Raw genomic sequence first — 114078 nt, forward strand, 5'->3', positions numbered from 1 at the left:
CATGCGCAATCGCACAAGGCTCGATCTTGACCGCGCGGTTCATCACGATAGACCCGGTACGGGCATTCACGATCACCACCGGTGAAACTTCTGCCGGCTCAACGGCAATATTTTCCAGCTTGGCCAAAAACTGTATGCGGGCATTACTGTCTTGCGGCGCACGTACTTCTATCAGGCCGCCATCTACTGCCCTGGCCACACCCGGGCCGAATTCTTTGTTTACCGCCTGCACAACGCGGTTGGCCGTGGTGAAGTCAGACTCTTGCAAATTCAAGGCGATCACCTCGCCACTGGCAAAGGCATTCGGAACCTCACGCTCCACCGTCGCACCCGCAGGAATGCGGCCAACACTCAGGTGATTTACCTGCGCTTTACTACCGCCAGCTGAAGCACCAGCACCACCCACCACCACATTACCTTGCGCCAGGGCATAAATCTGGCCGTCCGCCCCCTTGAGCGGGGACATCAGCAGCGTGCCGCCGCGCAAACTCTTGGCATCACCCACCGACGACACGGTGACATCCATCGCCTGCCCACGCCTGGCAAAAGGCGGAATGGTAGCCGTCAGCGTGACTGCCGCCACATTTTTCGGGTCCAGCTTGGTACCTACCGGCACTTGCACACCCAGCTGGTTCAACATACTGGCCAGTGACTGACTGGTAAACGGCGACGATCCGGCCTTATCACCACTACCATCCAGACCCACCACCAAGCCATAGCCCAGCAGGGGGTTAGAACGCACGCCAGCCACATTTACCAGCTCTTTCAGGCGCTGTGCCGCCATGACCTGCGAAGCCAGCAAGGACAAACACACTACCAGCCAGATACGTTTCATTACTCGGCCCAGTTCTAGAACGGCAGCACAGACAAGAATATTTTTTGCAACCAGGCGGTATCGTTATACGCGCGGCCGCGGCCTTCATTCAGCTGCTCGATACGCGCATCCGCAATACGCGTGGACTCCACTGTATTACCCTGCTTGATATCCCGCGGGTTTACTACACCAGACAGCCGGATAAACTCGTGCTCGCTGTTGATTTTCATCTGTTTTTCGCCACTTACCAGCAGATTACCGTTCGGGTAAACATCGATCACCGTCACAGTGATCGAAGAATTGAACGAGCTGCTGTTATTACTGCTGGTCTTGCCTTGCTCACTAGCCGTGCCAGAACCACTCAGGCTGGTACCACCCAGCTTTTTCTCCAGCGCACCGGGGAAAAACGGCAATGACAGGTTGGCCGCAATGCTGCCATCGATTTTCGAGTTTCGTTGCCCGGCAGAATCTTCTTTATTGGACGAGGTCGTGCTTTCACGAATCTGCACCGTCAACAAGTCGCCCACCCTTACCGGCGTCTGATCCTCAAAAAACGGCTTGTAATTACTTACCTGAAAGATGGAGCCATCCGCCGGCATAGCCATCGGCGCAGGCTGCGGCCGCACAGACATCGGCTGATGGGTAATCGGGGCAGACTGCGTACTGCAGCCGGCCAGGCCCAACAGTGCGAACACCATGCCTGCCATGCCTAGCAATTTAGTCATACCCACCCCCACATTAAAGCTGCGTCAGTCTTTGCAACATTTCATCAGAAGTCTTGATGGCACGGGAGTTCATTTCGTAGGCGCGCTGCGCCTGAATCATGCTCACCAACTCTTCCGCCACGTTTACGTTCGACTCTTCCAGAAAGCCGGATTTCACTTTACCAAAGCCCAGCAAACCACCCGTGCCGGTTACCGCCGCACCGGAGGCCGCTGTTTCCAGATACAAGTTACCGCCAATCGCATCCAGCCCCGCCGGGTTGATAAAGTCGGACAACTCCAGCTGGCCTGCCTGGGTACGCTCGGTAGCGCCTGGTGCCAGATAAGACACTGCACCGTCTTCAGAAACCTGGTAGGCGGTACCATCGGGCACCGTAATTTCCGGCTGCACCGGGTAGCCTTCTGCTGTCTCCAAGCGCCCTGTAGCACCACGCTGAAACTGGCCATTACGCGTGTAGGCCGTCTGGCCGTCCGGCGTTTGTACCTTGAAGAAACCACGACCATTTACAGCCAGGTCAAATACATTACCAGTGGTACTCAGGCCACCCTCGGTATGCACACGAGCAGTCGCCATGGGTGCAGCACCCAGACCCACGGTCAAGCCAGTTGGCAATGTCTCACCGGTTTGAAGACGCGAGCCTGGCGTGCGCAGAGTCTGATACATCAAATCTTCAAAAACGGCAGCGCTACGCTTGAAACCTTTGGTTCCTACGTTAGCCAGGTTATTGGAAATCACATCCAGGCGAAACTGGCTGGATTCCATCCCTGACTTGGCCGTATAAAGCGAACGCATCATAATTAATTACCTACCCGGTGTCGTTTTTTATTTAGCCAACAGTCAATATCTGCGTTGCCTGCTTGCCATTTTGCTCTGCATTTTGCATCAATTTTACACTAAGATCGTAATGTTTTGCATGGCTAATCATCTGAACCAGGCTATCTACCGCATTAACATTACTACCTTCCAGATAGCCGGCCTTTACCTTTACCACCGGGTCGGCATCTGCATCTTGACCGCTATTCAGACGAAACAAACCATCTTCGCCTTTATATACTTCGTTTGCCGCCGGATTAACCAGCTTCAGCTTACCGATTTCTTGCGGCTGCCCGCCATTTGCAGGAATGGCAAATAAAGTGCCATCTTGCCGCAAATCCGGCAACGAGCCTTCTGGCATCACCAGCTGGCCACCATCACTAGCAATAGCCATGCCAGTTCTAGTACGCAAAACACCGCCCGAATCCAGCAGAAAACCGCCATCCCGGGTATACGCTTCACCACCATTTGGCGCCTCAACGGCAAAAAAACCCGGACCGGCAATGGCAAAATCGAAATTATTGCCGGTCAGCTGCATCGCCCCCTGGGACAAATCATGCCCAACGGTATTGTCTACCTGGTATATACGGGTAGGCGCACCGTCGCCAACAACTGGCAAAGCACGAAATGCGTTCAATTCTGCCTTGAAGCCGGTAGTGTGAATATTGGCCAGATTATTTGCCGTCGTAGCCTGCTGCAGCTCTACGTGCTTGGCACTGGTCATGGCCAGGTAAATCATCTTGTCCATATCACACTACCTATTCAGATTAATTAGCGCAGGTTCAGCAAGGTCTGCAGGATGGCGTCCTGCGTTTTAATGGTTTGTGCGTTGGCCTGGTAAAAACGCTGCGCCACAATCATGTTAATTAGCTCGGCAGTGGTATCTGCGTTGGACTCTTCAATGGCGGACGATTGCAACTTACCGAAGCTACCCTCACCCGGGAAACCCGGCTTGGCATCACCCGATGCTGCGGTCACTGCCCAGTTATTCTCACCGTTAGGCTGCAGACCCTGGGCATTATCGAAAGTATACAAACGGACGCGCCCCACACTTTGCGCCTGCCCGTTGGAGTACTTGGCAATGATGTTGCCATCATCCGCCGTCTCCACCCCTACCAGCTCACCCTTGGCGTTACCATCTACTTTGGCCTTGGCGACAGTAAAGCTACCGGAATACTGGGTAGTACCAGCAAGGTTCACCACAATACCGGCATCACCCAGCTGGTTTGGCTGGCCAGGTACAGGCAGGTTGGCCGCAGCAGCGCCACCGGGCACCGTAAAGGAGAATGGCGCGGTCAGCTTGCCGTCTGCAGTAAACGATACCGAGCCCACGTTTTGCACGGCATTGTTATTGAGCTTGTAGGAAACGTTCCAGGTATTGTTAACGGCTGGCGGCGTACCTGCCACAGCCTGGCGCTGGAAATACAGGGATACGGTGTGTGCACTACCCACCTTGTCATAAACACGCATACTGGTGGTGAAGTTGTAGGTAGTCGCGTCGGTAGGCGTAATCGCCGGCGCAGGCGCTTTCAGCGCAGCAGGGGATGCGGTGTAGTCGATCAGCGGCGACTTCTGGTCGGCATCCAGGTTGAACTGCCAATCCAGCGCAGTAGACGGCGTACCCGGCAGACCCGCGCGATCGATTTTGATCGGCGCATCATCACCACCGCCAACAGGCTCACCCACCAGGAAGTTACCGTTGTTGACGAAGTAACCATCCTTATCCAGCTTGAACTGGCCGTTGCGGGTAAAGAAGGTGGATGTGGCAGTCGGGTCGCTCCACAGCTTGAAGAAGCCAGCACCCGAGATCGCCATATCCAGCGGGTTTTTGGTAGCCGTAATGTTGCCTTGCTGGAATTGCTGCGCCACCTTGATGGTTTGCGAACCGATACCGGACTCGGTATCGCTCACGCCATACAGGCTTGTCGCGTACAGGTCGGAAAATTCGGCACGGGACGATTTGAAACCCACAGTACTGGCGTTGGAAACGTTGTTACCGATCACATCCAGTTGTTTGGCTGCGGCATTGAGACCACTCAAACCTTGCTGAAAACTCATGATTCTCTCCTAAACTCTCACACCGCAAATCAAAGGATCTGACTGATCTTGCTTACCGGCAAACGCTCACCGGTAGACACCACAAACATCGGTACGCCTTTTTCCCACGCTACGCTGGTCACTTTGGTTGGCGCCATCATGGTGGCATCTACCGCCGTACCATCTGCCGTCGCTTCCACTTTGAAGCTGTATTCGCCGTTAGCCTGGGTCGTACCATCCGAACCCTTGCCATCCCAGCTAAAGACAAACTGACCCTGCTTCTGCGGCCCCATCTCGAAGCTATCGACTACGGCACCACTGCTATTGGTAACAGTCACCACTACCTGGCTGGCCGGCTTGGAAAACTCGATCGTACCAACAGCCTTGCCATCAGTAAGCGTCAGCTTGCTATTAGGGCTGAGTACCTGACGACCAATCAGCATGGTAGCCAGCAGCGACTGGCTGGCCGCCTGGCTCTCGGTCATGCTTTTTACCGCTGCGTTCACACTTTCCAGGCCGCTTACCGTGCTGATCTGCGCCATCTGGCTGGTCATCTGGCTGTTATCCATCGGGTTCATCGGGTCTTGCGCCCGCAGTTGCGTGGTCAGCAGCGTCAGAAAGCGGTTCTGGATTTCAGCCGAAGAGTTACCGGTGGACGTATTACCGGTGGCTGCGGTCGGGTTCAGCGAGCTGTAATCGAAATTGGTCGATGCAATACTGGTAGCCATGATCTAGTTCCTCGCCTTACTGACCCAACTGCAGGGTTTTCTGCAGCATGGTTTTGGCAGCATTCACAATTTCCACGTTGGTCTGATAAGAGCGCGATGCCGAAATCATGTCGGCCATCTCCTCTACCGGGTTCACGTTCGGCATGCGCACATAGCCTTTGTCATCCGCCAGCGGGTGGCCTGGCTGGTACTTCATGCGAAACGGCGAGGTGTCTTCTGCCACGGCTGTAACACGCACACCAGCTACCTGGGGGGCATTGGCGCTTACCGGCACCGCCGTAAACACGGCATGGCGCGCACGGTAAGGCTCACCAGTAGACGATGCCGTGCTTTCGGCGTTGGCAATATTGCTGGCTACCAGGTTCAGGCGCATGGACTGCGCGGTCAGTGCCGAGCCGGCAATATTGAACACATTAGATAGCGACATGATTACTGGCCTCCTTTGATGGCTTCCATCAGACCGCTGATGCGCTTGTTCAGGAAAGTCAGCGTGGACTGATATTTCATGGCGTTATCGGTAAAAGCCGAGCGCTCCACATCCATATCCACGGTGTTGCCATCCAGGCTGCGCTGTACCGCACTGCGGTGCTGCAAGCCACCTTCTACCGCACGGCTACCCATGGCAGCCATATGGCGATTATCGGTTTGCGCCAAGGCCACACCGCGAGCCTGCTGCGCGGCGGTCTGGCTTTTCAGTGCCTTGCCGAAGTCAAAGTCCACCGCCTTGTAGCCAGGGGTATCGGCGTTAGCGATATTGCTGGCAATGACTTCTGCCCGCGCCGCGCGCAGATCCAGCGAACGCTGGAGGAAGTCTAGGTGGGAAGAGATTTTGTTCAGCATGGCTATGTTTCCTTGAGTCAGCCCTTTTCAGCACAAAGCGTGCCAGCTTTTTTTAGTCAAAAGCCTCAAGAAAACCGGCTTGCTGCCGATTGGCAGCCCTTCCCCGCCAGCCAAGCGGCAAAACCTGCGGCAATTATTGCCGCACCATGCAAAACGCCGCCCGCAGGCGGCGCTTGTACCGGCACAACAAGCCACTCAATCGTCTTCGCGAATCTCGAAGTCGTGGCTGATATCTGCTGTTTTGCCCAGCATGATGGAAGCCGAGCAGTACTTTTCGGCAGACAGGCTGATGGCGCGCGCCACTACGTCCGCCTTCAGGCTGCGGCCAACTACCACAAAGTGGAAGTGAATCTTGGTAAACACTTTCGGGTCGGTATCGGCACGCTCGGCATCCATCTCTACCCAGCAGTCACGCACGTCCTGGCGCGATTTTTTCAGGATGGACAATACGTCGTAGCTGGTGCAGCCAGCCGTGCCCAGCAACAGCAGCTCCATCGGGCGTGGGCCCAGGTTGCGGCCACCACCTTCAGGCGCGCCGTCCATCACCACGGCGTGGCCACTGCCAGTTTCACCCATGAAACACACGCCATCCACCCACTTCAGTCTTGCCTTCATGCTTGCTCTCCGATTGAAACAGGGCATCAGCCTAACATCGCCGATTTGGGCGGACAAAGAATCACCGGTAAAATGAAAAGATTATTTAGTTTTGAAGCGCACACACATGCTTGTTCTTGGTATCGAATCGTCCTGTGACGAAACCGGCGTCGCCCTGTACGACACCGAACGCGGCCTGATTGCCGACCAGCTGCACTCCCAGATGGCCATGCACGCCGAATACGGTGGCGTGGTGCCCGAGCTGGCCAGCCGCGACCATATCCGCCGCGTACGCCCGCTTACCGACGCCTGCCTGGCCGAAGCCGGGGTGAGCTTGCAGGACATCGACGCCATTGCCTACACCCAGGGCCCCGGCCTGGGGGGTGCGCTACTGGTGGGTGCCAGCTATGCCAACGCACTGGCCTACGGCCTGGGCAAGCCAGTGATTGCCGTGCACCATCTGGAAGGCCACCTGCTATCGCCACTACTGGCCGAACCGCGCCCGGACTTCCCCTTCCTGGCACTGCTGGTCTCCGGCGGCCACACGCAGATCATGGCGGTACGCGGCGTGGGCCAGTACGAGATTCTGGGCGAAACGCTGGACGACGCCGCCGGCGAAGCGTTCGATAAAACCGCCAAACTGCTGGGCCTGCCCTACCCCGGCGGCCCGCTACTGTCGCGCCTGGCCGAAGAAGGTGATCCGGCACGCTTCGAGCTGCCGCGCCCCATGCTGCACTCGGCCAACCTGGACATGAGCTTCTCCGGCCTGAAAACCGCCGTGCTGATGCTGAGCAAACAGGTGGAAGCCGAGCACGGCAGCATTGATGAGCAAGCACGCAAAGACATCTGCCGCGCTTTCCAGGAAGCCATCGTCGAGGTGCTGGTGAGCAAGTGCATCAAGGCGCTGAAGCAAACCGGCATGCAGCGCATCGTGGTTGCAGGTGGCGTAGGCGCCAACAAGCAGCTGCGCGCCGCGCTGGACGACGCCACCCGCCGCCGCAAATACCAGGTGTTCTACCCACCACTGAAGCTGTGCACCGACAACGGTGCCATGATCGCCTTTGCCGGCGCCATGCGCCTGAAATACGCCACGCCAGCCGGCGGCTTTACGGTGAAACCACGCTGGGAGCTTTCCAGCCTGCCCGCCGTATAACCCCTCACGCTACCACACGCACTGCTGGCACCGTGCCGGCAGCGCGTGCGGCCAACCTTAAGCCAACATGATCCAGCTAAAAAACCTTACCCTGCGCCGTGGCCTGAAAGAACTGCTGCTGACGGCCAACCTCACCATCAACCCCGGCAACAAGGCCGGCATTGTCGGCGCCAACGGCGCCGGCAAATCCAGCCTGTTCGCGCTACTGAAGGGCGAGCTGCACGCCGATAGCGGCGACGCCATCGTACCGCCACACTGGACCCTGGCCCACGTGGCGCAGGAAACCCCGGCGCTGGCGCAATCGGCGCTGGATTACGTGCTGGACGGCGATGCCGAGCTGCGCAGCCTGCAGCACAAGTTGGCCGCAGCTGAGGCCAGCGGCGACGGCCACGCCATCGGCAGCCTGCACGGCGAGCTGGACCGCATCGGCGGCTACGCCGCGCCATCACGCGCCGCCAAGCTACTGAACGGCCTGGGCTTTGCCCCCGACAGCCACCAACGCCCGGTGTCTACCTTCTCGGGCGGCTGGCGCATGCGCCTGAACCTGGCGCAGGCACTGATGTGCCGCTCCGACCTGCTGCTGCTGGACGAACCGACCAACCACCTGGACCTGGAAACGGTGCTGTGGCTGGAAGACTGGCTGAAAGCCTACGAGGGCACGCTACTGGTGATCTCCCACGACCGCGACTTCCTCGACAGCATCACCAGCCACATCGTGGACGTATCCAGCCAGAGCCTCACCCTCTACACCGGCAACTACAGCCAGTTCGAGGTGATGCGCGCCGAGAAGCTATCGCGCCAGCAAGGCGACTACGAGAAGCAACAGCGCCAAATCGCGCATCTGGAATCGTTCATCACCCGCTTCAAGGCCAAGGCCAGCAAGGCGCGCCAGGCGCAAAGCCGCGTCAAGGCGCTGGAAAAACTGGAACGCATCGCGCCGGCACACGTGGCCTCGCCGTTCGACTTCCATTTCGATACGCCGGACAACCTGCCCAACCCGCTGCTGCGGCTGGATGCGGCCAACGTGGGCTATGGCAGCACCACCATCCTGCACCGCCTGGCGGTGTCGGTAGAGGCCGGTAGCCGTATCGGCCTGCTGGGGGTAAACGGCGCCGGCAAATCCACGCTGGTGAAACTGCTAGCTGGCGAGCTGCCGCCACAAAGCGGCGAGCTGATCTGCGCGCAAACGCTGAAGATCGGCTACTTTGCCCAGCACCAGCTGGATACGCTGCGCCCGGACGAATCCCCGCTGCGCCACATGCAGCGCCTCGCCCCCGAGGTGCGCGAGCAGGAGCTGCGCACCTTCCTCGGCGGCTTCAACTTCCGTGGCGATATGGTTAGCGACCCGGTGGGCCCGATGTCCGGCGGCGAGAAATCACGGCTGGCACTGGCGATGATCGTGTGGCAAAAGCCCAACCTGCTGCTGCTGGATGAACCGACCAACCACCTGGACCTGGAAATGCGCCACGCACTGACGCTGGCGCTGCAGGATTTTGGCGGTGCGCTGGTAGTGGTGTCGCATGATCGCTCCTTGCTGGAGTCCACCACCGACGTGTTCTGGCTGGTGGCCGACGGCACGGTGCAGCCGTTTGACGGCGACCTGGAAGACTACCGCCAGTGGCGCCTGGCGCAGCTGGCCGAGGCCAACCGCCCGTCCAGCGGCGATGCACAAGCCGTGAACCGCAAAGACCAGAAGCGCCAGGAGGCCGAGGCACGGCAGAAGTTGGCCGCAGCCAAGAAGCCGCTGCTGGCCAAGCTGGGCAAGCTAGAAAAATCGCTGGAAACGCTAGGCAAGGAAAAAGCCGGACTGGACGCCTTCTTGTCCAGTGAAGACGCCTACAGCGACGCCAACAAGGCCAAGCTCACCGACAGCATCCGCCGCCAGGGCGAGGTGGCCAGCCAACTGGAAAGCGTGGAAGAAGACTGGATGCTGCTGCAAGAAGAGCTCGAAGCCGTAGAGCGCGAGCACGCTGCGAGCTAAGGCGTCGCCACAGCGCCAGATGACAAAAGCCCTTGCCGTGATGGCAAGGGCTTTTTGTTGTCAGCCACGCCACAGCGCGGCGTGCGGCCAACCTTGGGCAACCTGCATCAAAACCAGCGCGCCAATGCCTGTGCCACCGCGGCATCGCGGTGATCGCCGATTACCGGCGCCTGCGGCACCCGCTGCCGCAGCGCCGCACTGGCGTTAGCCATAATGTGCGGGTGGCCCACCAGCGCCAGCATCTCGGCATCGTTCAGTGCGTCGCCAAAGGCGGCACAATCGGCCGGGTCGATATCCAGTTGCTGCAATACATTCAGCAAAGCACTGCCTTTGCTCACACCGGGTGCCATGGCCTCCAGATAGCAGTCTTGCGAGTAGGTCAGCGCCAGCTGGCCTTCAAAGCGGTACAGGATATCGGCTTCGATGCGCGCCAGCAGCGCCGGCTCGCCGCAGTAAACAATCTTGGCCACATCGCGGCCGTGGTAGTCGGCCAGGCTGTCCAGCTGCTCGGCCGCCTGCGCGTACCAGTCCAGACCGCCGCCGTGATAACGGCAAGCCAGACGGCGATCATCCAGATACAAGGCCATCTCCGCACCCATGGCCAGCTCGGGCTGTACCAGTTTTTGTACCAGCGCCGGCGCCAGGTTGGCCGCAGCAAACACGCTGCCATCTGGCGCGTGCACGCGCGCGCCATTGGCACTGAGCACCCAGGCGGGTACGCCCAGCTGCTGCAACAAAGCTTGCACAAAGGGGTAATGGCGACCAGTGGCCACCATGATCTGGCAGCCCGCAGCAGCGGCACGGCGCAGAGCGTCCATATTGGCAGGCAGTGGCTGCGAGTCCGCCCCCAGGAAAGTGCCATCCAGGTCGGTAATCACGGCGCGTAGCATAACAAGCTCCCATCGAATAATCTGGCACCATTGTGCACAACCATGCAGAAACAGGCAAGCAAAGCCGCGTCAAATCCCGCAACATTCGGCAAAATATTGACCATAGCCTGCCGAATGTTGCACGATGTCGCTTTGCATCACCCCCACAAGCCCAACATGACACAGCCCGCCCCGCCTGGCCTGCCCAGCGACCGCCAGACTTATATCCGCCAGCGCCTGCAGCAAGATGGCCGCGTCGTCGCCGCCGAACTGGCGCAAACACTGGGGGTGTCGGAAGACTCCATCCGCCGTGACCTGCGCGAGCTGGCCAGCAGTGGCGTCTGCCAGCGCGTGTACGGCGGCGCCATCGCCATGACGCCGAATACCGGCAACTTCAGCCAGCGCAGCCACGAGAACATCGCGCGCAAGGCCAGGTTGGCCGCAACGGCGGTACAGCTGCTACGGCCCGGGCAGTTCGTGTTCCTGGATTCGGGCACCACCAACCTGGAGATTGCCCGCGCCATCCCCGATGGCCTGCCGCTGACCATTGCCACCAACGCCATCCCGATTGCCGCCGCCCTGCTGGGGCGCAGCGCGCTGGAGGTACTGGTGGTGGGCGGCCGCATGGACCACCGCATCGGCGGCACCATGGGCAGCAGCGCGATGCTAGAAATCCAGACGCTGCGGCCGGACATCTGCTTTCTGGGCACCTGCTCGCTGGATATCGAGCTGGGTGTGGGCACCACGTTATCGGAAGAAGCCGCGCTAAAACGCGAGCTGGTACGCCACAGCAGCCAGGTAGTGCTGTGCGTCACCAACGAGAAGCTGGATACCGCCAGCCCGTTTTCGGTAGCCGCCATGGCCGACATCAGTCAGCTGGTTCTGGAAGCGGACGCCGAACCGCACAAGCTGCAACGGCTACGCGATTGCGGCGTACCGGTGCTGCTGGCCAAGGCCTGAGTCTCGGCACAGCAGGCATGAAAAAACGGCGCCGGGTTACCAGGCGCCGTTTTTGCTGGGTTGCCAGTGCGCTTACACGCGCTCGCCCCAGAGGTCGTGCTCGCTAGCGTCCACGATTTCGACCTGCACGAAGTCGCCCACGTTCAGATCGTCGGCGTCCTCGATAAACACCAGACCGTCGATTTCCGGCGCGTCGGCGTAGCTGCGGCAGATAGCCGTACCTTCTTCGTCAATCTCGTCTACCAGTACGGTCAGCGTGCGGCCAACCCGTGCCGCCAGGCGGGCGGCAGAAATTTCTGCCTGTACCGCCATGAAACGCTCTTTACGGGCTTCCTTCACGTCTTCCGGCACCGGATCGGCTAGTTCGTTGGCCGCAGCGCCCTCTACCGGCGAATAGGTGAAACAGCCTACGCGGTCCAGCTGTGCTTCTTCGATAAAAGCCAGCAGCTCTTCGAAGTCTTCTTCGGTCTCGCCTGGGAAGCCCACGATGAAGGTGGAGCGGATCACCAGGTCCGGGCAGATTTCGCGCCACTTCTTGATGCGGCCCAGCACGTTTTCGCTGTTGGCCGGGCGCTTCATCAGCTTCAGGATCTTCTGGCTGGCATGCTGGAACGGGATATCCAGATACGGCAGGATCTTGCCTTCGGCCATCAGCGGGATGATGTCGTCCACGCTCGGGTACGGATACACGTAATGCAGACGCACCCAGATGCCGTGCTTGCCCAGCTCCTCGCACAGCTCCAGCAGGCGGGTCTTGATCGGGCGGCCGTTGTAGAAGCCCAGCTTGTACTTCTGGTCCACACCGTAGGCAGACGTGTCTTGCGAGATGATCAGCAGCTCTTTCACGCCGGCCTTGGCCAGGTTGGCCGCTTCGGACAACACACTGTCGATGGCTCGGCTATCCAGGTCGCCGCGCATGGACGGGATGATGCAGAAAGTGCAGCGGTGGTTACAGCCTTCGGAAATCTTCACGTAGGCGTAGTGCTTGGGCGTGAGGCGCACGCCGATATCCGGCACCAGGTCCACAAACGGGTCGTGCGGCTTGGGCAGGTGGGTGTGTACGTGGGTCATCACCTCGTCGGTGGCGTGCGGGCCGGTAATGGCCAGCACCGACGGATGCGCTTCTTTCACCACGTCGCCCTTGGCACCCAGACAGCCGGTCACGATCACCTTGCCGTTTTCGTTGAGCGCCTCACCGATGGCATCCAGCGACTCTTGCACCGCTGCATCAATAAAACCACAGGTATTGACGACCACCAGGTCAGCACCATTGTACGTACCGGAAATTTCATAACCCTCGGCGCGCAGGCGCGTCAGGATCTGCTCGGAATCGGAAGCGGCTTTTGGACAGCCAAGACTCACGAAGCCTACTTTTGGAGCAATGTGCGACATGTAAACGTCAACCCTGTAGATCAATAAAGACAGAAAGCCGGGCGCTGCAGTGAGCGCCCGGCTAGATGGGGTGGATTATAAAAAATTCTGCGCAATAAAACTACTTGCCCGGCTCATCCTTGCCGTCTTCGCGCGCTGGCGGGTAGGCGGGGAAGCCAAAGCCGGTAAACATGGTACGCGCTTGCTCCTGCATGCGGTTTTGCATGTCCAGGAACATATTGGTGCTCTGGTCCAGGTAGCTGGACATCATGTTCTGCATGGCAGGGCCCTGGAAATTCAGGAAATCGCCCCACAGCTTGGCGCCCAGCAGCGGGTTATCCCCGTACATGGCCTTGGTTTGCTCTTGCATTTTTTGTTGCAGCTGCACAAAAACCTGCAGGTTTTTTTCCAGAAAGGGGCCCATCATGCCTTGCATGGCCTGGCCATAGAAGCGGATGAACTGTGTCAGCACTTCGTAGCTGAACATCGGCGAGCCACCGCTCTCCTCTTCCAGAATGATCTGCAGCAGTACGCCACGGGTAATGTCATCGTGGGTTTTGGCATCGACAACCTGAATGTCCACATTATCCAGCACCAGCTGCTTTACATCGCCCAGCGTGATGTAGGAACTGGTTGCAGTATCGTACAGACGACGGTTCGGGTACTTCTTGATCACCCGTTTTTCTACGCTCATGAAACACTCTCCCAGCTTATCTGTTTTGTTGTGTGCCGCCACATTACCATAAATGCAACAGCCTAGAGCAAAACTCCTAGTCAGCCAGCCGCAGCCACGCTAACATTCGATCATCATTGTGCATCGCACAAAAACACCGCTTCAAGACGGTGCGACCACAGAATATTGCTGTGCCAAACCATGCAATCAACATCTATTGTGTTACGAGGATCCCAGTATGACTACTTCTAACGAACAATTCGCCAAACTGTCCGCAAATGGCTTCGAAGCCGCTTTCCGCGTTGCACAAATCACACTGGATAGCGCCGAGCGCTTTGCCAAACTGAGCCTGGAGCTGTCCAAACAGACTCTGGAAGAAAACGTGAAGCTGGCTCGCGAGCTGGGCAGCGTGAAAGACCCGCAAGAAGCCCTGTCCCGCGTAAACAAGCTGGCCGCACAAAACCTGGAACAAGCGGTAGCCAACAGCCGCAACGTTTACGACATCGTGTCGCAAACCCAGACCGAGCTGAGCAAAGTAGCAGAAAGCAACATCGCCGACCTGAACAAAACCCTGATCGGCAACGTTGAAGCACTGACCAAAAATGCACCGGCCGGTTCCGAAGCAGCCGTCAATGCACTGAAATCCGGCCTGGCCGCCAGCGCTGCTGCCTTCAGCACCCTGAGCAAAGCCGGCCAGCAAGTAGCCGAATTTGCCGACAGCAGCGTAAAAGCTGCCACCAGCGCCACCGCCGATGCCGTAAAAGCCGCGGCCAAACGCACTGGCCCTGCTGCCTGATCGCAGGTAGACACCCTATAGAATCCCCGCCCGATGGCGGGGATTTTTCTTTGCAGCGCACACGTAGTAGCTTGCCCGCGTAAGGGTTACAATGCGCAGCATCAAGCCAACGACTGGAAGCATTGCAGCATGAAAATCAGTAGCAATTTCGACGCAGGCAGCATCGAAGTAGTAGCCATCAACGGATTTGAAGACATTCAATTGCGCATCCGTAAAGACAATGCCTCGGACTTTGCGCAATGGTTTTACTTCCGGCTGCAAGGCGCGGCATACGAAACCTGCCGCATCCGCTTTCTGGATATCCAGAACACCGCCTACCCCAAAGGCTGGGAAGGCTATCAGGCCGTCGCCTCTTACGATCGTGTCAACTGGTTCCGCGTACCTACCTATCTGGATGGCAATGAGCTGGTGATCGAGCACGCACCACTGGCAGGCAGCATCTACTACGCATATTTCGAGCCCTACTCCCACGAACAGCACCTGAACCTGATCGGCATGGCGCAAAGTTCTGGCCTATGCCAGGTCAGCGACCTGGGCTCAACCGTACAGCAGCGTGACATCAACCTGCTGACGATCGGCCACGAGGTCGAGTCTGACCTGAAAATCTGGGTTACCGCCCGCCAGCACCCGGGCGAAACCATGGCCGAATGGTTTGTGGAAGGTTTCCTGACCCGCCTGCTGGATTCGCAAGATCCCACCTCACGCGCCCTGCTGGACCGCGCCACCTTCTACGTGGTGCCCAATATGAATCCGGATGGCTCGGTACTGGGTAACCTGCGCACCAATGCTGCAGGTGCCAACCTGAACCGCGAGTGGCTGAACCCTAGCCCGGAGACCAGCCCCGAGGTTTACCATGTACGCAACAAGATGCTGGAAACCGGTGTAGACCTCTACCTGGACATCCATGGCGACGAAGCCATTCCTTATGTCTTCGTGGCTGGCACCGAAGGCGTGCCCAGCTACAGCCCACGCATTGCCGAGCTGGAGGAAAACTTCAAACAGCAACTGAAAGTAGCTTCGCCAGACTTTCAGGACGAGCACGGCTATGCGCGCGACGAACCGGGCGCGGCCAACCTGTCCATGGCCACGGCTTGGGTGGGCAACCAGTTCCAGTGCCTGGCTTACACACTGGAAATGCCGTTCAAGGACAACGACAACCTGCCGGACGACGATACCGGCTGGAACGGCCAGCGCAGCTTGCGCTTGGGCGAGGCAACGCTCAGTGCGATTTATGGCGTACTCAAAACCATACGCTAAACATAACTGCCATGAAAAAAGCCGCATAATGCGGCTTTTTTTGTACCCGAGTTACTACGATAAAGTTTTGATCAGCTCAATTTCTGCCTGGCACCAGTCAGTGCCCTTCTCGACCACCCGCCCTAGGCTGATCAGGAATACTTTGCCGCGCGCCACCATCTGGTACTGCTTGCCCATGGCATAGGTGCCAATCGAAATCAGCACCGTATTAAGCTTCTTGCCCTCGCGCAACAGCGGCACAAACAAGGCTATCTCGCCCTGATTCCACACCATATCACTAGGCGTTGCCGGGTCTACCGAGCGGCCTTCTTCGTGGCGCAGTGCCGCTGCAACAGGACGATTAGTGAGAATGTGCACACCCAGGTAAAGCTTGTCCTGACCAGGGCGCTGCAAGCGTCTTACCACCCCGAGCGACCAGTCATTATCACCACGCTGGCGAAAACCCAGCAAAGTACCCAGCGCTACCCATTCATTACCAAGGGCTGGCAAACTCAAGCCCAGCCCCGTCTCACTGCGATTATCCACATCCCAAAACGGAAACTGCTCCGCCTGTTGCTGCTGCAGCGGCAAGACTTGCCGCTCGCGCCGACGGCTGGTCACAAACCCGTAGATACGTACTTCGTCAGCGGTATCGAAATTATCGTCATTGCCACCGGCACGGCGCGTATCTTCACGAGCCTTTTCTTCCTGCTCGCGCACCAGCTTGTGCAGCTGTGCAAAACGCTGCGCCACCTCGATCTGCTGGCTATCAACCCGAACACGCTGCGCACGCTCATACAGATAGGGCCTAACCGACCATTCTCGGCATAGATAGCGCAACAAGCCCGCATCCACCCCGGCTGTCATGATGGCTTTCAGCTCGGAAGGCACCGCACCGGACTCGAAAACCGATACCCAGTTTGTCAGCTGATCGACCAGTTCTGCCGTACTCCAGACACGGATATTGCCCTTGGGCATGGCATCACGAACACGACCAGGCGGCAGACCTACCGAGAGGTTAATCATGAAGCTGGCATCGCCCTGATAGTCCTGCCCCAAGGCCATGGTATTGGAGGTAAGCAAAGATAACTGGTAGGCAAAGCGGATTTGCCGAGTAGTCAGATTCCCGCTGGTCAGCGTAGACACCATCATCAGCGACAGATACAGGTCATGAATGGTAGTGACCTCCCCCTCGCCAAACAGCTGTACCGGCACCGCATCAATATGATGCTGCTCGGCATAGGCAAATAGCTGGTTGACGTTACGCCAGAACATCTCGTCTGGCAGGAAGTGCCGATAGTATTGCCAGAGCGCAAACTCGGTGAGGTAATGCATCATGCGTGCAATGACTACCGGCAACAGGATGCGTATTGATGCCGCTGCACTGTCATCCGGATCGAAACCCATGAAACGCTGGTAAGCCGCCAGTATCTGCCGGCCGTAACCCAGTATCTGCGCACGCAGCTGTGCCTCCAGCGCCTTGGGCATACGGGTATTCAGCAAATACTGCTCGCACAGCTGCTGATGATGCACTGAAATCAGCCTGTCCAGCTCGAGTACAGCCTCAAGCGCCTCGGGGCTATAGTTTTCGCTTTGGGCGTTAAACTGCATTAGCAGCTCACTCACCTTCGCATGCGCTACCGGCCCGGTTTCACGCGCAAGCGGCGCATACCACTCGCCAATCAGCTTGACGGAGTCAAGCGGATGCGAATTTTTTTTGCTGCCAAAAGAGAAAAAATCAAGCTTGACCATAGGTTTGCGCACCAGCGTCTATATCGGCTGCACAGAATTCAATATGCTGAGTATACGCGATGATTCCGTCACAAAAAACAAAACGCCATGCATCTGCATGGCGTTTGTCTGGCAATACAACAAGCCTTATTTGATTTGCAGCGCTTCCAGTGCATGGCCAGCGTCGAGCCATGCCACAACCCACAACGGCTTGCGACCACGGCCGGTCCACGACAGGCTGGCATCGTCCGGGTGACGGTACTTGGCTTCTACCGGTTTACGGGTACCAGCAGCCGGAGCAGAACCGAGCTTGGCGGATTTACTGGCGATATCTTCGATATCCAGGCCGTGGGTGCGGATCAGCTCCAATACCTGCTTGGCAGCCTTGGCTTTTTCTTCGCTTTCGCGACGACGAATTTCAGCATCAACATCAGCACGCAGTTGCAGCAGTTCTGCAAAATCAACAGTAGACAGTTCCATTTACAACTCCCCTTGAACGAACAATATTAAACTTTAACTAAGTTAGTCACCCAGGTAACTTTAGTCAAGCTTATATTGCACAAACAAGCCATTACAATCAATCGGCATCCGGCAGATTATATGGCAAAGGCTGTTTTTCAATTACAGCATCGGGATTATCCTGCAACACCGGCTGCCCTTCCCAGGCAGTGTGCTGCAGCACCAGCAGACACGCTACACTGCCATCCGCCATTTCTGCCGCCAACACTACCCGGCCAATAACCTGATCGCCAGTAGCCGCAGTAATAATCGGCGCGCCTTCTTTTACGCTGGCACCACGCACATTAGCACGGTACAAACGGCGTTTCACTTTGCCCAGATATTGCGTGCGGGCCACGATTTCCTGCCCAGGATAGCAACCCTTCTTGAAGCTGATACCGCCCAGCAATTCCAAATTGAGCATTTGCGGCACGAATTCTTCAAACGTAGCCTGCGAAACCCACCCCAGACCGGCACGAATAAACAGATAATCAGTCGCCATGCTCCCTACCGCCTGCAGCCCCTGCTGCCAGAGCATGGCCTGAGGCTGACTTACCAGGCGCAACATCAGGCCATGACCTATCGACAACTGCAGGCCATGTTCACTCACATCGATCAAGGCAGGCTGTGCAGCCTGGGCATCTTGCTGCAGCCACAGCGCATACTGCTCTGTCACTGCGTCAATTTTCACCTTGGCGCGCAAAACAAACATACTCAAGCGACGGCGGAAACCCTCGGCAATATCCTTGCGCAGCAGCAGATAATACTGCCCATCCACACCGGCCAGAATAAAGGTGGCCTGCATGCGACCCTTCGCATTGGAATAGCTGCCCAATGTCACTCCGCCCGCCGCAATCGCCGCCACATCACAAGAAAACTGCCCCTGCAAAAATGTAGTCGCGTCGTCACCATGGATATGCAGTAAGGCGTACTTGCTCAGCAAAGAATAAGCCTGCCCGGCCTCCACTGCGGCCAACTGCTGTGCATAAGCCGGCAATCTCAGCTCATCACCCTCGATGATTTCACCCTGATTTTCTACTAGCCATTGTTCTATTAGCTGCTGCATCGCACACCTCAATAAATATTGATCTAAGCAGGCACAGCATTCAGAATGCCTGAACCCTGTCGCCCGAAACAAATAAAAAACCATCACAAAACCATGCCGAACACACACACATCCGCGACACACCCGCTCGTATATGCCCTGATGGCTATTCTATTGTGGTCGTCGCTGGCGAGCTTGGGCACCTTTACCCAACGATTACCCCCTTTTCTGGTAACCGCTATCGCGCTGGCTATTGGCTCGCTCTTGAGCATCCGCCAAATTGCACACTGGCGCGTTCCGGCAAAAACCTTCATTACTGGCGTAGCCGGCATATTCGGCTATCACTGCCTGCTTTTTACTGCATTTCGCACCGCGCCAGCGCTAGAGGCCAATCTGCTGAATTACTTGTGGCCACTACTAATTGTGCTACTCAGCCCCGTTTTCAAGCTGGGCACGCTACGTTGGCCGCATATTGTGGCTTCGCTATGCGGTTTCAGCGGCGCAGCACTTATTGTGACCAAGGGGCAGTTGCAGCTACCGTCAGTGTTGCCGGTAGGATTTATTTTTGCCCTGGCAGCGGCTTTTACCTGGGCGTGCTATAGCTTGCAGACCCGCAGGCTACCTGCCTTCCCCAATGCGGCGGTAGGCGGCTTTTGCCTGGCATCGGCCTTGCTGGCCGGCCTGTGTCACCTGGCTTTTGAGCCGGCCATCCTGCCAGACAAGCAAGAATGGCTGGCGCTGCTGGCCATGGGCATAGGGCCGTTGGGGCTATCGTTCTTTTTCTGGAATATCGCCATGAAGTCGGCCGACCCACGCCAGATTGGCGCCTTGTCTTACCTTACTCCGCTCCTTTCCACCATGACACTGGCGGCCAGCGGCTTGGGCACCATGAACCGCACCAGCTGGATAGCCGCCGCGCTGATTCTGGGCGGCGCCATCATGGGGAGTGTGGCAGGGCGAAAAACAGAAGCATAAGAAGGAACACCCAGCTCGCGGCCAATGACAAAGCGCAAGCTGAGTGTCAGGTATTCTAACGGGGCTTGTACAACAGAAACACCAGCAAAGTGCAGGGTTATTTCATACTGCGCCGGTAAACGCGCTGCGCACCGCGTACTGCATTGAGCGGAGCAGTGCTGAGCTGGGTAGAGGCAAAATGGTGTATCTGGCGCGAGGCACGGCTCGCAATCATACAGCCGGACAAGCCGGCATCCAGAGGCATGAAGCACGGCGCCAGTGCACGCGGCGTCTTGTCCAGGTACTGCAGCCATTGCTTCTGCTGCGAACCCACCCAACGCTCGCCCAATACCAGCAACTCGTGGTTGATGTCTGCCGACACCTGCATCATGGCGGCACCCGACTGCAAGGTATCTTCCAGCCGTTGGTTGATCTGCTGGTGGTTGAACGGCACATCGTCCAGTGCGCGCGGGTAGAAATGACGCAGATAGTCTGCCTGAGCGGCCATCCAGCGCTGCTGCGCACGCTGGCATACATCCAGATACTGCTCGAATACCTTGACCATACCGACTCCTACCCGAGGGTTACCCTACTCAAGCCAACTGCCACACGGCCGACAATTCGGCTACCAGTACAGACAGTACCGGATCAGCAGCCTTGTCTGCCGAAAACACAAATTGCAACTCGGCACTCTTGACGATATCCGGCACGACCTCAAGCTGGCCGCGAGCCTCAGCCTGCAAGGCGTCCTGCTCGCGAATCAGCGACAGGCCTACACCAGCCTTCACCAACTCTATCGCGGTGAAGAGGTTATCGCACTCTGACACTTTCTTCGGAGAAATATTCAGCTCGCGCCACAACTCGCTGACAATCTTGGACAAGCTGGAAAACTGGGAAATGCCCACCCAGGGCAAACGGCCAAGCTCTTTGGGGTTGGCCGCATTGATACGCGCCAGCCAGCCCGGCGGCGCGACAATACGTAATGGCAGATGGTCAAGCAATACGGTGTGTACGTTGGCATAGGGGTTTTTGCCCAGATAAAAGCCGCCATCCAGCTCTTTTTTGCGCACGGCATTGAGCACGTCGCCCGTCACGCCCTGATGCAAACACACCTCCAGTAAGGGATAGCGCTCGGCAATTCGTACCACCAGTTCCCCCACACGCAAGATATCCGGGGTCAAGGTAATACCCAGCTGTGCTTTGCCGCTAAGCTGGCCTTTCAGCCCCCGGGCATGATTCAACAACTGACGCGCAGCCGCCAGAATATCCTGAGCTTGTGGTAACAACTCTTGCCCTGCCAGGGTCAGCACTACCCCACCGGCTGTACGCTCGAACAGGGGCATACCCACTTCTTCTTCAATTGCCTTGATCTGCGCCGTCACCGCCGGCTGGGACAAATGCAAGACTTCAGCAGCCTGTGTCAGGTGGCCTTGCTGCGCCACCGTCACAAAGGTCCTCAGCTGATAGATTTCCATCCCTGTACTGCCCTCTATATTAGGTTGCGCGCCACGCGCACACGGGTTCAGCCCGTTTCGATAAGCTGCCCATCATTCTCTACAAGCCCCTGCTACGCCACAAGGGCTGTGTCTCAAAAAGATGCATAGAAATCGCTTATGTCATGCATCAATAAAGCAAATGCTCGATTGCAAACACCTGTTAATAATGATGTTTTTCCATTGCACACGCCAAACTTTATTTGCCACATCAGAAAAAACGATTAGCAGCCGCCTGCACCAAAGTCGTAATTTCCCCTTAGCGATTACTGTTTTTCCGCAGTTCGCGACAAACAAAGGAGGAAACAATGAACGAGGACATCCTGAAACGGGTGCAAGCCAATCCGAAGTTCGCAGAACTGGTCCAAAAGAGATCCAGCCTCGGATGGCTACTCAGCATCGTCATGCTGGCAATCTACTACGGCTTCATCCTGGTACTTGCCTTCTCGCCGGCCACATTGGGCGCATCGCTGTCTGGCGGCGTCACCACAGTTGGCATTCCGGTGGGTATTTTCATCATTGTGTCGGCGTTTGTATTGACCGGCATCTATGTTCGCAAAGCCAACACCGAGTTTGATCAGCTCAATCAGCAGATTGTCGAGGAGGCGAAACAATGAAAAGCTGGATGAAATCCACCGCACTTGCCTCGCTGAGCTTGCTGCCGGCAGTTGCCATGGCAGCAGGCGCGATCGACGGTGACGTGCAGAAACAGGCCACCAACTGGACGGCCATCATCATGTTCCTGCTGTTTGTTTCCGGGACACTCTACATCACCTACTGGGCAGCACGCCGCACCCAGTCCGCCTCCGACTTCTACACCGGCGGCGGTGGCATTACCGGCTTCCAGAACGGCCTGGCTATTGCGGGTGACTATATGTCCGCCGCGTCCTTCCTCGGCATTTCCGCCATGGTGTTCGAAAAGGGCTACGACGGCCTGATCTACTCCATGGGCTTCCTGGTAGGCTGGCCTATCATTCTGTTCCTGGTAGCAGAACGCCTGCGCAACCTGGGTAAATTCACGTTTGCCGACGTCGCTTCTTACCGCCTGCAACAGACACCGGTACGCACTTTTGCCGCCACCGGCACCTTGGTAGTGGTAGCGCTGTACCTGATCGCGCAAATGGTTGGTGCGGGTAAGCTGATCCAGCTGCTGTTTGGCCTGAGCTACAGCACAGCTGTGATCCTGGTAGGTGTACTGATGGTAATGTACGTGATGTTCGGCGGCATGCTCGCCACCACCTGGGTACAAATCATCAAGGCCTGCATCCTGCTGTCTGGCGCTACCTTCATGGCCTTCATGGTCATGGCTTCCGTCGGCTTCAGCCCGGAAACCCTGTTCCAGAAAGCCACTGAAGTCCACGCCAAAGGCCTGGCCATCATGTCCCCAGGCAAGGCAGACCCGATCGATTCCATCTCGCTTGGTCTGGCCCTGATGTTTGGTACCGCTGGTCTGCCACACATCCTGATGCGCTTCTTTACCGTAAGCAACGCCAAAGAAGCCCGCAAATCGGTGTTCTACGCTACCGGCTTTATCGGCTACTTCTACATCCTGACCTTCATCATCGGTTTCGGTGCCATCGTATTGGTACTGAACCAGCCGGCTTTCATGGAAACCATCGTGAAAGACGGCAAGCCACTGACCCAGCTGATGGGTGGCAACAACATGGCGGCGATTCACCTGTCGCACGCTGTGGGTGGTGACCTGTTCTACGGCTTCATCTCCGCTGTGGCATTTGCCACCATCCTGGCGGTGGTAGCCGGCCTGACCCTGTCTGGCGCATCGGCCGTATCGCACGACCTGTACGCTTCCGTTATCAAGAAGGGTAAAGCCAACGAAGCTGACGAAATGCGCGTATCCAAGATCACCACACTGGCACTGGGCGTGATCGCCATCGTGCTGGGTCTGGTGTTCGAGAAACAGAACATCGCCTTCATGGTGGGTCTGGCCTTCTCGATCGCAGCATCGGCCAACTTCCCGGTACTGTTCCTGTCCATGTTCTGGAAAGGCCTGACCACCCGCGGTGCCGTTATCGGCGGTGCCATCGGTCTGGTGTCGGCCGTAGTCATGATTATCCTGGGGCCAGCAGTATGGGTAGACGTAATGGGCCACGCCAAAGGTTCGGCACCGTTCCCGTACAAAAACCCTGCCCTGTTCTCCATGACCCTGGCCTTCTTCTTTACCTGGTTGTTCTCCGTACTGGATACCTCCAAGTCGGCTGAAGAAGAAAAAGCCAAGTTTGACGCACAGTTTGTCCGCTCCATGACCGGTATCGGTGCATCGGGCGCCTCGAAACACTAAGCCTTACCCGTAGCAAAGGCCGCACCGTTCGCGGTGCGGCCAACCAAAGAGATAATTAAGGAGCCACTATGTCTACCCTCGAATCGATCCTGAAGGAAACCCGCAGCTTCCCACCCAGCGAAGACTTCCGCCGCAAGGCCGCTGTCTCGGGGATGGATGCCTACAACGCCCTGTGCGAACAAGCTGACGATCACTATCTGTCCTTCTGGGGTGACCTGGCCCGCGAACTGATTACCTGGAAAAAACCGTTTTCCCGCGTGCTGGATGACAGCAATGCGCCGTTCTTCAAATGGTTTGACGATGGCGTGCTGAACGTTTCCTACAACTGCCTGGACCGTCACCTGGCGGTTAACGCCAACAAGATTGCGCTGATTTTTGAAGCTGACGACGGTGAAGTTACCCGCGTCACCTACTCCGAATTGCACCGCCGCGTGTGCCAGTTTGCCAACGGCCTGAAGAGCCAGGGTATCGGCAAAGGCGACCGCGTCGTGATTTACATGCCGATGGTGATCGAAGCCATCGTGGCCATGCAGGCCTGCGCCCGTATCGGCGCCATCCACTCTGTGGTGTTTGGCGGTTTCTCCGCCGGCGCCGTGCGCGACCGCATCCAGGATGCTGGCGCCAAAGCCGTGATCACCGCCAACGAAGGCCTGCGCGGCGGCAAAACTGTTCCCCTGAAAGCCACCGTAGACGAAGCCCTGGCCATGGAAGGCTGCGAATCCATCAGCACCGTGGTGGTTTACCAGCGCACCAACGGCGGCGCCAACTGGGCAGAAGGCCGCGACGTATGGTGGCACAAGCTGATCGAAGGCCAGGCCGAATACTGCGAACCGGAATGGATGAACGCCGAAGACCCGCTGTTCATTCTGTACACCTCCGGCTCTACCGGTAAGCCCAAAGGCATCCAGCACAGTAGCGCCGGCTACCTGCTGGGCGCACTGAACAGCTTCCGGTGGGCTTTCGACTACAAGCCGAACGACGTGTACTGGTGCACCGCCGACGTGGGCTGGATCACTGGCCACTCCTACATCTGCTACGGCCCCTTGGCCAATGGCGCTACCCAGGTAGTGTTTGAAGGCGTACCGACCTACCCGGATGCCAGCCGCTTCTGGAGCATGATCGAGAAACACAAGGTTTCCATTTTCTACACCGCGCCTACCGCTATCCGCTCGCTGATCAAGCTGGGTGCCGACCTGCCAAAACAGTTCGACCTGTCCAGCCTGCGCATCCTGGGCACCGTAGGCGAGCCGATCAACCCTGAAGCGTGGATGTGGTACTACGAAGTCGTTGGCGGCGGCCGCTGCCCTATCGTAGACACCTGGTGGCAAACCGAAACCGGCTCCGCCATGATCGCCCCGCTGCCGGGCGCAGTACCGACCAAGCCGGGCTCTTGCACCCTGCCGCTGCCAGGCATCATCGCCGACATCGTCGACGAATCCGGCGCCCAGGTCGAGCCGGGCCGTGGTGGTTTCCTGGTGATCAAGAAACCGTTCCCGTCGCTGGTACGCACCATCTGGAACGACCCGGACCGCTTCAAGAAAACCTACTTCCCGGACGAATTCAACGGCCAGTACTACCTGGCGGGCGATTCGGCCAACCGCGACGAAAACGGCTACTTCTGGATCATGGGCCGTATCGACGATGTGCTGAACGTATCCGGCCACCGTCTGGGCACCATGGAAATCGAATCGGCACTGGTAGCCAACCCACTGGTAGCCGAAGCTGCCGTAGTGGGCAAACCGCACGACATCAAAGGTGAAGCCGTGGTGGCCTTTGTGGTGCTGAAGGGTGCACGCCCGCAAGGCGAAGAAGCCAAAAAAGTGGCTGCCGAGCTGAAGAGCTGGGTAGCGCACGAGATTGGCAAGATCGCCCAGCCGGACGACATCCGCTTTGGCGAGAACCTGCCCAAGACGCGCTCCGGCAAGATCATGCGCCGCCTGCTGCGTTCCATTGCCAAAGGCGAGGAAATCAGCCAGGACACCTCCACCCTTGAAAACCCGCAGATCCTGGCCCAGCTGCAAGAAGCGGCTACCTGATCTGCAGCCGTAAACGGCCTGCGCTGCGGCGCAGGCTGCACCGGGTAGCCACCCGGTTTCAGGTTCCCTGTAGATGTACTGTTTTACCCTCCTTGGCCGCGCGAGTGCTGCAATCACCGCGCGGCATTTTTACGCCTGCAGGCCAGCCTGCCCGGCATGACTGACCCGCTGCGGCCAACCCTGCAGGAATGAAGGTTGAAGCGCGGCAGCCTTATCAAGGATAATTCGCCCATTAACGCCACCCCGCCCCCCTAATGGACCTCGGACATTATTTGCTCATCCTGGTCAGCACCGTACTCGTCAATAACGTGGTGCTGGTTCGGGTACTGGGCCTTTGCCCTTTCATGGGGGTTTCCAAAAAACTGGAAGCCGCCATCGGCATGGGCGCCGCCACCACCTTTGTACTGACGCTGGCCGCCGGCAGCAGCCACCTGGTGAACCAGCTGCTGATCGCGGCCAACTTGGAGTTTCTGCGCACGCTGTCGTTCATCGTCATCATCGCCGGCATCGTGCAGTTCACCGAGATGGTGATACACAAAACCAGCCCGGTGCTGTACCAGGTGCTAGGCATCTACCTGCCGCTGATCACCACCAACTGCGCCGTACTGGGCATTCCGCTGCTCAACGCCCAGCTGCAGCACAGTTTTGCCGAGTCGCTGGTATTCGGCTTTGGCAGCGCGCTGGGCTTTAGCCTGATCCTGATCCTGTTTGGCGCCATGCGTGAGCGCCTGGAAGGCGCCGACATCCCCGCGCCGTTCCAAGGCAACGCCATTGCGCTCGTTACTGCCGCGCTGATGAGCCTGGCCTTTATGGGCTTCGGAGGCCTGACACGATGACAACCCTGCTTTACGCGCTGCTGGTCATGGTGGCGCTGGCGCTGCTACTGGGCGCCATCCTCGGCTATGCGTCGGTACGCTTCAAGGTGGACGCCGACCCGCTGGTCGACAAAATCGACGATATCCTGCCGCAAACCCAGTGCGGCCAGTGCGGCCACCCCGGCTGCCGCCCCTACGCCGAGGCCATCGCCAGCGGCGAGGAAGACATCAACAAATGCCCGCCGGGCGGCGAAGACGGCATCCGCAAGCTGGCCGAGCTGCTGGGCGTGGACTTCAAACCGTTCGACGCCGGCGCCGCGCAGCCCAAACCCAAAGCCGTGGCGCTAATCGACGAAGCCACCTGTATCGGCTGTACGCTGTGCATCCAGGCCTGTCCGGTGGATGCCATCCTCGGCTCGGCCAAGCAGATGCACACCATCATCGCCAGCGAATGCACTGGCTGCGAGCTGTGCCTGCCCCCCTGCCCGGTGGACTGCATCCGCATGATTCCGCACGGCACCGATCTCACCAACTGGAAATGGCGCTACCCCACCATTCCCATCAAGGCGGTAAAGCCATGAGTCGGCTTTATGACTTTCACGGCGGCATCCACCCGCCGCAGCACAAAGACGCCGCCACCGGCAGCCCTATCCAGGCGCTGCCCTTGCCGCCGCTGCTGCATATCGCGCTGGCGCAAAGCGTGGGCAATGCGGCGCGGCCAACCGTGGCCGTGGGCCAGCGCGTGCGCAAGGGCGAAACCCTGGCCGAGCCGGATGGCCGCCTGTCTGCCGCCGTGCACGCGCCGACGTCGGGCACCATTACCGCCATCGGCCCGCACCCGTTTGCCCACCCGTCCGGCCTGCCGGTAGACACCGTCACCTTGCAGCCGGATGGCCTGGACGAATGGCAGCCGCGCCAGCCGCTGGACTGGCAGCAAGCCGACGGCAACACCCTGCGCCAGCAACTGCAGGCCATGGGCGTAGTCGGGCTGGGCGGCGCGGTATTCCCCACCCACCTGAAGCTGGCCGCCGGCCAGCTCGCCACGCTGGTGGTGAACGGTGCCGAGTGCGAACCATTCATCAGCTGCGACGACTTGCTGATGCGCGAGCGCGCCGCCGGCATTGTCGATGGCATCCGCATCGCTGCGCATGCGCTGCAAGCCGGCGAGGTGCTGATCGGCATCGAAGACAACAAGCCGCAGGCCATTGCCGCCATGCAGGCCGCCTGCGCCGGCACGGCCTACCGCGTGGTGAGCATCCCCACCAAATACCCCAGCGGCGGCGCCAAGCAACTGATCCGCATCCTGACCGGCATCGAAGTACCACACGGCACCCGCGCCACCGACCTGGGCGTGCAGTGCCTGAACGTGGGCACCTTGTACGCCATCGCCCGTGCTGTATTGCACGGAGAACCGCTGCTCAGCCGCATCGTCACCGTCACCGGCGCCGTCGCCCGTGCGGCCAACTACGAGGTGGCCATCGGCACCCCGCTGGGCTGGCTACTGCAACAGGCCGGCGTTTCCGACACGCGTACCGACGTCATCATGGGTGGCCCGATGATGGGCATTACCCTGCCCGATCTGGCTGCCGGCCTGCCCAAAGCCGGTAACTGCCTGATCGCCAAGAGCACCGCGCTGTTCCCGCCACGCCCGCCAGAGCAGGCCTGCATCCGCTGCGGCGACTGCGCCAGCGCGTGCCCGGCCGAGCTACAGCCCATGGACCTGTTCTGGTTTGCCAAGTCGCGCCAGCTCGGCAAGGCTCAAGAACGCCACCTGTTCGATTGCATCGAATGCGGTGCCTGCAGCTATGTGTGCCCCAGCCAGATCCCGCTGGTGGACTACTACCGCTTTGCCAAGAGCGAGATATGGGCCGCAGAGCGCGACAAGAAAAGCGCTACCCTGGCACGGCAGCGCCACGAATTCCGCCAGTTCCGCATAGAGCGCGACAAATCGGAAAAAGCCGCCCGCATTGCGGCACGCGCCGCCGAGCAGGCCGCCAAGCTAGCTACCCAAGCGGCCAGCCCTGTGCCAACTAGCGCCGCCCCCGCCGCTACAGGCATGGATGACGCCAAAAAAGCGGCCATCGCGGCGGCACTGGCGCGCGCGGCGGCACAAAAAGAAGCCAAGCCGCTGTCCGAACAACACACCAGCGGCCTGGACGATGCCAAGCAGGCCGCAATACAAGCAGCCATGGCACGCGCTGCCGCCCGCAAAGCCGCCGCAGAGGCCGCAAAAGCTGGCGATGCGGCCAACCCTGACAGCACCCCCACCACCACTCCGACACAAACCGGCATGGACGACGCCAAACGCGCGGCCATCGAAGCCGCCATGGCACGCGCCGCTGCGCGCAAAGCCGCCGCCGACGCCGCAAAAGCTGGCGATGCGGCCAACCCTGACAGTGCTACCACGGCCACCCCGGCACAAACCGGCATGGACGACGCCAAACGCGCCGCCATCGAAGCCGCCATGGCACGCGCCGCTGCGCGCAAAGCCGCCGCCCAGACCGCGCAAGCCGATAACACAGCTGCGGCCAACCCCGACAGCGCCGCCACCGCCACGGCGTCGCAAACCGGCATCGACGACACCAAGAAGGCGGCCATCGAAGCAGCGATGGCCCGCGCTGCCGCCCGCAAGGCGGCTGCCGCCGAGGCCAAGAAAGACGCCGCACCATGAGCATTCACGCTACCCATATCGCCCGCCCAGTCACCGTCTCGCGGGTGATGCTAAAAGTACTGGCCGCCCTACTGCCCGGCATCGCCGTGTCGGTGTACTGCTTTGGCCCCGGCGTACTGCTGCAGCTGCTGCTGGCCACTGTCACCGCGCTGGGTGCCGAGGCCGCTGTACTGCGGCTGCGCCAGCGCCCGGTTACCCCGGCGCTGGCCGACCTGTCCGCCGTGGTCACCGCCTGGCTGCTGGCGCTGTCGATGCCGCCGCTGGGTGCCTGGTGGATGATCGTACTGGCCACGCTGTTTGCCATCGTACTGGGTAAACAGCTGTACGGCGGCCTGGGCAATAACCCGTTCAACCCAGCCATGGTCGGCTTTGCGGTAATGATCGTATCTTTCCCGGCGCAGATGGCGGCGTGGGGCACACCGTTAGCCACGCTGGACGCTGCCGCGCAGCTGCAGTGGATCTTCACCCACACGCTGCCGGCCGGCAGCAACCTGGACGCGATTTCCAGCGCCACACCACTCGACGTATTGAAAACCGGCCTGCTGCAGGGCGGGCAAACTGTCGGCAAGCTACTGCAACAGCCGCGCTTCGGCCACTGGGGCAATGCTGGCGGCGAATGGGTGGCGCTGGCGTGGGCGCTGGGCGGGCTGTGGCTGTGGCAGCAGAAGCTGATCCCGTGGCGCACGCCGCTGGCGATGCTGGCCGGCGTGCTGGCCGTCAGCCTGCCGCTGTGGCTGTGGCAGCCGGCACACTACGCCAGCCCGCTATTCCATCTGCTCAACGGCGCCACCTTGCTGGCGGCCGGCTTTATCGTGACCGACCCGGTCAGCGGCAGCACCACGCCGCTGGGCCGGCTGATCTTCGGCTTTCTGGTGGGCGTGCTGGTAGTGGTGATCCGCGTATTTGGCGGCTTTCCCGATGCGGTGGCGTTTGCCGTACTGATCATGAATATGGCGGTGCCTTTTATCGACCAAACTACCCAGCCGCGCGTATTCGGCCGCAAAGGGGGCCGCCATGCGTAAAGCCGCCACCCAGGCACGCCGCAGTGCGCTGACGCTGGCCGCCTTTGCCGCCAGCGCCACCCTGCTATTGGCCGGCACCTGGCTGGCCACGCATCAGCAAGTCGCCGCCAACGAGGCGGCCACCCGCGCCGCCCTGCTGGCGCAAGCCTTGCCAGCAGGCAGCTTCGACAACAACCTGGCTGCCAGCGCTGTAGTGCTACCGGCGGCCATCGCGCAGCAACTGGCACAGCGCGATGCGGCCAACGTCTACCTGGCGCGCCGCAACGGCCAGCTCAGCGGCGTGGTACTGGAGGCCGCCGCCCCCAACGGTTACGGCGGCCGCATCGAGCTGCTGGTCGGCATCGCCCGCGACGGCACGGTGCAAGGCGTTCGCGTCGTGAGCCACCGCGAAACGCCGGGGCTGGGCGATTACATCGACCTGGCCGTCAGCCCGTGGGCGCGCCAGTTTGCCGGCAAGCCGGCAGATAGCCGCTGGGCGGTGAAAAAAGACGGCGGCGATACCGATTATGTCAGCGGTGCCACCATTTCCGCCCGCGCCGTCAGCGCGGCGGTAGCCCGCTGCAGCGATTACTACCGCACGGCGCAAGCGCGCCTGCTGCAAGGACAACCATGAGCAACACCCCTTCCGTGTGGCAAGACATCAGCCGCAAGGGCCTGTGGCAACAAAACCCCGGCCTGGTACAGCTGCTGGGCCTGTGCCCGGTGCTGGCCATCAGCAATAACGTGGTCAACGCGCTGGCGCTGGGCCTGGCCACCACGCTGGTAACGGCGCTATCCAGCGCTGCCGTGTCCAGCGTACGCCACTGGGTACCCGGCGATATCCGCAACCCGGTGTTCATCATGATCATCGCCAGCCTGGTAACCTGCGTTGACTTGGCCATGAACGCCTGGCTACACGAACTCTACCTGGTGCTGGGCATTTTCATCCCGCTGATTACCACCAACTGCATCGTGATGGCGCGCGCCGAGGCCTTTGCCTCGCGACAGCCGGTGCGCGAGGCAGCGTGGGACGGCGCCATGATGGGCCTGGGCCTGACCGGTGTGCTGGTGGCGCTGGGCGCGCTGCGCGAGCTGCTGGGCAAAGGCACACTGCTGGCGGGCGCCGACAAGCTGCTTGGCCCCGCCGGCCAGCAGCTGACCCTGCATCTGGCCGGGCCGGATTACCAGTTCCTGCTGATGCTGCTACCCCCGGGCGCTTTCCTGGGGCTGGCGCTGCTGATTGCCGGAAAGAACGTACTGGATGCCCGTGCACGGCAGCGTGCCGCCGCTGCGGCCAACCCTGCACCTCACACCGAAGCGAGCCCCGCGCCATGAACAAGACCATACGCCAGCAAATCTTTGCCCGCCTGCAAGCCCACAACCCGCACCCCACCACTGAGCTGGAATACGCCACGCCGTTCCAGCTACTGATCGCCGTGTTGCTGTCGGCGCAAGCTACCGACGTGGGCGTGAACAAAGCCACACGCGTATTGTTCCAGGTAGCGCCCACGCCGGACAAGATGTACTCGCTGGGCGTGGCCGGACTGGAGGAGTACATCAAGACCATCGGCCTGTACCGCACCAAGGCCAAAAACACTATCGAAACCTGCCGCATCCTGCTGCAACAGCACGGCGGCGAGGTGCCGGAAAACCGCGAAGCACTGGAGGCCCTGCCAGGGGTTGGCCGCAAAACCGCCAATGTGGTGTTGAATACGGCCTTTGGCCACCCCACCATTGCGGTAGACACGCATATCTTCCGCGTCAGTAACCGCACCCGGCTGGCGCCCGGCAAAGACGTGCGCGAAGTAGAAGACAAACTGTTACGTTTTGTGCCCACCGAATACAAACAGGACGCGCATCATTGGCTTATCCTGCACGGACGCTACGTTTGCAAAGCCAGAAAGCCCGACTGCGAACGCTGCGTCATTGCAGACCTCTGCGAATATCCGGCAAAACCGCTATGATGATCGCCTGTTGATTGATTTTTACTGTCATCGCTGCCCGCCAGCGATAAACGAATCTAAAAGGATTGCCCAGGTGAACGCCTGCACACGCTTGGCCCTCATCACCGCCGTCGCCCTGTCTGTAGGGGGTTGCGGCAAAATCGAAGCACTGTTCAAAGACGACAAGGGTGCGCCTGTCGCCGTGCCGGCCAAGGCCGACGGCAGCGTGGCCATGTTGCTGCCCGACTTTACCCAGCTGGTAGAGCGCGAAGGCCCAGCGGTAGTCAATATCCAGGCCATGCGTGCCGAAGCGCGCACCAGCCAGAGCGACAATCCCTACCCGGTACCGGAAGACGACCCGTTCTACGAATTCTTCCGTCGCTACATGCCCAACCCGAACCAGCAGCAGGAAACCCCGCAGCCTTCGGAAAGCGTGTCTTTCGGTAGCGGCTTCATCATCACCGATGACGGCTACATCCTCACCAACGCCCACGTCGTCACCGGCAGCAGCCAGATCAAGGTCATGCTCACCGACAAGCGTGAAATGCGCGCCAAGCTGGTAGGTCTGGACAAACGTACCGATGTGGCCGTACTGAAGATCGACGCGGCCAACCTGCCCACGGTCAAGACCGGCACGCCGGACGAGCTGAAGGTAGGCGAATGGGTAGCCGCCATCGGCGCGCCGTTCGGCTTTGAAAACACCGTCACCGCCGGCATCGTCTCGGCCAAAGGCCGCAGCCTGCCGGACGAAAGCTATGTGCCGTTCATCCAGACCGACGTGGCCATCAACCCGGGTAACTCCGGCGGCCCGCTGTTCAACCTGAAAGGCGAGGTAATCGGCATCAACTCGCAGATCTACAGCCGCAGCGGCGGTTTCATGGGGATCTCGTTTGCTATTCCTATCGACCTGGCGATGAAAGTAGCCGACCAGCTCAAAGCCAAAGGCAAAGTAAGCCGTGGCCAGCTGGGCGTGCATATCCAGGAAGTCTCGCAGGAGCTGGCGCAGTCCTTCGGGCTGGACCGTGCCCGTGGTGCGCTGGTGGTACGCGTGGAGCCATCCGGCCCTGCCAGCCGCGCCGGCGTGCAGATTGGTGACATCATCCTGCGCCTGAATGGCCAGAACGTGGAAAGCTCGCGCGACCTGCCGCGCATGGTGGGCGACCAGCCGCCAGGTGCGCAGATCAAGCTGGGCGTATGGCGCAAAGGCAAAGAGCAGAATATCGACGCCACCTTGGCCGAACTGGCCCCCGAGCAAGCCCAGGCCTCGCCGGAGCAAAGCCAGCCGGACGTGCCGCAAAGCTACCAGTTTGGCAAGCTGGGCCTGACACTGTCGGAGCTGAGCACCAGCGACAAGCAGGAGCTGGGCATTCGTGGCGGCCTGTTTGTACAAAAGGTACAGGGCCTGTCCGCCCGCGCCGGCCTGCAGCACGGTGACATCATCATTGGCCTGAACCAGGTAGAAGTCACCACGGTAAAAGGTTTCGAGAAAGCCCTGAACGACGCCCGCGGCAATATTGCCCTGCTGGTGAGACGTGGCGACAGCACGCTGTTTGTGCCGCTACGCATGAACTGATTTCCAGCCGCCGCCAGGCGGCTTTTTTACGCCGGTACGGTATGGCCGAATATACGGCCAGCCACACGGCGGCGCTTGAAACAAAGGAGAAACCATGAGCTTTCTGACAACCGACCTGTACGACGCCCACGAAGGCCGCGTAGCCGTACTCGAGCCCATGCTGAAAAGCTACGGTGGCAAGCCACGCTTTAGCGGCCAGATCGTTACCCTGAAGCTGTACGAAGACAACACCCTGGTACGCGAGATGCTGGCCGAGCCCGGCGCGGGCAAGGTGCTGGTGGTAGACGGTGGCGGCTCGAAACGTTGCGCCCTGCTGGGCGACCAGATTGCCGAGCTCGCGGTGAAGAACCAGTGGGAAGGCGTGGTGATCTACGGCTGCATTCGCGACTCGGTCGCCATCGGTGCGCTACCGCTAGGGGTACGTGCGCTGGATACCAACCCGAAAAAATCGGTAAAACGCAACGAAGGCACGCGCGGCCTGGTGCTGAATTTTGCCGGCGTAGACTTCACCCCTGGCCACTGGCTCTACGCCGACGAAGACGGCGTACTGCTCTCCCCTGTCGCCTTGCTCTGATAAGGCTGCGTCTGGCGGTGACGCGGGTGCGCGGGCAGCAGCGGGGATAGGCTGTCGCGCACCCACAGCAGCATCTGGTCGGCCCAGGTATGGTCTTCCGGTGCCAGCAGTTCGGGCTGATCCAGCGTGGCCGCCGTGATGTCGATCTCGTCCGGGGAGCCTTCGTGGCGGTAGCTCAGCGTGGTACCGCACTGCGGGCAAAAGCCACGCTTTACCCCCAGCGACGAATGGTACAAGCGCAACTCGCCCTGCCATTGCAGATCGATACTGCGTACGGTAAACCAGGTAACAAAGGGCGCGCCGCTAGCCTTGCGGCACGACGCGCAGTGGCAATGGGTGACATGGTAAGGTTGGCCGCGAAAGCGGTAACTTACCGCACCGCACAAGCATCGTCCCTGCATAGCCGCCACCTTTCCAGAAAAATCATCTACTTGGCACTATAGCCAAGCTGGCAGTACGGGAAAAGTGATGCAATGCAATAAAGTTGCACCCATAAAAAAAGACAGCCGCTGGCTGTCTTTTTTGCTTCGCTGCGGCCAACCTTAGGCAGGCTGAACCGGCGTTGCACCTTTTACTTCGGTGATGACGTTTTTCTCGTCGACAAACACCAGCTTGGGGCTGTGGCCGGCCAGCTCGCTGTCTTCATACGCCGCAAAGCTGGCGATGATCAGCAAGTCGCCGGGGGCAGCGCGGCGTGCGGCCGAGCCATTTACCGAAATGGTACCCGAGCCACGCTCGGCGCGGATGGCGTAGGTGGCAAAACGCTCGCCATTGGTCACGTTCCAGATCTGGATTTCTTCGTACTCGCGAATATCTGCCGCTTCCAGCAGGTTTTCGTCGATAGCGCACGAGCCGATGTAATGCAGCTCGGCATGGGTAGTGGTAACACGGTGAAGCTTGGATTTCAGCATGGAACGCTGCATGGTTTTTTCCTGTTACTGGCGCTGCTAGATCAGCGCGTTACTTCGATATTGTCGATCAGGCGGGTGCGGCCCAGACGGGCTGCGGCCAGTACAACCAGGCGCGGCTCGCCGGCGTGGGCTACTTCCAGCGTATCGGCCTGGCGCACCTCGATATAGTCCACACGCCAGCCGTGCGCGGCCAGGTCGTCGGCGGCGGCTTTTTCCAGCACGGCGTAACGGTTGTCACCGGCCAGTAGCGCATCGCGGATGGCAGACAGATGGCGGTACAGGCGCGGCGCCTCGGCGCGCTCTTCTGCGCTCAGGTAGCCATTGCGCGACGACAGCGCCAGGCCATCTTCGGCGCGGCCGGTGTCTACCGGCACGATCTCGATCGGCATGTTCAGGTCGTCCACCATCGCACGGATCACGTGCAGCTGCTGGAAGTCCTTCTTGCCGAAACAGGCTACGTCCGCCTGCACGATATTGAACAGCTTGCTTACCACGGTGGCCACGCCACGGAAGTGGCCGGGGCGGAAGGCGCCGCACAGCTCGTTCTGGATATGCGGCGGCTCTACGTTGAAGTCTTGCTTGATGCGCGGGTACAGCTCGCGCTCGTCGGGGAAGAACAGCACGTCCACACCGGCGGCTTCCAGCTTGGCGCAGTCGGCCTCGAAGGTGCGCGGGTAGGCGTCGAAGTCTTCGCCCTGGCCAAACTGCAGGCGGTTAACAAAAATGCTGACCACCACCTTGTCTGCATGCTGGCGGGCCGCTTCTACCAGGGCCAGATGGCCGGCGTGCAGGTTGCCCATAGTAGGGACAAAAGCCAGGCGGCCAGCGGTTTTGCGCCAGGCGCGCAGCTGGGCGATGCTACGAATGATTTGCATGGTACTCACTCAGTGAGGGCTCACGGCCCGGCGTTGCGGCACGGGCCCTGGCGTGTAACTCAGAAACAGTGCTCGGGAGCCGGGAAGCTGCCGTCCTTGACCGCGCTGACATAGGCACCGACGGCGCCCTGGATGCTTTGCGCCTCATCCATGAAGTTCTTCACGAAGCGGGCTTTCTTGCCCGGGAACACGCCCAGCACGTCGTGCAGCACCAATACCTGGCCGGATACATCCGGGCCGGCACCAATGCCGATAGTCGGCACGCTGATGCTCTCGGTAACGCGCTTGGCCAGCGCGGCAGGCACGCACTCCATCAGCACCATGCTGGCACCGGCTTCGGCCAGAATGCGCGCTTCCTCAACAATACGCTCGGCGTCGCTCTCGCTCTTGCCCTGTACCTTGTAGCCGCCAAAAGCGTTGACGAACTGCGGGGTAAGGCCGATATGGGCGCACACCGGCACGCCACGCTGCACCAGGAAGCGCACGGTTTCAGCCATGAAGGCACCGCCTTCGAGCTTCACCATGTGGGCACCCGCCTGCATCAGGCGTGCCGAGCTGGCAAAGGCTTGCGCCGGGCTTTCCTGATAGGCACCAAACGGCAGGTCGGCCAGAATCAGGGCGCGCTGGCTGCCGCGAGCCACACAGCGGGTGTGGTAGGCCATCTCGTCCATCGAGACCGGCAGGGTGGAACCTTCCCCGCGGATCACCATGCCCAGCGAATCGCCGATCAGCATGATATCTACCCCGGCGCTATCGAGCAGGCTGGCAAAGCTGGCGTCGTAGCAGGTCATCATGGCGATTTTTTGCCCCTCGGCCGCCATGCTGTGCAGGGTGTTAACGGTGACTTTCATGTCTTTTATCCTTGTTGCTTCTTCCGGTTGCGCGTTGTCCAGCTTGTGGCCGGGCGCGCCCAGGGCTTTATATGCCCTTGTTGAAGTAACTGCGCTGGCCACGCATCTCGCTGATGCAGCGCAACAATAGCCCGAAATCTTCTTCACCTTCAACCAGATCAAGATGGTCGGTGTTGACGATCAGGAGCGGAGCCGCCTCGTAGGCGTGAAAAAAGGTACTGTAGGCTTCGTGCATGCGCTGCACGTAGCCTTCCGGCATCGCAATCACTTCGCCAGCCGCGGCACGTGCGGCCAACCTTTTGCTGACGGTTTCGGGCGATGCCTGCAGGTAAATGACCAGGTCGGGTACCGGGTGTTCGGGCAGGAAGCGCTGCACGATGCGCTGGTACAGCGCCAGCTCGTCTTTATCCAGCGTCTGCGCCGCAAACATGGCGTCCTTGTCGAACAGGAAGTCGGACACCAAGGGCGCGGCCAGCATATCGCCGTGCAGCATGGCTTGCGCCGCGTCGGCGCGCTGCATCAGAAAGCTCAGCTGGGTAGAAAATGCGTGGTACGGCGGGTGGCGGTAAAAACGCTCCAGAAACGGGTTCTGCTCTGCGTCCTCCGCCAGTAGGCGGATTTGCCAATAGTCTGCCAGGCGCCGTGCCAGCAGGGATTTACCGCACGCTATCGGGCCTTCTACCACCACATATCGCAAATTCGACATAGCTAGCTCCTGTCTAAGCCAAACGTTTTACGCCCGCCGGGTCCAGGCCGGCAGCAATATCCGCCGCGGCACCGTGTACGCCCACCTGCATATCGGCGGCCATTTCCGCCAGCGGCAGCATCACGAATGCGCGCTGATGCATACGCGGGTGCGGCAGGGTCAGGAAGGCGGTGTCCAGCACTACGCCCTCCACCAGCAGCAGGTCCAGGTCCAGCACGCGCGGGGCGTTGCGGAAGGTGCGAACGCGGCCAAAAGCCTGCTCGACTTCCAGCAGTGCGGCCAACAGCGCCTGCGGCGCCAGCGTGGTTTCCACTTCGCACACGGCATTGATGAAATCCGGCTGGTCGGCATAACCTACCGGCGCCGTCTGATAGCAGGAAGAGCGACGCAGCAAAGCCACACCGGGCAGCGCTGCGATGGCAGCCAGCGCAGCCTCCACTTGCTGTACCGGGTTCTCCAGGTTACTGCCTAGCGCAATAACGGCACGGCTCACTCGGCACTACCTTCGGTGGGGCGGGCATTGGGTTTGCGACGACGGCGGCGCTTTTTGCGCTCGGCACTGTCGCCATTGGCAGCTGGCGGCGCATGGCGTGCTTCTTCTACCAGCAGCTGGCGGTCGGCGTGGTCGGCGTGCTGGAACTCGGCCCACCACTGCACCATCTCGCGTGGCACGTCGCCGACTTCGGCGCGCAGACAGTAGAAATCGAAAGCAGCACGGAAACGCGGCTGCTCCAGGAAACGGAACGGACGGGCGCCGTTGCGGTTGTCAAAGCGCGGCTGCAGCGCCCAGATTTCACGCATGGTGGCGGAGAAGCGGCGCGGGATGGCAAAGTCTTCATCCTGCAGCGATTCGACCTCGGCCATGGCTTCCATCAGCGCGGCAATGGATTTCTCGCCATCGGCCGTGCGTGCTTTCCAGCGGTTGTTTACCTGCGCCCACAGCAATGCGGCCAACATGAAGCCTACCGACACCGGCTTGTCGGCACGAATGCGCTCGTCGGTGCTGGCCAACGCCAGTTTGAGGAAAGCTTCGCCACCCTCTTCGTCCATCACCGCGTCCAGCAGCGGGAAAATACCGCGCGACAGGCCTTCGTCACGCAGCTTTTTGAGGCAAGCGTAGGCGTGGCCGGAGTGCAGCAGCTTGAGCAGCTCGTCAAAGAGCCGCGCAGGCGGCTCGTTTTTCAGCAGATGGGCGTGCGAGGCAATCGGCTTGCGCGTGTGTTCGTCGATCTCGAAACCCAGCTTGGCGGCCAGGCGCACGGCACGCAGCATGCGCACCGGGTCTTCCTGGTAGCGGCGGGCCGGCTGGCCGATCATCACCAGCTTTTTCGCCTGCAGGTCTTTTACCCCATGGTGATAGTCGATGATGGTTTCATCGGTGGGGTTATAGAACAGTGCATTTACAGTAAAGTCGCGGCGCAAGGCGTCTTCGGACTGGTTGCCGTAAGTGTTGTCCGCCATGATGCGGCCGGTTTCGTTGGTCTTGCCTACTTCACCACCGCGGAAGGTCGTCACCTCGATGGTTTCCGGCCCCATCATCACGTGCACTATACGGAAGCGCCGGCCGATAATGCGCGAGCGGCGGAATATATGGTGCACTTCTTCCGGCGTAGCGCTGGTGGCCACGTCAAAATCCTTGGGCGATACGCCCAGCAGCAAGTCGCGCACTGCCCCGCCTACCACAAAGGCACTGTGGCCGGATTCTTGCAGCCGCGATACCACACGCAAGGCAGCATGGCTGAGGGCATCGCGGCGCACGCCGTGCTGTGCCAGCGATAGCACACGCGGCTTGGGTTTGTTGCGGCCGATGCCGGTTGGCAGGTCGAAAACGCGGCTGATCAGTTTGCGAATCATCAGGAACAGTATCTGGAAGAAGGTGGGAGGCAGCGGTCGCTAGCCGGATTCAAGCGGGGGATTATAGCCCGATATTCTGCGCATTCTCCAGCATTGTGCCAAGACGGCACTTGACAGTCTCGATAGACTGCTCTAATTTTGAGCCTGCGCCGATTTGTTACTGCTTGCGGGGCGCCCGATAAATACCAGCTAAAGCGTGCAGATCACCCGCTGACCGCTTTATTGCTGCAGCGGGTTTTTCTTTGGCAGGCAGCCAGGCCACACTACCGTTTTACGCGCCGAGTTAATCGACAACTTGCAGGGCGCTTTCGAAATTCTGCTAAAGCGTCGCTCGGCCAGCCGGGCGCGCAACACGCTACGGAGACTGCCATGTACGACTGCCAAGAAGACCGCTACACCGATTTTGCCATCACACCGCGCTGCAACGCCCCCGCCCTGAGCGGCTCGCTCACGGCCAACGCCACCCCCGACACACGCCACAAACTTACCGAGCTGGCCGCCTACGCCACCGAGCGCGGGCTGGATATCACCCTGCAGCAAGGCACACTGGCCATCCACGCCCTCAGCCTGACCGAAGCGCTCAATATCAACGCGCGCTTCGGCCACGACTTGCTGATCAGCTGCCATCTGCGCCGCGACCCGCCAGCGCGCTTTGGCTGACACAGCGTTCGCAAGGTTGGCCGCACGGCCCGGGGCGGCACCCGTATAATGCCGCCTTTACTCTTACCCGTTAGCACCTTGCATGCTGTTTGATCTGAACCGAACCCCCGCCGCAACGCTGCGGCAGGAAGCCCACACCCTGGGCAAGCTGGCGCTGCCAATGATGGTGGCACAGATTGCCCAGGTAGCCACCGGCTTTGTCGATACCGTGATGGCGGGCCACGTCAGTACCGATGACCTGGCGGCGGTATCGCTGGGCTCCAGCGTATTCATTACCGTGTACGTCACGCTGATGGGCATCGCCTCGGCCATGAACCCCATCCTGTCGCAGCAAGTTGGCCGCGGCGATACGCACCAGATCGGCGCCACCGCGCGCCAGGGCTTGTGGTTTGGCCTGATACTGGGCGTGCTGGGCATGCTGCTGATGCTGGCTATCCAGCCGCTGCTGCGTCTGTGGCTGGACTTGCCCGCCAGCGTAGAAGACAAGGCCATGCTGTTCATTACCGGTAGCGCCATGGGCATGCCGGCGGCCATTCTGCACCGTGCGCTGTACGCCTTCAGCTCCAGCCTGAACCATACCCGCCCCATCATGCTGGTCAGCATCTGCGGCCTGCTGCTCAATATCCCGCTGAACTACGCGCTGATCCACGGCCTGGCCGGCCTGCCCGCACTAGGCGGGGCCGGCTGCGGCTGGGCAACCGGCATGGTGATGTGGTTTAACGCCGCCGCGCTGTTTGCCGTCATCAAATACCAGCAGGCATACCAGCCTTACGGCCTGACCGGCGGCTTCAGTTGGCCGCAGTGGCAGCGCTTTCCTGCCTTTATCAAGCTGGGGCTGCCTATCGGCTTGTCCTTTTTTGTGGAAGTCAGCCTGTTTTCCTTTATTGCGCTACTGGTGGCCAAGCTGGGCACCACGGTAGTAGCTACCCATCAGGCGGTGCTGAATTTTTCCAGCGTGATTTACATGATTCCGCAAAGCATCGGCGTAGCACTCACCATCCGCGTGGGGCAGCGCGTGGGTGCGGGCGATTACCGCGGTGCACGCACCGTATGCGGCGTGGGCCTGGCCATGGGCGTGGCGCTGGCCTGCCTCACCATGGTATGGGTACTACTGGGGCGCGAAGGCATCATGCGTACCTATAGTAGCGACCCGGCGGTGATTACCCTGGGCATGTCGCTGATGCTGTTTGCCGCCTTCTACCAGCTGACCGACGCCATGCAGACCATCGCCTCGGCCGCGCTGCGCGGCTACAAGATCACCACCATGCCCATGGTGATTCATATCGTATCGTTCTGGCTGGTCGGCCTGGGGCTGGGGGCGCTGCTGGGTCTAAGCCACCTGCCACTACCCGGCCTGAGCCTGCCCATGGGCGTGCATGGCTTCTGGCTGGCACTGGTGATCAGCCTGAGCCTGGCCGGCCTGCTGCTGGTAAGCTATCTATCGCGCGAGAGCCGCCGCCGGCTGCACCGTCAAACTGCCTGAAAGAACACCGTGACACCTGTTATTTATCGCGAACAACCCATCCGCGCATTCAACACCTTCGGCATGAACGTTAAAGCCGCCTTTTTCAGCCAGCTCACCGACCTGGCCCAGCTGCCCATCCTGCTGGCACAGCCGGTGGTACAACAAGGCCCGCTGCTGTGGCTGGGCGGCGGCAGCAATATGCTGTTCACCCAGGACTTCGAGGGCGTCATCATCCAGAACTGCCTGAAAGGCGTGCAGCTTATCTCTGAAGATGCGCAGCACGTACTGGTGCAGGCTGCCGGCGGCGAGGTATGGCACGACTTTGTGCAATACACCTTGCAGCAAGGCTGGAGCGGCCTGGAAAACCTCAGCCTGATCCCCGGCACTGTGGGCGCCAGCCCTATCCAGAACATCGGCGCGTATGGTGTAGAAGTCAAAGACCTGATTCACGAAGTGGTATGCGCCGACCTGGCTACCGGTGGCAGCGAGGTGGTACTGAGCAATGCAGACTGCCACTTTGCCTACCGTGACAGTATCTTCAAACAGGCGCTGGCCGGGCGCTACCTGGTGACGGCGGTACGTTTCCGTCTGAACAAAACCTTCCAGCCACGCATCGGTTACGGCGACATCAGCAAGGCCCTGGCCGCTATGGGCTGCGCCGACGAACCGACGGCACAGCAAGTCAGCCAGGCCGTCATCAGCATCCGCCAGAGCAAGCTCCCCGACCCTGCGGTACTGGGCAACGCCGGCAGCTTCTTCAAGAACCCCATCGTGCCGCGCGAGCTGGCCGACACCCTGCTGGCGCAGCACCCCACCCTGCCGCACTACCCGCAAGCCGATGGCAATGTGAAGTTGGCCGCAGGCTGGCTGATAGAACAAGCCGGCCTGAAGGGCTACCGTGACGGTGATGCTGCCGTGCACGACAAGCAGGCATTGGTGCTGGTGAACCACGGCCAGGCCAGCGGCGCGCAGATGTGGGCACTAGCTAGCAAGGTGCGCCAGACAGTTTACCAGCAATACGGCGTGGTACTGGACCCAGAGCCCATCGTGCTGTAAGCCTACACAAGAAAAAGCGGCCAACCTTACCCACAAGGTTGGCCGCTTTGCTATCCAGACCCACCTTACAACAAGTGCGCCGAGGCCAGGAACAGGTAAATCACCGCCGCGTAGCCCACCAGCCAGGATAAGGAACGCAGGCCGGGCTTATCGGCCAGATAGCACGCGCCATAGGCCACGCGTGCCAGCAAGAATACGGCGGCTGCCGCATCCATCTTACCCTGCGGCACCAGGTTCAGAAACGCCACCACCACCGCTGCGGCAAACACCGGGAAAGCCTCCCAGCTGTTTTGCTGCGCCCAGTGCGCGCGCAAACGCCAGCCGGTCAGCGCCGCCTGCGCGGCACGCGGGGCGTGGTTGTTCATACCGCCAGACTTGGACAAGGCAGCAAACAGCAAGGGCAATACGGCGGCAATCAACACCGCCCAGAAAGCAAACTGCATGGCAGGCTCCTAGTTCACCAGATAACGCCGGTCATCAAACGTGGCCACCCATTGCGGCCGGTACACAATCAGTATCGCGATTACCAGGCCGCTGGTAAACGCCTCGGACCACGCCAGTAAAAAGTAAAAGGGCAACACTTCGCCCAGCAAATGATCTACCGGATACACCCCCGCCAACCCCAGCGCCAGCAAACCGGCGGCTGCGGCCAACAGCAAGCTTGCCGCCCCCGCCAGAAAAGCATTTACGAATACGTAAACAAACAGGTTCGGCGCCAGCCGCTGCCGCGCCCAGTGCAGCACGGCGGTCGTCAGCAACACCGCCGGCACATAGCTCAGCAACACATTCAGGCCAATGGCCAATGGGTCCATCAGCTCGGCCGCCACCAGCACCGCCTGCACCAGCGATAGCGCCAACAACGCCAGCCACGGCCCGGCTAGCAGGGTAAACACCGTCGCCCCCAGCAAATGAAACGATAAGCCAGGCTGCAAACCCGCCTTGGCCAGCGTAAACCCCATCAGCACGACACAAGCCCCGCACCAGGCAGACACCGCCTGCGCAGGCAAAGCGCGCCACGCCACGCGCCTGGCACATAGCAGCAGCATGGCCAGCCACAGGCTATTAGCCCCCCACACCCAGGGCAGCGCAAACTGCCCGGCCAGAAAATTCATGCTTACTCCATTTTGCTCAGCGATATACCGGTCATCATAACAAAGCCCGCCACCGCCACAAAAACCCCAGCCTGGCACAATCAGGTAAAATGCGGCCAACCTTATAACGGATGACTGTCATGTTTAGCTTGCCTGCCCCCCACCATATTGCCAACCTGATCAGCCAGGCGCTGGCAGAAGACATTGGCCAACAGGACTGGACTGCGCTGCTGATCGACGCAGACAGCCAGGGCAAGGCATCGGTGATAGCACGCGAGGCCGCCACCGTGTGCGGGCAAGCCTGGTTCGACGAAGCGTTTCGCCAGGTAGATGCACGCTGCCAGGTAAGCTGGCAAGTCGCCGAAGGCCAGCAAGTTGCCGCCAATACCGTGCTATGCCACGTCAGCGGCCCTGCCCGTGCACTGCTTACCGCCGAGCGCACCGCGCTGAACCTGCTGCAAACCCTGTCTGCCGTGGCCACCGAGACCCAACGCTACAGCGAGTTGGTCGCTGGTACCCGCGCCCGCATTCTGGATACCCGCAAAACGCTGCCCGGCATGCGCTTGGCGCAGAAATATGCGGTGACCGTTGGCGGCGGCGTCAACCAGCGCATCGGCCTGTACGACGGCATCCTGATCAAGGAAAACCACATCATGGCCGCCGGCAGCATCACGCAGGCGCTGCAACGCGCACGTGAGCTGGCCCCGCCGCAAGTTAGCATTCAGGTGGAAGTAGAAACCCTCGCCGAGCTGAACGAAGCCTTGGCCGCAGGCTGCACGCTGATACTGCTGGACAATATGTCGCTGGACGACATGCGCGAGGCGGTGCGCCTCAGCGCAGGCCGCGCCCTGCTGGAAGCTTCCGGCGGCGTAGATTTCAGCACCGTGCGCGCTATTGCCGAAACCGGCGTAGACCGCATCTCCATCGGCAAGCTCACCAAGGACGTGCGCGCCATCGACCTGTCGATGCGCTTTAGCCAGGCCTGAGCCACGGCACCACCAAGCTCCGGCACAAAACAAAACCGGCCATATGGCCGGTTTTCTTATGCAAGCTCACGGTCGTGGGCTAGTGCCAAACGCCGCAGCATGGCTGCCGTTGCCCCCCAGACATAGTACTTGCCGTGCGTCAGCGAATAATAGTGACCGCGATAGCCATCGCGCTCGTAATGATGGCGCTCGTATTGCCGCGTATCCAGCGCCAGCGATAAGGGCAAGGTAAACACCTCGTCCACCTCGTCGGGCGATGGCCGGAACACCACCGGCTGCGTGAGCACCCCCAGCACAGGCGTGACGGCATAGCCGGTAATGGTTTGATACTGCCCCATCTGCGCCACCACACGCACGGCACTGGCAGGCAGGCCTATCTCCTCCTCCGCCTCGCGCAGCGCCGCCATGGCTGCATTGGCGTCCCCTTCTTCCAGCCGCCCGCCAGGAAAGCTGATCTGCCCGGCATGGCTACGCAAGTGCGCGGTACGGCGCGTCAGGACGACATGCCAGCCATCGGGCTGCCATAACACCAGAATCAGCACCGCCGCCGGCTTGCTACCCACATCTCGGGGCAACAGCCCTTCTGCATCATCCGCTAGCGGCACACGCGATAGCCTGGCCAGCAATGCGGCCAACTCCTCCTCACCCCGGGCATGCAACATGGCTTAGCCTCTTTTTTTACTTGAACCAATCTTGGGCAGCGACAACTCGCCCCAGTGCGCCACCAGACGCAATGCCACACCGGAGACAAAAACCAGCTGCACCGCCAGAATATGATCCCACCCCAAGGTGGCCAGCACGTATAGCGCCACAGCCACCACAATGGACACCGTGCCGTAAAAATCTTTATGCAGGATGAACGGTACATCATTCACCATCATGTCCCGCACGATACCGCCACCTACGGCAGTCACAAAACCGAGCAGGATCACACCAAACGCATTGATGTGGTACTCCACTCCCAATTTAGCCCCTGCCAGGCTGAACGCAACCAGCCCTATCGAATCCGCCACGATAAACAGCGTGGCCAGCAGCTCGTGCTCGCGCTTATGCAAGCGCGATGCCATAGCTACCAGCAAGGTGATCGCAATAATGATCAGGTTGGTGTTATCCAGAAACACCTGCGGCATGCGGCCAACCAGCACATCCCGTATCACCCCGCCACCAATGGCCGTAAGCAGAGTCACGATGATAATACCCAGCAAATCCAGGTGCTTACGCACGCCCAGCAAATAGCCCGACACCGCAAAGGCTACCGTGCCGATTACCGAGTAACCGTCAAAATCCAGTAAATAATCCAGCATACAAATCGCCATGAAAAACGCCAGACCGCATGGCCTGGCGTTGTGTACTTTGCCTGATGGTACGCTTAGCGACGCATCGAATCAAAGAAGGCCAAGTTCGACTTGGTCGCGCGCAGCTTGTCCAGCATGAACTCCATCGCCTCCAGGTCGTCCATCGGGTACAGCAGCTTGCGCAGCACCCAGATACGCTGCAGCTGCTCTTGCGGAATCAGCAGCTCTTCGCGGCGGGTACCCGAGCGGTTGATGTTGATCGCCGGGAAGATACGTTTTTCGGCCATACGGCGATCCAGATGGATCTCCATATTACCGGTACCCTTGAACTCTTCGTAGATCACGTCATCCATACGCGAGCCGGTATCCACCAGGGCTGTCGCGATGATGGTCAGCGAGCCGCCTTCTTCGATATTACGTGCGGCACCGAAGAAGCGCTTGGGGCGCTGTAGCGCGTTGGAATCCACACCACCGGTCAACACCTTGCCGGAAGCCGGAATCACGGTGTTGTAGGCGCGGGCCAGACGGGTGATGGAATCCAGCAGGATCACCACGTCCTTTTTGTGCTCGACCAGGCGCTTGGCCTTCTCGATCACCATTTCGGCTACTTGCACATGGCGGGTAGCCGGCTCGTCAAATGTAGACGACACCACCTCGCCGCGTACCGAACGCTGCATCTCGGTCACTTCTTCCGGACGCTCGTCGATCAGCAGCACAATCATTTCCACTTCCGGATGGTTGGTAGTGATGGCATGGGCAATATGCTTCAGCATCACCGTCTTACCGGACTTGGGCGGTGCCACCAGCAAGCCACGCTGACCTTTGCCGATAGGGGCAATCAGGTCGATCAGGCGACTGGTAACATTTTCCTCAGCCTTGATATCACGTTCAAGGTGCAGACGCTCGGTCGGGAACAGCGGCGTCAGGTTCTCGAACAGGATCTTGTGCTTGGCCTGCTCCGGCGGGCCACCATTCACCTTGTCTACCTTCACCAGGGCAAAGTAGCGCTCGCCTTCTTTAGGCGTACGGATCTCGCCTTCGATGGTGTCGCCGGTATGCAGGTTAAAACGGCGAATCTGGGACGGGCTGACGTAAATATCATCCGGGCCTGCCAGGTATGACGAATCGGGGCTACGCAGGAAGCCAAAGCCATCCGGCAACACCTCCAGGGTACCTTCGCCAAAAATACTTTCACCCTTTTTCGCCTGGTTTTTCAGCAGCGCGAAAATCAGGTCCTGCTTGCGCAGGCGGTTGGCGCCATCAATCTCGTTGGAAATAGCCATTTCCACGAGTTCGCTAACATGTTGGCGCTTTAGATCAGATAGATGCATATGTGTACGGTCAGCCTAAGAATGTAACAAGGCGGCAAAGAGCACCGAGACTGAGGAAATAAAGAAGGGAAATATGAAACGAGCGGCCAAGGCCGCTCGCGTACTGGACTATTGGGAAGATAGTCCAAGAGGCACTAGCTGTCAATCAATTACAGGTGAGCGTTCAGGAACTCGATCAGCTGTGTCTTGGACAACGCACCAACCTTGGTAGCTGCCACTTCACCGCCTTTGAACAGCATCAGGGTAGGAATACCACGGATACCGAATTTAGGTGGTGTTGCCTCGTTCTGATCGATGTTCAGTTTGGCAACCACCAGACGGCCTTCATATTCTTTTGCCACATCGTCCAGGATAGGGGCAATCATTTTGCAAGGACCGCACCATTCAGCCCAGTAATCTACCAGCACAGGGGCATCAGCATTCAGGACTTGTTGTTCAAACGAATCATCAGTCACGTGCAGAATCAGGTCGCTCATTGTTTTCCTCTCGATTGGGTGTCGATTATCAGCTTACAGGCGATGTTAACAACTCCCCCTCCCTGCATCAACCCTAAATGACAGCACAAAGCCAGCCATGCCTTTCCTTTACAAGACGGTCGGTCGATTGACCGTTATAATGCCGGGCTGCTTTAGATTGAAAAGGATTTAACATGGGTTTCCTGCAAGGCAAAAAGATTCTGATCACTGGCATGATCTCGAACCGTTCCATTGCCTACGGCATTGCACAAGCCTGCCATCGCGAAGGTGCCGAGCTCGCCTTCACCTACGTGGTAGACAAGCTGGAAGACCGTGTACGCGAAATGGCTGCCGACTTTGGCAGCACACTGGTTTATCGCTGTGACGTGCAGAACGACTCAGAAATCACCCAGCTTTTCACGAGCCTGGGCAAAGACTGGGATGGGCTGGATGGCCTGGTGCACGCCATTGCCTATGCACCGCGCGAAGCTCTGGAAGGCGATTTTCTGGATGCTCTCAGCCGTGAAGCATTCCACACCGCCCACGACGTTTCTGCCTACAGCTTTGCCGCACTGGCCAAAGCTGCACGCCCGATGATGCAAGGCCGCCGTGCCGCCCTGCTGACCCTGTCCTACCTGGGGGCCGTACGTGCCATACCGAACTACAATGTAATGGGCTTGGCCAAAGCCAGCCTGGAAGCTTCTGTGCGCTTTATGGCAGCCAGCCTGGGCAAGGAAGGCATCCGCGTCAATGGCATCTCCGCAGGCCCCATCAAGACACTTGCTGCGGCTGGCATTTCCGGCTTCAGCAAGCTGCTGAACATGGCAGCCGGCCAATCCTGTCTGCGTCGTAACGTTACCACCGAGGAAGTAGGCAACACGGCTGCCTTCTTGCTATCCGACCTCTCCTCCGGCATTACCGGCGAAATCACCTACGTGGACGCCGGCTTCAGCATCAACTCGCTTAACGTCCCCGAGGCTTAAGCTGCTGTCAAAGCTGTTACCCAATAAAAAGCCCGATCCTTGATCGGGCTTTTTTACAGCCAGCGTGGTGCCGACAAGAGGAGTCGAACCCCCGACCTTCGCATTACGAATGCGCTGCTCTACCAACTGAGCTATGCCGGCTAGCCACCTGCACTACTATAGCGCCACGCAAGCTATTTGCCACCTGGGACGGGCCGACACATAGCGCGTCTGCGTGCGGCCAGCGCATATAACGCAAGCTGGCAAACCACCCGCCAGGCCAGGTAACTTTGATGGCGCAGACTCACGAACTGAAACATAAAGCCCGCTTTTGCGGGCTTTATGTTGGGTCGGGCAGGCTGCGGCCAAGGTTGGCCGCAGAGTGCGTGCGGTGTTTTCGCGGCACCAAAGCACAAAGCCCAGCTCGTGTGAGCTGGGCTTCGGTATGGGGCGTCTGGCGGTGTCCTACTTTCACACAGGAATCTGCACTATCATCGGCGCTGAGGCGTTTCACGGTCCTGTTCGGAATGGGAAGGCGTGGGACCACCTCGCTATGGCCACCAGACATAAACTGTCACAAACTTGAAGAAGCCAGGCTGGAAATCTCCAGCCGGTAGAATTTTCTTGTATCAACCAGCGCTTCATCATCAACAAAGCAACTCAAATGATAGGATCAAGCCTCACGAGCAATTAGTATCGGTTAGCTTAACGCCTCACAGCGCTTCCACACCCGACCTATCAACGTCCTGGTCTCGAACGACTCTTCAGGGAGGTCAAGCCTCCAGGGAAGTCTCATCTTCAGGCAAGTTTCCCGCTTAGATGCTTTCAGCGGTTATCTCTTCCGAACTTAGCTACCCGGCGATGCGACTGGCGTCACAACCGGTACACCAGAGGTTCGTCCACTCCGGTCCTCTCGTACTAGGAGCAGCCCCCGTCAAACTTCCAACGCCCACTGCAGATAGGGACCAAACTGTCTCACGACGTTTTGAACCCAGCTCACGTACCACTTTAAATGGCGAACAGCCATACCCTTGGGACCGGCTACAGCCCCAGGATGTGATGAGCCGACATCGAGGTGCCAAACTCCGCCGTCGATGTGAACTCTTGGGCGGAATCAGCCTGTTATCCCCGGAGTACCTTTTATCCGTTGAGCGATGGCCCTTCCATTCAGAACCACCGGATCACTATGTCCTGCTTTCGCACCTGCTCGACTTGTCGGTCTCGCAGTTAAGCTACCTTTTGCCATTGCACTATCAGCACGATTTCCGACCGTACCTAGGTAACCTTCGAACTCCTCCGTTACACTTTGGGAGGAGACCGCCCCAGTCAAACTGCCTACCATGCACTGTCCCCGATCCGGATCACGGACCAAGGTTAGAACCTCAAACACACCAGGGTGGTATTTCAAGGACGGCTCCACTGAAACTAGCGTTCCAGCTTCATAGCCTCCCACCTATCCTACACAAGTCTGTTCAAAGTCCAATGCAAAGCTACAGTAAAGGTTCACGGGGTCTTTCCGTCTAGCAGCGGGTAGATTGCATCTTCACAAACATTTCAACTTCGCTGAGTCTCAGGAGGAGACAGTGTGGCCATCGTTACGCCATTCGTGCGGGTCGGAACTTACCCGACAAGGAATTTCGCTACCTTAGGACCGTTATAGTTACGGCCGCCGTTTACTGGGACTTCAATCAAGAGCTTGCACCCCATCATTTAATCTTCCAGCACCGGGCAGGCGTCACTCCGTATACGTCCACTTTCGTGTTGGCACAGAGCTGTGTTTTTGTTAAACAGTCGCAGCCACCTATTCTCTGCGACCTCTACTAGCTTCGGACGCGAAGTCCTACACCAACAGAGGCACACCTTCTCCCGAAGTTACGGTGTCAATTTGCCGAGTTCCTTCTCCTGAGTTCTCTCAAGCGCCTTAGAATTCTCATCCTGCCCACCTGTGTCGGTTTGCGGTACGGTTCTTATGCAGCTGAAGCTTAGTGGCTTTTCCTGGAAGCGTGGTATCAGTTACTTCAGATCCGTAGATCCTCGTCATCACCTCTCGGCCTTAAGGTGCAGCGGATTTGCCTACCGCACCAGCCTACCGGCTTAAACGACCTATTCCAACAGGCCGCTAACCTAACCTTCTCCGTCCCCACATCGCACTGCATAAAAGTACGGGAATATTAACCCGTTTCCCATCGACTACGCTTTTCAGCCTCGCCTTAGGGGCCGACTCACCCTACGCCGATGAACGTTGCGTAGGAAACCTTGGGCTTTCGGCGAGCGGGCTTTTCACCCGCTTTATCGCTACTCATGTCAGCATTCGCACTTCTGATATCTCCAGCAGGGTTTACACCACCACCTTCACAGACCTACAGAACGCTCCCCTACCACGGACACATTAATGTGCCCATCCGCAGCTTCGGTTATCAGTTTGAGCCCCGTTACATCTTCCGCGCAGGACGACTCGACCAGTGAGCTATTACGCTTTCTTTAAATGATGGCTGCTTCTAAGCCAACATCCTGGCTGTCTAGGCCTTCCCACCTCGTTTACCACTTAACTGATCATTTGGGACCTTAGCTGGCGGTCTGGGTTGTTTCCCTCTTGACGATGGACGTTAGCACCCACCGTCTGTCTCCCATGCTTGCACTTTCCGGTATTCAGAGTTTGCCATGGTTTGGTAAATCGCAATGACCCCCTAGCCATAACAGTGCTTTACCCCCGGAAGTGATACATGAGGCACTACCTAAATAGTTTTCGGGGAGAACCAGCTATCTCCGAGTTTGTTTAGCCTTTCACCCCTATCCACAGCTCATCCCCTAGTTTTGCAACACTAGTGGGTTCGGACCTCCAGTGCGTGTTACCGCACCTTCATCCTGGCCATGGATAGATCACTCGGTTTCGGGTCTACACCCAGCGACTGAATCGCCCTATTCGGACTCGGTTTCCCTACGCCTCCCCTATGCGGTTAAGCTTGCCACTGAATGTAAGTCGCTGACCCATTATACAAAAGGTACGCAGTCACCCGTTTCCAGGCTCCCACTGTTTGTATGCATCCGGTTTCAGGTTCTATTTCACTCCCCTCCCGGGGTTCTTTTCGCCTTTCCCTCACGGTACTGGTTCACTATCGGTCGATCACGAGTATTTAGCCTTGGAGGATGGTCCCCCCATATTCAGACAGGATTTCGCGTGTCCCGCCCTACTTGTCGTATGCTTAGTTCTTGGAATGGGTTTTCGTGTACGGGGCTATCACCCACTATGGCCGCACTTTCCAGAGCGTTCCACTAACTCAATCCATAACACATACAGGCTCTTCCGCGTTCGCTCGCCACTACTTACGGAATCTCGGTTGATTTCTTTTCCTCGGGGTACTTAGATGTTTCAGTTCTCCCGGTTCGCCTCCATGCGCCTATATATTCAGCGCAGGATCTCCTTGCGGAGGGGTTTCCCCATTCGGACATCAGTGGATCAAAGCTCCATTGCCAGCTCCCCACTGCTTTTCGCAGGCTTGCACGTCCTTCATCGCCTGTGATCGCCAAGGCATCCACCAGATGCACTTAGTCGCTTGACCCTATCATTTCAGTTACCTTAATCTGATGAGCTTCGCGCTGGTGACTTGTCGCACACTAAGGCGTATACGACAGTCGATACAATCTTTCTACCCAAGTCGACGATTCATCACCATAAGAATTAACTTATCGTTTTGTCTCGCCGCTTGTAAATTGGCTTCTTCAGTTTGTTAAAGATCGGGCGTTTTACAACGCAAACAGAAATTCACTCAGCGTGCTGAATGCCTTTTTGTTTGCATTGGTGGTGGAGGATGACGGGATCGAACCGACGACCCCCTGCTTGCAAAGCAGGTGCTCTCCCAACTGAGCTAATCCCCCTCTAAACCCGAAATACATCGTTGCTCGATCGCTCATGTACATTTGTACATGTCGCTCTCTCGCGCCTTGTCTTTCGGCTTTATCCTTGGTGGGTCTGGTAGGACTCGAACCTACGACCCCTGCGTTATCAACACAGTGCTCTAACCGGCTGAGCTACAAACCCCCGTTTGTGCTGTCAGCCTTGCGGCCAACTTGCCCTTTCAACTCTCAAATAACCGATAGGCTGTAAGTGCCTGACCTTGCCTTCTCTAGAAAGGAGGTGATCCAGCCGCAGGTTCCCCTACGGCTACCTTGTTACGACTTCACCCCAGTCATGAAACCTACCGTGGTAAGCGGGCTCCTTACGGTTACCCTACCCACTTCTGGCGGATTCCACTCCCATGGTGTGACGGGCGGTGTGTACAAGGCCCGGGAACGTATTCACCGCAGTATGCTGACCTGCGATTACTAGCGATTCCGACTTCATGGAGTCGAGTTGCAGACTCCAATCCGGACTACGATCGGCTTTAAGAGATTAGCTCCACCTCGCGGTTTGGCAACCCTCTGTACCGACCATTGTATGACGTGTGAAGCCCTGCTCATAAGGGCCATGAGGACTTGACGTCATCCCCACCTTCCTCCGGTTTGTCACCGGCAGTCTCATTAGAGTGCCCAACTTAATGATGGCAACTAATGACAAGGGTTGCGCTCGTTGCGGGACTTAACCCAACATCTCACGACACGAGCTGACGACAGCCATGCAGCACCTGTGTTACGGCTCCCTTTCGGGCACCAAGCCATCTCTGGCAAGTTCCGTACATGTCAAGAGCAGGTAAGGTTCTTCGCGTTGCATCGAATTAATCCACATCATCCACCGCTTGTGCGGGCCCCCGTCAATTCCTTTGAGTTTTAACCTTGCGGCCGTACTCCCCAGGCGGTCAATTTCACGCGTTAGCTACGCTACCAGGGATTCTAACCCCCAACAGCTAATTGACATCGTTTAGGGCGTGGACTACCAGGGTATCTAATCCTGTTTGCTCCCCACGCTTTCGTGCATGAGCGTCAGTGTCATCCCAGGGGGCTGCCTTCGCCATCGGTGTTCCTCCGCATCTCTACGCATTTCACTGCTACACGCGGAATTCCACCCCCCTCTGACGCACTCTAGTCTGACAGTTCCAAACGCAGTTCCCAAGTTGAGCTCGGGGATTTCACATCTGGCTTATCAAACCGCCTGCGCACGCTTTACGCCCAGTAATTCCGATTAACGCTTGCACCCTACGTATTACCGCGGCTGCTGGCACGTAGTTAGCCGGTGCTTATTCTTCAGGTACTGTCATCCCCCAGCGGTATTAGCGCTGGGGATTTCCTCCCCGACAAAAGTCCTTTACAACCCGAAGGCCTTCTTCAGACACGCGGCATGGCTGGATCAGGCTTTCGCCCATTGTCCAAAATTCCCCACTGCTGCCTCCCGTAGGAGTCTGGGCCGTGTCTCAGTCCCAGTGTGGCGGATCATCCTCTCAGACCCGCTACTGATCGTCGCCTAGGTGAGCCTTTACCTCACCTACTAGCTAATCAGACGTCGGCCGCTCGAATAGCGTGAGGCCCGAAGGTCCCCCACTTTCTACCTCAGTACGTATGCGGTATTAGCACAACTTTCGCTGCGTTATCCCCCACTACTCGGCACGTTCCGACGCATTACTCACCCGTTCGCCACTCGTCAGCGGAGCAAGCTCCCTGTTACCGTTCGACTTGCATGTGTAAAGCATGCCGCCAGCGTTCAATCTGAGCCAGGATCAAACTCTTCAGTTCAATCTCAAGCAATTTTTTTGGCACGCAAGTTCAAAGAAACATCGTTTCTCTAAATCTTTGCAGTGCAAGTATTTGGCTTAGCCAGACACTTACACCTATCGGTTATTTGGTCTGTTAAAGAGCGGTGCTGACTGCTTGTTTCGTTTGCGTCGTCAGCTGAGGAGGCGAACTATACCCAGACAGCCAAAGGGCGTCAACACTTACCCCGCAATAAACTGCAAGTATTTGCTTAAAGTGTTGATTTACAACGGCCACAAAAAGCAAAAAAGTTGGCCGCGGGCGGCCAACTTTCAGTAAAAGACAGTAAGGCCGGGCTCTGCTACCCTTTAGGCCTTGTTTATCGACTGTATGCGACGATCGCAACCCAAGGTAATGACCACTCTCAAGTTTGATGTGCTGATTATTGGCAGCGGCCTGGCCGGCATGACGCTGGCGCTGCATTTGGCTGAAACCCGCAAGGTAGGCCTGATTACCAAACGCGACTTACTGGAAGGTAGCTCCAGCTATGCGCAAGGTGGCATTGCTGCCGTACTGGATACAGGAGACTCGGTAGAACAGCATATAAGCGACACCCTGATTGCCGGCGCGGGGCTGTGCAATGAGGAGACAACGCGCTTTATCGTAGAGAACTCGAAAGAGGCGATCGACTGGCTGGTCGACCTGGGCGTACCGTTTACGCGCGATGACAGCCACCAGACCGGCTTTCACCTGACACGCGAAGGCGGCCATAGCCACCGCCGCATCATTCACGCTGCAGACGCCACCGGCGCAGCCGTCACCAGCACGCTGGGACAGAAGATCAAAGCCCACCCGCAAATTACGGTACTGGAAGATTTCATTGCCGTTGATTTGATCACCAGCAGCAAGCTGGGGCTGGAAGGCAAGCGCTGCCACGGCGTCTATGCGCTGGACAAGCTGGCAGACCAGGTAGTGACCATTGCGGCCAACCATACCATTCTGGCTTCCGGCGGTGCGGGCAAGGTTTACCTGTATACCACCAACCCGGACACCGCCACTGGCGACGGCATTGCCATGGGCTGGCGCGCTGGCTGCCGCGTGGGCAATATGGAATTCATCCAGTTCCACCCCACCTGCCTGTACCACCCGCACAGCAAGTCATTCCTGATTTCCGAAGCCGTGCGTGGCGAAGGCGGCATCCTGCGCCTGCCCGATGGCACCCGCTTCATGCCACACCATGACGAACGCGCCGAGCTGGCGCCGCGCGACGTGGTAGCCCGGGCGATTGACTTCGAGATGAAAAAGCACGGGCTGGACTGCGTGTACCTGGACATCTCCTACAAGCCAGCCAGTTTCATCCAGGAGCACTTCCCCAATATTTACGCCCACTGCCTGGAGCTGGGCATCGACATTACCCAGCAGCCCATCCCGGTGGTGCCGGCGGCGCACTATACCTGCGGCGGCCTGATTACCGACCTGAAGGGGCGCACTGATGTAGAAGGCTTGTACGCTGTAGGCGAAGTAGCCTGCACCGGCCTGCACGGCGCCAACCGTCTGGCCAGCAACTCGCTGCTGGAATGCATGGTAATCGGCAAAGCCGCCGCCGCCGATATCAATGCGGCGGCACCGGTGAAACAGCCCGCCATTCCGGACTGGGACGATAGCCGCGTCACCGATACCGACGAGGAAGTAGTGATCTCGCACAACTGGGACGAGCTGCGCCGTGCGATGTGGGATTACGTGGGCATTGTGCGCACCAACAAGCGCCTGGAACGCGCACTGAACCGCATCAAGCTGCTGAATGAGGAAATTGACGAGTATTACAGCAACTTCCACATTACCAACGACCTGGTTGAGCTGCGCAACCTGGTGCAAACCGCCGAGCTGATCGTGCGCTCTGCGCTGGCACGCAAGGAAAGCCGTGGCTTGCACTTTAGCCGCGACTACCCAGAAACGCTGCCGCAAAGCAGCGACACCATCCTGACGCCGCAAAAGTAAGCCAAGCACAGGTTGGCCGCAGCCTGCGGCCAACCTTTTCATTCAGCCCTGCGGCACAAATACCGGCAGCGTGAACCAGAACACACAGCCACCCGCCAACGGTGTACTCACACCAAACTCGCCACGATGGAATTCTACAATCGAGCGGCAGATATTCAGACCGATACCCATACCGTCGGTTTTGGTGGAGTAAAACGGCGTAAAGAGGTTTTCTTTCACCCCGTCCTGCAAGCCCGGCCCGTTATCACTCACCTCCACTCGCCAGAATTGCTTGCCGGTCGCACTGCGCAAATGAATGGTTGGCCGCACGCTGCCCGCTTCGCGCATGGCCTCGATGGCATTCTTGATCAGGTTCAATAGCACCTGCTCGATCAGCACCGGGTCCATTTCCACGCGCAAGCTGCCGCGCGCCGGCTCCAGCACCAGCCGCACGCCATGCTTGTCGGCCATGGGCTGCGCCAGCGCCAGCACCCGCCTTACTGCCAGATCCGGGTCGCTGAGTTCTAGCTGGGGCGCATGCTTTTTCACAAATGCCCGAATGCTGTTCACGATTTGACCGGCACGGCGCGCCTGGTCGGCAATGGCTTGCACCGCCTCCCCCACCCCGCGCGCCTGCGCCTGCTCGGCAGGCAGCTTGCGTGCCAGGCCCGCGGCGTAGGTGGAAATGGCGGTAAGCGGCTGGTTTAGCTCGTGCGCCAGCGACGAGGCCATCTCGCCCATGGCAATCAGGCGCGAGGTGGTCTGGAAGCGCTCCTCCTGCGCCAGCTCGCGCTCGGCCCGGGCACGGGCATCGGTGACATCCAGCAACATGCACAGCCACGCAGGCTCACCCCCCACCCAGTCTATGCGCCGGTATTGCAGCTGGAACCAGCTGCGGCCACTGTCGGGCGAGCATTCCAGGTTGGCCGCAGTCGCGTGCGCATCGCCCAGCAGGCCAGGCATCAGCGGGCAGTAGCTGCCATCCACGGCAAAGCTGGCCCAGCCGGCAGCAAAAGCCGGGTTGGCGTATAACAGCTGGCGCGTATCGCCATCAATCACACACAGGCCACTTTCCAGGCCATTGAGCACCGCCAGAAAGCGCCGATGCGACTCATCCAGCGCCACACGCTTTTTCTTGAGCTCGGTAATGTCGTACATGGACGCCACCCAGCCATCGTGCCGCCCGCCTTCCAGCAACAGCGGCGTGGCGTACAAGCGCACCTCTACCTTTTCGCCATCGCGGTGGCGGAATGGCAATTCAAAGCCGTGTTCGGGCAGCTGCCCGGCCAGCATGGCCTGCATGGCCTGCATCAAGAGCGGGTAATCTTCTTCGGCCCAGAAGCTGTAGGGCAGCTGCTGGCCAACCAGCTCATCGGCAGACAGGCCGGTCAGCTCGCTCATGGCACGGTTTACCCGCAGTATCTGGCCATTGCCGGCAAAGGCGATGAGGCCGCTTTTCATACTGTCTTCTACCGAGCGACGCAAAGACATTTCGTGCTGCAGTGCACGCTCGGCCCGCGCCCGCACCCGCACCTGGCCGCGTATGCGCCACAGGGCGAATAACAAAGCCACCACCAGCAGGCCAATCAGCAGGCTAAGCACCGGCAAGGAGAAGCCCACGCCGGCACGATAAGTAATGGCGCGCAGGCTGACACCGTAGCCAGGCGGATCAAAGCTCAGCTCGTGCGATAGCGTCCCCACCGGAGAGGCCTGGTCAAACTTGCTGGCCAGCGCCTTGCCGCCCAGATCCACCAGGCTGATGTGGTACTTGGTGGCCAGCCACCAAGGCACCTGGTACTGCAGTAGCAGATCCATGCGGTACACCAAGCGCAAACCACCCAGGTAGCGCCCGGATTCAAACACCGGCACCGCCAGGTCAAAGCGGTACTTGCCGTCCGGCCCCAGATACGGCGGGCTATACGCCGAGCGGCCCAGGCGCTCGGCGCGCCACAAGGCGTCATAAGCGTCCCCACCCAGCTGCAAACCGGTACGCTTTTGCGCATCCAGCAACACCGCCCCGCGCGGGCCAACCCACTGCACCGCCTCGATTTCCTTGCTCTCGCGCTGCAACAATGCGGCAGCGGCAAAAAAACGGCGCGACTGGGTACGCGTCAGAGGCATATCCAGCTGCATGGCCTCCACGCTCTGCTGGTGATTCTCCAGATGCAAACGCAGGCTTTGGTCCAGCCACAGCAGCTCCTGAATCAGGCCATCGCGCTGCTCGTCCCGCCAGTCCTTGTAAACCACCCAGAACAAGCCACCCAGCGCCATGAGCAAGCCGATAAGAATAAGCGACGCCGCCACCCACAAACGTCGGGGTGTAGCGTTGGGAGGGTGTTCGCTCAGGATCATAAAGTTGTCATCAAGGTTGGCCGCGGGGCGCCAAGGTGCCGGTAGCGTCACGCCATCGGTATTAGGGAAATCCCCAATGCTGAATTCCCCAATGGCTAAAGTAGTGCTTTGATTCTAGTGTTCAGTTTGCGATGAGCCCCACCCAACAAACGGGGCCTAAGCAACACAAACAAAACACTGGAGAGTATACAAATGAAACTGAAATACGCAGCCCTGATCGCCAGCCTGGCATTCGGCGTAGCCGGTGCCGCCAACGCCGCCGACTTCGTGATCAAGTTCAGCCACGTAGTTGCCCAAGACACACCAAAAGGCAAAGCGGCGGAATACTTCAAGAAACTGGCTGAAGAGCGCACCAAAGGCCGCGTTCAGGTACAAGTTTTCCCGAACAGCCAGCTGTACAAGGACAAGGAAGAACTGGAAGCCCTGCAACTGGGCGCCGTACAAATGCTGGCGCCTAGCTTGGCCAAATTCGGCCCGCTGGGTGCCAAAGAGTTCGAAGTCTTCGATCTGCCGTACATCTTTGACAACTACGACGAACTGCACCGAGTAACGCAAGGCCCGATCGGTATGCAGCTGCTGAGCAAACTGGAAAGCAAAGGCATCAAGGGCCTGGCTTACTGGGACAACGGTTTCAAGATTTTCTCCGCCAACAAGCCGCTGAAATCCCCGGCTGACTTCAAAGGCCTGAAGATGCGCATCCAGTCTTCCAAGGTGCTGGAAGAAGAAATACGCTCCCTGGGCGCCCTGCCGCAAGTGATGGCCTTCTCGGAAACCTACCAAGCGCTGCAAACCGGCGTGGTAGATGGCACCGAAAACCCGCCATCCAACATGCTGACCCAGAAAATGCACGAAGTTCAAAAGTACGCCACCGTCACCAACCACGGCTATCTGGGCTACGCCGTCATCGTGAACAAGAAATTCTGGGATGGCCTGCCGGCTGACGTACGCACCATTCTGGATGGCGCGATGAAAGACGCTACCAACTACGCCAACAAGATCGCCAAGCAGGAAAACGACGATGATCTGGCCAAGATCAAGGCCAGTGGCAAAACCCAGATCTACATCCCTACCGCTGCAGAGCGCGATGCATTCAAAAAGGCACTGGTACCGGTTCACACCAAGATGGACGACCGTATCGGCGAAGGCCTGGTACAGCTGATCTACAAACAGACCGGCTACACCCCGAACTAAGCCTTTTCTGAGCGCACCAGGTTGGCCGCAGCCCTGCGGCCAACCTCCCACCGGAGTCAAGACATGAAATTCCTCGACCATCTCGAGGAGTGGCTGATCGCAACCCTGATGGCGGTAGCAACACTGATCACGTTTTTTGCAGTGGTGCACCGCTACGGTAGCGGCATCGAGTCACTTCAACCCTATCTGGCACACATCCACACCAGCTGGGCACAAGAACTCACTATCTACCTGTTTGTATGGATGGCCAAATTCGGTGCCGCCTATGGCGTGCGTACCGGCATCCACGTGGGCGTAGACGTACTGATCAACAAGCTGTCGGACAAGAACCGCAGCAAGTTCATCGTCATCGGCCTGCTGGCTGGCGCCCTGTTTACCGGCATTGTCGGCACCCTGGGTGCAACCTTTGTCTGGGAAATCGCCCACACCGACCAGACCTCGGCCGACCTGGAAATGCCGATGTGGATCGTCTATCTGGCGGTACCGCTGGGCTCTTACCTGATGAGCTTCCGCTTCTTGCAGGTGATGGTGAACTTCCTGAAAACCGGCGAGCTGCCCAAGCATGACCACAGCCACGTGGAAGGCATGGAAGACGTGGCAGACGACAGCAACTGGTTTGCCATGGACGACAACCTGCACCCGCATGATCTGAAAAACGGAGGCGACAAAAAATGAGCGCACTCATCATTTTTGGCCTGCTGATCGTACTGATGCTGACCGGCATGCCGATCTCCATTTCGCTGGGCCTGACGGTACTGACTTTCCTGTTCACCATGACAGAAGTGCCTATCGAAGCCGTGGCACTGAAGCTGTTCACCGGCATCGAGAAGTTCGAAATCATGGCGATTCCGTTCTTCATCCTGGCCGGTAACTTCCTGACCCACGGCGGGGTGGCAAAGCGGATGATCAACTTTGCCTCGTCCATGGTGGGCCACTGGCACGGCGGCCTAGGTCTGGCTGGCGTTCTGGCCTGCGCGCTGTTTGCTGCGGTATCGGGCTCCAGCCCGGCCACCGTGGTGGCCATCGGCTCCATCCTGCTGCCCGCCATGGTGAAGCAAGGCTTCCCCAATAGCTTCGGCGCAGGCGTGATCACCACCTCGGGCGCACTGGGCATCCTAATTCCGCCGTCCATCGTGATGGTAATGTACTCGGTAGCGACCAACACCTCGGTGGGCCAGCTGTTCATGGCCGGCGTGATTCCAGGCCTGATGCTGGCCGGTTTCCTGGGTTTGACCACCTGGTACCGTGCCCGTAAATTCGGCTACCCACGCCTGGCCAAAGCCAGCATGCAGCAGCGCCTGAAAGCACTGCGCGAGTCGATCTGGGGCCTATTGCTGATCGTAGTGGTAATCGGTGGTATCTACACCGGCATCTTCACCCCGACCGAAGCTGCCGCCATGTCTGCCGTGTACGCCTTCATCGTGGCCGTGTTCATCTATAAAGACCTGACGCTGAAGCAAGTACCCAAGGTGCTGCTGGACTCGGCCAGTATGTCTGCCATGCTGCTGTACATCATCACCAACGCCGTGCTGTTCTCGTTCCTGATGACCAGCGAAGGTATTCCGCAGGCCATGGCCAGCTCGCTGATTGACGCCGGCCTGGGCCCGATTGCCTTCCTGTTGGCCGTGAACGTGATTCTGCTGCTGGCAGGTAACGTGATGGAGCCGTCGTCCATCGTACTGATCTTTGCCCCTATCCTGTTCCCGGTAGCCGTAGCCTTGGGCATCGATCCGGTGCACTTCGGCATTCTGATCGTGGTGAACATGGAAGTGGGCATGTGCCACCCGCCAGTCGGCCTGAACCTCTACGTGGCATCCGGCATCACCAAGATGGGCATTACCGAACTCACCATCGCGGTATGGCCGTGGCTGCTCACCATGCTGGTTTTCCTGGGTCTGGTGACCTACGTACCGGCTATCTCGCTGTGGCTGCCTAAAACACTAGGCATGATGTAAGCCGCGCCAGCTGGCGACAAGACGCGACGGAACCCTTCCGTCGCGTTTTTTGTCAGACACGCGTACCCATAAGCAAGGGTTGGCCCTATAATGGCCGACCTCTCCACACCCTCTGAATAACAATCAGGAGCCAACAGAATGGACGAGCAACTGCGCTTAGCCGCACTCGATTTCCACCAGTTCCCGCAGCCGGGCAAGATCCAGGTCGCCCCAACCAAACCGCTGGCCACCCAGCGCGACCTGGCACTTGCCTACTCCCCGGGCGTAGCCGCACCTTGCGACGCTATCGTGGAAGATCCGCTGAATGCCTACAAATACACCGCCCGTGGCAACCTGGTTGCCGTGGTCACCAACGGTACCGCCGTACTGGGCCTGGGCAATATCGGCCCACTGGCCGGCAAGCCGGTGATGGAAGGCAAGGGCGTACTGTTCAAGAAGTTTGCCGGTGTTGACGTATTCGACATCGAGCTGGACGAGAACGACCCGGACAAGCTGGTAGACATCATCTGCGCGATGGAGCCGACCTTCGGCGGCATCAACCTGGAAGACATCAAGGCCCCCGAGTGCTTCTACATCGAGAAGAAGTGCCGTGAGCGCATGAACATTCCGGTGTTCCACGACGACCAGCACGGCACCGCCATCGTGGCCGCCGCTGCGGTACTGAACTCGCTGCGCCTGGTAAACAAGGAAATCGGCAATGTACGCGTGGTGGCCTCCGGCGCCGGCGCGGCTGCCATCGCCTGCCTGGAGCTGCTGGTAGCACTGGGCGTGAAGCGCGAAAACGTTACCGTTTGCGACTCCAAAGGTGTGATTTACCAGGACCGCGACGACAAGATGGACGAATCGAAAAAACGCTTCGCCATCCCGGATAACGGCCAACGCAAGCTGGCCGACGCCATGGTAGGCGCCGACATCTTCATGGGTCTGTCCGGCCCGAAACTGGTGAGCCAGGACATGGTGAAATCCATGGCCGCCTACCCGGTGATTCTGGCCATGGCCAACCCGGAACCGGAAATCCTGCCCCCGCTGGTAAAAGAAGTTCGCCCGGACGCCATCATCGGCACCGGCCGTTCGGATTTCCCGAACCAGGTCAACAACGTGCTGTGCTTCCCGTTTATCTTCCGTGGTGCGCTGGACGTGGGCGCTACCACCATCAACGAAGAAATGAAGCTGGCTTGCGTGCGCGCCATCGCCGACCTGGCTATGGCCGAGCAGAACGACGTAGTAGCGTCGGCCTACGGCGACCAGGAACTGTCCTTCGGCCCGGAATACGTGATTCCGAAGCCGTTCGACCCGCGCCTGATCGTGAAAATCGCCCCGGCCGTGGCCAAAGCCGCCATGGATTCCGGCGTGGCTACCCGCCCGATCAAGGACTTCGACGCCTACGTGGACCAGCTGGCCCAGTTCGTGTACAAGACCAACCTGTTCATGAAACCGGTATTCGCCCAGGCCAAGAAAGAAGCCAAGCGCGTGGTACTGGCCGAAGGTGAAGACGAGCGCGTACTGCACGCCACCCAGGAAATCGTATCGCAAGGCCTGGCCAAGCCTATCCTGATCGGCCGCCCTGCCGTGATTGCCAAGCGTATCGAAAAACTGGGCCTGAAGCTGGAAGCCGGCAAAGACTTCGACCTGGTGAACAACGAGTCCGACCCGCGCTTTGGCGACTACTGGAAGGAATACTACAACCTGATGAAGCGCAAAGGCGTTTCGCAGGAGCAGGCTCGTCGCCGCGTGATCGGCAACACCACCCTGATCGGCGCGCTGATGGTACGCCGCGGTGAAGCCGACGCGCTGATCTGCGGTACCTACGGTACTTACCGCCAGCATCTGGACATCGTGCGCGACGTGATCGGCTACGCCCGTGAAGATAAAGTGGCCGGCGCCATGAACGCGCTGATCCTGCCTACCGGCAACATCTTCATCACCGATACCTACGTGAACGAGAGCCCGGACGCACCGCAACTGGCCGCCATTACCGAAATGGCTGCCCGTGCGGTAAGCCGCTTCGGTATCGCACCGAAAGTAGCCCTGCTCTCCAACTCCAGCTTCGGCACCTGGAACACCGAAGGCGCCAGCAAGATGCGCGACGCGCTGGAGCTGATCCAGGCCGCTCACCCGACACTGGAAATCGACGGCGAGATGCAAGGCGACGCCGCGCTGGTAGAAGCCATCCGCCAGCAAGCCATGCCGGACAGCACGCTGAAAGGCGCGGCCAACCTGCTGGTCATGCCAAACGTGGAAGCAGCCAACATCAGCTACAACCTGCTGCGTGTTTCTGCCTCTGACGGCGTGACCATCGGCCCTATCCTGATGGGTATGGCCAAGCCGGTACACATCCTGACCCAGATCTCGTCGGTACGCCGTATCGTGAACATGGTGGCCCTGGCCGCCGTGGACGCACAAAACAGCAACTGACCTGCTCTGCCAACGGCAGCATGACAACGGGCACCTGCGGGTGCCCGTTTTTTATTGCCGGCGGCATGTACGCCCACCCGTTCTGCACTAAGATACAGCCACAACAACCCGAACCAGGAGCCAGCATGAGTGCCGAATTCAACCCCGCCGACCCGTTTGCCCTGTTCCGCCAGATGATGCAGTCCGCCACGCCGCCGGGTGCCCAGCCCTTTCTGCCGCCGATGAGCGTGGAAGAAGTCGAGCGCAAGATCGCCGAGCTCAAAGTGGTGGAAACCTGGCTCACCATGAACCTCGGCATGTTGTCCATGCAAATCAAGACCCTGGAAATGCAGAAAGCCGCCATCGCCGCGCTGCGCCCGAAAGAGTAAGCCGACCCGCCCGGCCATGATTGGCCGCCCCACCCTGCCATGGTTGGCCGCAGCCGCTGCGGCCAACCATGTTTCATTTGGACAGCGCGCGCCGCACCGGTAAAATGCCCGCCATGAACGCACCCCGCTTTGTCCATCTTCGCCTCCATTCGGAGTTTTCCATTACCGACGGCATTGTCCGCCTGGACGACGCCATCAAGCGCGCCGTCAAGGATGGCATGCCGGCGCTGGGCATGTCCGACCTGATGAACATCTTCGGCATGGTCAAGTTTTACAAGGCCTGCCGTGGCAAGGGCATCAAGCCCATTGTGTCCTGCGACATCTGGCTGGAAAACGGCGAGGACCGCGACAAGCCATTCCGGCTGATGCTCACCGCAAAAAACCGCGAGGGCTACCGCCGCCTGTGCGAGCTGCTGACCCGCGCCTTTACCCATAACCAGTACCGTGGGCGTGCCGAAATCAAGCGCGTCTGGCTGGAAGAAGGCGACAACAGCAACCTGCTGTGCTTGTCCGGCGCACACCTGGGCGACGTGGGTGTGGCGTTTGCCAACGGCAACCCCGACGAGGCGCGCAGCCGTGCCGAATACTGGGCCCAGCTATTCCCCGGCGCGTTTTATCTGGAACTGCAGCGCACTGATAACGCCCAGGTAGAAAACATCCTGCAGTCCACGCTGTGGCTGGCGGGCGAAACCGGCCTGCCGGTGGTGGCGACGCACCCTATCCAGTTCATGGACCCGGACGACTTCAAGGCGCACGAAGCACGGGTGTGCATTGCCGAAGGCTACACGCTGGGCGATAAACGCCGCCCGCGCAGCTTCAGCGAATGCCAGTACTTCCTTAGTACCGAGCAGATGCTGGAACGCTTCGCCGACATCCCCGAAGCGCTGGAAAACACGGTGCAGATTGCCCGCCGCTGCAATATCAACGTGGTGCTGGGCAAAAACTACCTGCCGGACTTCCCCACGCCGGACGGCATGACGCTGAACGACTTTCTGGTATACGAAGCCAAACGCGGGCTGGACATGCGCCTGGGGCAGCTGTACCCGGACCCGGCCATACGCGAAGCACGCCGGCCGGAATACGACGCGCGGCTGAAGTTCGAGTGCGACACCATCATCCAGATGGGCTTCCCCGGCTACTTCCTGATCGTGGCCGACTTTATCCAGTGGGGTAAAGCCAACGGCTGCCCGGTGGGCCCGGGCCGGGGTTCCGGTGCCGGCTCGCTGGTGGCGTACAGCCTCAGCATTACCGACCTGGACCCGCTGAAGTACGCCCTGCTGTTCGAGCGCTTCCTGAACCCGGAACGGGTATCGATGCCCGACTTCGACGTGGACTTCTGCCAGGAAAACCGCTGGCGCGTCATCGAATACACCCGCCGCAAATACGGCGAAGAAGCCGTGAGCCAGATCGCCACCTTCGGCACCATGTCGTCCAAATCGGTGATCCGTGACGTTGGCCGCGTGCTCGACCTGCCTTTCGGCCTGTGCGACAAGCTGTCCAAGCTGATTCCGCTGGAGGCCAACAAGCCGCTGAGCCTGGAAAAAGCCATGGCCGCCGAGGCGCAGATTGGTGAAACCATCGAAAGCGAAGGCGCCGGCGAGCTGATCGAGCTGGCCATGAAGCTGGAAGACCTCACGCGCGGCATCGGCATGCACGCCGGCGGCGTGCTGATTGCCCCCGGCAAGCTCACCGACTTCTGCCCGCTGTACATCGCCAGTGGCGACGGTGCCGCACCGGTGTCGATGTACGACAAGGACGACGTAGAACAGATCGGCCTGGTGAAGTTCGACTTTCTGGGCCTGCGCAACCTCACCATCATCGAGCTGGCGCAAAAGTACATCAAGGACCTGAGCGGCGAAGACGTGGACGTGGCCAAGCTGCCGCTGGACGATGCGCTGGCGTACAAGGTGTTTGCCAACGCCAACACCACCGGCGTGTTCCAGTTTGAATCCACCGGCATGAAGAAGATGCTGGTAGAAGCCAAGCCCAGCAAGTTCGAAGAGATTATCGCCTTCGTGGCGCTATACCGCCCCGGCCCGATGGACCTGATCCCCGACTTTATCCAGCGTATGCACGGTGCCAAATTCGAGTACCTGCACCCGCTGCTGGAGCCGGTACTGGCGCCCACCTACGGCATTATGGTGTACCAGGAGCAGGTGATGCAGGCGGCGCAGGTGTGCGGCGGCTACAGCCTGGGCGGCGCCGACTTGCTGCGTCGCGCCATGGGTAAGAAAAAAGTCGAGGAGATGGTGGCGCAGCGCGCCATGTTCGTAGAAGGCGCGGCCAAACAGGGCATCGAAAAAGCCAAGGCTGACGAAATCTTCGACTACATGGAAAAATTCGCCGGCTACGGTTTCAACAAATCGCACGCCGCCGCCTACGCCCTGGTGGCCTACCATACCGCCTGGCTCAAAGCGCACCACGCGGCCGCCTACATGGCCGCCACCATGTCCACCGAACTGGACAACACCGATCAGCTGAAGGTGTTCTACGACGACGCCACCGACAACAAGAACGGCCTGCGCTTTTTGCCACCAGACGTGAACCACAGCTTCTACCGCTTTGTGCCGGTAGACCGTAAACACATCCGCTACGCGCTGGGTGCCATCAAGGGCACCGGCGAGTCGGCAGTGGAGCACATCGTGCAAGTGCGCGAGTCGGGTGGCCCGTTTACCAGCCTGTTCGACTTCTGCCACCGCACCGACAAGAAAATCGTCAACAAACGCGTGATCGAGGCGCTGATCCGCGCCGGCGCCTTCGACAGCATCGAGCCCAGCCGCGCCCTGCTGTTCAGCAATGTGGCCCTGGCGATGACCGCCGCCGAGCAGCAAGCGGCCAACGCCAACCAGGGCGGCCTGTTTGACATGTTCGACGACGACAGTGCCCCCAGTGTGGACATGGTGGCGTGCAAGCCTTGGCCGGCTGCCATCCAGCTGGCCGAAGAAAAAATCGCCATCGGTTTCTACCTGTCCGGCCACCCGTTCTCGGCCTACGAGAAAGAAGTGCGCGGCTTTATCCGCACCCCGCTGGCCAAGCTGGCACCACGGCGCGAGCCGCAGCTGCTGGCCGGCTTTGTCACCGGCATCCGCACCAAGGTGGGCAACCGCGGCAAGATGGCCTTCATCCAGCTGGACGATGGCACGGCCAAGGTAGAAGTAAGCCTGTTTGCCGAGGCGGTAGACGCCAACCGCACCAAGCTGAAGGACGATGTGGTACTAGTGGTGGAAGGCAAGGTCAGCGAAGACCGTTTCAGCGGCGGCATGCGCATCATCGCCGAAAACCTGTACGAGCTGGGCGAGGCGCGCAGCCGCTACGCGCGCAGCCTGTCGGTACAGATGCACCCGCGCCACGACGTGGCCACGCTGCGCAACATCATCACCCCCTACCGCAGCGAAGACAGCGGCTGCCCACTACGCATTACCTACCATACCGGCAAAGCCAAGGGTGACCTGATGCTCCCACCGCAGTGGGGCGTACGCCTGGACGACGCGCTGCTGATGACGCTGGAAGACTGGCTGGGCGACAACAGCGTGAAGATACTGTGGTAACCCACAGCGGCCCTGCGGGGCCGCTCAGGCTGCTGACAAAGTACCGACCAAGGTTTGACCGGGCCCGGCAAAGCCGGGCCGCTCCACATAAGCCTTTGCATCCGCAGCTTTCCTGTTTACAAGACAAAGCCTGTTTGCGTTGCAAACAGGCTTTGTCATCAATCCCAGCGCCCCTGCGGGGCCGTTTCTCCTTGACCCGACACGACGCTCATCATGAACCTGCTCTCACCTTACCTGGCCACCCCTGTGCTGCTGGTACTGTCCAATGTCTTCATGACTTTTGCCTGGTACGCCCACCTGAAAGACGCCAGCCACAAGGCATGGTATGTGGCGGCTTTGGCCAGCTGGGGCATTGCCCTGTTCGAATACTTGCTGCAGGTGCCTGCCAACCGCATTGGCTACGGCACGTTTACCTTGTCGCAGCTGAAAATCATCCAGGAAGTCATCAGCCTGTCGGTATTCATCCCCTTCGCCATCTTCTACATGAACCAGCCGTTCAAGTGGGACTACGTTTGGGCAGGGGCATGCCTGGTGGGGGCGGTGTATTTCATGTTTCGCGGCTAGCGTCTGTTGCGACCAAGCCGGCATCTATGCCCTATGCCGCTGTACCAAGCCCCGCTTATACAAAATCGGCCAGTTGCCAAAAGCGACTCTGCTAACATAAAGCACTTCTATACAAACCCCGCCACCCATGAAAACGACATTGTGCCTGCTACTGGCTACGTTGCTGGCCGCCCCGCTGGCTGAAGCCCAAACGCCGCCAGATGCCGACGCCCTGATCCGTCAGCTCAAACCCGCCACCACACGCGGATTGCGTAACCTCAACATCCAGGCAGCACCAGCGGCACCCGCTGCTGCGCCTGCCGTATTGGCATCACCTGCCGCCCCAAGCGTGGCACCCGGCGTAACCGCTGCCACCCCGCAAGCCGCCGCCCCTGCCACGCCTGCCCAGCCAGATAGTGCTGCGCTGCCGGCACCCGCCCCTGTGGCAGCCACCCCTGCGGCCAACCCGGCTGTCGAGGCAGCTCCCGCAGCCCCCAGCGTGTCGCTGGCGATTCAGTTCGAGTACAACTCTGCCAGCGTCAGCCAGGTCAGCTACCAGACATTGCAGCAGCTTTCCCGCGCATTGCAGTCGCCAGAGCTGCTGGATTACCGCTTCCGCATTGAAGGGCATACCGACGCCAAGGGCCAGGCCGCCTACAACCGCAAGTTGTCGCAGTCGCGCGCCGATGAAGTACGCCGTGTCCTGATGACACTGGGGGTGGCGGGCGAGCGCCTGAGCAGTATCGGCCTGGGTGCCAGCCAGCTGGCGCTGCCATCGCAACCGTATGCGGCCGAAAATCGTCGCGTCCGCATCGTCAACCTGGCACCGTAAAACAGGAGCCTGCCATGAAACTCCGCCTTTCCACGCTTACAGCGGTATGTGCACTCGCCATCCCGGCGCTGCCTACCCTCGCCCAAACGCTGCCTGCCAGCCAGGGTAGCCGCCATGCACTCATCATCGGCATCGGGCAATACAGCAACCCGGCGGTCAGCTCGCTGGGCGGTGTGCAGTACGATATGGAAAGCGCCCGTCGCATGGCACAAAGCATGGGCATTCCCCCGGAAAACATGCACTTCGTGCGGGACGGTGCCGCCACCGTGGCGGAAATCACCAGCCAAATCAAGGCGCTGGATCAACGCCTGGTGGCTGGGGATCGCGTGTTTGTTTACTACTCCGGCCACGGTACACGCTGGCACGAGCCGGACGCCGCGGAAGGCGTATGCACCGAAGGCCTGGTGGCCAGCGACGGCCAGGTCTTGAGTAACAAGATGATCAGCCAGCTGCTGTCGCCGATTGCCGCCAAAGCCGACAAAATGATGGTGTTTTACGATGCCTGTTTTTCCGGCGGCGTGGCGGGCAAACCGTTTCTGACGCGCTCGCTGAAACTGGGTGCGGCCAACCTGACGCCCAAGGTTGTCACCAAGGGCAATACCGACGCCTGTTTCCAGCCCAGCAACTTCCGCACCCGTTCGCTCAGCACCGCGTTGCAGCAGCAGGGCAATAGCGCACAAAACGTAGTACACATCGCGGCCAGCCGGCCCGACGAAGTATCGTTCGACAATAGCAAGGAAGGCGGCCTGGCCACCACGGCATGGCGTGACTGCCTGCTGGGCGCGGCACAAGACCTGGATGGCAGCGGCGCCATTACCGTTGATGAAATCACCCGCTGCGCGCAAACCCGGCTAGACCAGAATCTGGCCAATGCCTCGGGCATACTTGGCCAGCACATGACGCTGGGCGGCAACAGCCAGTTTGTGCCCGCGTGGATCAAGGCCGCCTTTACCACGCCGCTTGCCCCCACACCGGTGGCAAGTAAACCGCTGCCGCCTGCCGCCCTGCTGGCCGAAATCCACGCCCAGCGCGATGGCCGCCGCCAGTTGGTGGTGATGCCGGACAAACCGGCGCTAACCATAGGCAAGGACGCGCTGCAGTTGCACCTTACCCCCGACCGTGACGGTTACCTGTATCTGGCACTGGCGGGTTCCGATGGTGAAAGCCTGTACCTGCTGTACCCCAACCAGCTGGATGGCGACAACCGGGTACAGGCCGGCCAGCGCATCGACCTGCCGCGCGCCAGCTGGCGCATCACGGCTGGCGGGCCGGCCGGCGAAAATACTTTGCTGGTGATACTGAGCGACACGCCGCGTGATCTGGCGCAGCTGAAAGGCGAAGCCGCCGGGCCGTTCGTCCACACCCTGCTGGATGGCGAAGGCCGCTCCGTGCTGCAGCAGGCGCTAGGTAGCGCCAGCGCGCAATGCCAGGCCACAGCTAGCCCGCTACGCAATCTGCAGCTTGGCCGCCAGTGCAATGACAGCTTTGCCTCTGCCCTGCTGACCATCCGCGAGCAACCTTGAAAGACAGCACCATGAAAGCACGACTGATTGCGTTAAGCCTGCTACTGTGCAGCAGCCTGGCACAGGCCCAGCTGGCCACAGAACCGGTAGCAGAAGCCCGCCAGATGACATTTTTTGACTCCCGGCTGTTTGATGGCCAGCTGTACGACGAACTGTCGCGCAAGCCAGCGCAGCTGGAAATCATGGTGCCCGGCACCATGACGCTCACCCAGTTTTCGCCGCGGCTGGACCGCTGGATGAGCATCATCGGCGAAAGTGGCTCGCTGGCCTTGCAAGAAACCGCCGAACCGCCGCGCCTGGCCCAGCGCAGCCTGTTTGCCCTGCTACCCATGGTGTACAACATGGTGGCCGAAGCCAGGGAAGCAATGATGAATGCCCAGGCCCGCCAGTACAACGCCACGATTTTCTACCACAAGGACAACGATGGCCGTGCGGTGATCGACCGCGTTCTGCTGAAGCGCAAACCCTGATGCAGGCTGCTTTCTACCGTAGTTGGCCGCATCGCCTGCTTGGCTTAGCATTGCTGGCAGCATGCAGCACCCCGCTGTGGGCGCAGAGCCGGGCGCCAGGCCAGGGCGGTGCCATGATGGCACTGGGTGAGGCTTTTAACCGCGCGCTGTTGGCCGAGGACTATGACCAGGCCGAGACCATCGCGCGTGAACGCTTGCGCCTGAGCCAGGAAACCGGCCGCCCCCGCGCTATCGGCAATGCCTATCGCAACCTGGGCTCGGTGCTGACGCGCCAGGGCAAGCTGGTGGAGGCCGAGCTGGCAACACGCCAGGCGCTGCCGCTGGTAGAAAAGGCGCATGGCCGTATCTCGCGCCCGGTAGTACACGCCCAGCAAAACCTTATCAGCCTGCTGGTACGGCAAAACCGTTACGGCGAAGCCATGCGGCTGATAGACGATGCGCTTAACCGCATGCAGCAGCTGGCACCGGACCGCGTCGGCATGCTGGACCTGTGGAATGTACAAGCCAAGGTACTGCGCCAGCTGGGCAAGCCGGAGCAGGCGCTAGCCATTCTGGACCGTGCCGCCGCGTACCCGGTTATTGCCGCCCCCATCGACGCCGGAGACAACCGCTCAGGCGAAGCCTGGGTCAGCCGCGCTAGGCGCGAGACCCAATTCCAGCGCGGCCTCTGCCTGCGCGGCCTTGGGCGGCTGGAAGAAGCGCGCCAAGTGCTGTCGCAGACACTGGCGGCCAATCAGGCAGCCCTGCCCATGCGCCCAGGCGATGTCATCGCCAGCCAGGGCGCGCTGGCCGACATCCTGCTGCGCCAGGACAAGCCGCAAGCGGCGTTACCCTTGCTGCAGGACGCCTACCAGCTGGCGGTACAGCACTTCGGCACCACCAACCCCATTGCTGCCAGCGCCGCCAGCGACCTGGCCAGCGCACTGCAAAGTGCCGGGCAGATCGAACGGGCAGAAGCCCTGTTACGGCAAGCCATGCAGCAACACGAACGCCTGGGTAGCCTGGGGCCTTTTATCGCAGACAGCCGCCAGCTGGTATTGCTGCTGATGAATAGCGGCCGCCAGACACAGGCACTGGAAGCGGCCAACAAGGGGCTGAACGCCATCGACAAGCTGTTCGTGCAGACCCGTGGCATGGACGATGGGCTGCGCGAAGGCTTCATCCAGCGGTATGCACCGTTTTACACCCTGACACTGAACTTGCTGGGCAAGCTGCATGCGGCCCAGCCAGACAAAGGCTACGACCGGCAGATGCTGGAAGTCGTCTCCCGCACCCAGAGCCGCCTGTTCAGCGAGCTGATGCGCCAGGCCGATGCCAGCCGGCTGTCGACAGAACCCGGCTACCAGGCGCTGCTGCAGCAACAAGCCAAAGCCCAGGCCCGCGTGCAGGCGCTGCGGCTGCAACTGGCCAATAGCGGCGGCCTGGACGAGGCCGACGACGACGAGGAAACCGGCGCTGCGCCGTCTGCGGCCAACCTGGCCCCAACACGCCGCGAAAGCTGGCAAGCCATGCCGGCCGCGCTAGCCGAGCTGGACAACATCCAGCAGCAGCTCTGGGCACGCTACCCGCGCATCATGGACCTGTCGCAGCCACGCAGCGTGACGGTCGGCCAGCTGCAACAACAAGTACTGCGCGATGGTGAAGCCCTGCTGAGCTACGCGGTACTGCCAGACCGTACCCTGGCCTTTGTTGTCAGCAAAAAACAATTCCGGCTATTCAGCCTGCCACTGGGCCGCGAGGCACTGGGCCAGATGGTCACAGCCATCCGCCAGCCCGAAGAAGCCGGTGGCGACAGCATGGCGGCCTTACGCACGCTGGACCCTGCCCTGCTGCACCAAGCCTACCGCCAGCTGATCCAGCCACTGGAGGGCGCCTTGCCACAGGGTGGCCGTGTACTGGTGGTAGGCGATGGCCCCTTGCACACCTTGCCGCTGGAAATGCTGGTCAGCCGCTGGGACGAGCCCGACCGCCAGGCGTTTGCCGCTGCCCGCGCGCAAGGGCCCTTGCTGGGGGAGTACGGCACCCTGTCTTACCTGCAGGCACGCTACCACTTTGCCTACCTGCCCAGCCTGTCCACCCTGGTATCCAAGCGCCTGTACCAGCCGGCCGCCCCCGCTTACAACACCAGCCTGGTGACCTTTGCCGACCCGCAGTTCGACCTGGGCCAGGCACCGGCCAATGGCTGGCTGGACACCCTGCTATCGCGCAGTTACCGCAAGGTACACCAGCGCATCGAGATTCCGCGCCTGCCCGAGACGGCACAGGAGGCACGCAGCATTGCGGCGCTGCTGGGTGGCAATAACCGCATCTACCTCGAACAGGCTGCGCAGGAACATACCCTCAAGCAGCTGGATCTGAGTGGCACGCGCTACCTGCACTTTGCCACCCACGGCTTGCTGGGGGGCGAGTTTGCCGCCATCAAGACGGCGCTAGATGGTAGCGAGGCCGCCGCTTCGCAGCGCCCACAGCCGGCCTTGCTACTGGCCTTAAGTGGCGACCTGCAAGGAGAAGACGGTCTGCTCACCGTCGCCGAAGTCGCCGAGCAGCTAAAGCTATCGGCGCAGCTGGTAGTGCTGTCGGCATGCAACACGGCAGGCGAGCAACAAGCAGCCAGCAGCGGCGAGGGCTTCGCCGGCCTGGCCCGTGCCTTCATGTATGCGGGCGCGCGCGGCATGCTGGTTAGCCACTGGGCGGTGGAAAGCCAGGCCACGCAAGAGCTGATGGTGGCCACCTTCGACCGGCTACGCCAGGGCGATGACAGCGCACGCGCCATCGAGGCGGCACGGGACACCCTGCGCCGCAGCCAATGGCAGCAGCAAGGTATTGCCCTGAGCCGCGCACACCCGTTTTTCTGGGCACCCTTCGTCTACGTGGGCGACTAATACTCATATTCAGGCATAGCGCTGGCTGGGTACCGCCAAGCAGTCGCGGCACCCGGTAGCTGTTGCGGCCAACCTTGCGCTGGCGCACAGCATGTTGCTGTAACACGGTTAACCCTTGAAACAGGCAGGGTTTATTGCTTAGTCTGATGGCAATACAACTCGAACAAGACTGCCTGCCATGCTCACTGCCTTGCCGGGGCTGCGCCCCACGCTGCTGGATACCCTGCGCCACTACAACCGCCAGCTGTTCCGCCAGGACCTGATGGCCGGGCTCACGGTGGGCATTGTCGCCCTGCCGCTGGCCATGGCGTTTGCCATCGCCAGTGGTGTGCCGCCGCAGGCGGGGATTTTTACCGCGGTGATTGCCGGCTTTCTGGCCTCGGCGCTGGGCGGCACGCGGCTATGCGTTACCGGGCCTACCGGGGCGTTTATCGTCATCATCTACGGCATCGTGCTGAAGTACGGCGTGGCCAACCTGATTATCTGTACCTTCATGGCGGGGGTGATGCTGGTGATCATGGGCTTGCTGCGGCTGGGGCAGGTCATCAAGTTTTTCCCCATGCCGCTGATTACCGGCTTTACCAACGGTATTGCCGTGCTGATTTTCCTCACCCAGCTGAAAGACTTTTTCGGCCTGCCCATCGACAAGATGCCGGCCGGCTTTTTTGCGGTAATGGATTTGCTGCGCGTGACCCTGCCGCAGTTCGACCCGCTGACGCTGGCCATCTCCATGGCGTCGCTGTTGCTGATCCTGTTCTGGCCCAAGCGGCTGGGCAAAACCCTGCCGGGGCCGTTTGTGGCGCTGATCCTGGCCACGCTGACCGTGACACTGTTCGAGCTGCCGCTGGCCACCATAGGCAGCAAATTCGGCGGCATACCGCAGGGGCTGCCGGCGTTTCACGGTCTGAGCTTTGACCCGGAACACCTGTCCGACCTGCTGGCGCCAGCCTTTACCATTGCCCTGCTGGGCGCGATCGAATCGCTGCTGTGCGCGGTGGTGGCCGACAGCCTCACCGGCGACAAGCACGACGCCAACCAGGAGCTGATCGCCCAGGGCGTGGCCAATATGGTAGTGCCGTTCTTTGGCGGCATTCCCGCCACCGGCGCGATAGCGCGCACGGCCACCAATATCAGCAACGGTGGGCAAACGCCGGTATCGGGCATTGTGCACGCGGTCTTGCTGCTGCTGGTGATTCTGGTGGCGGCACCGCTGGCCGCGTACATTCCGCTGGCGGCGCTGGCAGCCATCCTGATCTCGGTGGCCATCAAGATGGGCGACTGGGATATCCGCAAGGCCGCGCAGTTCCCGCGCCAGGACACGGCCGTGCTGGCCATTACCTTTGCCCTGACGGTGATCTTCGACCTGACCATTGCGGTAGAAATCGGCCTGCTGATTGCCGCCGTGTTCTTTATCAAGCGCATGGCCGCCAGTACCAGCGTGCAGCAGCTCAAGCCGGAGCACGCCGTGCTGTACGAACGCCACTCGATTGCCGGCAAACACGTGCCTGCGGGCTGCGTGGCCTACCGGGTAGAAGGGGCGCTGTTTTTTGGTGCGGCCGATACCGTAGAACAGATTGCCCAGGAAGCCCCCGAGGCGCGGGTGATCATCCTGCAGCTGCACCGCCTGGTACTGCTGGACACCAGTGGCCTGCTGGCGCTGTCGGCACTGAACCAGCGCCTGGCGCAGCAAAACCGCACGCTGGTGATCTGCGGCGCGGGTACCGAAGTTACCGCCATGATACGCAGCGCCCACCTGGCCGAAGAAATGGGGCCGCGCAATATCCAGCCCGACCTCACCACCGCCCTGCAGCGGGCGGAAGAAGTGCTGACCAGCGGCGTGGTGTGGGGCTAGCCCGCCACCGGCGATAGCCCGCAAAAAAAGGTTGGCCGCAATCGCACTGCGGCCAACCTTTTTGCTGCCTGGCAGCGTATCAGAAGCTGCTGATATCTTTTTCAGAAGGCTCGAACACCTCGGCGGCGGCGCCGACAATGCGCTCGTCCGGCTTCAGGATGGCCGTGTTCTTGTTGGGGTACGGCAGCGTCCACAAAAAGTGGCGCAGGCAGTTCAGCCGCGCGCGCTTTTTGTCGTCGGACTTGATCACCGTCCACGGTGCATCCGCCGTATCGGTATGGAAGAACATCGCCTTCTTGGCTTCGGTGTAGTCGTCCCACTTGTCCAGCGACTGGATATCGATAGGCGACAGCTTCCAGTGCTTGAGCGGGTCGTCGCGGCGCGAGATAAAGCGGCGCAGCTGCTCTTCGCGGCTTACCGAGAACCAGAACTTGAACAGGCGGATGCCGCTGTTCACCAGCATGCGCTCCAGCTGCGGGGTCTGGCGCATGAATTCCAGGTATTCCTGCGGGGTACAAAAGCCCATCACGCGCTCTACACCGGCGCGGTTGTACCAGCTGCGGTCAAACAGCACCATTTCACCGGCGGTAGGCAGCAGCGGGATATAACGCTGGAAGTACCACTGGCCACGCTCTTGCTCGGTGGGTTTTTCCAGCGCCACCACACGGGCGCCGCGCGGGTTCAGGTGCTCCATGAAACGTTTGATGGTACCGCCCTTGCCTGCTGCGTCGCGGCCTTCAAAAATCACCACAATTTTCTGGCCGGTTTCTTTCACCCAGTTCTGCACCTTCAGCAGCTCTACTTGCAGCTCGGCTTTCTGGCGTTCGTAATCGGCGCGCTTGATGCGGTTTTTGTACGGGTACGCGGCCGGCAGCGGCGCGCTGTTGCTGTCTTCTGCCGTGCCATGCGGTGCGTGCGCTACCTGCATGGCCACCGGTGCGTGGCTGACCGCCTCGATCTCGCGGGCGGCCGCCTCGCGCTGCGCCTGGGCTGACGGTTTGCGCCGGCGGCGGGCCGAGGCTTGCGGTGCTGCTGTGGTGGCGTCTGGCATGTCAGGGGTGGCCGCCATGGCCTTTTCGTTCTCATTCATGGGCTGCTCCTGGGGGGTGGGTAAGCGAATCATGCTACGCCGATGTCCTGTAGTATTTGCCGATTTCGATAAATGCACTTGATATGGCGCAAATCACCTGCCCCAATTACCCACTATCCGCGGGACGGGGGTTATCGGTTACAATCGTGCGATTATCTATTGCTACAAGAAAAGTCGATGTCTGCAGAAAACAATGCCCCGGTGATCAGCAACTTCATCCGCTCGATCATCGATGAAGACTTGGCCACCGGCAAACGTGCCGCCGTGGTGACCCGCTTTCCACCCGAGCCGAACGGCTACGCCCACGTAGGCCACGCCAAGGCGATCTGCATCAACTTCGGCCTGGCCGAAGACTACAACGGCCAGTGCAACCTGCGCATGGACGACACCAACCCGGAAAAAGAATCCGACGAGTTCGTGCAGGCCTTCCGCGAGGACATCAGCTGGCTGGGCTTCCAGTGGAACGGCGAGATCCGTTTTGCTTCCGACTACTTCGACCAGCTGTACGACTTTGCCGTAGAGCTGATCCGCGCCGGCAAGGCTTTTGTCTGCGACCTGACGCCGGACGAAATGCGCGAATACCGCGGTGGCCTGACCGCGCCGGGCAAGAACAGCCCCTACCGTGAACGCAGCGTAGAGGAAAACCTCGACCTGTTCACGCGCATGAAAAACGGCGAGTTTGCCGACGGCAGCAAGACGCTGCGCCTGAAGATCGATATGGCCTCGCCCAATATCAACTTGCGCGACCCGGCCATCTACCGTATCCGTCGCGTGCATCACCACCGTACCGGCGACAAGTGGTGCATCTACCCGATGTACGACTACACGCACTGCATTTCCGACGCCATCGAAGGCATTACCCACAGCCTGTGCTCGCTGGAGTTCGAAGACCACCGCCCGCTGTACGACTGGGTGCTGGACAACATCAGCATCGGCCACCACCCGCAGCAGATCGAATTCTCGCGCCTGGAGCTGCTGTACGCGCTGACCTCCAAACGCAAGCTGCAGCACCTGGTAAACCAGGGCGTGGTAACCGGCTGGGACGACCCGCGCATGCCTACCATCGCCGGCATGCGCCGCCGCGGCTACAGCCCGGCTGGCGTGCGCCTGTTTGCGCAGCGTATTGGCGTGTCCAAGAGTGAAAACATCATCGACATGTCGGTGCTGGAAGGCGCCGTGCGTGAATCGCTGGAAAACGAATCGCCGCGCGTGATTGCGGTGCTGGACCCGATCAAGGTCACCCTCACCAACTACCAGGAAGGTGTTACCGGCAGCCGCAGCGCGCCGTTCCACCCGCACCACCCGGAAATGGGCGAGCGCGAGATCCCGCTGGCACGCGAGATCTACATCGAACGCGAAGACTTTGCCGAAGTGCCACCGCCGAAATGGCAGCGCCTGACGCCGGGCGGCGAAGTACGCCTGCGCTACAGCTACGTGATCAAGTGCGATGAAGTCATCAAAGACGACAGCGGTAACGTTATCGAGCTGAAGTGCTCCATCGACCACGACACGCTGGGCCAGAACCCGGTTGGCCGCAAGGTGAAGGGCGTGATCCACTGGATTGCCGCCAACCACGCCATCGAAGCCGAAGTACGCCTGTACGACCGCCTGTTCACCGAAGCACGCCCGGACGCGGTACGCGGTGAAGACGGCGAGTACGTGGACTTCATGAACTTCGTGAACCCGGCCTCGCTGACCACCATTACCGGCTATGTCGAGCCGGTAGTACTGCAGGCAGCGCCTGAAACCCGCTACCAGTTCGAGCGTATCGGTTATTTCGTGACCGACCGCCGCGAACACCAGGCGGGCGCCAAACCGGTGTTCAACCGCACCGTTGGCCTGAAAGACAACTGGAGCAAATAAATCCAGCCATAACGGCAAGCCCTGCACGCAGGGGCTTGCCGTTTTTTTTTGCCCTGCGCGATACTGCAGGGTCTGCGTCTATAAAACGAAATACGGGGCCCATCCATGAAACTACGCTATCCGGCACTCTGCCTGTCCGTACTTGCCGCCATGTCGGCGACTTCTGGTACTGCACTGGCCAAGCCAGCCAAAGACCAGGTTTACAAGATCACCATCCTGCACACCAACGACCACCACGGCCGCTTCTGGCGCAATAGCGATGGCGAATACGGCATGGCCGCACGCAAGAACGTCATCGAGCAGATCCGCGCCGACGTGCGCAAAAACGGCGGTTACAGCCTGCTGCTGGACGGTGGTGACGTGAATACCGGCGTACCCGAGTCCGATATGCAGGACGCCGAGCCGGACTTCAAAGGCATGAACCTGCTGGGCTACGATGCCATGGCCGTGGGCAACCACGAGTTCGACAAATCGCCGGAAGTACTGGCCAAACAGCGCCAGTGGATCAACTTCCCCATGCTGTCGGCCAACATCTACAAAGACGGCAAGCGCATGTTCGAGCCGTACCGCATCTTCAAGCTGGGCGACGTGCGCGTGGCGGTGATGGGCCTGACCACCGACGACACCAAAAAACTGACCAACCCGGAAAACACCAAGGGTATCGAGTTCCGCACCCCGGCCACCGAAGCGGCCAAGCTGGTACCGCAGCTGCGCAAACAGGCTGACGTGGTGATTGCCACCACCCATATGGGCCACTACGAAAACGGCGACCATGGCGTAAACGCGCCAGGCGACGTGGAAATGGCACGCAAGGTAAAAGGCCTGAACCTGATCGTGGGCGGCCATAGCCAGAACCCGGTGTGCATGAAAGCCGAAAACGTGCGTGACAACGCCTACGTACCAGGCACCGACTGCGCACCGGACCGCCAGAACGGCGCCTGGATCGTACAGGCGCACGAATGGGGCAAATACGTTGGCCGCGCCGATTTCGAGCTGAAGAACGGCGAGTTCAAACTGGTGAAATACCAGCTGATTCCGGTAAACCTGAAAAAAACCGTAAAAGACAGCGCCGGTAAAGAACAGAAGGTGTACTACACCCAGCAGATCGCCGAACACAGCGAAGTGCTGGAATTCCTGCGCCCGTTCCAGAACAAGGGCCAGGAAGCCTTGTCGGTAGAAATCGGCGCCACCGAAGCCAAGCTCAACGGCGACCGCAACCAGGTACGCAGCCAACCCACCAGCATGGGCATCCTGATTGCCAGCGCCATGAAAGAAAAAGCGCAGGCCGACTTTGCCATCATGAACTCGGGTGGCGTGCGTGATTCCATCGCCGCCGGCAAGATCACCTACAAGGACGTGCTGAAGGTACAACCGTTTGGCAACACACTGGTCTACGTGGACCTGTCCGGCAAGGAAGCGCTGGACCTGCTGCGCACTGCGGCCAAGATGAGCCCGGGCTCCGGCGCTTTCCCGCAGTTTGCCGGCGTGAAGCTGGTGATCGAAGGCGGTGACCTGAAACAGGCACAGATCGGTGGCAAGGATATCGACCCGGCCAAAACCTACCGCGTCGCGCTGAACAACTTCACCGCCGCAGGTGGTGACGGCTATCCGAAACTGTCCGCCCACAAGGGCTACGTCAACACCGGCTATGCCGACGCCGACGTGCTGAAAGCCTTCATCAACGCACGCAATGGCGTGATCAAGGCCGGTACGTTTGACCCGGCCGGCGAGATCGTGCGCAAGTAAGCGCCATCACGCCAGGGTTGGCCGCATGCGGCCAACCTTGCAGCTTGCCACACCCCAAGCCCCCGCCTGCCTGCCAGGCCGGGGGCTTGGTCTTGTTAGTGGCCAGGCCGCTGCCATGCAGCGGCCTTGTTGCTTGACGATGCAGAGGCTGTCTACGCCAGCTGCTGGCGCAAGAATGTCACGCTACGCCCCCATGCCAGCTCGGCAGCGGCCTTGTCGTAGCGGGCGGCGTTGGTATCGTTGTTGAACGCGTGATTCACACCTGGGTACAGCTGCAGGGTGTAGCGGTTACCGGCGGCCTTCAGCGCCGCCTCGAACGCCGGAATGCCGGCATTGATGCGCTCGTCCAGCGCGGCGTAGTGCAGCAGCAGCGGTGCCTTGATGCGCGGCACGTCGGCGGCCGCCGGCTGCGCGCCGTAGTACACCACCCCGGCACCCAGCGCCGGCGCGTGTACCGCCAGCTGGCCCACCTGGCCGCCACCCCAGCAGAAGCCCACCGCGCCCACTTTGCCGTTGCCCTGCCCTTGCAGGTAGGCCAGCGCCGCCAGCGATACATCGCGCGACACGGCGGCATCCAGCTTGGCAAACATATCGCGCGCCTTGTCTTCGTCCGCCGGCGTACCGCCCAGGCTAGACAGATAATCCGGCGCCAGCACCACAAAGCCTTCCAGCGCCAGCCGGCGCGCCACGTCGCGGATATGCGGGTTCAAGCCACGGTTTTCATGGATGACGATCACCGCCGGCAGCTGGCGCACATCGGCACCAGCGGGCTGTACACGGTAACCGCTGAGGCTGGCCTCGCCCAGGCGGCCAAACACGGTATCGGCCGCCTGCAAACGGCTATCGCCCGCCGCCACCATCTGGGCCTGGGCATAGTTGTTTTCCAGCAGCGGCAGAATGGCGTAGGCCGCAGCCGTGCCACCGGCCAGCCGCGTCAGGCGCTGGAAAAAATCACGCCGCGACAGCGGGGCGTGGGTGTATTCGTCGTACAGCTGGATGATGTCCTGATTTACAGCGGGCAAAGTCGGCTTCTGGCTCATGCTGGGCTCCATGGCGGGTAGGTACGGGCAAGCGACAAGCCAGCATAGACCATGCCTGCCCGGAAAAAATCCCGGCTTGCCGCAGCAGGCTACTGCCAGGGCCAGCCACGGGGCGACACTAGGCCAGGCGGTACTTGCCCAGGATGTGCAGCAGGCCTTGTCCGTGCTGGTCCAGCAGGCGGCTGCCGCCAGCCAGCTCGCCGGCCGTCTGGTGGCTGGCCTCGGCCAGATTGGCGACGCGCTCGATCTCCACGCTGATCAGTGCCAGGGCTTGCGACTGCTCGGACATGGACTGTGTAATCTCCCCCACCTGCAGCTTGACTTGCGCTGCACTGCCTACAATCTGGCGCACGGCCAAGTTGGCCGCACCAGCACGCGCTACGCCCTGCTCGACCTGCTGCACGGCTGCCTGCATAGCCCGGGTACTACGGTCGGTTTCCTGGCGAATACGGTTGATGGTGTCGGTGATTTGTGCGGTGGTTTGCGCGGTGCGCTCGGCCAGCTTGCGAACTTCGTCGGCCACCACGGCAAAGCCGCGGCCGGTTTCTCCGGCACGGGCCGCCTCGATGGCGGCGTTCAGCGCCAGCAAATTGGTTTGGTCGGCAATATCCTTGATCATGCCGACCGCGTTATTGATTTCCTCGGTACTGCCTTGCAAGCGATGCAGGTCGTTGGCGGTTTGCTGTACTTGCGCAGCCATATCGTTGATGCAGGTAATGGTTTCTTCGATAACCACACTCCCGCGCAGCGCCTCATCCCCTGCCTGCTGCGCTACGCCATCAACACCTTGGGCATGCTCGGCTACCAGACGGATACTGGAAGCCACCTCCTCTACCGTGGCCGCCATGCTTGCACTGGCCTGGCTTGTCACACTGGCTTTCTCGTACAGGCTTTGCGAGGAGGCGCGCAGCTGGCCGGCGGTACCGCCTATGCTCACCCCTACTTGTTGCATGTCACGCAAGTTATCAACCAGCACGTCCAGCAAGCCGTTGAATGAGGTCAGCACCTCCCCGACCTCATCCTGCTGCGCCTGGCTGCTACGCTGGCTCAAATCCAGATTGTCACCGGTGTGCTTTACCGCCTGCTTCATGCGCAACAACGGCTGGGTAATGCTACGGCCCAGCACGAGTGCGCAACTTAGCAAGACAAGCAAACACGCTAGGGCAATGAATGCACTCCATCTGACGGCCTGCTCGATCGCAGCAAACAAGCTGCCATTGTGCTGGTTGATCAATGCCAGCTTGGCAGCCTTCAGGTTGTTGGTAAAACGGGTGAGCTGGTTACCCAGCGGACGCGCAGCTTGCACGATGCGCTGCACTTCGGCGGCATTGCCCAGCTTTTGCTGGGCAAACGCTTGCAACACAGCCGCCTCGTAGCGGGCCATATCGTCTTTGGCTGCAATAACTTGCAGCTGTTCGCTACGCTGGTGGCTCATATCCTGAAAGCGGTCCAGGCCTGCCTGTGCTGCGGCCACTTCCTGGCGAAATCCCTGCTCCAGCATGGCCCAGCGCGAACTGTCGGGCTCACTTAAAAACATCAGCGCGGCACGGCGGGCATCGCCGTAATCTTCTGCCACATCGGTAATCACGTACATTTGCGGTGCATAGACCTCGGCAATCTGCCGGGCATCCTGTCGTATATGCTGCAGCTGCCCTACAGTTACCGCCCCCACGGCCATCACACCCAAGAGTCCAACCAGACCGAACAGAACAAGTTTGTTGCGAATTTTCATTGCCAGAATCCCTAGTTACAGCTGCATCAGGGTGCAGAATGCAAGCAGCTTCGGGAAAGCATCATAGCGGCAATTACCGCTCAAATGAGAATGGCTCTCAAAATCGCAATAGTCCTGCAATAAAATTGACAAAATTTACTGCTAATTTTAATTATTCAAATAATATTAAAATTATAAAAATAAATATCGCCCGCTTTTGATATTTTATTTATGCATATGCTTTAGAATTAGCATATAGTCTCACAGTTATATGCAATACCAATGCAATACCAAAATTCCTCACTTCAGCGACATCCCTGCAACTGTACCCGAGTACCAACCGACACCCCCAAACCGGCAAAGCCGCCTTGCGGCAGCTCCAGCGCCGCGACACCGGCACGCGTGCTGGCATGCACGTCCAGGGTGTCCGGCTGCATGTCAGCTATCTGGAAAATCACGCCTGCCTCGTCAATAAAGCCTATCGACAGCGGCTGCCAGGTATCACGCATCCAGAAGCGCAGGGGCTGGGGCTGCGCAAAGGCAAACCACATGCCGCTACGCACATCGTGCCGCCGCGACAGGCCGCGCATTTGCTGCGCACTGGTTTCTGCCAACGGCACCGCGCTCAGGCTGCGGCCATTGTCAAACACCACCTGGCACTGGCGCATGGCGGGCGCGTCTTCTTGTGCTGCGGCCAAAATGGGCCAGCAGCCCAACAGGAAAAGCAGTGTCTTCATGGGATGTTCTCCGGGGTTCACGGCGCAGGGCGCGCACCGCTGGTTTCCAGCAGCAAAGGCAACAGGATGCGCAAGCTATCGCTGGCCCGCTGCTCCAGCCGGCCGGGCAACAGCTGCGGCAAACGCTGCAAGTTGTCGATGTCGGGGCGGTGCCAGCTACTGCCACCGGGGATATCGGGCAGGGCGGTCTGGGTATAGCCATCCCCCTTGCCCAGCGACCAGTTGGTGGCTTCTACCGCCAGCACGGGAATACCGGCCTTGTCGAAGCTTTCCTGATCGGAACAGCAGCCGGTTCCCGCTGGGTAATCGGGGTGCAGGCCGGGGTTGCTGCGGGCGTCTATGCCCAGCGCTGCGGCCAACGCCAGCGCACGGTCACGCGCGGCACCGGCAGCCGGGTTGGCCGCAAGGGTGCGCTTGCCGGCATTGAAATACAGCACATCACCAGTGAGCAGGCTATCCAGGTTCACCATCAGCATAATCTGGCTGCGCTCGGTAGCGGACAACTGCTCCAGATACGCCTGCGAGCCTTTCAGGCCCAGCTCTTTGGCACCAAAGGCCACAAATTTCAACGTGTGCTGTACCGGTGCATCGGCCAGCTCGCGCGCTAGCGCCAGCATCACGCCGACGCCGGAGGCGTTATCGTCCAGCCCTTGCAGCTGCTCGCCGCCAAACACGCCCTCGTGTACTTCGTGCAGGGTGGTTGCGGTATCAAAGTGGGCGCCTATCACGATAACCTTGCCGCTAACGCCCGGCTTGGTGGCCACCACATTGCGCGATTGCAGCAGGCGGCGCTGCCGCACATTATTGGCAAACACATAGCTGTATTCGGTATCAAACGCCTGGGTTTGCGTTTGATAGCCCATGCTGGACAGCTGGATATGCAGGTACTCGGCGGCGGCAAACTCGCGCTCGGCCCCGGCCAGCCGGCCGGGGAACTGGCTGGCGATGTAGCGCATTTCACGCGCGGCGCGCTCTGCGGCCTGGCTGGTGTCCGCTGCCATACACGGCGACCAGCACGACAGCACGCCCAGTACGGCCAGAATCTTGTGCAGCGTCATATTTATCCAGATTAAACATCATGCCGCGATGATAGCCGGTGTTCACAGGCAGACCAACACGTTGCCTCACCGTCGCGGGCAAGGTACCAAAAAGCCGCCAGCCCGGGCCAGCGGCTACTTGCGGCGGGTAGCCGATACCTAGCCCGCCTGCAGCAGGCGCTCGATGCGGCGATCCGGCACCAGCCACATCAAGGCCACGGCGGCATAAATACCCCAGGCCAGCGCCGGCAGCTGCATGGCCACCACAATGCCCAGCACGTACAACAGCAGCGACAGCTTGCCTTTGAGGTCGCGCCCCAGCGCCTGCGCCAGCAAAGCGTTTTCCGGCGAGCGTTGCAGCGCGCACTGCAATAGCCAGTAGGCCAAGGCCGACATCAGCAATACCAGGCCGTACAGCGCGGTGGGCAATGGGGCAAAGTGGTTCTCGCCCATCCAGCCACTGGTAAACGGCACCAGCGACAACCAGAACAGCAGGTGCAGATTGGCCCATAGCACTACGCCGCTGACGTGGCGCGACGCGTGCAGCAGGTGGTGGTGGTTATTCCAGTAAATACCGACATACACAAAGCTCAGGATATAGCTGACAAAAACCGGCCACAGCTTTTGCAACACTGCCCAGTCGGCCCCGTGCGGCACTTTCAGCTCCAGCACCATGATGGTGATGATGATAGCCAACACCCCGTCGCTAAACGCTTCCAGCCTGCCTTTTCCCATCATGATGCTGCCCTTTTTACCGTAGGTGAGCACCCAGTATAAAAGTTTGCCAAAGCCGGTTTAACGAAAGCAAACGACAACCATCAATATAAAAATAATGCAATATTCATATTAAAATCGGTAAGCTGGCCAACAATACAAGCACCCTCACCCGCAGCACGACGACAGGAAGCCAGACATGCGTCAAACCACCACACACATCGTTCAGCTGGATCAGTACAAGGTTACCGCCGGGGAAAGCTCGCTCTCCGGGCTATCATCCGGCGCCTTCATGACGGTGCAGCTGCACCTGGCGCATTCGGCCAGCTTCGCCGGTGCCGGCGTGGTGGCTGGCGGCCCCTACCGTGGCGTAGAAACCTTTCGTGGCGCCGCCTGGCTGGCCGAGGACGCCTACGAGCTGAACGCGCTGCAACTATGCATGGCACCGCTAACGCCCGAGCTGGCACCGCCTGCGCAGCGCTCGGTGCAGCTGGCACGCGAGGCCGAGCGCGACGCGCTGATCGACCCGCTGGCCAACCTCTCGCGCCAGCGGGTGTATATCTTTACCGGCAGCGCCGACAGCGTGGTGAACAGCGCGGTGGTGGCGCAAACCCGCGACATGTACCGCCTGCTGGGCGTGCCAGACAGCCAGATTGCCTACCACGACCAGCTACCGGCCGGCCACTCGCTGATTACCGACAACCCGGAAGACTCGCCACTGGCCAGCAACCAGCCGCCTTACCTCAACAATGGCGGCTTCATGCAGTCGCACCACATCCTGCAGCATATCTACCCCGGCCTGGCGGCGCCTGTGGCGCAGGCCAGCGGCCAACTGCTGCGTTTTGACCAGCGCGAATTCTTTGGCAACGATCCGCACGCCAGCATGGCGGACTTTGGCTACGTGTACGTACCGCAAGCGGTACTGGACGGCGCGCCGGCGCGGGTACACATCGCCCTGCACGGCTGCAAGCAAGGCTACAGCTACGTCAGCTACACCCTGGGCCAGGCCGACACCGCCACCCAGCCGCCATACGGCAACCGCTACATCACCACCACCGGCTACAACACGCTGGCCGACAGCAACAACCTGATCGTGCTGTACCCGCAAGCCGCCGGCAGCGACAACACCCTGGCGCAAAACCCGGATGGCTGCTGGGACTGGTGGGGCTACACCAGCCGCAGTGCCGACTACCCCGACTACTACTCGCGCCAGGCACTACAGATTCGCGCCATCCACGCCATGCTGCAGCGCCTGGGCGGCTGAGCCGCCTACACCACCGCCCGATACCACAAAGGATCCGACATGACCCACGCCGACCCCGCCCTGCCACAAGCTGCGCAATTGCCAACACCGCACCAGCGCCCACGCCACGGCCAACTACTGGGCAATCTGGCCAGCCGCCAGCAGCACAATCTTGGCGCCAGCCTGGCCATGCTGCCGGCACTGGCGCATACCAACACCTGGCTAAGCCTGGCGCAGCTGCAGGCTGCCAGCCTGCAAAAGCTGATTGCCCAGCAAGATAGCTGGCTGGCACAGTGGCAAGGCTGGCTGCACACCGCCTGCCAGCTGGGCCAGGCCAATACCGTATCCAAGCTGCTGGAGCAGGAAATGAACCTGGCGCTGCGTGCGGTACAGATCATCGGCCAGCAGGCCGTAGACCTGGCCAGCCTGCAGGAAAACCTGGAGATCAACTACGGTTACTGGGCCAGCCTGCAAACTGCCGGCAGCAGCGCACCTGATTAAGTCAGCAAAGCCTGGCGCTTTAGCCGCACCTGCGGCCAAGGTGCCAGGCATGTCAGCATGCATTGCCACCGCTATGCCCAGCCGCTAAGCTGCCAGCTCTTGCCCCATCCAGGCTCGGCCAAGCATGCAAGGCGTTCCCCAGCAGTTTGAATTCCCCCTAGACCAGGCTCAGTTCTTTCACCCGCCAACGCGGGCCGGCATCGAGCTGTACCGCGCGCATATCGTGCAGCACGCTTTCGAGCCGCACACGCACGCGGCGTATGGCTTTGGCACGGTTGCCAGCGGGGTGGAGCGCTTTCGCTACCGCGGCAGCGAACACCTGGCCAGCCCCGGCAGCATCGTGACCATGAACCCTGACATACTGCACACCGGGCGTGCCGAAACCGACACCGGCTGGCAATACCACATGATCTACATCGCGCCAGAGGTGCTGGACGAGATCGCCGGCAGGCCAGGCTGGTGGTTCGACCAAGCCGTGCACCGTGACCCTGCACGCGCGCAACAGCTATCGCAGCAGTTGGCCGCGCTGTGGCAAACGCACGATGCGCTGGCGTTCGACTGCCAGCTGGCGCAGCTGCTGCAAACCCTGGCACCGCTCGCCACAACACAAAATACACCGCAACGCGGCCAACGCTTTGACCGTGTTATCGACTACATGCACGCGCATCTGGCGACACGCCTGAACCTGGAAACGCTGGCCGCGGTTGCCGGGCTTAGCCCGTTCCACTTTTTGCGCCAGTTCCAGGCGCACTACCACGCCACACCGCAGCAAATGCTGATGGCACTGCGCCTGTACCGTGCCAAGCAGCTGCTCACGCAAGGCATCGCTCCTGCCATGGTGGCCGCAGATTGCGGCCTGTCCGACCAGGCACACCTGAACCGCAGCTTTCTGAAACGCTACGGCACCACGCCTGCGCGCTACCAGAAAGCCATACGCGGCTAGCGCCGGGAACTACCCGGCGCATCGCCATCCACCTGGTATTGGAAAATCTCTCGGGCCGGCGCCACGGCAAGAAATAGTGTCAGCAGGCCGCAAGCCCACCGCAAGCTGGTACAAGACAACAAGGCAACGCGGCAGCGACACTGGGGCAAGCACCCTGGAGAAGCCCATGTTTACCGGTATTGCCTTTGCCCTGGCCGCCGGCACGCTATGGGGGTTGGTTTTCATTGCCCCCCTGCTGCTGCCGGACTACCCCGCCGCCCTGCTAAGCGTTGGCCGCTACCTGGCCTTTGGCCTGATTGCCCTGCCACTGGCCTGGCTGGATCGCCGCGAGCTGGCCCACCTCACCCGTGCCGACTGGCGCGAGGCACTGCAGCTGTCGCTGATCGGCAATGTGCTGTACTACCTGTTTCTGGCCAGTGCCATACAGCGCACCGGCGGCCCGCTACCCACCATGCTGATCGGCACACTGCCCGTGGTGATTGCCATCAGCGCCAACCTGTTCAACCACCAGCGCGACGGGCACCTGCCCTGGGGCAAGCTACTGCCCCCGCTGGCCGTCATCCTGGCCGGCATTGCCTGCGTCAACCAGGCAGAGTTGGCCGCACTAGCCTTGCAGCCTGGCATAGACATGGCGCGCTACGGCAGTGGTGCCATCATGGCGCTGCTGGCTGTAGCCTGCTGGACCTGGTACCCGATACGCAATGGCAACTGGCTACGCGCCCACCCACAGCGCAAACCACGCGGCTGGGCTACCGCGCAAGGCCTGGCCACCCTGCCGCTGGCACTGCTGGGCTACGCAGGCTTCTGGCTATACAGCACGCTGGCCACACCAGGCTTTGCCATGCCGCTGGGGCCGACACCAGGCAAATTCATGCTGATGATGCTGGGCGTAGCCCTGCTGGCATCGTGGCTGGGCACCCTGTGCTGGAACGAAGCCAGCCAGCGCCTGCCCACCAGCCTGGCCGGGCAGCTGATCGTGTTTGAAACACTGGCAGCCCTGACCTTTGCCTATTTGCTCAGGGGGCAATGGCCTGGCGGGCTATCACTGGCCGGCATCGGCTTGCTACTGGCGGGGGTGCTGTGGGCCATGCGCGTGCGCCCGGAAAAGCAGGCACCCGCAACGGCATGACAACAAGCGCCGCCCAGCCCCGACAGGCACCTATAAAAATCATGCACTTGCAGATTAATTGCATTTTTTTTGAAAAAAGCCACCGTAAAACGCTTGACGGAAAAAAGGGCGCAAGTTAAAGTGCGCACCTCTTCGCAACGCAGCGATGCGAAACGAAGAGCTGGTGTCAGGGGGTATAGCTCAGTTGGGAGAGCGCTTGCATGGCATGCAAGAGGTCAGCGGTTCGATCCCGCTTACCTCCACCAGGAAACACACTAGGTCCCCATCGTCTAGAGGCCTAGGACATCGCCCTTTCACGGCGGTAACCGGGGTTCGAATCCCCGTGGGGACGCCACATTGCGTGGGGGTATAGCTCAGTTGGGAGAGCGCTTGCATGGCATGCAAGAGGTCAGCGGTTCGATCCCGCTTACCTCCACCACCGATAAGAAAAAACCGGCCTTTGGGCCGGTTTTTTCATTTCTGGCGCCAGCTATCCATCAATTGTGCCAGCCCAGCCAAGCCTCCAAGCCCTAGCCAATATGCACGACCGCTACTCGGACACAGCATAGGGCGCAAACGCCTCATCAAGATCCGGCATGAACGCATGGTTGCTGTAGTTGCTGATTGTCTTCACCGCAATGGCCAAAATGATATTGAGGATATGCTGATCAGCAAAACCCGCCTGCAGAAAAGCAGCAAGATGCGCTGGCGAAGGGCGGCCACGGCTTAGCAGCATCTCCCGGGTAAAGGCATACAAAGCTGCCAGCCTGGCGTCAGGCAGCACCTCGCCGTTCCGTATTGCCTGCAAGACAGCCGCAGGAACCCCAGACAGCTTATCGGCAACCATACTGTGCGCAGCGGTGCAATACCGGCAGTCATTGCCCTGGCTGATTGCCAGAAAAATCACTTCCTGCTCCGCAGCGCTAAACCCGGATGCAGTACGAAGCAGCTTGTAACCATGCATATAGGCGTCCAGAACGGCTGGCACATTGGCCATGGTGGCGTACATCTGCGGAACGAAACCAAGCTTTTTTTGTGCCTCTTCCAGTATGGCGCGACTACCAGGCTCGGCTTGCTGCGGCTGTAATGCGCGCAGCTGACGGATATAAGAACGCGGCATGCTATGACTCCCGTAAAGGTTGATACCCGCCGCTACTGGCTGAACCACTCAGCCATGTCGTGCGTGTATGTAAGCATGCTAGGGCTTGTCATGCCGCCCGGGCGCACCAACCGTCCCGCATTCATGCCCATTCATCTCTGCTACCGCAGCAGATTGCTTCAACCAGTTACCTGGCGACAGACCGGTTTTGCGCACAAAGGCCCGGTGAAAGGCACTGGCACTGGCAAAACCAACCTCACCAAAGACATGTTTTAAACTGCGACCACGCTGCAGCAAACGTTGCGCAGTCGCAATGCGCCAAGTTGCCAGATAGTCGGCGGGCGTATCGCCCGTAACCTCACGAAACAGCAAGGCAAAACGCGAGCGGGACATACCGGCCAGCACCGCCATACTGCTTAGCGGCCATGCCTGCTCCGGGTTGGCATGCAGTGCCTGCAACACGGGCGCCAACCGGGGGTGTGCCAAACCAGCCAGCGCCCCGCCCGCCGCCAAACCGCGTTCGACACAATAGTCAAGCAGACGCACCATGACGATTTCGCAGTAGCGATCCAGCACCGCCTGACGCCCCAGTCGCTGCTGAAATGCTTCATCAAACATGGCATCCACAAGCGCCGACAAACCCGGCATGGCATTTAACGGTAACGTTAGCAAGTCCGGCAAACATGCGGTCAGCGGATTCCAGCCGCTCTTACCGAACTCCACCGTACCACAAACCATTTCGGCTCGAATTTCCGGTGGCACGATTAGCCGATGCGGCCCGGGGCGCGGCAAAAACAGCAAAGTCGGCTCGCTCAAGACGATATGGCTGGCAGTAAAACCATCGACCAGCACACACCCACCGCGCAACAAGTGCAAATGCCCTCGCTGGGCGTCCTCGGGAAAAGCATGCGCACCGCACAACCCTCCGGCATAAAAGACACCTGCACTTACCGCGTACTGATTGAGCAATATCGTTAGCCCATCCATGCCAGCCCCTTAAACACACTCAGTGCTCGCTAGCTGACACGCAAGCAGCGGTCAGCAGCCTGATAACCCTGGCGAACATGAAGCAAGCGCCCACACCCACTACAGCCAAACGGGCGACATTCGCCCGGTCACGCCGCCGCGCAGCCTGCGCACGGGCGCTGCCGCACCGCACACCACACTCAATGGAAGAAACCGCTCTGATGACCTACAAGGGCTGCAGCAGCGCCGCCTCGTGCTCGGCCCATAGCCGGCTTTGCGCCTGCCAGTCCACCGGCTCGGCGCTGTGCGCCAGTACGCGCAGCAGGAAGTGTACGGTGCCGAACAGCAGCCGCAGGCGGTCGCCGGCCTGGCGGCACACCTCGGGCATTTCCTGACTCAGCCGTTGCCACAGGTGGCGCAGCCGTGCCACCACGTCGCTGATTTGCACCAGCTCGTTGAACAGGCCGTAAGAAGGTTGGCCGCCAGCCATCAGCGCGCGCTCGCGCATGTCGGCCAGCCGCTCTTCCAGCAAGGCCAGCAGTTGCCACAGCGCTTGCGCCAGCTGCTGCGGCGTGGCCTTGTCTCCTGCTTCGCCGTCCGGGTCCAGCTGCAGTGCGTGCTGGCTGAGCAGGCTGGCGCTAAAGGTCGTTACCGCAGCATGACCATGCGCATGCCGGTGGTCATGATCGTGCAGATGCTGCGGCGTATGCTGGCTGAGCGCCTCGGCACTGCCCACGGGTGCAATCTTGATCATGCCTCTCTCCTGTTTCAGCTTTTATCGCCACCCGGGCGGCAAACTTAACCGCCGAACAAATGGCCCAGCTTGGCGCGCTTGGTATCCAGATAGTGGTCGTTATACGGGTTGCGGCCAACCTGCAACGGCACACGCTCGGCCACACGAATACCCGCCTGCTCCAGCGTGGCAATCTTGCGCGGATTATTGGTCATGATGCGTACGGCATCCACCCCCAGCAGCGCCAGCATTTCGCGGGCAATGCGAAAATCGCGCATATCGGCAGGGAAGCCCAGTTGCTCGTTGGCCTCTACGGTATCGGCACCACCGTCTTGCAGCTTGTAGGCGCGAATCTTGTTGATCAGCCCGATACCGCGGCCTTCCTGCCGCAGGTAGAGCAACACGCCACGGCCTTCGGCGGCAATGGCTTCCAGCGCCGCTTCCAGCTGGAAGCCGCAATCGCAACGCAGGGAGAACAGCGCGTCGCCGGTAAGGCACTCGGAATGCACACGCGCCAGCGGGGCATCGCCACTGCTGATGTCGCCCAGAGCAAGCGCCACGTGCTCGCGCCCACCATGCTCTTCAAAACCATGCATCTGGAACACACCCCAAGGCGTAGGCAGCGTGCAACTAGCCACCAGATCAACGCGGGGCTGGGTGTCGGCTTGGCTCAAAATAGACTCCGATTCAAGGAAAACTGGCGGGGCATGGTAGTCATGCGCCCACCGAATGGGAAAGATCAATCAACCGAACACGTCAGTCAGCTTTTTTCAACAGTAGCGCCGAGCTGGCTAAACGGTGCCGACAAAGCCAGCGCCAGCGCCACCAGCGCTGCCTGCTCGGCCTCGCCAAAAAAGCCGGGCCGCGCATCTTCGGCATCCAGAATACCCACCACACGGCCATCGACTGCCAGCACCGGCAGGCATACTTCGCTCTGCACTTTCGGGTCGCACTCGTAGTAGGCACCGCCGGCGGCCTGCCAGGCGGCCACATCGGCCACGATGGCAGCACGGCCACTCAGGCCCACGCGGCTATTGTTGCTGAACAGGGCAAAGTCTTCGGTGAGCGGAAACTCGCCACGGCTGGGCAGGCCGCGGTAGGCCAGCTTGACCAGGCGCGCCTGGCCATCACGCTCGAAGCGGCAATACACCCCCAGCCAGTCGGCAGCGGCAGCCTGCAAGGTTGCCTCTACCAGCGCATGCAGCTGCAATAGGGCCGCAGCGGCGGCCTCACTCTCGCCGCCCAGCCAGGGCGCGACGTTGTACGGCGTGTCATCCAGCTCGTCCACCAGCGAACAGCTGCCACCCTCGCCCAGCTTGGGCACCAGATAGCGGTATAAATCGGCCGGCGCCGCTTGCGGCAAACCGGGCAAGGTAGCAGTTAGCCGATCTACAGCATGGGCAACAGCAGCAGCCGGCAGGGGCAAACCCACGGCATCCAGATACGCCTGAGGCATACGCATGACTCCGGTAAAGTAATTTAGTCGGGTATTATTACCTTTTTGTACTGGACACTCCAGACATGACTGCAATTGCGCTGCGCAACCCTCGCGCGCTCACCCTGCGCGCCGGCCCTGCCGCACGGCGGCACTTACAGCAAAACGGCTTGCACGCGCGCGATATCCGCACCCTGCCCGGCGCTGCTGGCGGGCCAAAGGCACTGGGGCTGTCCGGGCTGGACCAGGCGGTATTCGGCTGGCTGGCCACCACGCCCGCGGTACGCGAGCTGGTCGGTGCATCGATAGGCGGCTGGCGCTTTGCCTGCGCCATGCAGGCCGACCCCGCCGCTGCACTCGCTCGCTTTGCGGCCAACTATGTGGCGCAGGATTACAGCCGCCAGACTACACGCGCACTGATTTACCAGAACTGGCAGGCCCTGCTGCACGACACGCTAGGCCCCGATGGCCTGCAGGCCATACTGCAGCACCCGCACTACCGGCTCAGCCTGATTCTGGTACGTGCGCGCGGCCTGCTGCGTCATGAACAGCGCGCGCCGCTGCTCGCCGGGCTGGCGCTGGCCGCCGCCTGCAACACCCTGGGACGCGCGCAACTGCGGCATGTATTCGAGCGGCTGATATGCCACGACGCACGCAGCACACTGGCGTTTAGCCCGCAAGATGGCCTGCCCACGCAGCATGTCGCGCTGTCTGCGGCCAACCTGTTATCCGCACTGCTGGGCACCACCGGCGTACCGGGGCTATTTGACGGCGTAGCCATCCCGGGTGCTAGCACGGGGGTATACCGCGACGGCGGGCTGCTGGACTACCACCTGGACTACCCGTGGCAACAGCAGGCTGGCATCACGCTGTACCTGCACTACCAGCCGCGCATTGTGCCGGGCTGGTTTGACAAGCTGCTGCCGTGGCGCCAGCCCGTGGCCAGCCACCACAGCAACACGCTACTGGTGACGCCCAGCCCGGCCTACCTGGCCACACTGGCACTGGGCCGCCTGCCCGATCGCGGCGACCCGAAGCGCTTTGCACACGACGACGCACAGCGGCGCCAGCTTTGGGCGCAGGCGGTAGCCGAAAGCCACCGCCTGGGGGATGAATGGCGCGAGCGGCTGCTGCGCCAGGACTGGGGCGATGTCACGCCCCTATGAGGTAGCCTCCCCGGCTTCCAGCGCCTGCAGCAAGGCCTTCATGCTGCTATCCACATCGGCACTCTGGTCGTACAGCTCGGTAGCCTCCTGCGTGGCACGCGCCACCAGGCCGGCCAGCAGCCGCTCCTGGCCTTCGGTCAGGCCCAGGCTGACAAAAGCGCGCTCCACGTCCTCGCGCAGGCGCAGCATGATGTCGTTGCTGCACCATTGCTGTTCGCGAAAGCGGTTATCGATGATTTGCAGCGTGGCACGGGTGCGCGACACCAGCTGTGCCAGCGTAGCGGCCTGCTGCTGCTGTTGCCAGGCAGCATCCAGCGCTGCCAGGCGCGCCGTGGCCCCTTCCACCAGAAACGCCAGGTTGTCGCGCAGCCGCCCGTTACGCTCTTCGTCTTCGCGCGGCATGTTCTTCACCGCCAGCGATACCTGGCCATAGGTAAACACTGTCACCCGGCCGGCATCCACAATCGGCCCGCGCCGAGCCAGGGTGTCGATCAGCCCGATCTCCAGCTGGCCACAGGGCCCCTCCCCATTCACGGTACTGATACCGCGGCTGGAACGCAGCTGTACGCTGGCATCCAGCCCCAGGTCTTGCAGTGCTTGCAATACGCACTGTTGCAAGGCACCGTTATCGGGCAGGGCAAAAGTGTTTTTCAGAAACTGCAACACAATGCCGATTTCACTGGCGCTGGTCATGGCGGTGAAAGCCGCCTGCATGGCGTTAGCCACCTGGCCTTGCAACTGCTGGCCTGCCTGCCGCGCGTCGCCATTACGCAGCGCTACACCGATCTTGCTCAGCAACTCGGCATTCACGTAGGGCTTGGCAATATAGTCTTCCGCCCCTGCCTCGTAGCCGGCCATCTTGTCTTCCAGCTCCACCCGGCCAGACAGAAAAATCACCGGCACATGCGCCAGGCGCGCATCGGCTTTGAGCTCGCGGCAGATGTCGTAGCCTTCCATATCGGGCAGCCCCACATCCAGCAGCACCAGCTGCGGGCAGGTGTGCGCCTGGCTGGCCAGCATATCCAGCCGCGACAGCGCGCTCATGCCATCCGCAGCCTCTTCTACTGCAAAGCCTTCCAGCTCCAGCAGCTGCTTCAGGTTAAAGCGTAGCGGCGGCTGATCCTCCACCATGAAGATACGGACGGGGGGTGTGCTCTGGGCAGCCGGTGTGGCTGCCACAATGTCTTCTTCAAAAAAAATGGTCATGTCGGCACCCTTGCGGTCATCCATTCAGGCAAATGCTCGGCAACGTCCTGGGCGCTTAGCGGCGGGCTGAACAGATAGCCCTGATACGCATCGCAACCCATTTGTTGCAGTAACTGTTTTTGTTCTTCGCGCTCTACCCCTTCGGCAATCACCGACATGCCAAAACTGCTGGCCAGCGAGATCACCGCCTGGGTAATGGCCCTGTCTCCGGCCGAAGTCAGGATATTGCGCACAAACGACTGGTCTACCTTGAGGACGTCCAGCGGAAAACGCTTCAGATAGGCCAGGCTGGAATAGCCGGTACCAAAGTCGTCCAGCGCCAGCTTCACCCCCAGGCTTTTCAGCTGCAGCAAGGTGCCTACCGTGCGCTCGGCGTCGACCATGGCTGTGCCTTCGGTAATCTCGATCTCCAGTAGCGATGGCGGCAGGCCGCTGAAGTCCAGTGCAGCCTCGATACTGTGCAAGAGGTTGGCCGCAGCAAACTGGCGCGCCGACAGGTTCACCGCCATGCGCACCCCGGGCGCCAGCTGCTGCCAGCTGGCCAGCCGCTGGCAGGCTTCGGCCAACACCCAGCAACCTATGGAAATAATCTGGCCGTTTTCTTCTGCCAGCGGGATAAAGCGCAGTGGCGACACACGGCCCAGCCGCGGGTGGTGCCAGCGCAGCAAAGCCTCGAAACCGGTGAGACGGTTATCGTGCAGGGATAGCTGCGGCTGGTAGTGCAGCTCGAATTCGTGCCGCTCCAGCGCGCGGTACAAGTCATTGCTCAGCCGCAAACGCTCGCTGGCCTCGGCATTCATCTGCGCGGTATAGCCCAGTACATGGCTGCCACCCAGGCTTTGCGCCTGGTGCAAGGCCACCTCGGCACGGCCAAGCAGCTGCTGGGCGTCTGCCGCATCGGTAGGAAACAGGCAGTAACCGATACTGACCGGGATAAACATTTCCTCGCCCAGCACCGTCATGGGCTGCAGCCAGGCTTCCTGCAGACAGGTCGCCAGCAGCTCGGCAGCAGCAGGCTCTGCCACCTTCGCTACCACGGCAAAGTTGGGGCCGATCAAACGGAATGCCCGCCCCATATCCCCCAGGGTTTGCTCCAGGCGCCGCCCGCACTCGCGCAGAGCAGCATCCCCGGCCTGGTAACCCAGCGAATCGTTGATGCGCGAAAAGTAGTCCACCCCCAGCACTAGCACCAGCACCAGCTGGCCGGGTGTCTCGCACAGCCCGCCCTGCCCGGATAGCGCTTCCAGCAAGGCCATGCGGCTACCCAGCCCGGTAAGCTGGTCCAGATAGCGCAAGCGGTGCGCCTCGGCCTGTAAACGCTGCGCCTCCACCTGCTGCTGCGCACTGCGCCCCAGCCGGGTTTCAATGGCGTTGAGCAGGTCCTCACGCTGGAAGGGCTTGGACAGGTAGTCGTCCGCACCCAGGTTCATGCCCTGGCGCTGGTCTTGTTTATCCGCCAGTGCCGTTAGCAGAATCACCGGCAGCTGCGCGGTAGCCGGCTGGCTGCGCAGCTGGCGCAGCAGGGCGTAGCCGTCCATGCGCGGCATCATCACGTCGCTGATCACCAGCGCGTACACATGGCTGCGCAGGTAATCCAGCGCCTCCTGGCCATCGCCGGCGGCATCAGCCTCGTAACCTTCCAGCCGCAGCAGCGCCATGATGTTGTTGCGAATGGCGAGATCGTCTTCTACTACCAGGATCCGCCTCATACTGACCGGCCTTTCTGCTGTTCCTGTACCGGCAGGCGCACACAGAATTGCGTGCCGCGCCCCTGCTCGCTCGACACCGTAATCTGCCCGTGGTGCAGCTCTACCGACTTGCGCACGATGCACAGGCCCAGGCCGGTACCCGGTATCGGCCCGACATTCTGCGCACGGTGAAAGGCATCAAACAGCTGCGGCAGGTCCTCAGGCGGGATACCTATGCCTTGATCCTGCACGTCGAAAACAATTTCGTTGCCATCGCAGTACGCCGAGAAGCGAATCTCGCCGCCCTGTGGCGAGTACTTGAAGGCATTGCTCAGCAAATTGCCCAGAATTTCACGCAACAGTTTTTCGTCCAGCGGCAATACCGGCTGCGGCAGTGCCATTTCCATCACCACGCTGGCCAGCACTTCCTCCCCGCGGGCATGCGAGGCGTGGCTGACTTCCTGCACCAGGCTCTGGCAGAAGCGCGCCACGTCAAGCGGCTGCGGCACAAACTCTACCCATTCGGCTTCTACCCGCCCTATCAGCAGGATGTTGTCCAGCATGTCGGTCATGCGCTGCACCGAGGTCTGGATAGACTCCAGCAGTGCCTCGCGCCGCTCTGCTGGCAGGCGGTCGTGATAGTGGCGCAGCAGCTCGGCCGACGACAGTACAGTCGCCAGCGGGGTGCGGAACTCGTGCGAGGTCATGGAAACAAAGCGCGATTTCAGTACGTTCAGCTCTTGCTGCTTGGCCAGCGCATCGCGGATTTCCTGCTCGGCGGCATGGCGCTCGGACACATCCACCAGCGTCCAGATCGTGCCTTTGTCTGGCTGGCTCTTCACGATGCTGGTACCGTTCATCTGCACCCAGATCAGCTTGCCGCTTTTGGTTTGCAGCTGCCGCTCGGTGGTAAAAATCTGGCCGGCCGCCAGGCAGCCGTAGGCATCGCGGCCAAAGCTGTCGAACTCCTCGTCACTGCGGAAATAAATACGGCTGCTCTTGCCGATAAGCTCGGCTTCGCTATAACCCAGCAGCAGCGAGAAAGTACGGTTGATCCACAGCAGGCGGCGGTTGGTGACAAAGGCCATGCCGACCAGGGCAGACTGCAAGATGGCCTCGCGCTCGGTATGCGTGCGCAACAGCTCGAATTCCAGCTCCTTGCGGCGGCTGATATCCATCATCACCCACACCGTGCCTTGGGCCACCTGCTCGGGGTTGATGGGCTTGCCGGACAGCTGCACCCACAATAGTTGGCCGCAAGCGGTGCGCATGCGCATTTCGGTGGCGTAGGCACGGCCTTCGGCAAAGGCCTGCCGGGCGTCCCGCGTGGTGCGCAAAAAGTCCTGCTGCACATCGTAGTAGCGCTCCAGGCTACCGCCCTGCATACGCTCTGGCGTGGTCTGGAACAGCTCGGCTGCGGTGCTGTTTACCCAGCGCACAAAACCCTGGCCGTCCACAAACGCCATGCCGGCGATGGTGTTGTCCAGGATGGACTCGCGCTCGCGCAGGGTGCTGGTGAGGTCTTTTTCCAGACGCTTGCGGTGCGTGATATCGGTAAAAAACACCAGCGCTGCCTGGCGGCCGTGCCACTCGATCAGCACCACGCCGCTATCGACCCAGCGCACCTCGCCGTTCTTGTTGACCACGCGCAGGTCATCGCGGGCATCGACCTGCTCGCCCCCCACGCGCCGCCGGTGGATATCCAGCACGCGCCCCTGGTCGTCCGGGTGAATCAGGCTGGCGAAATCCACCTCGGCCAGCTCGGCAATGCTGTAGCCACTGATTTCGGCCGCGCGCGGGTTGGACAACACAATGCGCATGCCCTGCACCACCACAATGCCGTCGCGCACATTATCGATCACCAGCCGGTAGTGTTCTTCCGACTGGCGCAGGGCGTCTTCGCTGCGGCGGCGGGCAGAAATATCCCGAAAGAACGCCCCGATAAACCCCTGCTGGCTGGACGAAAACGGCCAGAACGAGGCATCAACATGCTGCACCTGGCCATCACGCTGCAGGGTGAACTCCAGCGAGGTTGCCTCGGCCAGCTGCATACCCTGGTCGCCCAGCAGCAAACCGGCGGGTAGCTGGTCCGGCGATAGCGGCAGCACCTCCAGCAAGGGGCGGCCCACTGCGTGCTCGCCATGCAGGCCAAAGATCTGCTCGGCGTGGATATTCCAATCGATGATGACGCCGGTGTGGTCCAGCACCACCATGGCGATACTGGCAAACTCGAACAGCATGCGCGCCCGTTCCATGTGCTCGTACAGCACCTGCTCGGCCACATGCTGGCGCGTCATGTCGCGCAGGGTAATGCCGCGGTAAGGCAGGCCGGACAGCACAAACTGCCAGCCGGACAGCTCTAGCGGCACCCGGCTGCCGTTACTGTGCAGCGCCGGTATTTCCAGTGGGCGCATGGTATGCGCCATGGCGCCGCCATCGTCAGCAAACAGCCAGTCGTGAAAGCGGTTCTGCAATGGTGCAGGCACCAGCAACGCGGCCAGCGGCCGCCCCAGCGCCGCGCTGTCGGGCCAGCCCAGCAAACGCTCGGCCTCGTGGTTCCACTCGCAGACATAGCCCTCGGCATCCAGCACGATCACGGCAATGGCCGAATAGGCAAACAAATGCCGCAAGTTGTCGTCGTTACTGATGCTGCGCTGATACAGGCCGGCCAGTTCATCCACAATATTCTCCCGCCCGGCCAGCCAGTCTTCGGGCAGAAGCGCCGGGTCTGCGGGCTGCTCGAACAGCACCCCGGCCAGCCGGGGCTCGCCACCAAACGGGGAAATCATGCTGAAAGTGCACTCGGCTACCGCCCGGTAGCTGCCGTCGGGCTGGCGCAGGCGGAACAGCCGTTGGCGGCGGCCGGATACCGGCGGCTGCTGGTCTGCAAACAGGGGGAGATCATCGGGGTGCACCGCCGCCAGATAACGCGACGGGTCTTCGTGCAGCGCAGACACCGGCCTGCCCCAGAGTGCTTCGAAACCGGCTGAAACAAACAGGAAGCGGCTACGTGCCGTATCGGCCAGCCAGTAAGCGCAGGCTAAAGGCTGGGTGTCACCGGCGGGAGCCGACAACGACAGGGTAGACTCAAGCGGCATGAATGATTCCTTGCAAACGGGCGTGCCAGGTTCATTCTTTCTTCATGCCGTTAGGGTTTTCAAGTAATTATTTATAAATTTACTTAGTTAACGTGAAAGTAAAACTTATTGCCAAGGCAGATAGCCGCGGGCCGGCCACTGTATTGCGGACTAAGCCGTCTGCGCCAGTACGGCATCATCGCCGCTTACGACACGGTCACGGCCCTGCTGTTTGGCCTGGTACATGCGGGCATCGGCCAGCGCCAGCAGCGCCGGCCAGTCGGCCACCTCATCCTCATGCCATTCGGCCACGCCCATGCTGGCAGTCAGCGGCTGCCCGTCAGGGCGCAGGCCCAGACCACGGCGGCGCACACGGCGTAACACCAGCCTGGCCTGCGGCAACGTGGTTTGCGGCAACAGCAGCAAAAACTCCTCGCCCCCCCAGCGGCACAGGATGTCGCTTTTACGCAGCAGCTGCCCCAGGTCTGCGGCCAACCTTTTCAGCGTCTGGTCGCCGGCGGCATGGCCAAAGCTGTCGTTGATGGACTTGAAATGGTCCAGGTCGATAAACACGACCGCCAGCGGCATGCCGCTACGCTGCGCCTGCACCGCCAGCAGCTCCAGCATTTCTTCCCCGCTACGGCGGGAAAACACGCCGGTAAGCGGGTCGCGCACGGCCTGCTGCACCAACGCCATCATGAACGCCAGCTGGGTGGTACAGGCCAGCGCCGATACACCGGCGATCAGCACCTGCAGCCAGAAAGCCCCCCAGAACACCGGCGGCACCATGGCAGACCACTGCAGGTAACCGGATAGCAAATGCGCCAGCAAGGCCGGCAGGGCAAACACCAGGCACTCCACCAGCGTGAGCGGAAAAATGGCCAGGCCGGCCAGCAACACAAAGGGCAAGAAGGTATAGCCGGCACTGATGATGCCGGACACCCCTACCAGCGAGTAATGGCTGAGCAGCAGGTGGGAAAACAGATAAAACAGCGAAGGAATGGCAAACAGCATGGCCATGCCACGCCACGCCTGCAGCAGGCGGCCATCCGGGCGCAGCGCGCGGGTAAGCCACACAAAGGCGAGTGTCGCCAACAGGCGCAGACCCGCCAGCTGCCAGGACAGTGGCGAAGGCAGGGTGTAAAGATCCACCACAATCCACAGGGGCGTGAGGATGGAAAACAGGCAGGCAAACAGCCGTACGCGGTTCAGCAGCATGTGAGCGCGGCGGCTGGCCAGCAAGGGCATGTGCTGATGTGGCAATAGCAGGCTGCCGGCATCACCCTGGCCCACTTCGCCCGGCAATAAGCCCAGCACCTTCACCCAGAACAGCACAGTCAGACGGCTCATTGCGTACCTAGCACGATTAATAATGTGACATTATCAAAATAATAGCGTTTTGATGGTTTGCTAAAAATCAAGGTAGCCGATCTTTGGCACGCTGCGGGGCAAAATCAGCGCATTAACGCGCTTTGACACGGGCAGGCTTCAGCTAAACGATTGAATTTACGCAAGCCGCCAAAAGAAAAACCCCCATGCCGCAAGAGCAAGAGGGTTTCTTATACTGGCATAGCAAGTGCGGAATTCTACACTTTCATGCCGTTGATATGGCTCACTCGTAGTGGAAGTGTGCGCGCTTTACGTTGCACAGCACTTCGTAGCCGATGGTGCACGCGTGCGCCGCCACATCGTTCACGCTGATATTGTCGCCCCACAGCTCTACGGTACTGCCTACGCCAGCCTGCGGGATGTCGGTGAGGTCTACCGTCATCATGTCCATCGATACGCGGCCGATCACACAGCTACGGACACCATCGATCAGCACCGGGCTGCCGGTGGACGCCAGGCGCGGGTAGCCGTCGGCGTAGCCGCAGGCCATCAGGCCGACACGGGTGGGCCGTTCGGTATGGAACGACGCGCCGTAGCCTACCGGCTCGCCCACACCCAGCTCGCGCACGCCGAAGATGCGGGTGGTGAGCTGCATCACTGCCTTGAGGCCAACGTTGGCCGCATGATCTGCCGGTAGCGGCGTGGCGCCGTACAGCATGATGCCGGGGCGGCCCCAGTCGCGATGCGCGTCGGCGTGGATCATGATACCGGCCGAGTTGGCCAGGCTGGTTTCCCCGCCCAGGCCGGCGGTGGCGGCGTCAAACGCGGCAATCTGCGCGTCGGTAGCCGGGCAACCTGGCTCGTCGGCACGGGCAAAGTGCGTCATCTTGACGATGGCGTCCACCTTGCCGCTCTCTTGCAGCTCGCGGTAAGCGGCGGCGTAATCGGCGGGGAAGAAACCGGCGCGGTGCATGCCGGAATCCATCTTCAGCCACACGCGGTACGGCTTGGTAGCAGGTGCGGCCAACAGCATGGCCAGCTGCTCGCGGTTTTGCACCACCAGCCACAGGTCGTGCGCTTGCACCTCGGCCAGCTCGGCCGGCTCGAACACGCCTTCCAGCAGCAGGATGGGCAGGCTGATGCCGGCCGCACGCAGCTGCAGCGCTTCTTCCAGGCAGGCCACGGCGTAACCGTCGGCCACGTCGGCCACCGCCTGGGCGCAGCGCACCGCGCCGTGGCCGTAGGCGTTGGCCTTCACCACGGCCAGCGCGCGGCTGCCGTGCTGCTGGCGCGCCAGCAGGTAGTTATGTCGAAAATGATCCAGGCGGATCGAAGCAATCAATGGGCGCATGGCAGTCTCAGGCTTTGGCCGCAGCGGGCTGGAACATCGGCACCACCAGGGTTTCGCCTTGCTTGGCGTAACGCTGCATCGACAGGCCGTCTACCAGGATTTCCGGCTGCGTGCCGGTGATCAGGTCGGCCAGCACCTTGCCGGAACCGGCGCACATCGTCCAGCCCAGCGTGCCGTGGCCGGTATTCAACGACAGGTTGGCAAAGCGGGTACCGCCGATAATCGGCGTGCCGTCCGGGGTCATCGGGCGCAGGCCGGTCCAGAACTCGGCGCGAGATACGTCGCCGCCGTCCGGGTACAGGTCGGTCACCACCATTTCCAGCGTAGCGCGGCGTTTCGGGTTCAGGCTGAGGTCGAAACCGGCCAGCTCGGCCATGCCACCTACGCGGATGCGGTCGTCAAAGCGGGTGATGGCAATCTTGTAGGTCTCGTCCAGTACGGTAGATACCGGCGCGCCCTTGGCGTTGGTGATCGGCACCGTCAGCGAGTAGCCTTTTACCGGGTACACAGGGATATCGATACCGATAGCCTTGACCATCTCGCGCGAGTAGCTGCCGGTAGCAACCACGTAGTGGTCGGCGGTGAGCAGTTCGCCCTCCACCACTACGCCGGTGACTTTGTCGCCGTAGGTCTGGATGCTGTCGATGCTCTTGCCCCACAGGAACTTCACGCCCAGCCCGGCGCACATTTCGGCCAGGCGGGTGGTGAACATCTGGCAATCGCCGGTATCGTCGTTAGGCAGGCGCAGGCCACCCTTCAGTTTGTGCTTGGTCTTTTTCAGCGCCGGCTCGATGCGGGCGCAACCGTCGGCGTCCAGCACTTCGTAGGCCACGCCGCACTCTTTGAGTACTTCGATGTCCTTGCCCATGGCGTCCACTTGCTGCTGGCTGCGGAACAGCTGCAGCGTGCCGCCTTCGCGGCCTTCAAAGCCCAGGCCGGTTTCGGCTTTCAGCTCGCGGATCTTGTCCCGGCTGTACTCGGCCAGGCGCATCATACGACCCTTGTTGACGTTGTAGGCCTGCGGGTTGCAGTTGGCGAACATGCGCGCCATCCATTCCCACTGGTAGGTGCTGCCATCCACGCGGATAGCCAGCGGGGCGTGCTTCTGGAACAGCCATTTCACCGCCTTGGCCGGGATGCCGGGCGCCGCCCACGGCGCAGCGTAACCCGGGGAGATCTGGCCGGCATTGGCAAAGCTGGTTTCCAGCGCCGGGCCGGGCTGACGTTCCACCACGGTAACGTCGACGCCGGATTTGGCCAGATACCATGCAGTGGAAATACCGATGACCCCACCACCAAGAACGATGACTTTCATGTTTACCTCCAGGCTACCCTGTTGAAACAGGACAGCGCGGGCTGTCCTGTCGTGTGTGCAATCGGCGGCTTTTGCCGCTCAGTGAATTTGCGTAGTATATTGATTAAAACGCAGTTTTTTTCACTTATGTTTAATAACAGCACAGAGCATTTCACCACAAAAAAAGGCTAAAACAGTGAAACCGCAACGCACAATAGACAGATCACGCCAGCTGGACAAAGTGGACATCAAAATCCTGCAGCTGCTGCAGGCCAACGCCCGCATCGCCATGACAGAGCTGGCAGAAAAGGTGGGGCTGTCCACCACCCCCTGCACCGAGCGCGTGCGCCGACTGGAACGCGAAGGCGTGATCGAGGGCTACCACGCCCGCCTGAACCCCCAGGCACTGGGCGCCAGCCTGCTGGTGTTCGTGGAGATCAAGCTCTCAGCCAAGTCCGGCGACATCTTCGACGCCTTCCGCCGCGAAGTACAGAAGCTGCCCGACGTGCAGGAGTGCCACCTGGTATCGGGCGAATATGACTACTTATTAAAGGTGCGCTTACCCGACATGTCCATGTACCGCAAGATTCTGGGCGACATCCTGCTAAAGCTGCCGCAAGCGAACGAATCGCGCAGTTACGTGGTCATGGAAGAAGTCAAAGAGACCCTGCAGCTGAATCTGGAAGCCTGAAACCGTCATACCACGTGACTTGACGGCCATTCCTGACTAAGCTGCCGGCAATGACAACCGACTCCAACAGCCCGTTATGAATACCCTGATCCTGCTGGACCGACTGCCAGACCCACTCATGCAAGACGGTTTTGCCCAGCGCGAAGCACTGAAAAGCCTGGGCCGCCAGCTGGCCTTACAGGCAGCCTCGCAACTGATGTCGCTACCACTGCGCCACTTCGCCATGGATAGCGACAAGCCGCCCTTCCTGCTGCTGGAAGGCGCACCGGCACCACTGGGGCTATCCATCAGCCACAGCGGGCCATGGGTAGCGGCGGCCGTGTCGGCCTGTCGCCCGCTGGGTATGGATATCGAACAAACCGCCAAGCCCCGCGATGCCGACGATCTGGCAGAGCTGCTCTCGGCTGACGAAGCCGCCTGGCTGGCCGAGCTGCCTGAAAACAGCCTGCCAGGCGACCCGTTCTGGCGCATCTGGACGCTGAAAGAGGCACTGGGCAAGTACCACGGCCGGCGCTGGGAAACACCACAACAGACGGGCAGCATTCACCAGCTGGAGCACTACGCCGCCCACCTAGCACTGCCGGATAGCGGGCTGATGCTGGCCATTACCGCACCGGCAGCACTGGACTGCCAGCTGCAATGCGGCCAGCAAAAAGCCGCACGCGTCAAACTGCAGCCGTGGCCGGGCTACCAGCGCCGCTAAGTTGCCGGCTGACGGGGCTGCCGCCTGCCTGGCAGCAGCCCACACCGTGCGACCAACCATTACGGTGCACACCAAGCACAATATCAGTGCACAAACTGCCTTGCGCACCAAATACTTGCATCAAATCGCCCGCCTAGCGCGCCACCCGCCTGCACCGCCCCACTGCCGGGCAACCACCCATACCGCCCGCACCGAAACAGCTCATCTGGCACTGTTATTGCTCACCTTGCACCAGAATATCCATCAGGGAGCAAGAGATGCCTGCCACCACCCCCAACGACGTACTGTTCCTGCTGCTAGGCGCGGTGATGATTCTGGCCATGCACGCCGGCTTTGCCTTTCTGGAGCTGGGCACCGTGCGCAAGAAAAACCAGGTCAACGCGCTGGTGAAAATCCTCACCGACTTTGCCGTGTCGGCCATTGCCTACTTCTTTGTCGGCTACAGCGTGGCCTACGGCGTGAACTTTCTGGCCGATGTAAAGCACATCAGCCAGGCCAATGGCTACGAGCTGGTGAAGTTCTTCTTCCTGCTCACCTTCGCCGCCGCCATCCCCGCCATTGTGTCCGGCGGCATTGCCGAGCGCGCCAAGTTCCACCCGCAGTCCGCCGCCACCTTCCTGCTGGTAGGCCTGGTGTACCCGTTTTTTGAAGGCATCGCCTGGAACGGCCACTTTGGCGTGCAAGACTGGCTGACGGCCAACCTGGGCGCACCGTTTCACGACTTTGCCGGCTCGGTAGTGGTACACGCGGTAGGCGGCTGGATCGGCCTGGCCGCCGTGCTGCACCTGGGCGCGCGCCGCGGCCGCTACAGCAAGGAAGGCCGCGTGGCCGCCCACCCGCCGTCGTCCATCCCCTTCCTGGCGCTGGGCGCGTGGATCCTGATCGTGGGCTGGTTCGGCTTTAACGTGATGAGCGCCCAGAAAATCGCCGGCATTTCCGGCCTGGTAGCCATGAACTCGCTGATGGCCATGGTAGGCGGCACGCTCACCGCCATGTGGCTGGGCAAGAACGACCCCGGCTTTATCCATAACGGCCCGCTGGCCGGCCTGGTAGCCGTGTGCGCCGGTTCCGACATCATGCACCCTATCGGTGCCCTGATCGTGGGCGGCGTGGCCGGTGCCATGTTTGTGTGGCTGTTCACCCTCACGCAAAACCGCTGGAAGATAGACGACGTGCTGGGCGTGTGGCCGCTGCACGGCCTGTGCGGCGCCTGGGGCGGCATTGCGGCCGGCATCTTCGGGCTGGAAGCACTGGGCGGCGCCGGCGGCGTCACGCTGCTGTCGCAGCTGGCCGGCACCGCAGCCGGTGTGGCCGTGGGCTTTGGAGGCGGCTATATCGTGTACGGCGTGCTGAAGAAAACCGTGGGCATCCGCCTGAGTGACGAAGAAGAATTCAACGGCGCCGACCTGTCCATCCACCAGATTACCGCCACGCCGGAACGCGAGAGCAACTGGTAAAGTTGGCCGCAAACCACCCCAAACCCCGCCAATGGCGGGGTTTTGTGCTTCTGTAATGCGGAAATATCGCAGAGCCGTGCGCGCCACAAGCAAACACTTGCCATGCATGTTAATAAGAATTATTATCATCAAAGGAGATGACATCATGACGCAAGCACCCGCACTGCACGCCAAAACTGCCGCCGACCAGCAGCCCTACACCGTGCTGGATACCCGCACCCTGTTTGTGCGCGACCGCCAGCTGCTGATCTGCCACCGTGGCGAGTATTACCGCCTGCAACTGACGCAAAACGACAAACTGATACTGGTGAAGTAACACCGCAACCACCCCACCGAGCCAGCCATCGCCAGCCACGGTGCCACGCATACAGGAGAAGATCCGTGTCCAAGGATCGCATTACCCTGGCGGGCATCTGTCTGACGACAGTGGCCCTGCCTGTTTTTGCCGACAGCCCCACCGTACTGGAAACCACCACGGTGACCGCCAACCGCATCAGCGAGCAGCTGGCCGACACCGCGCCGAATATCTCGGCCCTTGGCCGCAAGCAGCTGGACCGCCAACACGCCAGCGACCTCGACAGCCTGCTCGCGCAGGAACCCGGCGTGTCGGTGTCCGGCGACCAGGGCCGCCGTGGCAACGCCGGTGTCACCATCCGTGGCATCGAAACCAACCGCATCCTGATGCAGGTAGACGGCACCCGCCTGCCCGAAGCCTATATGAGCGGCGGCGGTGCCATTTCCGGCCGCGACCTGGTAGAGCCGGATACCCTGCGCCAGATCGACATCATCAAGGGCCCGGCGTCGGCGCTGTTCGGCAGCGACGCCATCGGCGGCGTGATCAGCCAGCACACCTTCGAGCCGGCCGATTTCGTCGACCGCGACAAACCGCTGCACTTCGGCCTGAAGCAATCGTACGACGGCGCCCGCCACGGCAGCGCCACCACCGCCACAGTAGCCGCCGCTGGCGACAATACCGCCGCGCTGCTGATGCTGACCCAGCGCCGCGCACACGAACTGGACACCCCGGCCAGCCGCGACATCGAAGGCGGCCAGCGCACGGTGGCCGACCCACAGCTGACCGACACCCGCAACGTGCTGGCCAAGGTAGCGCTAGGCCAGGACGGCCCGCACCAGCTGCTGCTGGGCGTGGAAAGCTTCGACCGCCAGCGCCAGACCGAGCTGCTCAGCGCCCGCGGCCCCGCCACCGGCTATACCGTGCGCGACCGCGACAGCGACGACGACACCCGCCGCCAGCGCTACAGCGCCGAATACCGCTACCAGGGCGACGGCAGCCTGGCTGCGGCCAACCTCAAGTTGTACCAGCAAACGCTGCGCAACGAAGACAAGGCAGTAGAAGTGCGCAACACCGGCACCCGCTACGAAAACCACCGTTTCGACCAGGACATCAGCGGGCTAGACGGCCAGCTGGAATGGCGCCTCGGCGAGCACCGCGTGCTGACCGGCATCGAAGCCACCCGTACCGACACGGCACGCCTGACGCGCACCACCGCCGGCAGCACCACCAGCAGCAGCAAGACCTTCCCCGACAACCGCAGCGAGCGCCTGGGCCTGTTCGTGCAAGACCAGTTCCGCGTGGGCAGCCTCACCGTTACCCCGGCGCTGCGCTACGACCGCTATACGATGACGCCGCAAAGCGACGCCATCTACCAGGCCAGCAGCGGCGGCGCGGTGCCGGTCAGCCGCTTTCAGGACAGCGCGTGGTCACCCCGGCTGGGCCTGAGCCTGCCGCTGGCCGACGGCATCACCGGCTTTGCCAACCTCAGCACCGGCTTTCGCGCACCGCCGTTCGACAGCTCGTTCATGACCTTCAACAACGCGCAGGCCGGCTACCGCATCATCCCCAACGCCAACCTGAAATCGGAAACCTCGCGCGGCATCGAGCTGGGTAGCAAATACCAGCGCGGTAGCGTCAGCGGCCAACTCACCGCCTTCTACAACCGCTACAGCCACTTCATCGACACCGTCACCCTGGGGAGCGACCGCGCCTCGCCGCGCGGCATTTTCCAGTACCAGAACCTGGACAGCGTACAGACGCACGGCGTGGAAGCCCGCGCCGGCTGGCAAGCCAGCGACGCGCTGCTACTGGACAGCAGCCTGGCCTGGGCGCACGGCAGCAACCGCAAAACCGGCACCCCGCTGAACAGCATCGACCCGCTGAAAGCCACGCTGGGCGCGCACTACCAGCAAGGGCAATGGGGTAGCGACGTGCTGATCACACTGGTGGCTGCTAAAACCCGCGCCGCCAGCGCCAGCCAGTTCAAGGCCCCCGGCTACGGCACGCTGGACGTGGGCGGCTGGCTGAAGCTGGGCAAGCAGACCACGCTGCGCGCCACCGTGCACAACGTGGGCGACAAGAAATACTGGCAGTGGGCCGACGTGAAAAACGTCACCGGCAGCGCTGTGGACTTCTACGCCCAGGCCGGCCGCAGTGTCAGCGCCAGCCTGGAAACCCGCTTCTGAAAGGACCGTCATGAACGCACCCGTTACCCTGCTACAGCGCTACGAGGCGCTGAAAGCCGAACAGACCCACCTGCGCCAGCGTGATGCAGCCACGCAGCTGGGCGTTAGCGAAGCGCAGCTGCTGGCCTGCCTGCCGGGCAGTACCCGCCTGCGCTGCGACCTGCCGGCACTGCTGCCGCGCCTGGCCGAGCTTGGCACACTGAAAGCCATCACCCGCAACGAACTGGCGGTACACGAGAAAGACGGCCGCTACGACAACCTGACGCTATCCGACAAAGTAGGCCTGGTGCTCAACCCCGGCCAGCTCGACCTGCGCCTGTTCCCCGCGCACTGGGCCCACGCCTACGCCGCCGAACAAGCCAGCCCGCGCGGCACGCTGCGCTCGCTACAGTTTTACGACGCCGCCGGCCACGCCATCCACAAGCTGTACCTGAAAGACGACAGCACCGTACCCGCCTGGCAGGCGCTGGTGGCCGAGTTTGCCGATACGGCCACCGCGTCGGTGTTCGACAGCAGCAATATCGAAACTGCCCCGGCCAGCCAGCCGCTGCCGGCCGGCTTCGACGCCGCCGCCTTTGCCGACGCCTGGCTGGCGCTGCAGGACGTGCACCACTTCCACGGCTTGCTGCGCAAACACGGCCTCACCCGCCAGCAAGCGTTCCGCCACGCGCCGGCCGGCCACGCCTGGCAGCTGGCCGGCGACGCGGTAGACCGCCTGCTGCGCGGCGCCGCCGACAGCGGGCTGCCGATCATGGTGTTTGTCGGCAACCGCGGCATGGTACAGATCCATACCGGCGCGCTGCAGCGCGTGCAACGCATCGGCGAGTGGCTGAACATCCTCGACCCCGGCTTCAACCTGCACCTGCAGGACAGCCGCCTGCAGGAAACCTGGCTGGTGCGCCGCCCCACGCGCGACGGCATCATCACCGCCATCGAAGCGTTCGACGCCGACGGCCACAGCATCGTCAGCTTCTTCGGCCAGCGCATCGAAGGCGAGCCGGAACTGGCCGGCTGGCGCGAGTTGGCCGCCGCCCTGCCGCGCAAGGAGGCCAGCCATGTGGCGTAAACGCCTGCCGCTATTGCTGGCGCTGGCGATGGCCCCCGCACTGGCCGCCGCACCGGCACAACCAGCGGCCGGCCCGCGCGTGGTGGCGCTGACCGCCGACGTGGCCGAAATCGTGCTGGCGCTGGATGCGCAGCACCTGCTGGTTGGCCGCGACAAGCTGGCGCGCCAGCCGCAGCTGGCAAAGGTGCCCGAGATCGGCAGCTCGCGCGCGCTGACCCCGCAGCCGGTACTGGCCAGCAAGCCCGACCTGGTGCTGGGCAGCGACCAGGCGCAGCCGCCCGCCATCTACGACCAGCTACAGGCGCTGGGGCTGAAGGTTGGCCGCATCCGCCACAGCGAAGACCCGGCGGCCTTTGCCGACGGCATCCGCCAGGTGGGGCAGGCGCTGGGACAAGCCGGGCGCGCCGAACAGCTGGCCGCACGCTGGCTGAAGGCGCTGCAACCGCAGGCCGGCAAGGGCAAGCGCGTGCTGTTCAGCTACGACGGCCGGCTGGTGGCCGGTAGCGGCACCGCCGGCGACGCCATCATCCGCGCCGCCGGCGCCGTCAACGCCGCCGCCGACGTGCAGGGCTTTTTGCCGATGACGCCGGAGGCGTGGCTGCGCGCCGCGCCGGACGTGGTGATCGTGGCCGCGCACAACGCGCCGGTGTTCGGCAGCCTGGCGGCGCTGAAGGCACGGCCGGAGCTGGCGGGCAGCCCGGCGGTGAAGGCAAACCGTGTGCTGGCCTGGCCGGCGGCCGACTTCCTGCGCCTGGGCGTAGCCAGCCCGGCCACGGTGCAAAAGCTGCGGGCGCTGGCGTCATGAGCGGCAGCCGCACGCTGGCCGCCCTACCCGCCTGGCCGCGCCTGCCGGGGGTAGGCCTGGGGTTGGCCGCACTGGGCGGGCTGGCGCTGATCTGGCTGCTGGCCGGCTTTGGCGCCGGGCAGTGGCAGGCGCCGGACTGGCACGACCCCATCGTGCGCCAGCTACGGCTGCCGCGCATTGCCAACGCGCTGCTGGTAGGCGCGGCACTGGCGATGAGCGGCGCAGCGTTGCAGGCGCTGTTCCGCAACCCGCTGGCCGACCCGGGGCTGATCGGCACCTCGTCCGGCGCGGCGATGGGGGTGATCGGCGTCATCGCGCTGGGCATCGGCGGCCTCAGCGTGCCGCTGGCGGCGTTTGGCGGCGGCCTGGCCGTTACCGCGCTGATCCTGCTGCTGAACCGGCTGCTGCAAGGCGGCCAGGCCGGGTTGCTGATCATCGGCGTAGTGGTGGGGGCGTGCTGCGGCGCCATGGTCAGCCTGCTGCTGTTCCTGTCTGACGACCTGACGCTGCGCGGCGCCATGAGCTGGCTGTCCGGCAGCCTGGCCGAAGCCCGCTTTGCCGAGCACGGCTACGTGCTGCCGGTGATGGCGCTGGGCGCGGCCATCCTGCTGCTGGTGGCGCGCGACCTGGACTGCCTGCTGCTGGGCGACGACACTGCCCGCTCGCTGGGCGTCAACGTTGGCCGCACCCGCACCCTCACCGCCGTTGGCGCGGCGCTGCTGGCCGGCGGCGCGGTAACGCTATCCGGCATCATCGGCTTTGTCGGCATGATGGTGCCCAACGCCATCGCCCTGCTGGGCGGCGGCACCCGGCGCCAGCTGATGCTGTGGTCGGCCTGGGTCGGCGCTTTGTTTTTGCTGCTGATCGACACCCTGGGCCGCGAGCTGGCCTACCCGGTAGACCTGCCGGCCGGCGTGATGGCGGCTTTTGCCGGGCCGGTGTTCTTTTTATGGTTGTTCCGTCGCTTGCAAGGAGGCCGCCATGCGCGCCCCCGCCTTTGAGCTGGACCACATCGCCGTGCATACCGGCGGCCGCTGCCTGTTCAGCGCCCGCCAGCTGCACATCCCCGCTGGCAGCCTGTGCGCCATCATCGGCCCCAACGGCGCCGGCAAGACCACGCTGCTGCGCGCGCTGGCCGGTTTTCATGGCGACTGCCACGGCCACAGCCTGGGGCAGCCGCTGCGCGCCGGCCAGCCGCGCCCGCTGGCCTGGGTGGGCCAGCACGAAGGCGCCGACAGCCCGCTGTGCGTGGCCGACTACGTGATGCTGGGCCGCCGCCCGCAGCTGGGCTGGCTGGGGCGCAGCAGCGCGGCCGACCAGCAGGCGGTGGCGCGGGCGCTGGACAGCATGGCGCTGCAAGGCCTGGCCGGGCAACGGCTGGCCACGCTATCCGGTGGCGAGCGCCAGCGCGCCGCCATTGCGCGGGCGCTGGCACAGGACACGCCGCTGATGCTGCTGGACGAGCCGTGCAACCATCTGGATATCCGCCACCAGCAATTACTGCTGCGCCAGCTACAGCAACTGGCGCGCCAGGGGCGCACTTTGGTGT

Annotated in this window: 100 protein-coding genes, 6 tRNA genes and 3 rRNA genes (2 of these 109 cut by a window edge); 55 read left to right on the forward strand and 54 right to left on the reverse strand. The window is 60.9% G+C overall.

The window, feature by feature from the left end; all coding sequences use genetic code 11:
• The 9 genes from LCH97_RS05780 to LCH97_RS05820 all read right to left on the reverse strand — a co-directional run.
• Positions 1–835, reverse strand: partial view of a flagellar basal body P-ring protein FlgI gene (locus LCH97_RS05780; RefSeq protein WP_227303996.1) — the 5' portion only. Its footprint begins 263 nt before the window's first position; 835 of the gene's 1098 nt are visible here — the first part of the coding sequence; its start codon is at positions 833–835; its stop codon lies beyond the left edge, outside the window.
• Positions 836–849: 14 nt separating this feature from the next.
• Positions 850–1539: a flagellar basal body L-ring protein FlgH gene (locus tag LCH97_RS05785; RefSeq protein ID WP_227303999.1), complete on the reverse strand. Its 690-nt coding sequence runs from the start codon at positions 1537–1539 to the stop codon at positions 850–852.
• A 13-nt stretch (positions 1540–1552) separates the two neighbouring features.
• Entirely contained in the window at positions 1553–2332 is a 780-nt protein-coding gene (gene flgG, locus LCH97_RS05790) for a flagellar basal-body rod protein FlgG (protein WP_227304001.1), read from the reverse strand.
• 31 nt (positions 2333–2363) lie between these two features.
• Positions 2364–3098 (reverse strand): flagellar basal body rod protein FlgF, encoded by a 735-nt coding sequence (locus LCH97_RS05795; protein ID WP_227304004.1) that lies wholly within the window; start codon positions 3096–3098, stop codon positions 2364–2366.
• A gap of 23 nt (positions 3099–3121) precedes the next feature.
• Positions 3122–4408, reverse strand: coding sequence for a flagellar hook protein FlgE (flgE, locus tag LCH97_RS05800; RefSeq protein WP_227304006.1), 1287 nt, complete (start codon positions 4406–4408; stop codon positions 3122–3124).
• Positions 4409–4437: 29 nt separating this feature from the next.
• Positions 4438–5115, reverse strand: coding sequence for a flagellar hook assembly protein FlgD (locus LCH97_RS05805; protein ID WP_227304008.1), 678 nt, complete (start codon positions 5113–5115; stop codon positions 4438–4440).
• A 16-nt stretch (positions 5116–5131) separates the two neighbouring features.
• Positions 5132–5542: a flagellar basal body rod protein FlgC gene (flgC, locus tag LCH97_RS05810; protein WP_227304010.1), complete on the reverse strand. Its 411-nt coding sequence runs from the start codon at positions 5540–5542 to the stop codon at positions 5132–5134.
• 2 nt (positions 5543–5544) lie between these two features.
• Positions 5545–5955 carry a flagellar basal body rod protein FlgB gene (gene flgB / locus LCH97_RS05815; protein ID WP_227304012.1) on the reverse strand — a complete coding sequence of 137 codons (411 nt, stop codon included), beginning with the start codon at positions 5953–5955 and terminating at the stop codon, positions 5545–5547.
• 195 nt (positions 5956–6150) lie between these two features.
• On the reverse strand, positions 6151–6570 hold the full coding sequence (locus LCH97_RS05820) for an OsmC family protein (RefSeq protein ID WP_147684212.1): 420 nt from the start codon (positions 6568–6570) through the stop codon (positions 6151–6153).
• A gap of 106 nt (positions 6571–6676) precedes the next feature.
• Here LCH97_RS05820 and tsaD point away from each other — a divergent pair, with 106 nt between their 5' ends.
• Both tsaD and LCH97_RS05830 read left to right on the forward strand, forming a co-directional pair.
• Positions 6677–7702, forward strand: a complete 1026-nt coding sequence (gene tsaD, locus LCH97_RS05825; RefSeq protein ID WP_227304014.1) for a tRNA (adenosine(37)-N6)-threonylcarbamoyltransferase complex transferase subunit TsaD — start codon at positions 6677–6679, stop codon at positions 7700–7702.
• A 67-nt stretch (positions 7703–7769) separates the two neighbouring features.
• Positions 7770–9683 carry an ATP-binding cassette domain-containing protein gene (locus LCH97_RS05830; protein ID WP_227304016.1) on the forward strand — a complete coding sequence of 638 codons (1914 nt, stop codon included), beginning with the start codon at positions 7770–7772 and terminating at the stop codon, positions 9681–9683.
• A 107-nt stretch (positions 9684–9790) separates the two neighbouring features.
• On the opposite strand, the gene LCH97_RS05835 is transcribed toward LCH97_RS05830, so the two are convergent.
• Positions 9791–10573 carry a Cof-type HAD-IIB family hydrolase gene (locus LCH97_RS05835; protein ID WP_227304018.1) on the reverse strand — a complete coding sequence of 261 codons (783 nt, stop codon included), beginning with the start codon at positions 10571–10573 and terminating at the stop codon, positions 9791–9793.
• Between the two features lie 156 nt (positions 10574–10729).
• Between LCH97_RS05835 and LCH97_RS05840 the strand changes: the two genes are divergently transcribed.
• Positions 10730–11512: a DeoR/GlpR family DNA-binding transcription regulator gene (locus LCH97_RS05840; protein WP_227304019.1), complete on the forward strand. Its 783-nt coding sequence runs from the start codon at positions 10730–10732 to the stop codon at positions 11510–11512.
• A 72-nt stretch (positions 11513–11584) separates the two neighbouring features.
• Here the strand turns inward: LCH97_RS05840 and rimO are convergent, their stop codons facing one another.
• Positions 11585–12904 (reverse strand): 30S ribosomal protein S12 methylthiotransferase RimO, encoded by a 1320-nt coding sequence (gene rimO / locus LCH97_RS05845; protein ID WP_227304020.1) that lies wholly within the window; start codon positions 12902–12904, stop codon positions 11585–11587.
• A gap of 100 nt (positions 12905–13004) precedes the next feature.
• Positions 13005–13577, reverse strand: a complete 573-nt coding sequence (phaR, locus tag LCH97_RS05850) for a polyhydroxyalkanoate synthesis repressor PhaR (RefSeq protein ID WP_147684224.1) — start codon at positions 13575–13577, stop codon at positions 13005–13007.
• Between the two features lie 217 nt (positions 13578–13794).
• On the opposite strand from phaR, the gene LCH97_RS05855 reads away from it, so the two are divergent.
• Positions 13795–14352 carry a phasin family protein gene (locus LCH97_RS05855; protein ID WP_017509325.1) on the forward strand — a complete coding sequence of 186 codons (558 nt, stop codon included), beginning with the start codon at positions 13795–13797 and terminating at the stop codon, positions 14350–14352.
• A 129-nt stretch (positions 14353–14481) separates the two neighbouring features.
• Entirely contained in the window at positions 14482–15609 is a 1128-nt protein-coding gene (locus LCH97_RS05860) for a M14-type cytosolic carboxypeptidase (RefSeq protein ID WP_227304021.1), read from the forward strand.
• Between the two features lie 54 nt (positions 15610–15663).
• Here LCH97_RS05860 and LCH97_RS05865 read toward each other — a convergent pair whose 3' ends face one another.
• From LCH97_RS05865 to LCH97_RS05875, 3 genes are all read right to left on the reverse strand, one after another.
• Positions 15664–17199 carry a hypothetical protein gene (locus tag LCH97_RS05865; RefSeq protein ID WP_227304022.1) on the reverse strand — a complete coding sequence of 512 codons (1536 nt, stop codon included), beginning with the start codon at positions 17197–17199 and terminating at the stop codon, positions 15664–15666.
• Positions 17200–17466: 267 nt separating this feature from the next.
• Complete coding sequence (locus LCH97_RS05870) at positions 17467–17799, reverse strand: H-NS family nucleoid-associated regulatory protein (protein ID WP_017509322.1); 333 nt, start codon at positions 17797–17799, stop codon at positions 17467–17469.
• A 97-nt stretch (positions 17800–17896) separates the two neighbouring features.
• Positions 17897–18883 carry a folate-binding protein YgfZ gene (locus LCH97_RS05875; RefSeq protein ID WP_227304023.1) on the reverse strand — a complete coding sequence of 329 codons (987 nt, stop codon included), beginning with the start codon at positions 18881–18883 and terminating at the stop codon, positions 17897–17899.
• 141 nt (positions 18884–19024) lie between these two features.
• Between LCH97_RS05875 and LCH97_RS05880 the strand changes: the two genes are divergently transcribed.
• Entirely contained in the window at positions 19025–19837 is an 813-nt protein-coding gene (locus tag LCH97_RS05880) for a DMT family transporter (protein ID WP_227304024.1), read from the forward strand.
• A gap of 97 nt (positions 19838–19934) precedes the next feature.
• On the opposite strand, the gene LCH97_RS05885 is transcribed toward LCH97_RS05880, so the two are convergent.
• Complete coding sequence (locus tag LCH97_RS05885; protein ID WP_017509319.1) at positions 19935–20381, reverse strand: hypothetical protein; 447 nt, start codon at positions 20379–20381, stop codon at positions 19935–19937.
• A 28-nt stretch (positions 20382–20409) separates the two neighbouring features.
• Positions 20410–21291 carry a LysR family transcriptional regulator gene (locus tag LCH97_RS05890; protein WP_227304025.1) on the reverse strand — a complete coding sequence of 294 codons (882 nt, stop codon included), beginning with the start codon at positions 21289–21291 and terminating at the stop codon, positions 20410–20412.
• A gap of 326 nt (positions 21292–21617) precedes the next feature.
• Here LCH97_RS05890 and LCH97_RS05895 point away from each other — a divergent pair, with 326 nt between their 5' ends.
• The 12 genes from LCH97_RS05895 (at position 21618) to rraA (ending at position 34221) form a co-directional block, all read left to right on the forward strand.
• Complete coding sequence (locus LCH97_RS05895) at positions 21618–21926, forward strand: DUF485 domain-containing protein (RefSeq protein ID WP_147695722.1); 309 nt, start codon at positions 21618–21620, stop codon at positions 21924–21926.
• A gap of 8 nt (positions 21927–21934) precedes the next feature.
• The gene (locus LCH97_RS05900; protein WP_370630726.1) at positions 21935–23608 is read left to right on the forward strand and encodes a cation acetate symporter; all 1674 of its coding nucleotides are present in this window, start codon (positions 21935–21937) and stop codon (positions 23606–23608) included.
• A 68-nt stretch (positions 23609–23676) separates the two neighbouring features.
• Positions 23677–25644 (forward strand): acetate--CoA ligase, encoded by a 1968-nt coding sequence (gene acs / locus LCH97_RS05905; RefSeq protein ID WP_227304028.1) that lies wholly within the window; start codon positions 23677–23679, stop codon positions 25642–25644.
• A 272-nt stretch (positions 25645–25916) separates the two neighbouring features.
• Complete coding sequence (gene rsxA / locus LCH97_RS05910) at positions 25917–26480, forward strand: electron transport complex subunit RsxA (protein ID WP_255619295.1); 564 nt, start codon at positions 25917–25919, stop codon at positions 26478–26480.
• Positions 26477–27040 carry an electron transport complex subunit RsxB gene (rsxB, locus tag LCH97_RS05915; RefSeq protein WP_017509313.1) on the forward strand — a complete coding sequence of 188 codons (564 nt, stop codon included), beginning with the start codon at positions 26477–26479 and terminating at the stop codon, positions 27038–27040. Before rsxA ends, rsxB begins: the two co-directional genes overlap by 4 nt.
• Positions 27037–29130, forward strand: coding sequence for an electron transport complex subunit RsxC (rsxC, locus tag LCH97_RS05920; RefSeq protein ID WP_227304029.1), 2094 nt, complete (start codon positions 27037–27039; stop codon positions 29128–29130). The genes rsxB and rsxC overlap by 4 nt, the downstream gene beginning before the upstream one ends.
• Positions 29127–30152: an RnfABCDGE type electron transport complex subunit D gene (locus LCH97_RS05925; protein ID WP_227304030.1), complete on the forward strand. Its 1026-nt coding sequence runs from the start codon at positions 29127–29129 to the stop codon at positions 30150–30152. The genes rsxC and LCH97_RS05925 overlap by 4 nt, the downstream gene beginning before the upstream one ends.
• On the forward strand, positions 30145–30765 hold the full coding sequence (gene rsxG / locus LCH97_RS05930; RefSeq protein WP_227304031.1) for an electron transport complex subunit RsxG: 621 nt from the start codon (positions 30145–30147) through the stop codon (positions 30763–30765). The genes LCH97_RS05925 and rsxG overlap by 8 nt, the downstream gene beginning before the upstream one ends.
• Positions 30762–31466 (forward strand): electron transport complex subunit E, encoded by a 705-nt coding sequence (locus LCH97_RS05935; protein ID WP_227304032.1) that lies wholly within the window; start codon positions 30762–30764, stop codon positions 31464–31466. Before rsxG ends, LCH97_RS05935 begins: the two co-directional genes overlap by 4 nt.
• The gene (gene nth / locus LCH97_RS05940; protein ID WP_227304033.1) at positions 31463–32095 is read left to right on the forward strand and encodes an endonuclease III; all 633 of its coding nucleotides are present in this window, start codon (positions 31463–31465) and stop codon (positions 32093–32095) included. Before LCH97_RS05935 ends, nth begins: the two co-directional genes overlap by 4 nt.
• Before the next feature lie 73 nt (positions 32096–32168).
• Positions 32169–33647, forward strand: a complete 1479-nt coding sequence (locus LCH97_RS05945) for a DegQ family serine endoprotease (protein WP_227304034.1) — start codon at positions 32169–32171, stop codon at positions 33645–33647.
• Between the two features lie 94 nt (positions 33648–33741).
• On the forward strand, positions 33742–34221 hold the full coding sequence (gene rraA, locus LCH97_RS05950; protein ID WP_227304035.1) for a ribonuclease E activity regulator RraA: 480 nt from the start codon (positions 33742–33744) through the stop codon (positions 34219–34221).
• On the opposite strand, the gene LCH97_RS05955 is transcribed toward rraA, so the two are convergent.
• From LCH97_RS05955 to pcnB, 7 genes are all read right to left on the reverse strand, one after another.
• Positions 34173–34622: a GFA family protein gene (locus LCH97_RS05955; RefSeq protein ID WP_227304036.1), complete on the reverse strand. Its 450-nt coding sequence runs from the start codon at positions 34620–34622 to the stop codon at positions 34173–34175. The genes rraA and LCH97_RS05955 overlap by 49 nt on opposite strands.
• Before the next feature lie 141 nt (positions 34623–34763).
• Complete coding sequence (gene panD / locus LCH97_RS05960; RefSeq protein ID WP_017509304.1) at positions 34764–35144, reverse strand: aspartate 1-decarboxylase; 381 nt, start codon at positions 35142–35144, stop codon at positions 34764–34766.
• Positions 35145–35173: 29 nt separating this feature from the next.
• On the reverse strand, positions 35174–36007 hold the full coding sequence (panC, locus tag LCH97_RS05965; protein WP_017509303.1) for a pantoate--beta-alanine ligase: 834 nt from the start codon (positions 36005–36007) through the stop codon (positions 35174–35176).
• A 59-nt stretch (positions 36008–36066) separates the two neighbouring features.
• Positions 36067–36858 (reverse strand): 3-methyl-2-oxobutanoate hydroxymethyltransferase, encoded by a 792-nt coding sequence (gene panB, locus LCH97_RS05970; protein ID WP_227304038.1) that lies wholly within the window; start codon positions 36856–36858, stop codon positions 36067–36069.
• Between the two features lie 67 nt (positions 36859–36925).
• Positions 36926–37564, reverse strand: a complete 639-nt coding sequence (locus LCH97_RS05975; protein ID WP_026108019.1) for a deoxynucleoside kinase — start codon at positions 37562–37564, stop codon at positions 36926–36928.
• A 13-nt stretch (positions 37565–37577) separates the two neighbouring features.
• Positions 37578–38057, reverse strand: a complete 480-nt coding sequence (gene folK / locus LCH97_RS05980; protein WP_227304040.1) for a 2-amino-4-hydroxy-6-hydroxymethyldihydropteridine diphosphokinase — start codon at positions 38055–38057, stop codon at positions 37578–37580.
• On the reverse strand, positions 38054–39418 hold the full coding sequence (gene pcnB, locus LCH97_RS05985) for a polynucleotide adenylyltransferase PcnB (RefSeq protein ID WP_227304042.1): 1365 nt from the start codon (positions 39416–39418) through the stop codon (positions 38054–38056). Before pcnB ends, folK begins: the two co-directional genes overlap by 4 nt.
• A gap of 369 nt (positions 39419–39787) precedes the next feature.
• On the opposite strand from pcnB, the gene LCH97_RS05990 reads away from it, so the two are divergent.
• From LCH97_RS05990 to murB, 3 genes are all read left to right on the forward strand, one after another.
• Complete coding sequence (locus tag LCH97_RS05990; RefSeq protein ID WP_227304044.1) at positions 39788–40078, forward strand: hypothetical protein; 291 nt, start codon at positions 39788–39790, stop codon at positions 40076–40078.
• Between the two features lie 82 nt (positions 40079–40160).
• Positions 40161–41561 (forward strand): MATE family efflux transporter, encoded by a 1401-nt coding sequence (locus LCH97_RS05995; RefSeq protein ID WP_227304046.1) that lies wholly within the window; start codon positions 40161–40163, stop codon positions 41559–41561.
• Positions 41562–41624: 63 nt separating this feature from the next.
• Entirely contained in the window at positions 41625–42599 is a 975-nt protein-coding gene (gene murB / locus LCH97_RS06000; RefSeq protein WP_255619331.1) for a UDP-N-acetylmuramate dehydrogenase, read from the forward strand.
• 65 nt (positions 42600–42664) lie between these two features.
• On the opposite strand, the gene LCH97_RS06005 is transcribed toward murB, so the two are convergent.
• Positions 42665–43042: an MAPEG family protein gene (locus LCH97_RS06005; protein ID WP_227304050.1), complete on the reverse strand. Its 378-nt coding sequence runs from the start codon at positions 43040–43042 to the stop codon at positions 42665–42667.
• Between the two features lie 9 nt (positions 43043–43051).
• Entirely contained in the window at positions 43052–43711 is a 660-nt protein-coding gene (locus LCH97_RS06010; protein ID WP_227304052.1) for an energy-coupling factor ABC transporter permease, read from the reverse strand.
• A gap of 119 nt (positions 43712–43830) precedes the next feature.
• Between LCH97_RS06010 and nadC the strand changes: the two genes are divergently transcribed.
• Positions 43831–44676, forward strand: coding sequence for a carboxylating nicotinate-nucleotide diphosphorylase (nadC, locus tag LCH97_RS06015; RefSeq protein ID WP_227304054.1), 846 nt, complete (start codon positions 43831–43833; stop codon positions 44674–44676).
• A gap of 56 nt (positions 44677–44732) precedes the next feature.
• On the opposite strand, the gene LCH97_RS06020 is transcribed toward nadC, so the two are convergent.
• From LCH97_RS06020 to trxA, 4 genes are all read right to left on the reverse strand, one after another.
• The gene (locus tag LCH97_RS06020; RefSeq protein WP_227304056.1) at positions 44733–45338 is read right to left on the reverse strand and encodes a CoA pyrophosphatase; all 606 of its coding nucleotides are present in this window, start codon (positions 45336–45338) and stop codon (positions 44733–44735) included.
• Between the two features lie 3 nt (positions 45339–45341).
• Positions 45342–45980: a trimeric intracellular cation channel family protein gene (locus LCH97_RS06025; RefSeq protein WP_227304059.1), complete on the reverse strand. Its 639-nt coding sequence runs from the start codon at positions 45978–45980 to the stop codon at positions 45342–45344.
• A gap of 65 nt (positions 45981–46045) precedes the next feature.
• Positions 46046–47302 (reverse strand): transcription termination factor Rho, encoded by a 1257-nt coding sequence (rho, locus tag LCH97_RS06030; RefSeq protein ID WP_026108016.1) that lies wholly within the window; start codon positions 47300–47302, stop codon positions 46046–46048.
• A 149-nt stretch (positions 47303–47451) separates the two neighbouring features.
• Positions 47452–47778 carry a thioredoxin TrxA gene (gene trxA, locus LCH97_RS06035; RefSeq protein WP_227304061.1) on the reverse strand — a complete coding sequence of 109 codons (327 nt, stop codon included), beginning with the start codon at positions 47776–47778 and terminating at the stop codon, positions 47452–47454.
• Between the two features lie 173 nt (positions 47779–47951).
• Here trxA and fabI point away from each other — a divergent pair, with 173 nt between their 5' ends.
• Complete coding sequence (gene fabI / locus LCH97_RS06040) at positions 47952–48740, forward strand: enoyl-ACP reductase FabI (RefSeq protein ID WP_227304063.1); 789 nt, start codon at positions 47952–47954, stop codon at positions 48738–48740.
• A gap of 65 nt (positions 48741–48805) precedes the next feature.
• On the opposite strand, the gene LCH97_RS06045 is transcribed toward fabI, so the two are convergent.
• The 6 genes from LCH97_RS06045 to LCH97_RS06070 form a co-directional block, all read right to left on the reverse strand.
• A tRNA-Thr gene (locus tag LCH97_RS06045) sits at positions 48806–48881 on the reverse strand.
• Between the two features lie 290 nt (positions 48882–49171).
• Positions 49172–49284, reverse strand: a 5S ribosomal RNA gene (gene rrf / locus LCH97_RS06050).
• A gap of 104 nt (positions 49285–49388) precedes the next feature.
• A 23S ribosomal RNA gene (locus LCH97_RS06055) occupies positions 49389–52279 on the reverse strand.
• Positions 52280–52519: 240 nt separating this feature from the next.
• Positions 52520–52595 (reverse strand) — tRNA-Ala (locus LCH97_RS06060).
• Between the two features lie 86 nt (positions 52596–52681).
• Positions 52682–52758 (reverse strand) — tRNA-Ile (locus LCH97_RS06065).
• An 89-nt stretch (positions 52759–52847) separates the two neighbouring features.
• Positions 52848–54383: ribosomal RNA gene (locus LCH97_RS06070) — 16S ribosomal RNA — on the reverse strand.
• The 16S, 23S and 5S rRNA genes sit together here with 3 tRNA genes alongside, the layout of an rRNA operon.
• Positions 54384–54755: 372 nt before the next feature.
• Here LCH97_RS06070 and nadB point away from each other — a divergent pair.
• Positions 54756–56339: an L-aspartate oxidase gene (gene nadB / locus LCH97_RS06075; RefSeq protein ID WP_227304065.1), complete on the forward strand. Its 1584-nt coding sequence runs from the start codon at positions 54756–54758 to the stop codon at positions 56337–56339.
• A gap of 42 nt (positions 56340–56381) precedes the next feature.
• On the opposite strand, the gene LCH97_RS06080 is transcribed toward nadB, so the two are convergent.
• A complete protein-coding gene (locus LCH97_RS06080) occupies positions 56382–58670 on the reverse strand; it encodes a PAS domain-containing sensor histidine kinase (protein WP_227304067.1) in 2289 nt (762 codons plus the stop codon).
• Positions 58671–58862: 192 nt separating this feature from the next.
• Here LCH97_RS06080 and LCH97_RS06085 point away from each other — a divergent pair, with 192 nt between their 5' ends.
• From LCH97_RS06085 to LCH97_RS06140, 12 genes are all read left to right on the forward strand, one after another.
• Positions 58863–59861 (forward strand): TRAP transporter substrate-binding protein, encoded by a 999-nt coding sequence (locus LCH97_RS06085; RefSeq protein ID WP_227304069.1) that lies wholly within the window; start codon positions 58863–58865, stop codon positions 59859–59861.
• Positions 59862–59924: 63 nt separating this feature from the next.
• Positions 59925–60536 carry a TRAP transporter small permease gene (locus LCH97_RS06090; RefSeq protein ID WP_227304071.1) on the forward strand — a complete coding sequence of 204 codons (612 nt, stop codon included), beginning with the start codon at positions 59925–59927 and terminating at the stop codon, positions 60534–60536.
• Positions 60533–61816: a TRAP transporter large permease gene (locus tag LCH97_RS06095; RefSeq protein WP_227304073.1), complete on the forward strand. Its 1284-nt coding sequence runs from the start codon at positions 60533–60535 to the stop codon at positions 61814–61816. The genes LCH97_RS06090 and LCH97_RS06095 overlap by 4 nt, the downstream gene beginning before the upstream one ends.
• A gap of 138 nt (positions 61817–61954) precedes the next feature.
• Positions 61955–64231, forward strand: a complete 2277-nt coding sequence (locus tag LCH97_RS06100; RefSeq protein ID WP_227304075.1) for an NADP-dependent malic enzyme — start codon at positions 61955–61957, stop codon at positions 64229–64231.
• Positions 64232–64356: 125 nt separating this feature from the next.
• Complete coding sequence (locus tag LCH97_RS06105) at positions 64357–64599, forward strand: PhaM family polyhydroxyalkanoate granule multifunctional regulatory protein (protein ID WP_017508908.1); 243 nt, start codon at positions 64357–64359, stop codon at positions 64597–64599.
• 113 nt (positions 64600–64712) lie between these two features.
• Complete coding sequence (gene dnaE, locus LCH97_RS06110) at positions 64713–68147, forward strand: DNA polymerase III subunit alpha (RefSeq protein WP_227304077.1); 3435 nt, start codon at positions 64713–64715, stop codon at positions 68145–68147.
• 213 nt (positions 68148–68360) lie between these two features.
• A complete protein-coding gene (locus tag LCH97_RS06115; protein WP_017508910.1) occupies positions 68361–68711 on the forward strand; it encodes a DMT family protein in 351 nt (116 codons plus the stop codon).
• A gap of 127 nt (positions 68712–68838) precedes the next feature.
• Positions 68839–69522, forward strand: a complete 684-nt coding sequence (locus LCH97_RS06120; protein WP_227304079.1) for an OmpA family protein — start codon at positions 68839–68841, stop codon at positions 69520–69522.
• Between the two features lie 14 nt (positions 69523–69536).
• Positions 69537–71045: a caspase family protein gene (locus LCH97_RS06125; protein WP_227304081.1), complete on the forward strand. Its 1509-nt coding sequence runs from the start codon at positions 69537–69539 to the stop codon at positions 71043–71045.
• Positions 71046–71056: 11 nt separating this feature from the next.
• On the forward strand, positions 71057–71515 hold the full coding sequence (locus LCH97_RS06130; RefSeq protein ID WP_026107946.1) for a hypothetical protein: 459 nt from the start codon (positions 71057–71059) through the stop codon (positions 71513–71515).
• A gap of 113 nt (positions 71516–71628) precedes the next feature.
• On the forward strand, positions 71629–74397 hold the full coding sequence (locus LCH97_RS06135) for a CHAT domain-containing protein (RefSeq protein ID WP_255619296.1): 2769 nt from the start codon (positions 71629–71631) through the stop codon (positions 74395–74397).
• Positions 74398–74575: 178 nt separating this feature from the next.
• Positions 74576–76249, forward strand: coding sequence for a SulP family inorganic anion transporter (locus LCH97_RS06140; protein ID WP_227304083.1), 1674 nt, complete (start codon positions 74576–74578; stop codon positions 76247–76249).
• Positions 76250–76328: 79 nt separating this feature from the next.
• Here LCH97_RS06140 and ppk2 read toward each other — a convergent pair whose 3' ends face one another.
• A complete protein-coding gene (gene ppk2, locus LCH97_RS06145) occupies positions 76329–77177 on the reverse strand; it encodes a polyphosphate kinase 2 (protein WP_227305276.1) in 849 nt (282 codons plus the stop codon).
• Between the two features lie 339 nt (positions 77178–77516).
• On the opposite strand from ppk2, the gene LCH97_RS06150 reads away from it, so the two are divergent.
• Together LCH97_RS06150 and ushA are read left to right on the forward strand one after the other, a co-directional pair.
• Complete coding sequence (locus tag LCH97_RS06150; RefSeq protein WP_227304085.1) at positions 77517–79202, forward strand: glutamine--tRNA ligase/YqeY domain fusion protein; 1686 nt, start codon at positions 77517–77519, stop codon at positions 79200–79202.
• Positions 79203–79307: 105 nt separating this feature from the next.
• Positions 79308–80948, forward strand: a complete 1641-nt coding sequence (gene ushA / locus LCH97_RS06155) for a bifunctional UDP-sugar hydrolase/5'-nucleotidase UshA (protein WP_227304087.1) — start codon at positions 79308–79310, stop codon at positions 80946–80948.
• A 152-nt stretch (positions 80949–81100) separates the two neighbouring features.
• Here ushA and LCH97_RS06160 read toward each other — a convergent pair whose 3' ends face one another.
• The 5 genes from LCH97_RS06160 to LCH97_RS06180 all read right to left on the reverse strand — a co-directional run bounded on the left by LCH97_RS06160 (position 81101) and on the right by LCH97_RS06180 (position 86211).
• Positions 81101–81988: a dienelactone hydrolase family protein gene (locus LCH97_RS06160; RefSeq protein WP_227304089.1), complete on the reverse strand. Its 888-nt coding sequence runs from the start codon at positions 81986–81988 to the stop codon at positions 81101–81103.
• A 118-nt stretch (positions 81989–82106) separates the two neighbouring features.
• A complete protein-coding gene (locus LCH97_RS06165) occupies positions 82107–83720 on the reverse strand; it encodes a methyl-accepting chemotaxis protein (RefSeq protein ID WP_227304091.1) in 1614 nt (537 codons plus the stop codon).
• 284 nt (positions 83721–84004) lie between these two features.
• A complete protein-coding gene (locus tag LCH97_RS06170) occupies positions 84005–84436 on the reverse strand; it encodes a DUF192 domain-containing protein (RefSeq protein ID WP_227304093.1) in 432 nt (143 codons plus the stop codon).
• A 17-nt stretch (positions 84437–84453) separates the two neighbouring features.
• Positions 84454–85494: an aminopeptidase gene (locus LCH97_RS06175; protein WP_227304096.1), complete on the reverse strand. Its 1041-nt coding sequence runs from the start codon at positions 85492–85494 to the stop codon at positions 84454–84456.
• A 138-nt stretch (positions 85495–85632) separates the two neighbouring features.
• On the reverse strand, positions 85633–86211 hold the full coding sequence (locus LCH97_RS06180) for a TMEM175 family protein (RefSeq protein ID WP_227304098.1): 579 nt from the start codon (positions 86209–86211) through the stop codon (positions 85633–85635).
• Positions 86212–86386: 175 nt separating this feature from the next.
• On the opposite strand from LCH97_RS06180, the gene LCH97_RS06185 reads away from it, so the two are divergent.
• From LCH97_RS06185 to LCH97_RS06215, 7 genes are all read left to right on the forward strand, one after another.
• Complete coding sequence (locus LCH97_RS06185) at positions 86387–87451, forward strand: poly(3-hydroxybutyrate) depolymerase (RefSeq protein WP_227304100.1); 1065 nt, start codon at positions 86387–86389, stop codon at positions 87449–87451.
• 39 nt (positions 87452–87490) lie between these two features.
• Positions 87491–87931 carry a hypothetical protein gene (locus LCH97_RS06190; RefSeq protein ID WP_227304102.1) on the forward strand — a complete coding sequence of 147 codons (441 nt, stop codon included), beginning with the start codon at positions 87491–87493 and terminating at the stop codon, positions 87929–87931.
• Between the two features lie 124 nt (positions 87932–88055).
• A complete protein-coding gene (locus tag LCH97_RS06195; protein WP_227304104.1) occupies positions 88056–88874 on the forward strand; it encodes an AraC family transcriptional regulator in 819 nt (272 codons plus the stop codon).
• A 166-nt stretch (positions 88875–89040) separates the two neighbouring features.
• Complete coding sequence (locus tag LCH97_RS06200; protein ID WP_227304106.1) at positions 89041–90003, forward strand: DMT family transporter; 963 nt, start codon at positions 89041–89043, stop codon at positions 90001–90003.
• A 169-nt stretch (positions 90004–90172) separates the two neighbouring features.
• Positions 90173–90248 (forward strand) — tRNA-Ala (locus tag LCH97_RS06205).
• A gap of 13 nt (positions 90249–90261) precedes the next feature.
• Positions 90262–90337 (forward strand) — tRNA-Glu (locus LCH97_RS06210).
• Positions 90338–90345: 8 nt separating this feature from the next.
• Positions 90346–90421, forward strand: a tRNA-Ala gene (locus LCH97_RS06215).
• A 111-nt stretch (positions 90422–90532) separates the two neighbouring features.
• Here the strand turns inward: LCH97_RS06215 and LCH97_RS06220 are convergent.
• From LCH97_RS06220 to LCH97_RS06240, 5 genes are all read right to left on the reverse strand, one after another.
• Positions 90533–91102: a carboxymuconolactone decarboxylase family protein gene (locus tag LCH97_RS06220; RefSeq protein WP_227304107.1), complete on the reverse strand. Its 570-nt coding sequence runs from the start codon at positions 91100–91102 to the stop codon at positions 90533–90535.
• 78 nt (positions 91103–91180) lie between these two features.
• On the reverse strand, positions 91181–92068 hold the full coding sequence (locus tag LCH97_RS06225) for an AraC family transcriptional regulator (RefSeq protein ID WP_227304109.1): 888 nt from the start codon (positions 92066–92068) through the stop codon (positions 91181–91183).
• Between the two features lie 205 nt (positions 92069–92273).
• Positions 92274–92801: a hypothetical protein gene (locus tag LCH97_RS06230; RefSeq protein ID WP_227304111.1), complete on the reverse strand. Its 528-nt coding sequence runs from the start codon at positions 92799–92801 to the stop codon at positions 92274–92276.
• Between the two features lie 44 nt (positions 92802–92845).
• Positions 92846–93376 carry a GTP cyclohydrolase II gene (ribA, locus tag LCH97_RS06235; protein WP_051028667.1) on the reverse strand — a complete coding sequence of 177 codons (531 nt, stop codon included), beginning with the start codon at positions 93374–93376 and terminating at the stop codon, positions 92846–92848.
• 164 nt (positions 93377–93540) lie between these two features.
• Positions 93541–94236, reverse strand: coding sequence for a GAF domain-containing protein (locus LCH97_RS06240; protein WP_227304113.1), 696 nt, complete (start codon positions 94234–94236; stop codon positions 93541–93543).
• 65 nt (positions 94237–94301) lie between these two features.
• Here LCH97_RS06240 and LCH97_RS06245 point away from each other — a divergent pair, with 65 nt between their 5' ends.
• Positions 94302–95381, forward strand: coding sequence for a hypothetical protein (locus tag LCH97_RS06245; RefSeq protein ID WP_227304115.1), 1080 nt, complete (start codon positions 94302–94304; stop codon positions 95379–95381).
• On the opposite strand, the gene LCH97_RS06250 is transcribed toward LCH97_RS06245, so the two are convergent.
• The 6 genes from LCH97_RS06250 to LCH97_RS06275 form a co-directional block, all read right to left on the reverse strand.
• Complete coding sequence (locus LCH97_RS06250; protein WP_227304117.1) at positions 95376–96587, reverse strand: response regulator transcription factor; 1212 nt, start codon at positions 96585–96587, stop codon at positions 95376–95378. The two genes, LCH97_RS06245 and LCH97_RS06250, sit on opposite strands and share 6 nt — an antisense overlap.
• Positions 96584–98296, reverse strand: a complete 1713-nt coding sequence (locus LCH97_RS06255) for a bifunctional diguanylate cyclase/phosphodiesterase (RefSeq protein WP_227304120.1) — start codon at positions 98294–98296, stop codon at positions 96584–96586. The genes LCH97_RS06250 and LCH97_RS06255 overlap by 4 nt, the downstream gene beginning before the upstream one ends.
• Positions 98293–101373, reverse strand: coding sequence for a PAS domain S-box protein (locus tag LCH97_RS06260; protein WP_227304122.1), 3081 nt, complete (start codon positions 101371–101373; stop codon positions 98293–98295). The genes LCH97_RS06255 and LCH97_RS06260 overlap by 4 nt, the downstream gene beginning before the upstream one ends.
• 150 nt (positions 101374–101523) lie before the next feature.
• Positions 101524–102702 carry a diguanylate cyclase gene (locus LCH97_RS06265; RefSeq protein WP_227304124.1) on the reverse strand — a complete coding sequence of 393 codons (1179 nt, stop codon included), beginning with the start codon at positions 102700–102702 and terminating at the stop codon, positions 101524–101526.
• Positions 102703–102964: 262 nt separating this feature from the next.
• Entirely contained in the window at positions 102965–104032 is a 1068-nt protein-coding gene (alr, locus tag LCH97_RS06270; protein ID WP_227304126.1) for an alanine racemase, read from the reverse strand.
• A 7-nt stretch (positions 104033–104039) separates the two neighbouring features.
• Positions 104040–105347 carry a D-amino acid dehydrogenase gene (locus tag LCH97_RS06275; RefSeq protein WP_227304128.1) on the reverse strand — a complete coding sequence of 436 codons (1308 nt, stop codon included), beginning with the start codon at positions 105345–105347 and terminating at the stop codon, positions 104040–104042.
• A gap of 175 nt (positions 105348–105522) precedes the next feature.
• Between LCH97_RS06275 and LCH97_RS06280 the strand changes: the two genes are divergently transcribed.
• The 9 genes from LCH97_RS06280 to LCH97_RS06320 form a co-directional block, all read left to right on the forward strand.
• Entirely contained in the window at positions 105523–106017 is a 495-nt protein-coding gene (locus tag LCH97_RS06280; protein ID WP_227304130.1) for an Lrp/AsnC ligand binding domain-containing protein, read from the forward strand.
• A gap of 76 nt (positions 106018–106093) precedes the next feature.
• Positions 106094–106720 carry a 4'-phosphopantetheinyl transferase superfamily protein gene (locus tag LCH97_RS06285; RefSeq protein WP_227304132.1) on the forward strand — a complete coding sequence of 209 codons (627 nt, stop codon included), beginning with the start codon at positions 106094–106096 and terminating at the stop codon, positions 106718–106720.
• A 257-nt stretch (positions 106721–106977) separates the two neighbouring features.
• The gene (locus LCH97_RS06290) at positions 106978–108177 is read left to right on the forward strand and encodes an ammonium transporter (RefSeq protein ID WP_227304134.1); all 1200 of its coding nucleotides are present in this window, start codon (positions 106978–106980) and stop codon (positions 108175–108177) included.
• Between the two features lie 145 nt (positions 108178–108322).
• Entirely contained in the window at positions 108323–108493 is a 171-nt protein-coding gene (hemP, locus tag LCH97_RS06295) for a hemin uptake protein HemP (protein ID WP_227304136.1), read from the forward strand.
• Positions 108494–108558: 65 nt separating this feature from the next.
• Complete coding sequence (locus tag LCH97_RS06300) at positions 108559–110658, forward strand: TonB-dependent hemoglobin/transferrin/lactoferrin family receptor (protein WP_227304138.1); 2100 nt, start codon at positions 108559–108561, stop codon at positions 110656–110658.
• 10 nt (positions 110659–110668) lie between these two features.
• Complete coding sequence (locus tag LCH97_RS06305; RefSeq protein ID WP_227304140.1) at positions 110669–111724, forward strand: hemin-degrading factor; 1056 nt, start codon at positions 110669–110671, stop codon at positions 111722–111724.
• Positions 111714–112529, forward strand: a complete 816-nt coding sequence (locus tag LCH97_RS06310) for a hemin ABC transporter substrate-binding protein (protein WP_227304142.1) — start codon at positions 111714–111716, stop codon at positions 112527–112529. Before LCH97_RS06305 ends, LCH97_RS06310 begins: the two co-directional genes overlap by 11 nt.
• A complete protein-coding gene (locus LCH97_RS06315) occupies positions 112526–113530 on the forward strand; it encodes an iron ABC transporter permease (RefSeq protein WP_227304144.1) in 1005 nt (334 codons plus the stop codon). The genes LCH97_RS06310 and LCH97_RS06315 overlap by 4 nt, the downstream gene beginning before the upstream one ends.
• Positions 113511–114078, forward strand: the 5' portion of a protein-coding gene (locus LCH97_RS06320) for an ABC transporter ATP-binding protein (protein WP_227304146.1). It continues 209 nt past the right edge of the window; only the first 568 of its 777 coding nucleotides appear in the window; its start codon is at positions 113511–113513; its stop codon lies beyond the right edge, outside the window. The genes LCH97_RS06315 and LCH97_RS06320 overlap by 20 nt, the downstream gene beginning before the upstream one ends.

This window comes from Vogesella sp. XCS3 (assembly GCF_020616155.1).
In the GTDB taxonomy this organism is placed as follows: domain Bacteria; phylum Pseudomonadota; class Gammaproteobacteria; order Burkholderiales; family Chromobacteriaceae; genus Vogesella.

Excerpts from the sequence above, each read along its gene's own strand:
- LCH97_RS05785 (WP_227303999.1), bottom strand. The coding sequence starts at position 1,539 with ATGACTAAATTGCTAGGCATGGCAGGCATGGTGTTCGCACTGTTGGGC.
- flgG (WP_227304001.1), bottom strand. The coding sequence starts at position 2,332 with ATGATGCGTTCGCTTTATACGGCCAAGTCAGGGATGGAATCCAGCCAG.
- LCH97_RS05795 (WP_227304004.1), bottom strand. The coding sequence starts at position 3,098 with ATGGACAAGATGATTTACCTGGCCATGACCAGTGCCAAGCACGTAGAG.
- flgE (WP_227304006.1), bottom strand. The coding sequence starts at position 4,408 with ATGAGTTTTCAGCAAGGTTTGAGTGGTCTCAATGCCGCAGCCAAACAA.
- LCH97_RS05805 (WP_227304008.1), bottom strand. The coding sequence starts at position 5,115 with ATGGCTACCAGTATTGCATCGACCAATTTCGATTACAGCTCGCTGAAC.
- flgC (WP_227304010.1), bottom strand. The coding sequence starts at position 5,542 with ATGTCGCTATCTAATGTGTTCAATATTGCCGGCTCGGCACTGACCGCG.
- flgB (WP_227304012.1), bottom strand. The coding sequence starts at position 5,955 with ATGCTGAACAAAATCTCTTCCCACCTAGACTTCCTCCAGCGTTCGCTG.
- LCH97_RS05820 (WP_147684212.1), bottom strand. The coding sequence starts at position 6,570 with ATGAAGGCAAGACTGAAGTGGGTGGATGGCGTGTGTTTCATGGGTGAA.
- tsaD (WP_227304014.1), top strand. The coding sequence starts at position 6,677 with ATGCTTGTTCTTGGTATCGAATCGTCCTGTGACGAAACCGGCGTCGCC.
- LCH97_RS05830 (WP_227304016.1), top strand. The coding sequence starts at position 7,770 with ATGATCCAGCTAAAAAACCTTACCCTGCGCCGTGGCCTGAAAGAACTG.
- LCH97_RS05835 (WP_227304018.1), bottom strand. The coding sequence starts at position 10,573 with ATGCTACGCGCCGTGATTACCGACCTGGATGGCACTTTCCTGGGGGCG.
- LCH97_RS05840 (WP_227304019.1), top strand. The coding sequence starts at position 10,730 with ATGACACAGCCCGCCCCGCCTGGCCTGCCCAGCGACCGCCAGACTTAT.
- rimO (WP_227304020.1), bottom strand. The coding sequence starts at position 12,904 with ATGTCGCACATTGCTCCAAAAGTAGGCTTCGTGAGTCTTGGCTGTCCA.
- phaR (WP_147684224.1), bottom strand. The coding sequence starts at position 13,577 with ATGAGCGTAGAAAAACGGGTGATCAAGAAGTACCCGAACCGTCGTCTG.
- LCH97_RS05855 (WP_017509325.1), top strand. The coding sequence starts at position 13,795 with ATGACTACTTCTAACGAACAATTCGCCAAACTGTCCGCAAATGGCTTC.
- LCH97_RS05860 (WP_227304021.1), top strand. The coding sequence starts at position 14,482 with ATGAAAATCAGTAGCAATTTCGACGCAGGCAGCATCGAAGTAGTAGCC.
- LCH97_RS05865 (WP_227304022.1), bottom strand. The coding sequence starts at position 17,199 with ATGCAGTTTAACGCCCAAAGCGAAAACTATAGCCCCGAGGCGCTTGAG.
- LCH97_RS05870 (WP_017509322.1), bottom strand. The coding sequence starts at position 17,799 with ATGGAACTGTCTACTGTTGATTTTGCAGAACTGCTGCAACTGCGTGCT.
- LCH97_RS05875 (WP_227304023.1), bottom strand. The coding sequence starts at position 18,883 with ATGCAGCAGCTAATAGAACAATGGCTAGTAGAAAATCAGGGTGAAATC.
- LCH97_RS05880 (WP_227304024.1), top strand. The coding sequence starts at position 19,025 with ATGGCTATTCTATTGTGGTCGTCGCTGGCGAGCTTGGGCACCTTTACC.
- LCH97_RS05885 (WP_017509319.1), bottom strand. The coding sequence starts at position 20,381 with ATGGTCAAGGTATTCGAGCAGTATCTGGATGTATGCCAGCGTGCGCAG.
- LCH97_RS05890 (WP_227304025.1), bottom strand. The coding sequence starts at position 21,291 with ATGGAAATCTATCAGCTGAGGACCTTTGTGACGGTGGCGCAGCAAGGC.
- LCH97_RS05895 (WP_147695722.1), top strand. The coding sequence starts at position 21,618 with ATGAACGAGGACATCCTGAAACGGGTGCAAGCCAATCCGAAGTTCGCA.
- LCH97_RS05900 (WP_370630726.1), top strand. The coding sequence starts at position 21,935 with ATGAAATCCACCGCACTTGCCTCGCTGAGCTTGCTGCCGGCAGTTGCC.
- acs (WP_227304028.1), top strand. The coding sequence starts at position 23,677 with ATGTCTACCCTCGAATCGATCCTGAAGGAAACCCGCAGCTTCCCACCC.
- rsxB (WP_017509313.1), top strand. The coding sequence starts at position 26,477 with ATGACAACCCTGCTTTACGCGCTGCTGGTCATGGTGGCGCTGGCGCTG.
- rsxC (WP_227304029.1), top strand. The coding sequence starts at position 27,037 with ATGAGTCGGCTTTATGACTTTCACGGCGGCATCCACCCGCCGCAGCAC.
- LCH97_RS05925 (WP_227304030.1), top strand. The coding sequence starts at position 29,127 with ATGAGCATTCACGCTACCCATATCGCCCGCCCAGTCACCGTCTCGCGG.
- rsxG (WP_227304031.1), top strand. The coding sequence starts at position 30,145 with ATGCGTAAAGCCGCCACCCAGGCACGCCGCAGTGCGCTGACGCTGGCC.
- LCH97_RS05935 (WP_227304032.1), top strand. The coding sequence starts at position 30,762 with ATGAGCAACACCCCTTCCGTGTGGCAAGACATCAGCCGCAAGGGCCTG.
- nth (WP_227304033.1), top strand. The coding sequence starts at position 31,463 with ATGAACAAGACCATACGCCAGCAAATCTTTGCCCGCCTGCAAGCCCAC.
- rraA (WP_227304035.1), top strand. The coding sequence starts at position 33,742 with ATGAGCTTTCTGACAACCGACCTGTACGACGCCCACGAAGGCCGCGTA.
- LCH97_RS05955 (WP_227304036.1), bottom strand. The coding sequence starts at position 34,622 with ATGCAGGGACGATGCTTGTGCGGTGCGGTAAGTTACCGCTTTCGCGGC.
- panD (WP_017509304.1), bottom strand. The coding sequence starts at position 35,144 with ATGCAGCGTTCCATGCTGAAATCCAAGCTTCACCGTGTTACCACTACC.
- panC (WP_017509303.1), bottom strand. The coding sequence starts at position 36,007 with ATGCAAATCATTCGTAGCATCGCCCAGCTGCGCGCCTGGCGCAAAACC.
- panB (WP_227304038.1), bottom strand. The coding sequence starts at position 36,858 with ATGAAAGTCACCGTTAACACCCTGCACAGCATGGCGGCCGAGGGGCAA.
- LCH97_RS05975 (WP_026108019.1), bottom strand. The coding sequence starts at position 37,564 with ATGTCGAATTTGCGATATGTGGTGGTAGAAGGCCCGATAGCGTGCGGT.
- pcnB (WP_227304042.1), bottom strand. The coding sequence starts at position 39,418 with ATGATTCGCAAACTGATCAGCCGCGTTTTCGACCTGCCAACCGGCATC.
- LCH97_RS05990 (WP_227304044.1), top strand. The coding sequence starts at position 39,788 with ATGTACGACTGCCAAGAAGACCGCTACACCGATTTTGCCATCACACCG.
- LCH97_RS05995 (WP_227304046.1), top strand. The coding sequence starts at position 40,161 with ATGCTGTTTGATCTGAACCGAACCCCCGCCGCAACGCTGCGGCAGGAA.
- murB (WP_255619331.1), top strand. The coding sequence starts at position 41,625 with ATGAACGTTAAAGCCGCCTTTTTCAGCCAGCTCACCGACCTGGCCCAG.
- LCH97_RS06005 (WP_227304050.1), bottom strand. The coding sequence starts at position 43,042 with ATGCAGTTTGCTTTCTGGGCGGTGTTGATTGCCGCCGTATTGCCCTTG.
- LCH97_RS06010 (WP_227304052.1), bottom strand. The coding sequence starts at position 43,711 with ATGAATTTTCTGGCCGGGCAGTTTGCGCTGCCCTGGGTGTGGGGGGCT.
- nadC (WP_227304054.1), top strand. The coding sequence starts at position 43,831 with ATGTTTAGCTTGCCTGCCCCCCACCATATTGCCAACCTGATCAGCCAG.
- LCH97_RS06020 (WP_227304056.1), bottom strand. The coding sequence starts at position 45,338 with ATGTTGCATGCCCGGGGTGAGGAGGAGTTGGCCGCATTGCTGGCCAGG.
- LCH97_RS06025 (WP_227304059.1), bottom strand. The coding sequence starts at position 45,980 with ATGCTGGATTATTTACTGGATTTTGACGGTTACTCGGTAATCGGCACG.
- rho (WP_026108016.1), bottom strand. The coding sequence starts at position 47,302 with ATGCATCTATCTGATCTAAAGCGCCAACATGTTAGCGAACTCGTGGAA.
- trxA (WP_227304061.1), bottom strand. The coding sequence starts at position 47,778 with ATGAGCGACCTGATTCTGCACGTGACTGATGATTCGTTTGAACAACAA.
- fabI (WP_227304063.1), top strand. The coding sequence starts at position 47,952 with ATGGGTTTCCTGCAAGGCAAAAAGATTCTGATCACTGGCATGATCTCG.
- nadB (WP_227304065.1), top strand. The coding sequence starts at position 54,756 with ATGACCACTCTCAAGTTTGATGTGCTGATTATTGGCAGCGGCCTGGCC.
- LCH97_RS06080 (WP_227304067.1), bottom strand. The coding sequence starts at position 58,670 with ATGATCCTGAGCGAACACCCTCCCAACGCTACACCCCGACGTTTGTGG.
- LCH97_RS06085 (WP_227304069.1), top strand. The coding sequence starts at position 58,863 with ATGAAACTGAAATACGCAGCCCTGATCGCCAGCCTGGCATTCGGCGTA.
- LCH97_RS06090 (WP_227304071.1), top strand. The coding sequence starts at position 59,925 with ATGAAATTCCTCGACCATCTCGAGGAGTGGCTGATCGCAACCCTGATG.
- LCH97_RS06095 (WP_227304073.1), top strand. The coding sequence starts at position 60,533 with ATGAGCGCACTCATCATTTTTGGCCTGCTGATCGTACTGATGCTGACC.
- LCH97_RS06100 (WP_227304075.1), top strand. The coding sequence starts at position 61,955 with ATGGACGAGCAACTGCGCTTAGCCGCACTCGATTTCCACCAGTTCCCG.
- LCH97_RS06105 (WP_017508908.1), top strand. The coding sequence starts at position 64,357 with ATGAGTGCCGAATTCAACCCCGCCGACCCGTTTGCCCTGTTCCGCCAG.
- dnaE (WP_227304077.1), top strand. The coding sequence starts at position 64,713 with ATGAACGCACCCCGCTTTGTCCATCTTCGCCTCCATTCGGAGTTTTCC.
- LCH97_RS06115 (WP_017508910.1), top strand. The coding sequence starts at position 68,361 with ATGAACCTGCTCTCACCTTACCTGGCCACCCCTGTGCTGCTGGTACTG.
- LCH97_RS06120 (WP_227304079.1), top strand. The coding sequence starts at position 68,839 with ATGAAAACGACATTGTGCCTGCTACTGGCTACGTTGCTGGCCGCCCCG.
- LCH97_RS06125 (WP_227304081.1), top strand. The coding sequence starts at position 69,537 with ATGAAACTCCGCCTTTCCACGCTTACAGCGGTATGTGCACTCGCCATC.
- LCH97_RS06130 (WP_026107946.1), top strand. The coding sequence starts at position 71,057 with ATGAAAGCACGACTGATTGCGTTAAGCCTGCTACTGTGCAGCAGCCTG.
- LCH97_RS06135 (WP_255619296.1), top strand. The coding sequence starts at position 71,629 with ATGATGGCACTGGGTGAGGCTTTTAACCGCGCGCTGTTGGCCGAGGAC.
- LCH97_RS06140 (WP_227304083.1), top strand. The coding sequence starts at position 74,576 with ATGCTCACTGCCTTGCCGGGGCTGCGCCCCACGCTGCTGGATACCCTG.
- ppk2 (WP_227305276.1), bottom strand. The coding sequence starts at position 77,177 with ATGCAGGTAGCGCACGCACCGCATGGCACGGCAGAAGACAGCAACAGC.
- LCH97_RS06150 (WP_227304085.1), top strand. The coding sequence starts at position 77,517 with ATGTCTGCAGAAAACAATGCCCCGGTGATCAGCAACTTCATCCGCTCG.
- ushA (WP_227304087.1), top strand. The coding sequence starts at position 79,308 with ATGAAACTACGCTATCCGGCACTCTGCCTGTCCGTACTTGCCGCCATG.
- LCH97_RS06160 (WP_227304089.1), bottom strand. The coding sequence starts at position 81,988 with ATGAGCCAGAAGCCGACTTTGCCCGCTGTAAATCAGGACATCATCCAG.
- LCH97_RS06165 (WP_227304091.1), bottom strand. The coding sequence starts at position 83,720 with ATGAAAATTCGCAACAAACTTGTTCTGTTCGGTCTGGTTGGACTCTTG.
- LCH97_RS06170 (WP_227304093.1), bottom strand. The coding sequence starts at position 84,436 with ATGAAGACACTGCTTTTCCTGTTGGGCTGCTGGCCCATTTTGGCCGCA.
- LCH97_RS06175 (WP_227304096.1), bottom strand. The coding sequence starts at position 85,494 with ATGACGCTGCACAAGATTCTGGCCGTACTGGGCGTGCTGTCGTGCTGG.
- LCH97_RS06180 (WP_227304098.1), bottom strand. The coding sequence starts at position 86,211 with ATGATGGGAAAAGGCAGGCTGGAAGCGTTTAGCGACGGGGTGTTGGCT.
- LCH97_RS06185 (WP_227304100.1), top strand. The coding sequence starts at position 86,387 with ATGCGTCAAACCACCACACACATCGTTCAGCTGGATCAGTACAAGGTT.
- LCH97_RS06190 (WP_227304102.1), top strand. The coding sequence starts at position 87,491 with ATGACCCACGCCGACCCCGCCCTGCCACAAGCTGCGCAATTGCCAACA.
- LCH97_RS06195 (WP_227304104.1), top strand. The coding sequence starts at position 88,056 with ATGCAAGGCGTTCCCCAGCAGTTTGAATTCCCCCTAGACCAGGCTCAG.
- LCH97_RS06200 (WP_227304106.1), top strand. The coding sequence starts at position 89,041 with ATGTTTACCGGTATTGCCTTTGCCCTGGCCGCCGGCACGCTATGGGGG.
- LCH97_RS06220 (WP_227304107.1), bottom strand. The coding sequence starts at position 91,102 with ATGCCGCGTTCTTATATCCGTCAGCTGCGCGCATTACAGCCGCAGCAA.
- LCH97_RS06225 (WP_227304109.1), bottom strand. The coding sequence starts at position 92,068 with ATGGATGGGCTAACGATATTGCTCAATCAGTACGCGGTAAGTGCAGGT.
- LCH97_RS06230 (WP_227304111.1), bottom strand. The coding sequence starts at position 92,801 with ATGATCAAGATTGCACCCGTGGGCAGTGCCGAGGCGCTCAGCCAGCAT.
- ribA (WP_051028667.1), bottom strand. The coding sequence starts at position 93,376 with ATGCATGGTTTTGAAGAGCATGGTGGGCGCGAGCACGTGGCGCTTGCT.
- LCH97_RS06240 (WP_227304113.1), bottom strand. The coding sequence starts at position 94,236 with ATGCCTCAGGCGTATCTGGATGCCGTGGGTTTGCCCCTGCCGGCTGCT.
- LCH97_RS06245 (WP_227304115.1), top strand. The coding sequence starts at position 94,302 with ATGACTGCAATTGCGCTGCGCAACCCTCGCGCGCTCACCCTGCGCGCC.
- LCH97_RS06250 (WP_227304117.1), bottom strand. The coding sequence starts at position 96,587 with ATGACCATTTTTTTTGAAGAAGACATTGTGGCAGCCACACCGGCTGCC.
- LCH97_RS06255 (WP_227304120.1), bottom strand. The coding sequence starts at position 98,296 with ATGAGGCGGATCCTGGTAGTAGAAGACGATCTCGCCATTCGCAACAAC.
- LCH97_RS06260 (WP_227304122.1), bottom strand. The coding sequence starts at position 101,373 with ATGCCGCTTGAGTCTACCCTGTCGTTGTCGGCTCCCGCCGGTGACACC.
- LCH97_RS06265 (WP_227304124.1), bottom strand. The coding sequence starts at position 102,702 with ATGAGCCGTCTGACTGTGCTGTTCTGGGTGAAGGTGCTGGGCTTATTG.
- alr (WP_227304126.1), bottom strand. The coding sequence starts at position 104,032 with ATGCGCCCATTGATTGCTTCGATCCGCCTGGATCATTTTCGACATAAC.
- LCH97_RS06275 (WP_227304128.1), bottom strand. The coding sequence starts at position 105,347 with ATGAAAGTCATCGTTCTTGGTGGTGGGGTCATCGGTATTTCCACTGCA.
- LCH97_RS06285 (WP_227304132.1), top strand. The coding sequence starts at position 106,094 with ATGAATACCCTGATCCTGCTGGACCGACTGCCAGACCCACTCATGCAA.
- LCH97_RS06290 (WP_227304134.1), top strand. The coding sequence starts at position 106,978 with ATGCCTGCCACCACCCCCAACGACGTACTGTTCCTGCTGCTAGGCGCG.
- hemP (WP_227304136.1), top strand. The coding sequence starts at position 108,323 with ATGACGCAAGCACCCGCACTGCACGCCAAAACTGCCGCCGACCAGCAG.
- LCH97_RS06305 (WP_227304140.1), top strand. The coding sequence starts at position 110,669 with ATGAACGCACCCGTTACCCTGCTACAGCGCTACGAGGCGCTGAAAGCC.
- LCH97_RS06310 (WP_227304142.1), top strand. The coding sequence starts at position 111,714 with ATGTGGCGTAAACGCCTGCCGCTATTGCTGGCGCTGGCGATGGCCCCC.
- LCH97_RS06315 (WP_227304144.1), top strand. The coding sequence starts at position 112,526 with ATGAGCGGCAGCCGCACGCTGGCCGCCCTACCCGCCTGGCCGCGCCTG.